Source organism: Nonomuraea sp. NPDC047897 (assembly GCF_043204415.1).
Classification (GTDB): Bacteria; Actinomycetota; Actinomycetes; order Streptosporangiales; family Streptosporangiaceae; genus Nonomuraea.
The window spans coordinates 56774-167081 of sequence record NZ_JBIDCC010000015.1 but is presented as its reverse complement, the minus strand read 5'-3'; the positions used below and the strand labels follow the sequence as shown (position 1 = coordinate 167081).

The window sequence follows — 110308 nt, the reverse complement described above, 5'->3', positions numbered from 1 at the left end:
ACCGGCGACGTGGCCAACGACCTGCTGCCGCTCGTCCTCGACCCCAACGTCTACATCCAGGAGGGCAAGGCCATGACCTGTGACGTGCGGCCGGGCCGGCGGCCGAGGGGCCGGGCGGTGCTCGACCTGCTGGAGATGTACCGGCATGGCTGAGCGCATGGGGTTCTTCACCGACACGAGCGTCTGCATCGGGTGCAAGGCGTGCGAGGTGGCCTGCAAGGAGTGGAACGAGCTTCCCGCCGACGGTTTCGTCTTCGAGGCGACCTCCTACGACAACACCGGGACGCTGGGGGCGAGCACCTGGCGGCACGTCGCGTTCATCGAGCAGGCGCGGCCGGTGCCGGCCGGCGACGACGACGAGGGCGTGGAGCGCTGGCTGATGTCCTCCGACGTGTGCAAGCACTGCACGCACGCCGCCTGCCTGGACGTCTGCCCGACGGGGGCGCTGTTCAGGACCGAGTTCGACACGGTCGTGGTGCAGCCCGACATCTGCAACGGGTGCGGTTACTGCGTGCCCGCCTGCCCGTTCGGCGTGATCGACCGGCGGGAGGACGACGGGCGGGCGTGGAAGTGCACGATGTGCTACGACCGGCAGCGCGGCGGGCTCGAACCGGCGTGCGCCAAGGCGTGCCCGACCGACTCGATCCAGTTCGGGCCGCTCGACGAGCTGCGGGAACGCGCCGAGGAACGGGTGGCGCGGCTGCGCGCCGATGGGCACGGGGAGGCCCGCCTGTACGGCGAGAGCCCGTCGGACGGGGTCGGGGGAGCGGGTGCGTTCTTCCTGCTGCTGGACGAGCCGGAGGTGTACGGCCTGCCGCCGGACCCCGTGGTGACCACCCGCGACCTGCCGGCCATGTGGCGCTGGGCGGGCGCGGCGGCCGTGTCGGTGGTGGGGGCTGTGGGGCTGGCGTTCCTGGGGCCGCGCGGCTCGCTCGGGTCGCCCGGCGGGCGTGGGGGAGGGCGGCGGTGACGCCGGAGCGGGCGGTCGTGCCGGAGGCGGAGTTCCGGTCCTACTACGGCCGCCCCGTGATCAAGGCGCCCATCTGGCACGAGCCCCACATGCCGACATATCTCTATCTGGGTGGGATGTCTGGCGTCTCGTCCACGATCGCCGTCCTGGCCCGGTGCACCGGCCGTCACCGCCTGGCCCGCACCGCCCGCGTCGCAGCGGCTGTGGGCGCGGCCTCCGGAGCGGCCCTGCTCGCCGCCGAACTGGGCAGGCCCGAACGGTTCCTCAACATGCTGCGGGTCGTCAAGCCCACCTCCCCGATGAGCGTCGGCTCGTGGATCCTCGCCGCCCAGGGCGGCCTGTCGGCCGCCGCCCTGATGGCCGATCCAGGGCCGGTTCCCCCGTTCGTCGGCGACGTGGCGCTGCTGGCCACCGGCGTGACCGGGCCGCTGACCGCCACCTACACCGCCGTCCTGGTCGCCGACACCGCCGTGCCCGCCTGGCACGAGGCGTACCGGGAGCTGCCCTTCCTGTTCGCGGGCAGCGCGATGGCCGCGGCCGGAGCGGTCGCCATGCTCGGCACGCCCCGGGTCCACGCCGCTCCCGCGCGGGCCGTGGCCGTGCTCGGAGCGGCCATGGAGACGGCCGCGGGCGAGATCATGGAACGCCGGCTCGGCTTCCTCGGCGAGCCGTACCGGACGGGACGGGCGGGCCGGCTCCTGCGTGCCGCCCGCGTGCTGACGGCCGGGGGCGGGCTGCTCGCGGCGGCCGCCGGACGCAGCCGCGCGCTCACCGCCCTGTCCGGGCTCGCCCTCACCGCGGGCTCCCTGTGCACCCGCTTCGGCGTCCTGGAAGCGGGCCGCGCCTCGGCCGCCGACCCGAGGTACACGGTCGTCCCCCAACGCCGGCGCCTCGACGCGGCCGCTGGAAGCGCGGCCCCCTGAGCCGTTCCCGGGGCCTCCGGGGGAGGTCGGCGCAGGGTCTCGGCCCGGCGGGTTCGATTCCCGTCCGCCTCCGCTTATGTTCGAGACGTGGACCGTCGCAGGCTGGTGCCGCGCACCGACGCCGTGCTCGCCGACCCGCGCCTGGTGGAGGCGGGCGGGCGGCTCGGCAGGTCGGTCGTCGGCGCGGTGCCGGCGGCCGCGGGGGTGCGGGGCTGATGCACGTCGTGGCCACCGCCGGTCACGTGGACCACGGCAAGTCCACCCTGGTACGGGCGCTCACCGGGATGGAGCCCGACCGGCTGGCGGAGGAGCGGCGGCGCGGCCTGACCATCGAGCTGGGCTACGCCTGGACCGGCCTGCCGTCGGGGGAGCGGGTCGCGTTCGTGGACGTGCCGGGACACGAGCGGTTCCTGGCCACGATGCTGGCGGGGGTGGGTCCGGTGCCGGCCGTGCTGTTCGTGGTGGCGGCCGACGAGGGATGGATGCCGCAGTCCGAGGAGCACCTGCTGGCCCTGGAGGCCCTGGGCGTCCGGCACTGCCTGCTGGCGGTGACCCGGTCCGACCTCGCCGACCCGGCTCCGGCGGCCGAGCTGGCCCGCGCCCGCCTGGGCGCGGCCGGCCTCGGGGCGGGCCGGGTCGCGACCGGCGGGGGTACGGGCGGCGTCGGTGTGGGTGGCGGCGTTGGTGCGACCGGCGGGGGTGCGGGTGGGGTGGAGGCGGTGGCCGTGAGCGGGCGCACCGGGCAGGGGCTGGAAGAGCTGCGCCGGGCGCTGGACCGGCTCGTGGGCGATCTGCCCCGGCCCGATCCGGCGGCAGCGGTCCGGCTGTGGATCGACCGGGCGTTCACCGTGCCGGGCAGCGGCACGGTGGTGACGGGCACGCTGCCAGCCGGCACGATCGCGGTGGGCGACGAGCTGCTGCTCGACGGCGAGCCGGTGCGGGTCAGGGCCCTGGAGTCGCTGAAGGAGCCGTGCGCGGCGGTGTCCGGGGTCGCCCGGGTCGCGGTCAACCTGCGTCGCCGCGAACCGCCTGGCCGGGGGCGGGCGCTCGTCACCCCGGGCGGGTGGACGTACACGGACCTGGTGGACGTGCGCGTCGCGCCGGTCGGGGCGCCGGGGCAGGAGGCCGCCGCGCTGCCGCGGCGGCTGACCGTGCACGTAGGGTCGGCGGCGGTGGCGGGCGAGGCACGGCCGCTCGGCGGGCGCGTCGTGCGGCTGCGGCTGGCCCGGCCGGTGCCGCTGCACCTCGGCGACGTCCTGCTGCTGCGCGACCCCGGCCGCGACCCCGGCCGTGACCCCGGCCGTGATCTCGGCCGCGACCCCGGCCGCGACGACGGGCGCGTGACGCAGGCCGCCGTCGCCGGGCGAAGCCGCCACGGGCCCGACCGGTACGAGGCGCGGGTGCTCGCCGGTGCCTGCGTCCTCGACGTGCACCCGCCGGGCCTGCGCCGCCGCGGCGCGGCCAGGGAGCGGGCGGCCCTGCTGGAGGCCGCCCTGCCGGAGCCCGCCGTGCCGGACGCGGCGTTCGCGCTCCGCCTCCACCGGCTGCTGCGCGCCCCCGACCTGCACGCCATGGGTGTCCCGCCCGAAGGCCCCGGGACGGCCGGCCCGCCGGAGGAGGGGAACCGCATCGGACCGGTGTCCGGAGACTGGTACGCCGATCCCGGCCACTGGGCGGAGCTGGGCAGGCGACTGGTGGAGACGGTGCGGCGGCACGCGGCCGGTCACCCGCTGGAGCCGGGCATGCCGGTCGAGGCGGCCCGCCACGAGCTGAGCCTGCCCGACCGGAGGCTGGTCGCGGCGCTGGTCCGGCCGCCGCTCACCGCCGCGGCCGGGCGGATCGTGTCCGGGCGGGTCGTCGCGGGCCGGGTCGTCGCCGGCCCGGCGGTCCTGCCCGCACCGGTGGCCCGGGCCGTCGAACGGCTGAGCCGGGAACTGGCGGCGCGACCCTTCCACGCGCCGGAGGCGGACCGGCTGGCCGAGCTGGGGCTGGGCCCGCGGGAGCTGGCCGCCGCGGTGCGGGCCGGGAGCCTGCTGCGCGTGGGCGACGGGATCGTGCTGCTGCCGGGGGCCGACGCGCGGGCGGCCGAGCTGCTGCGCCGGCTGCCGCAACCGTTCACGGTCAGCCAGGCCAGGCGCGCCCTCGACACCACCCGGCGGGTCGCCGTGCCACTCCTCGAACACCTCGACAGGGCCGGTCTCACCGAGCGTCTGGACGAGGTGCACCGGCGGTGCCGCTGACCGGTCCTGCGCCGCCGCGTCCCGGTGCCGCACCCCGTCCTGACGTGACCGCGGCGATGACCGGGGTACGGACGCGACCATGGCATGCCGTATCACCGAACTCGTCATCGACTCCCGCGACCCCGAGCGCCTGGCGCGCTTCTGGTGCGAGGTGCTCGGCTACGTCGTCCTCGACCGGGAGGAAGGCTTCGTCCAGATCGGGCCGGAACGGGACGGCTCCGGCGGCCCGCAGCCGACGATCGGCTTCAACGTGTCCGACGGTCCGCGAACCGGCCAGCAACGCCTGCACGTCGACGTGAATCCCACCGACCGCGACCAGGACGCCGAGCTGGAGCGCCTGCTCGCCGTCGGCGCGGTGCCCGCCGACGTGGGGCAGACGGGCGAGGAGTCGTGGCATGTCCTGGCCGACCCCGAGGGCAACGTGTTCTGTCTGCTCCGCCGCCGCCTCGGCCGGTCGTGAGCGTCACGTGAGAAGGGTGTGCGCCAGGCCGATCAGGGCGCCCGCCGCGATGAACCACGCGTTGTTGAGCCGGGTCCGCCACAGCAGCGCCAGCGTGGCCAGGGCGATGCCCACCGTGAGCGGATCGACGATCGCGGTACGGCCGAGCTGGTAGGACACGCCGGTCATGAGGGCGAGTGCGGCGGCGTTGACCCCGTCCAGCAGGGCCGAGGTCCAGTCGGACGACCGCAGCCGGTCGGTGATCTTCGTGAGCAGCCCGACGAACACGAACGACGGCAGGAAGATCGCCACAGTGGCCAGAAACGCCCCGGCGGGCCCGGCGATCACGTACCCGATGAACGTCGCCGTGGTGAACACGGGCCCGGGGGTGACCTGCCCGATCGAGATGGCGTCGACGAGCTGCTGCTCGGTCAGCCAGCCGAGCCGGTCCACGAAGTCGCCGCGCAGGAAGGCCAGCAGGACGTACCCGCTGCCGTACAGCACGGCGCCGATCTTGAGCATGGTGAGGAAGAGCTGGGTGAGCTGGCCGCCGGTCGGATCGCCGAGGCCCAGCAGCGGCACCGCGACCAGCCCGTGCGCGCCGCGCCCCGCGCGGCGGGCGAGCAGGGCGCCGCCCGCCAGCAGCCCGCCGGCCGCCAGCACCAGCAGCTCGTTCACCCCCAGCAGGTACGCGGCCAGCGCTCCCGCGGCCAGCAGGCCGAGCCATACGTTCTTGACCACGGTGCGCAGCAGCCCGAACAGCGCGTGCGCGATGATCGCGATCACGGCCGGCACGACGCCGTACAGGATGCCCTCGACCGCGGGTGTCTCGCCGTAGGTCACGTACGCCCAGGCGAGGGCCGTGACGATGAGCGCGGCGGGCAGGATGAAGCAGATCCCGGCGGCCAGCAGGCCGCGCCATCGGGCCCGGTCGTAGCCCAGGTGGATGGCCAGTTCGGTCGAGTTGGGGCCGGGGACCAGGTTGGTGGCGCCCATCAGGTCGACGAAGCGCTGGTCGGTGACCCAGCCGCGGCGGCGCACCAGCTCGTCGCGCATCATCGCGGTGTGCGCGGCCGGGCCGCCGAAGGCGATCGTGCCGAGCTTGAGGAACAGCAGCGCCACCTCGCGCACCGAGCCTGGGGGTGATTGCTCGCTCACCAGAGAGGTCCTTCACGTGACGGATGCCGGCCGAGCTCGGATGCGGCGGCATGGCGGACCGCCGGGCCGCCGCTCAGCGGTTCGTGGGCGTGACCAGCCGGTAGCCGACGCCCCGGACTGTCTGGATCATCGTGTCATCCGTGTCGCCGAGCCGTGCGCGCAGCCTCTTGACGTGCACGGCGATCGTGTTGGTGGCGACCGTGTCGGCCGAGGAGTGCCACACGTGCCGCATGATCTGCTCGCGGGTGACCGTCCGGTCGATGTTGCGCATCAGGTAGAGCAGCAGCTCGAACTCGCGCAGCGGCAGGTGCACGGTCTCGCCGCCGACCCGCACCTGGTAGGCGCCGATGTCGAGCTCCACGTTGCCGATGACGAGCGGCCGGCCCGCGCCGGGCTCGCCCGACGCGGCGGCCTGCACGAGCGGCAGCAGTTCGTGCACCCGGTACGGCCGCGCCACGCACGCTGTCGCCCCCGCCGACAGCGCCTGCACGGCCAGCTCCGCGTGCCCCTCTCCGACGCCCAGCAGCACCGGCATGGTCCGGCTGGCCCGCAGCGCCCGGACGAAGTCGACCGGGCCGACCAGCGGGATGGTGGCGCTGACCAGCACCACGTCCGGCTGCAACGCCCCCGCCTGGAGCAGCGCCTGGGCGCCGTCGGCGACACCGGTCACCTCGACGCCCTCGCGGCCCAGCGCGTCGGTGAGTTCCCGGACGCCCGTGGTGTCGGGGTCGGCCACCAGCAACACGGGCGCACCCGGCGTCTGCCGGGCGCGCGCCGGGGCCGCGCCGTTGCGGGCCTCCTCGTCCCCTGCGAGTGTCGCCTGCGGACGCATCAGCCGGGTCCTCCTCTGCGGCGTGGGGTCACCCGAAGCGTCCGGTGATGTAATCCTCGGTGCGCTTGTCGGACGGGTTGGTGAAGATGCGGCTGGTCTCGTCGAACTCGACCAGGCGGCCGTGCCGCACGCCGGCGTCGTCCACTTCGGCGGTGAAGAACGCGGTGCGGTGCGAGACGCGGGCGGCCTGCTGCATGTTGTGGGTGACGATCACGATCGTGTAGTCGTGCGCCAGCTCCTGCATCAGGTCCTCGATCTTGGTGGTGGCGATCGGGTCGAGAGCCGAGCAGGGCTCGTCCATGAGGATGACCTCGGGCTTGACCGCGATGGCCCGCGCGATGCACAGGCGCTGCTGCTGGCCGCCGGACAGCGACAGGGCGTTCTGCTTGAGCTTGCCCTTGACCTCGTCCCACAGCGCCGCCTTGGTCAGCGCCTCCTCGACGATGTCGTCCATCTTGCCCTTCAGCCCGTTGACCTTGGGGCCGTAGGCGATGTTGTCGTAGATCGACTTGGGGAAGGGGTTGGGCTTCTGGAAGACCATGCCGATGCGGCGGCGCACCTCGATGGGGTCCACGTGGTCGCCGTAGAGGTCCTCACCGTGGTACTGGATTGTGCCGGCGGCGCGGGCGCCGGGGATGAGGTCGTTCATCCGGTTGAAGCAGCGCAGCACGGTGCTCTTGCCACAGCCGGACGGGCCGATCATCGCGGTGATCTCACGGTTGCCGATGAGCATGTCGACGCCGCGCACGGCCTCGTAGTCGCCGTAGTAGACGCTGAGGTTCTTGACGGTGAAGACGGGGTCGAGGGACTCGATGGTGCGCGGCGCCTCCGGCCCCCGGACCGTGACGTTCGGCATGGACGTTCCAATCTCAGTCATTTCTTCACCAGCGCTTCTGGTAGCGGTTACGGAGCCAGATGGCGACGGAGTTCATGAGCAGCAGGATCACCAGCAGGATCACGATCGCCGCCGCGGCCAGGATGTGGAAGCCCTCGCGCGACTGCGAGATCCAGTTGAAGATCTGGATCGGCAGCACGGTGTAGCTGGCGAAGATCCCGTCCGGGTTGAAGCGGATGAACGACACCGCGCCCAGCATGAGGAGCGGGGCCGCCTCGCCGATCGCCCGCGACAGGGCGAGGATCGAGCCGGTCGCGATGCCGGGGATCGAGGCGGGCAGCACCTGGCGGGAGATCGTCTGCCACTGCGTCGCCCCCAACGCCAGCGAGCCCTCGCGGATGGAGGGCGGCACGGCGCGGATGGCCTCCCGCGACGCGATGATCACGATGGGCAGCACCAGCAGCCCTAGGGTGAGCGACGCGGTGATCACGCTGAACCCGAGGCCGAGCGTGCGGGCGATGATGCCGAGGCCGAGGATGCCGTAGACGATCGACGGGATGGCGGCCAGGTTCTGGATGTTGAGCTCGATGACCCGGTTGTACCAGCGGGTCTTGTCGGCGTACTCCTCCAGGTAGATCGCCGCGGCGATGCCCGTCGGGAGGGTGAACACCGCGGTGAGCGAGATGACCCAGAGCGTGCCCGTGATCGCCGACTGCGCGCCCGCGATGTCGGGGTTGCGGATCGACGGCATGTTCTCCCACAGGCGGGGGTCGAGCCGCGGCCACCCTTCCACGAACACGTACGACAGCAGGGCCACCAGGAAGACGAACGCGATGGCCAGGCTGGCGAGCAGCAGCGTCCTGAACAGGTGTTCCCTGACCGGGGTTCCCTTGCTCGCCAGTTGCACGGCGGAGCGCGGCGTCGAGAGAACGGCCATTACTCGTACACCTCCCGGTACCTGCGCACCAGCCGCACGCTGAGGTAGTTCATCGCGAACGTCATCACGAACAGCAGCGAGCCGACCGCGAAGATGGTGTGGTAGTCGACGGTGCCGACCGGCACGTCGCCGGAGCCGGCCGCGGCGATGAAGGCCGCCATGGTCTGCATCGCCTTGCCCACGTCGAAGGTGAAGTTCGGCTGGCCGCCACCGGCGATGTAGACGATCATCGTCTCGCCGGCGCCGCGCGAGATCGCGAGGATGACGGCCGCGACGATGCCGGAGAAGGCCGCGGGCAGCACCACGCGCAGCGACGTGGTCATCTTGGAGGCGCCCAGCGCGTAGGAGCCCTCGCGCAGCCCGTTCGGCACCGCCGCCATCGCGTCCTCCGACAGCGAGGCCACGATCGGGATGATCATGAAGCCGACGACGAGACCCGCGCACAGCGCGTTGAAGATCTCGATCTCGAACGGCATGACGCTCCGGAGCAGCGGCGTGACGAACGTCAGCGCGAAGAAGCCGAAGACCACGGTCGGGATGCCGGCCAGCACCTCCAGCATGGGCTTGAAGAACTTGCGCACCTTCGGCTTGGCGTACTCCGACAGGTAGATGGCGGCGCCCAGCCCGAGGGGCACGGCCACCACGATCGCGATGCCCGTCGTGATCAGCGTCGCGCTGACCAGGGGCAGCACGCCGTAGTGCGGCGGCTCGAACAGCGGTCCCCAACTGGTGGAGGTGAAGAACTCCACCGCGCTGACCTCGCCGAAGAAGGCGATCGTGGGCTCCAGGAGCGAGACCACGATGCCGATGGTGGTGGCGACCGACAGGAGGGCGGCCAGCATGAGGACCGCCTTGATCGCCTGCTCGCCGTAACGCGGGCGCGACCGCGCCAGGGACTGGGGAGTCCCGGGCACGGTCGCGTTGTGGGGGGCCGCCATGCTTACGCCTGCGACTTCAGGGTCGCGAGGTCGGTGGTGAGCTTGGCCTGCTGCTCGGAGTTGAGCGGGATGTACTTGGCGTCCTTCGCGATCTTGTCGTTGTTGGTGACGAAGTAGTCGAGGAACGCCGCGACCTCGGGCCGCTTGGCGGCGGCGGCCGACGGGTAGATGAACAGCGGCCGCGCCAGCGGGGTGTAGGTGCCGTCCTGGGCGGTCGCCGCGCTCGGCGCGACGCAGCCCTTGCCGGAGTCGATTTCCACGGCCATCAGCTTGTCGGCGTTCTCCTCGAAGTAGGTGAAGCCGAAGTAGCCGAGGCCGCCCTTGGAGCCGGTCACACCCTGGACGATGACGTTGTCGTCCTCGCTGGGGCTGTAGTCCTTGCGGCTCGCGCCCTCCTCACCGTTGATCTCGTCGGTGAAGTAGTCGAACGTGCCGGAGTCGGTGCCGGGACCGAACAGCTTCAGCGGCTCGTCCGGGAACTTGGCGTCCACCTGCTTCCAGCTCGTGACCTTGCCCTCGGCGCCGGGCTCCCACATCTTCTTGAGCTGGTCCGTGGTCAGGCACTTGGCCCAGGTGTTCTCCTTGTTGACCACGACGGTGAGCGCGTCGGTGGCGACGGTCAGCTCGGTGAACTTGACGCCCTTCGCCTCGCAGGCCGCCTTCTCCTCGTCCTTGATCGGGCGGGAGGCGTCGGCGATGTCCGTCTCGCCGTTGCAGAACTTCTCGAAACCACCACCGGTGCCGGAGGTGCCGACCGTCACGTTGATCTTCGGCTGCTCCTCGGAGAAGAACTCCGCGGCGGCGCTGGTCAGGGGGGCCACCGTGCTGGAGCCGTCAGCCTTGACCTGGCCCGCGAGCTCGGCGCCGGCGCCCTGGGAGGCCGCCGTGGTGCTCTCCCCCGACTGCGTGGAGGTGTTGGTGCCGCCACAAGCGGCGGAAAGGGCCACAACGACGGCGGCCGTCGCCACGGCGCTGAGGCGGCGCTGTCCACTGGTCACGGGTGTGTTCCTTCTCCGTAGTGAGATCCGTTCTCGGTGCAATCACAGGAAAACGTCCGAAAGTGAACAGACGGCGAACACGTCATGACGGCAGCTCGAAAGGGTGTGCCGAAGCGCGTGAATCCCTGTTAAGAAACCGGCGCGAGCCCTCCCGAGCAGGGGAGTTGGGTCGCGGCGGCGGCGCGGGGGACCTGTCCCGGGTGCGGGCTCTCAGCCGCCGGCGCGCAGGACGGCCGCGCCGGTGACGCGGTCGGCCGCCAGGTCGGCCAGCGCGCGGTCCGCCTCGTCCAGCGCGTACGGCACGGTGGACACCCGCAGGGGATGGCGGGCGGCGTGCTCCAGGAGGGCACGGCCGTCGGCCCGGGTGTTGGCCGTGACGCTGCGCAGCGTCCGCTCCTGGAACAGGTGCTCCTGGTAGTCCAGCGACGGGATGTCGGTCAGGTGGATGCCGGCGACGGCCAGCGTGCCGCCCCGGTCCAGGGCTGCCAGCGCCACCGGCACCAGGTCGCCCACCGGCGCGAACAGGATGGCGGCGTCCAGCGGTTCGGGCGGCGTGTCGTACGCGTCGCCCGCCGAGGCGGCCCCCAGTTTCAGCGCCAGCCTGCGCGCCTCGGCCGCCCGCGTCAGCACGTGCACGGTGGCGCCCCGCGCGATGGCCACCTGCGCGGTCAGGTGGGCCGACGCCCCGAACCCGTACACGCCCAACCGGCCGCCGGGCGGCAGCTCGGCCCGCAGCAGCGCCCGGTAGCCGATGATGCCCGCGCACAGCAGCGGCGCCAGCTCCTCGGCCGGCCGGCCCTCGGGCAGCGGGTGGACGAAGCCCGCCGGCGCGGCCAGGAACTCGGCGTAGCCGCCGTCGGCGTCCCAGCCGGTGTAGCGGGAGCGCGGGCACAGGTTCTCGGCGCCGCGCGCGCAGTAGCGGCAGACGCCGCAGGTGGAGCGCAGCCACGCCACTCCCACCCGGGCGCCCACGGCGAGCCGCCCGGCTCCGGCGGCCGACGGGCCGTGCGCCACGACGCGGCCGACCACCTCGTGGCCGGGGACGGTGCCCGGCCGGCGCGGGGCCAGGTCGCCCTCGGCCAGGTGCAGGTCGGTGCGGCAGACCGCGCACACCTCCACCCGGATCAGCACCTCGCCGGGGCCGGGCTCGGGCACGGGCAGCCGCACCCGCTCAAGGGGCCGCGTCGCCATCGGGCCGGGCCGCCGTACCACCCACGCCGTCATCGTGTCCGCCATCAGCCCATCGTCACACGCCGTGGGTGAACCACCTTCGCGCGGCACACGTGTGGAGGGACATGACGTCGCGCATCCTCCTCGTGCTCGCGCTGCTGGCGGGCATGCTGACCATCACCGCCGGCCCGGCCGTGGCCTGCTCCTGCGCCCGGCTCACCCCGAAGCAACGGGTGGCCGAGGCGGCGGCCGTCTTCACCGGTAGGGCCACCGAGGTGCGGCTGGTCGAACCGACGGAGGACGGCGGGAAGGTCACCGCCACCCTGCGCGCCGACCATGTCTACAAGGGCGAGGTGGGGCTGCTGGCGGAGGTGTCCAGCCGGGTGGAGGGGCCGGCCTGCGGGTTCGAGTTCCGGGTGGGCGAACGTTACCTGATCTTCGCCCATGCCGACGGGGAGGCGCTGACCACGTCGAGCTGCTCGGGCAACCTGACCGTCCCGGCCGGCGGCCGGCCGTTGCGGCTCTCCGCCGACGCCCCCATGGTCACCCGTGCCCTGCTCGCCGCGCTCGGCACCGCCGGCCCCCCGCCGACCCACCCGCCTCTCACCTGGTCGCCCACCCCCGCCGCGCGGGTCGCGGCCGGCGCCTCGCCCGACGGCCTGCCGATCGTCGGCCTGACGGCCCTGGCGGTCCTGGCGGCGGGAGGGGTGGCGGCGGGTGTCGCCCTGACCCGCCGCATGCGCCCGGCCCGTCGCTGACGGCGGAAGGCGCCCCCGCCCCGGGGGCGCCCCGGTCGGCGGTTCAGCGGTGCGAGCAGCCGATCCACCTGATGACGTGCCTGTCCTTCTTGACGACCCGCGCGTTCCGCGCCACGAAACGGTCGGCGTCGGCCCGGTGCCGGAACTCGCGCGTGTGCACGACGCCCCTCCGGTCGCGGAAGCGGACCTCCCAGCGGCCGGCCGTGCGGTGGTCGACCAGTTCGGTCCCGCACCGCACCTTCCGGTGCGGCCGGCAGTCGTCGTGGCCGGCCCTGCGGTGGACGACGTGGCGTTCGCCGTTCTCGTACACGACGAGGTCACGGCACTCCCGGGGAGTGAGCTGGTCGCTCGTGATGACGATGGGTTCGTCGCCGGAGGTGCTCGCGGCGAACGCGGGAGCGGACATCGCGGCTGTGCCCCCGAATGCCGCCAACGCGATGATGGCGGCAGATAGCGCACGTCTCATGTGACCCTCTTTCGATTGCTACGGATGGAATTGACCGGCCGATCAGCGTGCAGCCTGACAGGTCGGGTGTCAGCTCCGCGTCAATGAAGTCGATCTCCGCAGGTGTGTCATGTTTGGCCCCCGAAACCCCCATACCTATTGACTCGGTAGGTGAGGGGGAAAGCATGGAGGAATGGCGCTCTGGACACCGGATCCCACCTTCTACCCCTCCCCGCGCGACGCCGCCGCCGCGCCGGCGGAGCGGTACGCCTACGTCGCCGCGTTCGACCGCCAGGCGGCCCGGCCGGACGCCATCGCCGTCCTGGACACCGATCCCGACTCGCCCGGCTACGGCGGCGTGGCCGGCTGGACCGAGCTGCCGACCACGGGCGACGAGCTGCACCACTTCGGCTGGAACGCCTGCAGCAGCGCCCTGTGCCCGTACGCCCCGCACCCGCACGTCGAGCGCCGCTACCTCGTCGTGCCCGGCATCCGCTCCTCGCGCATCTACATCCTCGACACCAAGGACCGGGTCAGCCCGGAGATCGTCAAGGTGGTCGAGGCCGAGGAACTGGCCCGCCGAGCCGGCTACTCCCGCCCGCACACCGTGCACTGCGGCCCCGAGGGCCTGTACGTCTCCGCGCTCGGCGGCGCCGACGGCCAGGACGGCCCGGGCGGGATCGCCGTCCTCGACCACCAGTCGTTCGAGGTGCTCGGCCGGTGGGAGATGGACCGGGGCCCGCAGTACCTCGCCTACGACTTCTGGTGGCACATCAACCACGACGTGGTGATCACCTCCGAGTGGGGCACCCCATCCATGATCGAGAACGGCGTGGTGGGGGAGCTGCTGCTCGGCCGCAGGTACGGGCACCGGCTGCACTTCTGGGACCTGCGCAAGCGCCGCCACCTGCAGGAGGTGGACCTCGGCGACCAGTACCAGATGCCGCTCGAACTGCGTCCCGCCCACGACCCGACCCGGACCTACGGGTTCGTCGGCGTCGTCACCAGCGTCGAGGACCTGTCGGCCTCGGTGTGGACCTGGTTCCACGAGGACGGCCGCTGGCAGGCGCGCAAGGTCATCGACATCCCCGCCGAACCGGCCGACCCCGCTGACCTGCCGGACGTGCTCAAGCCGTTCGGCGCGGTGCCGCCGCTGGTCACGGACATCGACCTCTCGGTGGACGACCAGCGGCTCTACGTCTCCTGCTGGGGCACCGGGGAGCTCAAGCAGTTCGACGTCGGCGACCCGTTCAAACCGGTGGAGATCGGCTCCCTGCGCATCGGCGGCATCGTGCGCGGCGAGCCGCACCCGGCCGGCGGAGAACGGCTGCGCGGCGGGCCGCAGATGATCGAGGTCAGCAGGGACGGCCGGCGCCTCTACGTGAGCAACTCCCTGTACGGCGCCTGGGACGACCAGTTCTACCCCGAAGGCGTCGGGGCCTGGCTGGCCAAGGTCGACACCGGGCCGTTCACCTTCGACGAGCGGTTCTTCCCGCACGGCGACGACTTCCGCGGCCTGCGCGCGCACCAGGTCAGGCTGCAGGGCGGCGACGCGTCGTCCGACTCCTACTGCTATCCGTGACGATCCGCCGACCATGACGATCGCGACGGCCCTGCTGCTGGGCGCTTTCCACGGCCTCAACCCGGCCATGGGCTGGCTGTTCGCGGTCGCCCGCGGCCTGCAGGAACGAAGCAGGGACAAGCTGCTCGCGTCCCTGCCGGCCATCGCGGCCGGGCATCTGGGGTCCGTCGCGCTGGTCGCGGTCGTGGTCGGCGTCACCGGCTCGCTCACCACGGCGACCGTGCTGTCGATCGCGGGCGGCGTGGTGCTGGTGGGGTTCGGCCTGTGGCGGCTGCTGTCGAAGCGGCACTTCCGCTGGGTGGGCATGCGGCTGTCGCTGCCGCAGCTCGCCGGCTGGTCGTTCCTCATGTCGTCGGCGCACGGCGCCGGGCTGATGCTGATCCCGGTGTTCACCGGCCTGCGGCCCGCCGGGCAGGAGCACGCCGGCCACCTGACGCACGCCGCCCAGTCGGTCACCGCCGGGCTGGGCGTCGCGGCCCTGCACACGGTGGGGATGGTCGTGGTCTCGGCCGTGGTGGCGGTCACCGTCTACGAGGTGGCCGGCCTGACCGTCCTGCGCCGGGCCTGGTTCAACGTGGACCGCATGTGGGCGGTCGCGCTCGTGGCAGCCGGGCTGTTCACGCTGATCCAGGCCTGAGCGGGCGTCGGGGGCGACACCGCGGGGCGCGCCCCCGGGCGGCCTAGACGTCCAGTTTCTCCTCGATGGAGCGGAGCTGGTGGCGGGCCAGCGCCAGGTTGGCCCGGTTCCGGTCGAGCGCGAGGTAGAGGAACAGGCCCTTGCCGCCGCGCCCGCTGATCGGCCGGATGATGTGGTACTGCGTGCCGAGCGTGATCAGGATGTCCTCGATCGCGTCCTTCAGCCCGAGCGAGTCCATCGTGCGCAGCTTGGCCTTGACCACCTCCGTGTTGCCGGCGCCCGCGACCTGCAGGTCCAGCTCCTTCGAGCCGCCGAGGGCGCCCAGCGTCATGCCGCTGCCGTGGTCCACGACCGCCGCGCCGAGCGAGCCGTCGATCCCCATCATCTCCTTGAGGGAGACGTCCATGCTGGCCATGCTTTCCTCCGTTTTCGTGACGGTCATCGGATCCGTGCTGCGATGGCGGCCACGGTGGCCGCCGTCTTGTGCCCCTCCAGCCGGAGCAGCCCGAGGTTCGTGCCGGGCCGGGCCAGGACTGTGAGGACGATCGTGGGGCCCGCGGCGTAGAACGCGGCGAACCCGGCGCTGCCCGAGATGAGCGTCTCCTGGAGATCGCCCCTGCCGGACAGGGAGAGCATGCGCCTGCTCATCGCGACCAGTGCGGCCGTCAGCGCGGCCGTCCGGTCGCCCTCGCGAGCGGCGAGATCGCAGGCGAGGGGCAGCCCGTCCACCGTGCAGGCCACGCTGCCGGTGATGTCCGGAGTGCGCTCGCGCAGGAGGACCATCTCCCGCAGCACCTCCTCCCGCAGCAGCTCGTCACGGAGCTCCACCGGCGGCCTCCTTCTCAGCGACAACCTCTGGGCGAACCTCATGACAGCTCCTCCAGGGCCTTCTTCAGCCGCATCAGCAGCTCCAGGTCCGCTGGATCCGCCGTCACGGCCGGCCCGATGAGCCCGGCTCCAGGTCCGGGTCCGGGTCCGGAGTCCGCCCTCGCCGCGGACCCCGGCCCGTCACCCGGGCCGCTTTTCGCCCGGGCCGCCTGCCGGGAGCGCTTCGGCAGCGCCGGACGGTCCTCCCCGGGCGGCGTCGGCACCAGCAGCCCCGCCGCCGCAAGCTCCCGTACGGCCAGCAGGACCGAGTATCCGGACCGGCCCAGCCGCCGGGCGAGTTCGAGCGGCGTCAGCTCGTGGTCGGCGTGGGTGACCACCTCCCACTGCACCCGGCTGAGCGTGACGCCCTGCCCGGCCAGCCGCGGGACCGGCCGTACCGGTGCGGCGTCCACGTCGGCCGACGGCCAGGTCCGCGCCAGGTGGGCCCGGCGGCGCGCGCACTCCCGCACGAGGCCCCGCACGTCGAAGAACCAGCAGCCGCCCAGCCAGTGCCGCTCGCCGGGACGGAACTTCGGCCGCGTCCCGGACGACGGCAGCAGGAAGAAGGCGGCGTCCAGGACGGCGCCCAGCACGCAGAACTGCAGCTCGCCCAGCGTGACGGGCCCCTCGGCGAGCAGCCGCTCGCTGCCGCCGTCGCTCTGGAACCGGCGCAGCGCCGCCTCCGGCATCCGGCCGCGCGCCGCGAGGATCCGCTCGACGCCGGGGGTGTGGGCGCACTCCATGTACGTCACCCGGCCCTCGTCGAGGAAGACCGTCCCGGCCCGGCCGACCCGGAGCGCCCCCGTGGAGCGCTCCTGAGCCAGTCCGGACAGCAGCGTGTCGAGTGCGGCCATGGGTCACGCCAGCAACCGGGTCGAGATGTGCTGCAGGCGGAACCGCGCCAGCGCGACGTTCGCCCGGTCCAGGTCGAGCCGTACGTAGATGACGAGCGGCCCCTCGAAGGCGGTCTCCATCAGCCTGAGCAGGTGGTGCCCGTGGTCGGTGGTGACGAGCATGTCGTCGATGCGGACCGTGTCTCCCGGGCACGAACGCGCCAGCCCGTCCACGGTGGCCCGGAGCGTCTCGGTCAGGGCGGCCGCGGAGCGTTCGGTGTCGACGCCGTCGGGCGCCCCGCTGGCGAGGACCGCCATGCCGCTGGTCTGGTCCAGCAGCATCGCGTCCAACGCTCCCGGTATGGCCATGACCTCGGTCAGGCAGTCGTGCAGGCCCAGCACCCGTCCTCCCCTCGCCGCCGCCTCAGGACGGAGACAGCGTAGGAGCAGCGGAGGGAGGCGGACCGGGACGGCGGGGGCGCGGTGCGAAAGGTATATGGCCGGGACGGAGAAAAACCCAACTGCGGCGGACTTCTCTCGGATTTGTGGGTATTTCTCGCATCAGAAGGGCGAGAAGGTTTCCGTTGGTCCCGAGCCTCCGCCCCGGGAGGTCAGGCCAGGCGTGACATGTTGGTGTACTGCTCCGCCGTCAGGGTGACGCCGGCGGCGGCGAGGTTCTCCTCCAGATGGCTCACCGACGACGTGCCGGGGATGGGCAGCATGACGGGGGAGCGGCGCAGCAGCCACGCCAGCGCGAGCTGAGCCGGGGTGGCGCCGGTCTCCTGGGACAGCGCGGCGAGCGGGCCGCCGGGCCTGGCGAGCTGTCCCGTGGCGATCGGGAACCAGGGGATGAACCCCATCCCCTCGGCCTCGCAGTGGTCCAGCACCGCCTCGGACTGCCGGTTGGTGAGGTTGTAGAGGTTCTGCACGGTGGCGATCTCGGCGTGCCGGCGGGCCTGCTCGATCTCCTCGACCGACACCTCCGACAGGCCGATGTGCCGCACCTTGCCCTCCTTCTGCAGCTCGGTGAAGACGCCGAGCTGGTCGGCGAGCGGCACGGCGGGGTCGACGCGGTGTAACTGGAACAGGTCGAGGCGGTCCACGCCGAGGCGGCGCAGGCTCATCTCGGCCTCCTGGCGCAGGTACTCCGGGCGTCCCACCGGCAGCCACCGGTCCGGGCCGGTGCGCACCAGCCCCGCCTTCGTGGCGATGACCAGACCCTCCGGGTACGGGTGCAGCGCCTCCTTGATCAGCTCCTCGGACACGTACGGGCCGTAGGAGTCGGCGGTGTCGATGAGGTCGACGCCCAGCTCGACCGCGCGCCGCAGCACCCGGACGGCCTCGTCGTGGTCTCGCGGCGGCCCCCAGACGCCGGGGCCGGTGAGCTGCATGGCGCCGTACCCGAGCCGGTGGACCGTCAGGTCGCCGCCTATCGCGAACGTCATGACGCGCTCCTTCCCCCGGCAGCCATCGTGCCCGAACTAGGACAAACCCAACCACATCACCCCAACGGACGGCGTGCCATGGACATTAGTGTGTGCCGCACAGTATCGTGTGACGCGTGACCTCAGAAGAGCTGATCCTCACCCAGGCCCAGGAGCTGCGCCGCGGCACGGTCGTGCTCGCCTGCCTGGCCCTGCTGGAGGAGCCGCAGTACGGCTACGCGCTGCTGGAGACGCTCAACGACGCCGGGGTCACCGTCGACGGCAACACCCTCTACCCGTTGCTGCGCCGGCTGGAGAAGCAGGGCCTGCTCGCCAGCGAATGGAACACCGACGAGTCCCGGCCGCGGAAGTTCTACCGGGTCAGCCCGGAGGGCTCCCTGGTGCGCGCCCGCCTGGTGCGGGAGTGGCGGGACCTCGTCACCTCGATCTCACGACTGACCAAGGAAGGCTGATGGCCCCCAACACGCTGACCGAGCGCTACGTGCACGAGGTCGTACGGCGGATCCCGGCCGACCAGCGCGAAGACGTCGCCGACGAGCTACGCGCCACGATCGCCGACACCATCGAGGCGCGCGAGCCGGCCGGGCACGGCGCGGCGGAGCGCGAAGTGCTCACCGAGATGGGCGACCCGATCCGGCTCGCCGCCCGCTACGCCGACCGGCCGCTCGCCCTGATCGGGGCCGGCCTCTACCCCGCCTACGTCCGCCTGCTCACCGTCCTGCTGGCCACCGTGCTGCCGATCGTCACCGTGGTCACGGTGGTGGCCGACGTCCTCGACGGCCACGACCTCGGGTCGGTGATCGGCTCCGGCCTCGGCGCGGTCCTCACGGTCGGCGCCCAGCTCATCGCCTGGCTGACGGTGCTGTTCGCGCTGGTCGAACGGTTCGGCGGGCGCGGCGTGACCCGCGGCGCGGCCTGGACACCCGACGACCTGCCCGACGTCCCCGGACCGGGCAGGCGCGGCGCCGCGATCGGCGGCGTGGTGGTGGACGCGCTGCTGCTCGGGCTGATCGTCTGGCAGCACCTCGCCAAGCCGTACGCGGCCGACGGCGGCGAGCGGCTGCCGGTTCTCGACCCCGCCCTGTGGTCGGGCTGGATCTGGCCCGTCCTCGCCGGCCTGGCCGCCCAGGTCGTGCTCGGCCTGGTCCGGATCGCCGCCGGCCGATGGACGACCCCGCTGGTCGCCGCGCACGCGGCCGCCGGCGCGCTGTTCGCCCTGCCCCTGGCCTGGATCCTGTACAGCGGACGGTTCTTCAACCCCGCCTTCCTGACGGAGGTCGGCGGGCTGATGGCGCCCGACGCGTTCGCCACCGTCTCGGCGCTCGGCGTGCTGGCCGTGACCGGCCACGACCTCTTCAAGCGCTGGCGCGAGTCGCGCGCCTGACCCCGGTCACCCCGGGGCGGGCAGCCCCGGCACCCCGTCGGCGACGGTGAACGTGGCCGCGCTCCTGACCGGGGCGCCCGGCGCGCTCACGTACGGCACGACCTTGAGATCGGCGGTCAGGGAGCCGGGCCGCACGTCCAGCAGGAGGTAACCGCGCCGGCGCAGATGGAAACGCAGGTGCGGGTTGCCGTCCAGCAGCGCGTCATCGGCCGGATCGGCGTCATGGCCGTCGCCGCCGCTGCTGATCGAGGTCACCGCGAACTCCGTCCCGGCGATCCGGGAGGCCGGGTCGTCGTAGTCGAGCGCCAGGTTCCCCGCCCAGTGCGCGTGCACGTCCCCGGTGAGCACCACGGCGTTGCGGACGCCGGCCCGCAGCCAGCCGTCGGTGACGCGGGTGCGGCAGTCGGCGTAGCCGTCCCACGCGTCCTGCCGAACCACCAGGCCGGGGCCGGGGTCGCGGTCCCGGCGGCCGAAGAAGACCTGCTGGCCGACGAGGTCCCAGCGGGCGCGGGACCGGCGGAAGCCGTCCAGCAGCCAGCTCTCCTGGTCCGCCCCGATCATGCTGTGCCCGGCGGGCAGGGGCTCGGGGCAGGAGGCGTAGCCGTGGCCGCACGGGTGCGGATCGCGGTGCTGGCGGGCGTCCAGCAGGTGGAAGGTGACCAGGTCGCCCCACGGCAGCCGCCGGTACAGCCGCATGGCCGGACCGTCCGGCCGGGCGCTCGGGCGCAGCGGCATGTGCTCGTAGTAGGCGCGGAAGGCCGCCGCGCGCCGCTCCGCCGGGACCAGGCCGGTCCAGTTGTTGACCACCTCGTGATCGTCCATGACGGCCAGCCAGGGCGCGGCGGCATGCGCGGCCCGCAGGTCGGGGTCGGTCTTGTAGAGGGCGTGCCGCAGCCGGTACCCGGCCAGGGTGACCGCCTCGGGGCCCTCGTGCGCGCGCACGTTGCCGCCCGGCTCCACCTCCCGGTCGGAGCCCTGCTCGTAGATGTAGTCGCCCAGGTGCAGCACCAGGTCGGGCCGCTCGCCGGCGAGCCCGGCGTAGGCGGTGAAGTACCCGTGCTGGTAGTTGGCGCACGAGGCCACCGCCAGGCGCAGCGGCCGGGCCGGCGAGCCCGGCGCGGGAGCGGTCACGGCCCGCCCGACGGCCGACTCGTACGGGCCCGCCCTGAACCGGTACCAGTACTCGCTGTCCGGCCGCAGCCCCGCGACCTCGACGTGCACGCTGAACGCCCACTCGGGGACCGCGTCCTGGGAGCCCTGGCGGACGACGCGGGTGCAGCCCGGATCGGTCGCCACCTGCCAGTGCACCGGCACCGCGGCGGCGGGCATCCCGCCGAGCCCGTCCTCGGCCAGCGGCACGGGCGCCAGCCGGGTCCACAACACGAAACCGTCGGGGGACGGGTCGCCGCTGGCGACGCCCAGCGTGAACGGATCAGCCCACGACGGCGATCTGACCAGGGAGGGCAGACCGGCCGTCAGGCCCAACGCCAGGAACCGCCGCCTGTCCAGCACACGACGATGATCGCCCAGCGTGGGCAAGCTCCCGGTATGCGGACACCCCCGCCAAGGTCACCACTGACGCCGCGTGCGGGCCTTCCCCTCTCCTCTCACGTGAGAGTAGGGTTGATCGCGGCCTGCCAGCGGGGTTCCGCTTCGCCGCGTGCTCACCCGCTGCAGGCCCACAAGCACCCCCCGCACGCCTCCAGCGCCGGTGAGGAGGCGAGAGCCGGCTGCGACGAGGGGGAGGAGCGCGATGGCCGAGGGGCTGGTCCGGATCGGCGAGGTGGCCGAGCGGCTCGGCTTGTCGCTGCGCACGATCCGGCACTACGAGGAGGTCGGCCTGGTCGTCCCCGGGCGCACGTCCGGCGGTTTCCGCCTCTACGGCGAGACCGACATCGACCGGCTCGCCCTCATCAAGCGGATGAAGCCGCTCGGGTTCAGCCTGGAGGAGATGCGCGACCTGCTCGACATCACCGACCGGATCGCGGCCGGCGACGACGACCCGACCCTGGGCGGGCGGCTGCACCTGTTCGAGCGGGCGGTGGCCGACCGCGCCGAGAGGCTGCGCGAGCAGCTCGCCATGGCCAGGGAGTTCGCCGAACAGCTCCGCCGCCGGCGTCTCGAAGCGACGGCGCCCCGCGCACGACCCTGAGCTCCACCCTTACGTGACAGGAGACTTCGCTCGCCGTGCGGGCGGACCTGGCGGATGACCGCGCCGAAGCCGCTCCGGGAGGAGGGCCATGGACCACCCCCTCGCCATGGACGAGGACGGCAACGCGCTGCTGGCCTTCCACCCGGCCGGTGAGCCGGTCCGGCGCGACGACGCCCCCATGCCGCTGGCGCTGGCCGCGCTGTGGCACGGTGACCTGCTCCTGCTGGTCTTCAACCGGGAACGGGCGCGCTGGGAGCTGCCGGGCGGGCTGATCGATCCGGGGGAGACGCCGCGGCAGGCGGCCGTACGGGAGCTGCGCGAGGAGACCGGCCGGCAGGTCGAAGACCTGACCTTCGCCGGTTACGCCCGGTTCGCTCTCGGCGCCGGACGGCGGATCGAGTACGCGGCGCTCTACGCCGCCCGCGTGACCGGCGCCGTGGTGGCCTACGACGGTTTCGTCCCCGGCGCTGAGATCAGCGCCGTCACATGGTGGGACGGTGCGCGGCGGCTGCCCGGGCGCGTCCAGCCCCTGGACGCGGCGCTGGCCAGGCTGGCCCGGCGGCACCTGGACCGCTCGGCCGGAGACCCAGCCGTGTCGGCCCGTCACCCCACCGGACACCCCACCGGACCTCCCACCGGACACCCCACCGCGCCGGACGGGCACGTGGCGGACGGGCGCTCCACCGTCGCCCGGGAGGGGCCGCACCCCCGCTTCCGTTCCGGCGGTCGCTCATGACCCCCGCCGGGGCCGCCTCCCCGGGTGACGCGGGCGGCGGCCGTCCGCGTCGCGGCCACGGGCGCCGGATCGTCGCCGCGCTGGCCGTCACGCAGACCATCGGCTACGGCGTGCTCTATTACGCCTTCTCCGTCTTCCTCGCCCCCATGGCCCGCGACCTGCGGGCCGGCGGCCCGCAGGTCGCGGCGGCGCTCACCCTCTCGGTGCTGATCACCGCCCTGTGCGCGCCGCTGGTCGGCCGGGTCCTCGACGCTCGTGGGGGCCGCGGGCTGATGACCGCGGGCTCGGTCCTCGGTACGGCCGCCGTCCTGGCCTGGTCGCGGGTGGACAGCCTGCCCCAGCTCTACGCGGTGTTCACCGCCATCGGCGTCGCCTGCGCGATGGTGCTGTACGAACCCGCGCTGGCCGTCGTCGTGAGCTGGTTCGACGGCAAGGAGCGGGCGAACGCCCTGCTGGGGGTCACGATGGTCGCGGGCTTCGCCTCGGCGATCTTCCTCCCGCTGACCGGGCTGCTGGTGGAGCGGCACGGCTGGCGGCCGGCGCTGGTCGTCCTCGCCCTGGTCTACGGTGGGGCCGCGATCCCGCTGCACGCGTTCGTGCTGCGCCGCCGGGCCGCCACGCGCCACCGGCCCGCCGCGTCGGCGAGGCGGGCGGACATCGTCAGGACGGCCACCCGGGCACGGCCGTTCTGGCTGCTGGTGGCCGCGTTCACCGCGCACGGCGGCGCGGTGGCCGTGATCGCGGTGCTGCTGATCAGCTATCTCGTCCAGTTGGGACACCCGCCGGTCCTCGCCGCGGCGCTGGCCGGATTGCTGGGAGTGCTGTCGGTGACGGGCCGGCTGGTCACCACGGGCCTGCAACGTCGCGCGCCCGCCGCGCTCGTCGCCGCCACGGTCTTCACCCTCCAGGGCGCCGCCGCCCTGCTGCTGCCGCCGGCGGGACGGTCGGTGCCGGGCGCGGTCGGCTGCGTGCTGCTGTTCGGGTTCGGGTTCGGTGTCGGGACCATCACCCTGCCGCATCTGCTGGCCGAGCGGTACGGCACCGCCGCCTACGCCACGCTGTCCGGCCGGATCGCCGCGTTCGCGGTGGCCGCCAAGGCGCTGGCGCCGCTGGCCGCCATCACGCTGGCTCAGGCGGTCGGCTACGGCTGGGTGATGGGCGCGGTGGCCGCCGCCTGTGTGTTCGCGGCGTCGGCCCTGGTGACGTACCACCACCGGTGACCTCGGCAGGCGGGAGGACGGGGCGCCACTGATCGTTGCAAACCCCATGGGGGTATGTTAGCTTCCTTGCATCGGAAGATACCCCCTCAGGGTATAAGGCGAAGGAGGGCTCATGTGCACGGCACGCGGATGCGGCGCCGGAGACACCGCGCCGGACGTTCGGAATACCATAGGGGGGTATAGTGTTGGAGGAGGGGAGCGTGCACCCGAGGGGAGACCACACATGGCGGGCTACACCGACACGAAGCAGGAGCACCAGCGGCGGTTGCGCCGGATCGAGGGGCAGATCCGCGGCCTGCAGCGGATGGTCGAGGACGACAAGTACTGCATCGACATCCTGACCCAGGTGTCCGCCGCCAACAGCGCGCTGCAGTCCTTCGCCATCGCCCTGCTGGAAGAGCACATGGCCCACTGTGTCGCCGAGGCGACCCGCAAGGGCGGCGCGGAGGCGCAGGCCAAGGTCAAGGAGGCCGCCGACGCCATCGCCCGCCTGGTCCGTTCCTGATCACCACGAAGGAGTGAACGACATGTCCACCACCGCCACCTACACCGTCAAGGGCATGACCTGCGGCCACTGCGTCAGCTCGGTCGAGGAGGAGGTCGGCGAGGTGCCCGGGGTGACCGCCGTCGAGGTGGACCTGGCCACCGGCCTGCTGACCGTCGGCAGTGAGAGCCCCGTGGACCGCGCGCGGATCGTCGCGGCGGTCGAGGAGGCCGGATACGAAGTGGCAGAGCAGTCATGAACACAGCAGCCAAGCTCGGCACCTACGCCCTCGGGCTCGCCGTGGTCTTCGGCGGGGCGCTGGGGCTGGGCAACGCCGTGGGATCGGACGCCCCCGCCCCGGCGGCCGCGACCCCGGGTCACGACTCCCACGCCGAGCCCGCGACCGCGCCGGCCGGGGCCGCCATAGATACCCCAGGGGGGCTCCAGGTGTCGGACAACGGACACACACTCACCCCGCTCACCGGAGCGATCAAGCCCGGTGAGCCCACCGACTTCCGGTTCGCCGTGACCGGACCCGACGGCAGGCCGGTGACGGACTACCAGATCGCGCACGACAAGAAGCTGCACCTCATCCTGGTGCCACGCGACCTCGGCGACTTCCAGCACCTGCACCCGGAGCTGGGCGCCGACGGCGTCTGGTCGGTGAAGCTCACCCTCCCCGACGCGGGGGCGTACCGGATGTTCGCCGACTTCGAGCCGACCGGCGGCGAGGCGCTGACGCTGGGGGCCGACGTGCTCGTGGCCGGCGACTACGCGCCCGAGGCGCTGCCGGCGGTCAGCCGCACGGCGAGCGTGGACGGGTATACGGTCGAGTTGGAAGGCGAACTCGTGCCGGGCCGGTCGAGCCGGCTGGCCCTCACGGTGAGCAAGGACGGCAAGCCGGTCACCGACCTGCAGCCCTACCTGGGCGCTTACGGCCACCTGGTGGCCCTGCGCGGCGGTGACCTGGCCTACCTGCACGTGCACCCCGACGGGGAGCCCGGCGACGGCAGGACGAGCCCCGGCCCGGAGATCGTCTTCCACGCCGAGGCTCCGAGCGCGGGCAGCTACCGGCTGTTCCTGGACTTCCAGCACGAGGGAGAGGTCCGCACCGCCGCCTTCACGGTGCACGCAGGTCAGGCTCCGGCACCCGCGGCCCAGACCGCCACCCGGGCCCCGAAGCCCACGCCGACCAAGTCCGACGCGCACGGCGACCACGGTCACTGAGCCGGACAGGACGTGAGAAAGGAGAGGTGATGGCTCCTGTCACCGATGACAGGCCGCCGGCGTCCGGCGGCTCGGTCGAGCTCTCGATCGGCGGCATGACCTGCGCGTCCTGCGCCAACCGGATCGAGCGCAAGCTCAACAAGCTCGACGGGGTGACCGCCACGGTCAACTACGCGACGGAGAAGGCCAAGGTCGCCTTCCCCGAGGGGCTCGACCCCCGCGACCTGATCGCCGAGGTGGAGAAGGCCGGCTACACCGCCGCGCTGCCGCCCCCGCCGGTTCGGGAGACGCAGCGGCAGGAGCCCGAAGAGGCAGCCGACGAGCTGCGGCCCCTCCGGCAGCGGCTGATCACCTCGCTGGTCCTGGCGATCCCCGTGATCGCGATGGCGATGGTGCCGGCGCTGCAGTTCACCTACTGGCAGTGGCTGTCGCTGACGCTGGCGGCGCCGGTCGTGGTGTACGCGGGCTGGCCGTTCCACAAGGCCGCCTGGACCAACCTGCGCCACGGCGCCGCCACCATGGACACCCTGGTGTCACTGGGCACGCTGGCGGCGTTCGGCTGGTCGCTGTGGGCGCTGTTCTTCGGCACCGCGGGCGAGCCGGGCATGAAGCACCCGTTCGAGTTCACCATCGCCCGCACCGACGGCTCGATGAACATCTATCTGGAGGCCGCCGCCGGGGTGACCGCGTTCCTCCTCGCCGGCCGCTACTTCGAGGCGCGCGCCAAGCGGCGCGCCGGAGCGGCGCTGCGGGCTCTGCTGGAGCTCGGCGCCAAGGACGTGGCCGTGCTCCGCGACGGCGCCGAGGTGCGCATCCCCACCGACCGGCTCGCCGTCGGCGACCGCTTCGTCGCCCGGCCGGGCGAGAAGATCGCCACCGACGGCGTGATCGAGGAGGGCACCTCGGCGGTGGACGCCTCGATGCTCACCGGCGAGTCGGTGCCGGTGGAGGTGCGGCCCGGCGACGCCGTCACCGGCGCCACCGTCAACGCCGGCGGCCGGCTGGTGGTGCGCGCCACCCGCATCGGCTCCGACACCCAGCTCGCCCAGATGGCCAGGCTCGTGGAGGAGGCCCAGACCGGAAAGGCGCAGGTCCAGCGGCTGGCCGACCGGATCTCCGGGGTGTTCGTCCCCATCGTGATCGCCCTGGCCCTGGCGACGCTGGGCTTCTGGCTCGGCACCGGCGCGGGCGCGACCGCCGCCTTCACCGCGGCCGTGGCGGTCCTGATCATCGCCTGCCCGTGCGCGCTCGGCCTGGCGACGCCGACCGCGTTGCTGGTCGGCACCGGCCGGGGCGCCCAGCTCGGCATCCTCATCAAGGGCCCCGAGGTCCTGGAGTCCACCCGCCGCGTCGACACCGTCGTGCTGGACAAGACCGGCACCGTCACCGAAGGCCGGATGACCCTCACCGACGTGCACGTCGCCGACGGTGAGGACGAGGCCGAGGTGCTGCGGCTGGCCGGAGCGCTGGAGCACGCCTCCGAGCATCCCGTCGCCCGGGCCATCGCCCGCGGCGCCGCCGACAAGGTGGGGCAGTTGCCGGTGCCCGAGGACTTCGCGAACGTGGAAGGGCTCGGCGTGCAGGGCATCGTGGACGGTCACGCCGTCCTCGTCGGCCGGCCCAGGCTGCTGGCCGAGTGGTCGCAGCACCTGCCGGGCGAGCTGGCACGCCGGCTGGAGGAGGCGCAGACGGCCGGCCGGACGGCCGTCGCGGTCGGCTGGGACGGCAGGGCCCGGGCCGTGCTCGTCGTCTCCGACGTCGTCAAGCCCACCTCCGCCGAGGCGATCCGGCAGCTACGCGGTCTGGGACTGACGCCGGTGCTGCTGACCGGCGACAACGAGGCCGTCGCCCGCAGCGTGGCCGCCGAGGTCGGCATCGACGAGGTCATCGCCGAGGTGCTGCCCGCCGACAAGGTGGACGTCGTCAAGAGGCTGCAGGCCGACGGCCGTGCGGTGGCCATGGTGGGCGACGGGGTCAACGACGCCGCCGCGCTCGCCCAGGCCGACCTCGGCCTCGCGATGGGCACCGGCGCCGACGTCGCCATCGAGGCCTCCGACCTGACCCTGGTGCGCGGCGACCTTCGGGTGGCGGCCGACGCCATCCGGCTGGCCCGCCGCACGCTCGGCACGATCAAGGGCAACCTGTTCTGGGCCTTCGCCTACAACGTGGCCGCCCTGCCCCTGGCCGCCATGGGCCTGCTCAATCCCATGATCGCCGGTGCGGCGATGGCGTTCTCCAGCGTCTTCGTCGTCACCAACAGCCTCCGGCTGCGCGCCTTCAGGTAACCCTGCCGATGGCCGGCAGGTAACCCTGCAGGCCATCGCCCCCGCCGAGAACCGGGCCGCGGCCTACCCCGCCGCCCGGTTCTCGGCGTGTCCGGCGGCCCCGCCGGGCTGCTACCTGTGCGTGACGAGCACGGCGTGGTGATCGGCCCCGGCCGGGCCGTCCGGGTCGGCGTGCACGGTGGCCGCCCGCAGCCTCGGCAGCCCGTGGATCAGCCGGTGCTCGGCCTCCACCGCCACCGCGTGCGCCTCGATCAGTGACGCGTCGTGCCGGACCGCGATCTCCACCTCGGCCCGCAGCGCGTGCCCGATCCAGCGCAGCCGCACCGTACCGACCCGCGCCACCCCCGGCACGCCCGCCAGGATGCGCTCGGCCTCGGCCACGAGCTCCGGATCGACGGCGTCCATCAGCCGGTGGTAGATCTCGCGGCCCGCGTCGCGCAGCACGAACAGGATCGCCACCGTGATGAGCAGGCCGACGACGGGATCGGCGAGCGGGAAGCCGAGCGCGGCGCCGCCCGCGCTCAGGAGCACGGCCAGCGAGGCGAAGCCGTCGGTGCGGGCGTGCAGGCCGTCGGCCACCAGCGCCGCCGAGCCGATCTCGCGGCCCACTCTGATCCGGTACCGGGCCACCCACTCGTTGCCCACGAAACCGACCACGCCGGCCGCCGCCACCAGCCCGAGCGCCCGCACGTCCTGCGGATCGACCAGCCGCCTGACCGCCTCGTAACCGGCCAGCCCCGCCGACGCGGCGATCAGCAGCACGATGACGATCCCGGCCAGGTCCTCCGCCCTGCCGTAGCCGTAGGTGAAACGGCGCGTGGCCGCCCGCCGGCCCACCCAGAACGCGATCGCCAGCGGCAGCGCGGTCAACGCGTCGGCGAGGTTATGCAGCGTGTCACCCAGCAGTGCCACCGAGCCCGACCAGGCCACGATGACGGCCTGGAGCGCCGCGGTGACCATCAGCACGGCGAACGAGATGCCGAGCACCCGCATGCCCCGGCCGCTGGACTCCCATGCGCGGTCGGTCCTGGCGGCGCTGTCGTGACTGTGCGGGACGAAGACATGGCCGAGCCTGCCCAGCACCGCCCGCACTCCGCCGCCGCGTCCGTCCTGCCCGTGCCCGTGCCCGTGCCCCTGCTCCGGGGGATCAAGCTGCGTCATCCGCCTGCCTCGCTTGCCTTTGACCCGTTTGCCCGGATTGTATGTAGTCATGTATGCACGCGACAACGAATCAGGTGCGACCCCTGCGCAGGAACAACCCACAGGCGCGCAGGTAGAAGCCGCCGTCGCCGCCTTCCGCATGCTCAGCGACGCCACCCGGCTCCGGCTGATGTGGCTGCTGAGCACCGGCGAGTACGACGTCGGCTCCCTGGCCGAGACCATCGGCGTCGCCCGGCCGTCGGTCTCCCAGCACCTGGCCAAGCTCCGCCTGGCCGGCCTCGTCCACACCCGCCGGGACGGCCGCCGGGTGCTGTACCGGGCCCGTGACGCGCACGTCCGCGCCGTCATCAGCGAGGTCCTCTTCCACGCCGACCATGAGGTCTCCGGCATCCCCCGGCACGACTGAGGCCCCGGCGTACCGCCCGCGCGGACGGACCGAGCGCCGTTGACATACTCCAACCATGAGTACGAGTGCGAAGGCCGACAGGACACGGCAGGCCCGACCCGTGGCATGGACGCTGCGTCCCGCGGACCTGGCGGACGTCGAGGCCGTCGCCGAGCTGCGGGCGACGGTGATGCGCCCGGACCTGGAGCGGTTGGGACGGTTCGACGAGCATCGGGTCCGGCAGCGGCTGCGCGACTCCTTCTCCCCGCGGCACACCTCGGTCATCGTGGCGGACGGCGCCTTCGCCGGCTGCGTCGCCGTGCGTCCGGCCGAGGACGGGCGGTGGCTGGAGCACTTCTATCTCGACCCCGCCCTCCAGGGCCTGGGCATCGGGTCGGCCGTCCTGCGGACCCTGCTGAGGCGGACCGACGCCGACGGCGTCCCCGTCCGCCTGAACGTCCTGCGGGGCAGCGCCGCCCGGCGGCTGTACGAGCGGCACGGCTTCACCGTGGAGGCCCAGGACCCGATCGACGTCTACATGCTGCGACGGCCGGCCACGGACGCCCCCGAAGCCTGATCGCGCTTCAGGCAGGAGGATCATCCTGTCCAGGGCAGCCGTGAGTGCCTCCCCGCCAGGGTCAGAGCCGGTCGAGGATCTGCCGCATCTGCTCGATCTCGGTCTGCTGGGACGACTCGATCGTCTTGGCCAGGTCCTTGGCCTCGGGGTCGGCCCCCTCGGCCTGCTCGGTCCTGGCCATCTCGACGGCGCCCTCGTGGTGGGCGATCATCATCTCGGTGAAGTGCTTGTCGAAGGTGGCGCCCTTGGCGTCCGCGAGCTCCTTCATGTCCTCGGCGGACATCATGCCGGGCATGCCGTGACCCATGCCCCGCAGGTCGCCCGTGCCGGTGGGCACGGGCTCGCCCCACTCCTGGAGCCAGCCCCGCATGGTCTTGATCTCGGGATCCTGGGCGGCCTTGATCTTCGCGGCCAGTTCCTTGACCTCGGGGTCCTTGGCGCGGGTCGCGGCCAGCTCGGCCATCTCCACGGCCTGCTGGTGGTGCGGGATCATCATCTGCGCGAACATCACGTCCGCGTCGTTGAACGACGCCGCCGGCTGCGTACCGGTGGGCGTGGCGGCGGCACCGCTGGTCGTGGGCATGGCGTGCCCGGACATCGCGCTGTCGCCACCGCCGCCGCAGGCGGTGAGCAGGACGAGCGCGCCGGCTCCGGCGGCCGTCGCGGACGTGATGCGCAGGATGAACGGTCGGTTGCTGAACATGGGCGGCTGACTCCTGTCGTGTCGGATGTACGCATGGCCGGGGGTCGTGCGACTGGTCGGCTCACCTGCGGAGCACCGACTGGACCATGCGCCGGGACGGCGGCCTGCCGGGAGGTCCGAGCGTGTGCATCCCGCAGACACCGATGACGAGCAGCAGGAGCAGGGCCCACCGCGGGAGGCGGCGCCCTCGGCCCACTACTCGCTCGATCATTCTCTTCCTGCACGGATACCGGTGTGTCCCTACGCACAATAGTAGACAGGGCCGGCTGGGGCCGGCATGGGCCGGTAGGATCCAGAGGAAATGCCCGGTTGAAGGGATTTCGCATGGGGCGCGGTCTGGGCGACCTGGAGGCCGTGATCATGGATCGGATGTGGTCCTATCGCCGGTCGGCGTCGGTACGTGACGTGCTGGAGGACCTGCGCCGGGAGCGAGTGATCGCGTACACGACCGTGATGACGGTGATGGACAAGCTGCACACGAAGGGTCTGCTCAAGCGGCGGCTGGTCGGCAAGGCGTACGTCTACGAGGCGGTCTCGTCCAAGGAGTCCTACACCGCCGACCTGATGCGCGAGTCGCTGGCCAGGAGCGGCAACCAGGCCGCGACCCTGGTGCACTTCCTTGAGCGGCTCACCCCCGAGGAGGCCGCCGCCCTGGAGGCGGCGCTGCAGGTCTTCCCGCCCAAGGGGCGCGGGTGACGGCGGCGGCCGTGCTGGCGGCCTATCCGGTCATGGCCGCCATCGTGCTGCCCCGGCTGCTGGACCGGGCCGGGTGGGCCGACCGTGCGCCCAGGCTCGCCATCGCGCTGTGGCAGGCGGCGTGCGCCTCCGTGGTGGTCTCCGTGCTGCTGGCCGCCTTCGCGCTGGCGGTGCCCGCCGCGGTGGTCGGGCACGGCCTGGCCGCCTTCTTCGCCGCGTGCGCCGCCTGGCTGACGCACGGGGCGGGCATGACCGCGGGCACCACCGCCGTGGCCGTCATCGTGGCCGGCGCCGTGACGGCCCGGATAGCGTGCCGGGCCGGTGCGGTCCTGGTGCGGGCCCATGCGGAGCGGCGCCGGCACGCGGAGACGCTGGCGCTGCTGGGCAGGCACGACGGACGGTTGGACGCGATCGTCGTCGACTACGACGAGCGGCTGGCCTACTGCCTGCCCGGCAGACACGGCAAGGCGGTCATCACGACGGGCGCGTTGCGGAGTCTGAGTCCCGAGCAGGTGGCCGCGGTGCTCGCCCACGAGCAGGCCCACCTGCGCGGACGCCACCACCTGGTCCTGGCGGGAGCGGAGACCCTGGCGACGGCGTTCCCCGGGGTGCCGCTGTTCGAGCGGGCCCGAACCGAGCTCGCCAGGCTGGTCGAACTCCTGGCCGACGACGTGGCGGCCCGTCGGCACCCCCGCATCCTGATCGCGACCGCTCTGGTGGGGCTCGCCACGGGCCGCGCGCCCGCCTTCACGCTGGGCGCAGGCGGCGAGACGGCGCTGGCCCGCGTCCGCCGCATGCTGAACCCTGGGACTCCGCTGGCTCGCCGGCAGCGCCTGGCCGGGGCGTTCGCCGTCGGACTGCTGCTGGGGGGACCAGCCGTGGTGGCCCTTCTGCCCGGCCTCGACTCCTTCCTCGCACATCACTGCCACGAGTTCCTGGGCCTCTGAGCTCCTAACCGGCCGGCACCGGCGGAGCCTGGAGGGAGGTGGCGCGGGCGAGCAGGTCGCGGAGGAGATCGACCACCTCGCCGGGGGTGAACTCCATGGCGTTCTCGCCGACGCTGACCTCGAAGGCGCAGCGGCCCGGCTCGGACGCCGAACGTACCCGGCCCCAGAGCTGGATGCCGTGCTCGGCGAGGATCGCCTGGCCGGCCCGTTCGACGGCGTGCCGGTCCGCGGGCAGGTGGACGTGGAACAGCGGAGTCTGCGGCGGATCAGGATGGACGCGGGCGGTGCCGTCGGCGTTGACGGCGGCCGCGATGGCTACGGCGTGCTCGCGGTAGGCGGGCATCCTGTCGGCCAGGGTGTCGAGATGGACCAGCGCGGCCAGGGCGAGCGGCCAGGCGTCGCGGATGCCGCCGCCGAGCCGCTGCCGCCACACCCGTGCCACCTCGACGGTGGCCGCGTCGGAGGCGAGCACCGCGCCGCGCACGCCCTGCAGGCTCTTGTAGAGGGAGACGTAGACGGTGTCGAACAGCCCGGCGATCTCGTCGTACGGCCGCCGGTAGTAGGTCTGGGCCTCCCACAGGCGGGCGCCGTCCAGGTGCGTGGCGGCGCCGGTGGCGCGCACGAGTTCGACCTGCCCGCACAGGTCGTCCCACGCGGGCAGCAGGCCGCCGATGTCGCGCTGCGGCAGTTCCCAGACGGCCGCCGCGAGCGGCTCGCCGATCGCCGCCAGGTCGGCGGCCGTCATGAGCTCGTGCGGGTCGCCGGTGCGGCGCAGCCGCAGGCCGTGGACGGCGTTGTAGCCCTGCTCCTCCCACACGTCCAGATGCGACTGCGGATGGGCGGCGAACGTACGGCGGCCGCGCCGGTCGGCGTGCACGCGCAGCGCGGTCTGCTGGGCCATCGTGCCGCTGGGGAAGAACAGCGCGCTCTCCTTGCCGAGCAGGTCGGCCAGCCGCCGCTCCAGCACCGCGACGGGGCCGTCGGGGCCGTCGGCGGGGGTGTCGTCATCCACCAGGGCGAGCATCTGCTCCAGCATCATGCGGGGCGTGCGCCGGATGGGCGCGTGCAGGAACAGCGACCGCCGTACCGGCGGGCTGGTGTCGGGCATGAAGATCTCCTTCGGTTGTCGCGACCGTCCGCGGAACCTTACCCTGGTTGGGTATTAAGGAAGGTCGGCTGGTCCGCGGATTTCGAGCTGGGTCAGCGGTGAGCGGAGCGATCGTTCGGGGAGGCCGGGCCTCCTGGAGCGGGGCGATTCATCCGTGTTCGGCGTGCTGCCCGTGGTCGGTGACCTGGGCGTCGAACCAGGCGTGCAGCGCCTTGACGAGGGCGGGCTCGGTGGTGGTGTAAGAAATCCGGGCCCCGGCGGGGGCCTCCGCGTAGCGCACGCCGATCCGGTCATGGCCCGCCTCAAGCTCACGCAGTCCGGGCATTTCGCCGCCGTGGATGGACGCGGGGTCGCCGAAGTCGCCCTTGCTGAAGCGCGCGACCTCCTCAGCCAGGTGCTCGCGGATGAGCCGTACCTGCTGGGCGTCGGCGGGGTCCTTGGCGGTGACGGTCTGCAGACCCCCGGTGCCGGTCTTGGCGAAGCGGTGCATGGTGCGCTCCAGGTCGAACGGCATGACCTCCCGGCTCTTGGCCGCCACCTCCGCCTGCCGGGCGGCCTGCGCCTGGGCCTCGCTCCGGCCGTTCTGGCCACCCAGCGCGTACCCGCCCGACGCCGCGGCGATCACCGCCAGGCCGGCCATGAGCAGCGGGATGCGCCGCTTCTCAATGTTCATCCATTGCCTCCGTGAGGATTTCCAGGGCGTGCAGGACGCCGTCGCGTTCACCTTCCGGGACGCGGTCCAAGATCGAGGAGAAGCGTGCCGCTCTGGCCTCGGCCAACTGCTCGGCGGCCCTTACTCCAGCGGCGGTGAGCTGGACCAGCACGCCGCGCCCGTCGTCCGGGGCCGGGACGCGCTCGGCCCAGCCGCGGTTGATGAGCTGGGTGACCAGGCGGCTGGTGGTGCTCTTCTCCAGGCGCAGCCGCTGCGTCAGCTCGCTCTGTCGAAGCGCGCCGTCCCTGGACAGCTCGCCGAGCGCGTGCGCCTCCGACACCGGGACGGGCAGCCCACAGGGGGTCTGGTCGGGCTGGTGCAGGCCGAAGGCTCGGACGAAACGGACCACGGCATCCTGAAGCTCACGCTCATCCGCCATGGTTCGACCCTACAACTATCTGGTTGTAGGGCACAACTACTTGGCTCCCGACCGCCTGTCAGAACCCGGCGCCTCAGGTCTCGGGAGAGGTGCCCGGCTCGGGTAGGTGGAGCCGTTTGAGCATGAGGGCGTTCACCGCGACGATGAAGCTGGACCCCGACATGGACAGGGCGGCGACCTCGGGGCGGAGCACCAGCCCGAAGGCGGGTTCGAAGACCCCGGCGGCGATCGGGAGCGCGACGGCGTTGTAGCCGACCGCCCAGCCGAGGTTCTGGCGCATCTTGCGCAGCGTCCCCCGGCCGATGGCCAGCGCGGTGGGCACGTCCAGCGGGTCGGAGCGCATCAGCACGAGGTCGGCGGTCTCGATGGCGACGTCGGTTCCGGCGCCGATCGCGATGCCGAGGTCGGCCTGCGCCAGCGCGGGGGCGTCGTTGACGCCGTCACCCACCATCGCGACCTTCCGCCCGCCGCGCCGCAACTCGGCGATCTTGGCGGCCTTCTCGCCCGGCAGGACCTCGGCGATGACCGTGTCGATGCCGAGGCGTTCGGCGATGCGGCGGGCGGTGGCCTCGTTGTCGCCGGTCAACATGATCACCTCGATGCCGGCCTGGTGCAGCGCGGTCACGGCCGCCGCCGAGGTGTCGCGCGGGGCGTCGGCGATGCCGATGAGCCCCGCCGCCCTGCCGTCCACGGCGGCGATCACCACGGTGCGCCCGCCCGCCGCCAGTTCCTCGCGGCGGGTGGCCAGCTCGTCCAGCTCGATGTCCTCGGCCGCCATGAGGCGGCGGTTGCCCACGGCCACCCGGTGGCCGTCCACCTCGGCGATCGCTCCCTGGCCCGGGACGCTTGCGAACTTGACCGCCCGAGGCGGCGCACCCGGTCGGCCGGCGTGGCGGACGACGGCCTCGGCCAGCGGGTGCTCGGACTCACGCTCGACCGCGGCGACCAGGCGTAGCAGCTCGTCCTCGGCCATCCCGTGCGTGATCACGTCGGTCACCTCCGGCTCGCCCTTGGTCAGGGTGCCGGTCTTGTCCATGACCACGGCCTGGATCCGGGCGGCGGTCTCCAGCGCCATCGCGTTCTTGAACAGAACGCCCCGCTTGGCCCCCAGGCCGGTGCCGACCATGATCGCGGTTGGGGTGGCCAGGCCGAGCGCGTCCGGGCAGGTGATCACGACGACGGTGATGGCGAACAGCATGGCCGTGCCGGCGGGCGCGCCGGCCGCCAGCCAGACCGCGAAGGTCAGCGCGCCACCGACGAGCGCCACGAACACCAGCCAGAACGCCGCCCGGTCGGCCAGTCGCTGCCCGGGCGCCTTGGAGTTCTGCGCCTGCTGCACCAGCTTGACGATCTGGGCCAGGGCGGTGTCCGAGCCGATCCTGGTGGCTGCGACCCGTAGGGTGCCGTTCTTGTTGATGGTCGCGCCGATGACGGCTGAGCCGGGCGCCTTGTGCACCGGCAGGCTCTCGCCGGTGACCATCGACTCGTCCACCTCGCTCTCGCCGTCGACGACCTCGCCGTCGACCGCGATCCTCGCGCCTGGACGTACCAGCAGGAGGTCCCCGACGACCACCTCGGCGGTGGGGATCTCCACCTGCCCGCCGGCGCGGATCACCACCGCCCTGGGCGGTGCCAGGTCGAGCAGCGCCCGGATCGCGTCGTTGGCGCCGCCTCGGGCCCGCATCTCCAGCCAGTGACCGAGCAGCACGAAGGTCGCGAGCATCGCGGCCGCCTCGTAGAACACCTCGCCGCCGCCGGTCAGCGTGATGTACACCGAGTACAGCCAGCCGGCGCCGATCGCCACCGCGACCAGCACCATCATGTCGAGCGTGCGCGCCCGCAACGCCCGTACGGCGCCGTCGAAGAAGATCCACGACGAGTAGAAGATCACGGGGAGGCTGAGCAGCAGCGCCCACACGTCCTCCCGCAGCCCGAACGGCACCGGCACGCGCAGCCCCAGCATCTCGCGGCCCATCGGCGACCAGATCGTGATCAGCACCGACAGCGCCGCCGCGACCAGGAACCGGTTGCGCATGTCCGCGGCCATGGCCTCCATCGACCCGGGCCCGCCGTGGCCGCCGTGACCCATCACCTCGTGCGCGGGCGGCGCGTGCTCGGCTGGGGGGTGACGGTCGGTCACCGCCCCCGCGCCCCGGGGGTGTGCGTGCCCGTCGTCCGGCGGGTCGGGTTCGGCCATCGGGTCGCAGACGTGAGCGGGCACCGACTGCCCGGCACAGTGGTAGCCGCATTCCTCCACCCAGCGGCGCAGCTCGGCCACCGAGGTCTCCCGCGGGTCGAACACCACCGTGGCGGCCTGCGCGACGGGGTTGACCTCCACCGCGATCACGCCGGGCCGGCGGCCCAGCACCGCGGTCACCACGTTCTGCTCCGACGCCCAGTGCAGGCCGCTCACGTCCAGCACCGCCGTACTGCGTTCCTTGAGGTCCTCGGTCATCACGACCTCCCCTCCACGGCGTCGACGCCATGGGCCGCGCGTCCTGGGCTCCCGCCCGGCGACTCCTCGATGTCTGTACCCGGCACCCACTTGCCATATACCCCTTAGGGGTATATTTTCGGGCGAGTAACCGACGTACGCGACAGGTTCTGGAGCCGTCATGACCGAGCAGCAGCACCCCGACCACGCCGGACACGACCACGCCGGACACCACGCCGTGGAGCAACACCCGACGAAGCACCACGGGCACGACCACGCCGCACACGCGCACCACGGCGCCGGATCAGCGAAGGTGTCCTGGCGGATGGCGGCGTCGGCGACGCTGCACTGCCTCACCGGCTGCGCCATCGGCGAGGTGCTGGGCCTGGTGATCGCGACCGCGCTCGGCTGGGCCACCGCCCCGTCCATCGCGCTGGCCGTCGTGCTCGCCTTCTTCTTCGGCTATCTCCTCACCCTGCTTCCCCTGCGCCGGGCGGGAGTGAGCTGGGGCAGCGCCGTCAAACTGGCCCTGGCCGCCGACACGGTGTCGATCGTCGTGATGGAAATCGTGGACAACGGCGTGATGCTGGCCATCCCCGGCGCCATGGACGCCGGTCTCACCTCGGCGCTGTTCTGGGGCGCGCTGGCGTTCGCGTTGCTCGTCGCCTTCCTGGTGACCACACCGATCAACAAGTGGATCATTGGCAAGGGCAAGGGCCACGCCGTCGTCCACGCCTACCACCACTGAGGAGACGGCGTGGATGAGCGAACGCCCAAGGAGTTCGATGACCATCGTGAGCACCTCGCTGTCAGACGTGGGGGCGTCATGGTCGTGCTACCAGGGCCGGAGAGGCGCGGTCTACCAGTCCCGGCTCGTGCCGGTTGTTACTGAGTTTCGAGCAGATCCAGCTTGCGCTTGAGGTCGTTCCCATTCCTGTAGGGCCAGCGTCGGGGATGCTCGCGTTGCAGGCGTCCCACGACTATTCCCGGAGCGATCCCGATCTCCTCGGCGAAGGCTCGCACCGCGGCCTTCGACGTCAACCCGGCCAGTCGGGAAGCGTACTGAGGTGGTATGAGGGTGTCCGCTGAGAACCTGTCCGCTTCCAGCTGCTTCGGGTCCTCGGTGTCGGTCCTTCCCACGATCTCGATACGCATCTCGTCGTCACCGTTGAGAACCCTCCCTGCCAAAATAGACAGAGGCAGCAAACAGGTACGAAACTCTGTGCTGAGGGTGGGGAAGGAGACATCCCTTCGTGGGAGCAAGTGAACAGGCCGTCGGTCGTCGACTCCAGTCGGACGAGCACTCCTCGGGAGTACGGCTCGGCCGATGGGTCACCGAGCCAGCACAGGGTGATCGCCATATAGGCGTCGGACTTGGCGGGATCGTACCGGTAGTGATGCTCGGGCCGGTTGGGGACGTGCAGCGGCGCGACTAGCCGCGCCACCCGGTTCAGCGTCTCGTGGGTCTCCCGGGCCTGGCGGAGGCGTGCCCACGCCCTCGAAGCTGAGATCGACTGCCTCCGCACGCGCCACGACTTGAGCCTTCAGCACATGGGCGTGCTGGGGTCTCTGCACATGCGCGCTGCCGTTGTCGCAGCGCGCGCCGGTCAGGTGGAAGACGTTTTGAGCCATCGTGTCGAGGCTCAGCGGCTCGGCGGCATCGTCCCCGAGGGCGTCTATTGCGGGACGGCCTTCGGGCCGGACTCGGTGCGCATCCACGAGGTCTCGCTCGCCGTCAGCCTCGGCGACAGCCATCTCCGGCGTGCTCTCGACATCGGGGACACCTGGGCACCACCGGCTAGTATGCCCGCCGAACGCCGTAGTGGCTTCTTCATCGAGTTGGCGCGAGCCCGATTGTGGGCCGGCATGAGGGACGCCGCCTTCGACGCGTTGAGAAACGCACGCCGGATCGCACCGCAACATACACGCGAGCACCGTTGGGTGCGCGAGGACGCCGAATCGGCACCCCGACCACCGATGCCCCGCCCCCTGAGCCGTCTGCCGCACCGAATCTGTTTGCCCCTTACGGCCGCCAAGGATTCCGTCGCGTCGAGTCCAGACACGCAGCGGCCCCGCCTCCCACAGGGCGACGGGGCCGCAGCCGGGCTTCTCTACGCGACAGAGCAGACAGGCTCCGGCGTACGCGCTGTCATCACAGGCACTTCCCGCCGAACACCCTCGCCGACAGGAAACAGCGCACGCAACTGACGGACATCCTCCTCAGAGACGCGGAAGCGACGAAGCACTTCGTCCAGAGGCCAGATCCTGTCAATCGTTATGACCTCGATCCCCACGAGCTCACCGTTGCTGTCGAGGTCCACCATGGTCTCGTCGTCGATCTCGACCGTCTTCGTGACAGGCGCATCCGAGATGTAGATGTACAGTGCATCGGCATCCAGGTCGTAGCTGAGTCTCATCCGCGGGCTCCTACTCGTCTGGCCAAGCTGCCGTGATGATCTGCGTCGAGTCGTGGGTCAGGACTACCTTCAGTATGCGGCCACCCGGGACGATGCCAAAGACACAGATCTTCCCAGAAGAGCCTGGTCTTCGCCTGATCTCTCTTGCCAGAGCTTTGAAGATCTGGTCCTCAGTGATGCCTCGCAGTTCCATCCGCTCCTTGACGTGCTGGGTAAGCAGTGGCTGGGGCATCGCTAGGCGCCCTCGGTCGGCTGAATCACACGCAGATCGATGGACTTGACCGACCGGTCATCGAGTGCCACGTCGAGCGCGTAGTCCCCGTAGCGGGGAAGCGGCAGCGTCGCCCTCAGCGCCAGGTTGACCTTCGTCTTCCAATGGACGGGCATGTTCTCGTTCCGCGGCGGAGTCAAGAACGTTCCATGGATGCTCGCCAGCACCTGATCATCGTCCTGGAATGTGATGGTGAGCTTGTGCGGAGTCCCAGCCTCCTCGTCGGTGTCGAAACTGATGCGAGCCGCGATGCCGACGGCGTGAGCGCTTGGGACTGCCGGCACCTTCAGCGTGTCGATCCCGGCGCCCATGATGTGCAGCTCTCCGGTGGATGATGTCGGAGCGCCCCACCGTACTCGTGCTTATCAAGCTTGGTGAGGCGTTTCCTGTCTTCCACTCGCAGCCCCGAAATGAGGCCTCAGGTCTGCAGATCTCACCTTGGCGGCCCGCAGCACCTCGACCCGGGCACCGCTCAGCTCCCCGGGTCATGGAGGGCGTTACGTTTCGCGTGGAGCTTCTCCGCCGCCCGTGGAGGACATGCCGGTTGCAGGCTCGTCTCGATGAGCCGGAAGCCGGACCTCACAACGCACCGCCTCGCGAACCGGCCGAGCTGAGCTCCGGACCGGTGCCGCCCATCAGAAGGTCGCCGTCGATGATCCCCGCCCGCATTCCCGTGGACCGCACGAGGAGCCGGACGGTGACGGGCGTGCCGGCCCACCGGCCGCATACCTGACTGCCGCCGTCCATACGCGACCGTTGTCGGCGGCGCCAGGTGACGGGCGGACACGCACGCCGCCACCCGAACCTCGGCGGGTGGCGGCGTGCTGGTGGCGGCGTGTTGATGCGGTGTGCCGGTGGCGTCCGACGTCAGTACGCGCCTCGGGACTGGTCGGTGTCGCCCTCCACCTCGATCCGCTCCTTGCGGACTTCTTCCGAGATGGTCTCCTCGTCGACCACCTCTTCGGTCGTCAGCCGGACCCGCTCCTTGGGAACGGTCGTCTTCGACACGGTGGGGCGCTCCTCGTGCAGGATGACCTCGTGCTCGGCTTCGCTGATCTCGGGGCCGGCGAGCGCCTCGTCGCGGTTCTCCTCCGTGATCGGCTCCCGTTCGAGCCGCGCCTCCTCATGGCTGACGGGCACGCTCACCTGCTGCTGCTCCGTGACCACGTACTTGCGTAGCCGCACACGCCCTGTCTCGTGGGTCTCCGTGCCGACGTGCAGCTGCTCCTCCGAACGGGTCATCGCGTCGTCGGCGGCGCCGCCGAGGCGTTCGCGTTCCCCCTGCCCGGCGGTGTGTGCCCAGCCGGTTTCGCCCGGCTCGTTCGCCCGCTGCCAGGCATGGCCCCAGTCCATGCCGTAGTAGCTGTACAGCTCCCTTTCCTGGACCTCCGACAGGTGCCCGCCGGCGTCGACGTCGACGCTGGGAGCGTCCTTGATGCGGTCCTTGTCGTACGGCACCTCCACGTGATCGCGAACCAGTTCCGCGTCACGCAGCGGTACGAACGTCTCCCTCGTGCCGAAGAAGCCGGTTCGGATGCACAGCCATTCCGGCTGGTCTGTCGCGTCGTCGAAGAAGACGTGCTTCACTTCCCCGACCCTCTGCCCGGCGGCGTCGAAGACCGGCTGATCTATCGCCATGGGAATCTGTTCTTGAGTGATCATACTCTTCCCCCTTCTGGCTTGCTCTTGGCCATGAGCGAGGGAGCCATACAGTTGCCGCGTGCAGAGTCGGGAGATCTTTGTTGCCCATCGCTGTGCATGGCCGCTGGCGCGAAGCCCGGTCAGGCGTCCGACCACAGGGCGGCGAGCGTCCTGAGGTCGGGGGCCGACACGCGTGGGGCGCTCATCACGCTCGGGTACGGCGCGCCGCGCCGGTGCAGCCACGCCCCTGTCAGGCCGGCCCGCTGGGCGCCGTCGATGTCCCACGGGTGTACCGCGACCAGGGCCGCCTGATCCGGTGCTACTCCTGCGCGGTCGACCGCGTAGTCGTAGGCGGCGCGGCCGGGTTTCCACACGCGGGGACCGCTCACATCCAGCCTCGCCTCCACCAGGTCGAGCAGCCCTGCACGGGCCAGGATCCGCTCGGTCGTCGCGGCGGCGCCGTTGGTCATGGTGAGCAGGCGGATGCCGCTCGCGTGCAGCGTACGCATCCCGTCAGGAACGTCGGGGTGCACGCGCAGCTCGGTGAAGGCGCGCAGCACATGGTCGATCACCTGGTCGGCGTCGGCGTCGGTTCTCCGGCCGTGGAGGAGTCCGCTGAGCACGTCCGCGGCGATGGCGGCGAAGTCGGCGTAACCGCCGGCGGCGGTCAGCGCGAACCCGTCGCGCAGCACGCCAGCGAACCAGGTGGCCATGAGGTGTCCCGGCAGCCCGACGTCCTCGAAGCGGGCCCGCAGCGGCTCCATGTCGGTGAGTGTCTCGTTCACGTCGAGGATCACCACGTGTGGTCTCTTGGTCAGGATCTCGTTCATGGCTGCTCCTCAGGGTTGAACGCCGCCGAGCACCTCCTCAACCGACCCGGCCAGCGCGTCCAGCCGCGCCCGTTCCGTCCGGTCGAAGTCCTGATCCTCGACCGTGGCACGCAGCCGTAGGACCTGATCGTGCACGGCGCGGTGGTGCGCGGGCAGGCGGGTGACCCAGGCGACCTCCCGCAGCAGCGTGAACAACCGCTCGACCACGGCGGGATCGCCGGCGCCGTAGCGGCGCGGCTGGGTCATCACCAGGTCCAGCAACGTGCGGAGGTCCGGGCGTCGGAGCACGACGCGTACCCGGCCGGACTCGTCCCTGAGCACGCGTGGCCCGAGATCCTTGTGGGCGGCTTGGCACAGCAAGTCGGCGACGTAGCCCAGCGCGTGCACCGCGGTGGTCGGGTCGTTGACGCCCGGCGACAGCGCCCTGAGCGTCACATCGACGATCTGGCGGAACCCGAAGGCGATGTCCTGATCAGGGGTGCGCTCGAATCCGGTCCGCGCGGCGTCCGCCATCGCCCTGGACAGCGCGGCGGCGGCCTGCTCGTCGAGCCGGGGCACCTCGCCGCGGTCGATGGGCCAGGCCAGGGCGATCGGGGTGTCGGCGACGACCGTTTCCCCGGGGAGGCGGTCGAGGAGGATCACGGCACCTGTGTCGACGGCGGCGCGTAGGAGTTTCCGTTCGTCGACCCAGACGAGGAACCCGGACGACCCGGCGCACACGGCGGTTGTCCCGATCTCCGGCGGCACCACATCGTCGGCGCCGTCGTCCGCGAGCTCGGACAGGCAGCGCCGGATCGTGTTCTTCGTCTCGGTGTGCACGCTCAGCAGCAGTGACTCCACCCGGATCTGCCGGGACAGGTGCGCCAGGAACACCACCAGAGCGATCACGCTCGTCAGCGTGAACAGGAAGGCCAGGGTCACCGACAGGGCCGGCACGAAGGCGGGCTCGTCACGCACCGTGCGCAGCACGGTCACCGCGTAGGTGAAGGTGAACAGCAGGAGTGCCAGCGTGACGTGCAGGTACCCATCCTGCACGAAGGTCCGGAGCAGGCGAGGGGAGTACTGGGTGCTGGCGAGCTGCAGCGTCACCACGGTCAAGGAGAAGGAGAGCGTGGTCACGGTGACCAGCGACCCCGCGATCACCGACAGCACCGTCCGGGCCGCCTCGGGGCCCCCGCCGAACAGGAGGGTGCTGACCGTCCAGGGCAGGTCATCGGCCACCGAGGCGTCGAGCAGCGGCAACGCCACTCCCAGCAGCAGCGCGACGACCAGGCCCAGCACGGGGAAGGGCCACAACCGGGTCCGCCACAGGTCGGCGGAGAAGAGCCGCCGCCGCACGGATCTGACTGTGGCCACTTCCGCGCCTCCTCGTTCTCCAGCGCGTGTCCCCCCGCCGGATGTCCACCACCGGCGCCCCTCCGTCCCGGTCAGGGTCCGGAGACAGCACCATGTGGCTCCCTGCCGGCCGGCCGCGAGCCCGGGCCGGGCTGACCCGCAGGCCGTCCCTCTACCCTCCTGTGCCGTTCGATGTCTCGGCGCCCCGTGGACCGCCAGGCAGGCCGGTGCCCCGCGGGCAGCGCGGACTCAACCGTTGGTCCACAGACGTTCGGTGGCCGGTCCGGGCAGCGGAGGCGGTGCCGCCCCTCAGGAAGAGGTGACGGTCGGCTCGGCGGTGCGGACCTCCGCCCGGGCTCACCGCCCGGCCAGTCTCTGAAACTCCGGCTCAAGGCGCTGCAACTCGTCGATGACACCCTCCAGCCGCGGCCCGTCGAGGTCGGCGAGCGCCCGCAGGCCGCCACGGATGGTCTCCATCGCCTGCTCGGCGCGGTCGAGGGCGGCCAGGCATTCCCCGGGGACGCTCACCTGACGCCCAGGCGGCACGGTGGTGGCCGGAGAACGCGGGGCCGTGGTCCGTCCTGGCTCATCTCCCCACTCACCCGACGGCCCGTCCGTTCCCAAACTCGCGATGACGCCGCCCAGGGCCACGCCCGCCAGGAGCGTCAGGACGGGCACGAGCCACGAGATCATCCGGACACCCGACTTGTGCCCGGTGGCGTCCGGGTCACCGGTTTCGGGTGCCTTCCGCCCGGGGGGCTCTGCCGGATCGCGCCCGCCAAGCTCCTCGTCCACGGGCATCTCGCCTTCCGCGCTCTCACACAGTCATGGGAGTGATGACGGAGCGTCACGTCTGTCGCCGCCATCCTCGTCAATCTGCTGGTGCTGGTGGTGTTCCTGCGCGCTTTGGTGGCGCCGCTGTATCTGCTCGCCAGTAGTGTCCTGTCGGTCGCGGCCTCGCTGGGCCTGGCTGTGCACCTGTTCCAGACGGTCTCCGGCCACGCCGGGCTGACCTTCTACGTGCCCTTCGCGGCAGGTGTGCTGCTGGTGGCCCTGGGCTCTGACTACAACATCTTCGGCATCGGGCATGTCTGGAAGGAGGCGGGACATCTCGGCCTCCGCAGGGCCATCATCATCACAGCCCCCCAGTCGACCAGGGCGATCACCGCCGCCGGCGTCACGCTCGCCGCCAGCTTCGGACTGCTGGCCGTCGTCCCGCTGCGTCCCTTCCGTGAGATCGCCTTCACGATGGCCCTGGGCATCCTGCTCGATGTGATCGTGGTCCGCTCACTGATGCTGCCCACCCTCCTCAGCCTCGTGGGGCCGATCAGCGGATGGCCAGGCCGTAGGTTCCGGTAGGGCCGTACCGTGCACGGCCGGTCGTCCGGGTGTCCGCCGGTCAGCGTGGGATGGTTGACATCGGATGCCGCCGGCGGACGCGGCCCGCGCGCCTGGAGAAGTGACCACCTGCTTTGAACGTCTATGAGGGCGCTCAGCGGGCAAGGGCGCCGGCGCGCGCCGGTGCCTGCGCCATCGCAGGACGGCGGAGGGGCAAACTCGATCAGCAGCGGGGGGCGTCATGACGTACGGAGGTCGCGGCTCGCCCGGACTGTTCGGCCGGGTGTCGTGGGAGGAGGCGCGTCGCGTCGCCGACATCCTCCGGAAGGAGACCATCGGCGGCGCTCTGCTGCTGGGCGGTGCGGTTGTGGCCATGGCGTGGGCGAACTCACCATGGGCAGACGGCTACGAGGCGGTACGGACGGCGCACTTCGGACCCGCTGTCCTGCACCTGCGTCTCGACCTGAAGACGTGGGCCGCCGACGGGTTGCTGGCGATCTTCTTCTTCGTGGCCGGCCTGGAGCTGAAGCGCGAGTTCGTCGCGGGTGAGCTGCGCCACCTGCGCCGGGCGGACCCGAAGCCGGCCCTGGCCTGGCCGAGCATTTCGAGCACCGGTTCCGGCCCCTCTCGGCGGGGGTGGCCGTGCCCGTCTTCGCGCTCCTGTCGGCGGGGGTGCGTCTCGATGGCCTCGACGGGCTCGTGAACGCGTTGAGCGACCCCGTCTCCGTCGGCATCGTCGTCGGTCTGCTCGCCGGCAAGCCGATTGGGATCATGGCCGCCACCTGGCTGGTGTCGCGCTTCACGCGGGCCCGTCTCGACGAGGGACTCACCTGGGTCGACGTGTTGGGGCTCTCGGCGCTCGCGGGCATCGGATTCACCGTGTCGTTGCTGATCGGGGAACTCGCGTTCGGAGCGGGCAGTGATCGTGAACAGCACGTCAAGATGGCCGTGCTCACCGGCTCCCTCGCCGCGGCGCTGCTGGCGGCGGTGATCCTGCGGTTGCGCAACCACGTCTATCGCCGCATCCATGAGGAGGAGACCGCCGACCGCGACCACGACAACATCCCTGACATCTACCAGGATGCCGATCCGGGCCACGGAACGGGCCCTGAGCAGCCCTGAGTGGAGGTAGAACAGATCCGGGCGAGCACGCCGGACAGGAGTTACATTGCAGTACGCGACGCGTCGACATTCAGGAGCGGGGCGTGGAACAACTGATCACTGAACCGCTCGCGGAGGACGACCCTGTGGTGGAGGCCGTCCTGACCGCCAGCCGCGCCCTGGTGGCGGTGGCGGCCCGCTCCATCGCCGCCGCCGGTGGCGAGGTGACGCTGCCGCAGTATCGTGCGCTCGTGCTCATCGCCGCGCGAGGGCCGCAACGCCTGATGGACCTCGCCGACGCACTGGACGTGAACCAGTCGACCGCCTCCCGCATGTGCGATCGCCTGGTGGCCAAGCGCCTGGTACGGCGGAGCCGTCTGCCGAGCGACAGGCGGACCGTGCGGATAGCCCTGACCACGGAAGGGCGGGCGCTGGTGGATGGGGTGACCAGGCACCGGCGAGGCGACCTGGCGCGCATCCTGGCGGAGTTGACTTCGCAGCAGCAGGAGGCCGTGGTGGCGGCGCTGAGTGCGTTCGCCCTGGCCGCCGACGAGAAGGCGGTTCCTCACGACGGGGCCGTCGCGGAGTTGTGAGGCGCAACGCGGACAGCCTGCGCGAGCGTGTCAGTCAGGCTCGGTCCGCCGCCTGGCACCGCTGATCGCCTCCGCCGTACCCACCAGGGCCACCGCAGCGATGACGGCCACGACGAAGCCGAGCACGTTGAGCTCGAAGATGTCGCCGGTGCCGAGCAGGCTGGCCACGGTGCCGCCGATCACCGACCCCGCCAGGCCGAGCAGGAGGGTCGCGAGCAGGCCGAGGTTCTGCTTGCCAGGCATGATGAGTCGGGCGAGCGCGCCGATGATCAATCCGGCGACGATGAATCCGATCATGATTGCGTCCTCTCAGGTTCCGCCGTGGCCACAGTGAAGGGGTTGCCCCGTCCCACGGCCGCCATACAGCCCGTGCCGGCCGGATCGTGCCCGAGCCGTCACGCGGGCCACGACATCCCCCCGGTCATGGCAACCGTCGATAAAATCCGCGGGGCCCCACTTACATGTATGCGCTAAAGATTGCATACTGCAATTAAGTGGTGAGGGCGGCGTTCTGGAGGCGATATGCCGAAGACCATGCCCGTCACGCCGACACGGGCCCCGGCGGAGAACGGCTGGCACGAACCTGCGGAGAAGCGGCTCTTCGAGCAGCTCGCTCACCTCGCCCCCGACCATCCGACAAGACAGCGCATCCGGGAGGACCTCGCCGTCCGGCACCAAGGACTCGTGACCCGGCTCGCGAGGCGGTTCTCCAACCGCGGCGAGCCCCTGGAGGACCTCCTCCAGTCGGGCAACGTCGGGCTCGTCAAGGCCATCGACGGGTTCGACGTCCAGCGGGGCCACGTCTTCACCGCGTATGCGGTGCCCATGATCCTGGGAGAGATCCGCAGACACTTCCGTGACACCGGGTGGGCGATACACGTGTCGCGCCGACTGCAGAACCTCAAGATCATGGTGCACGCGGCCCGGGACGACCTCGTACAGACACTCGGGCGCCGCCCGACCTCGCGGGAGGTGGCCCGCGAACTGGACGTGAGCGTGGCGGAAGCAGAGGAGGGTTTCGAGGTCGACGAGGCGTACAGCTGCCTGTCGCTGGACGCCATGATCAGCGACGACAACGACCGTCGCGATGAGTCCCACGTGGCCCAGATCGACCGCGAGCTCGACCTCGTCGTCGACCGAGCCGCACTGTGGCCGCTCCTCAGCGATCTCCCCGACCGGGAGCGGACCGTCCTGCTGATGCGCTTCTTCGGGAACCAGACGCAGTCCGAGATCGCCGGCACGCTAGGGGTCTCCCAGGTGCAGGTCTCACGCCTGCAGGCCAGAGCCTGCTCGGAGCTGCGAGCGCGACTGGAGGCCGCCTGAGCGCCATGGGACTCTCACGAGAGGAACGGCGGGCGCTCGACGAGATCGAAGAGCGCCTGGCCTTCGACGATCCCGAGCTCGACGCCCTGCTCGCCCGACCCCGGGGCACAGGCGTTCCTGGGGTCGCGGGCTCGACCGGCACTTCGCGACGCTTCGCCATCCCGGAGGGCGCCTGGGTGCTCGTGGTGGTCCTGGCCTACGTCGTCTTCCTCATCGGCGTGGTGACGCTGCTCCAGACCGGCGAACCGGCCTGTCCCAGTACGGGCGGCGAGGTGTGCGAACGCCCTTCCCAGGGGGCGTCGGCCTGATCACAGTCGGCCTGATCACAGTCGGCCTGATCACGGCGGCGAGGATCCGGGCGAGGACGCCGGCCACACGTAGCCCCGCGACCAGCGCGTTCCAGGCGGACGGGCCGAGACGCCGGGACGACGGGACAGCGCCGAGGACAGGGGAACGCCCAGAACATGCTCGACATGTTGCTGGCCGTGACCGGTTGCCTGGCCCTGGTCGTCGCCGTACTCTCCGGGTACGTCCGGCGCCGCCTGATCAGCACGCCGCTGCTCGCGCTCGTCACCGGCGTCCTCTTCGGTCCGGTCGTGCTCGGGGCGATACGCATCCCCACCGTGGTCGAAGGGTACGCGGAGCTCCATGAACTGGCGCGTGTCCTGCTGGCGATCTCGGTCATGGCGGCGGGCGCGGTGACCGGTGAGCCCGCCGAACGCACGCTCTCCCGTCGCACCCGCCAGCTGCTTTCCCTGGAGTCGGGCGCGAACGACGGCCTCGCGCTCCCCTTGGTCCTCGGCGCGATCGCGATCACGGGAGCGGCCACGGGCGGTGACGCCTTGCTTCGGGACTGCTGCGCCTGGACGGCATGTGGGCCGTCTTCGTCGCCGGTCTGACCCTCTATCGCCGGGCCTGACACGGAAGGATCGGTGACCGCCGCCGGACACCACTGCAGCCCTCGCGGCCAGGGCACGTGGGTGAGGCGGCCAGGGGGAAGGAGACGAGGGTGATATTCGACTCCTGGGGCGGGATCATCCGCACCGTCGTTGCCGCCGTGATCGCCTACGCCGTGCTGGTCACGGTGCTGAGGCTGTCGGGCAAACGCACCCTGTCGAAGATGAACGCCTTCGACCTGGTGGTCACCGTCGCGTTGGGCTCCACGCTGGCCACCGTGGTGCTCTCGTCCGACGTCGCCCTCGCCGAGGGCGCGTTCGCGCTGGTCCTGCTGGTGGCGCTGCAGTTCGCCGTCGCCTGGCTGGCGACCCGTTCCGCGGGGGTGCGGCGGCTGATCAAATCCGAGCCGACCGTGGTGCTGCGCGACGGGCGGCTGCTGGAGCAGCCGATGCGCCGGCAGCGCGTCACCCGTGAGGAGGTATGCCAGGCGGTCCGCTCCAGCGGCGCCGGTGCGCTGGAGGACGTCGCCGCCGTCGTCCTGGAGACCGATGGCAGCTTCAGCGTCATCCCACGCCAGAAGCTCGGCTCGGGCAGCGCCGTGGCCGGCCTCGCCGGGTTCAGCAGGTGAAATCGGCCCGGTGGTCCGCGGCCCAGCGAGCGTAGGTGCGTGCTGGGTGCCCGGTGAGCCGTTCGATGACGTCGTTGACCGGCGCGGGTCTGCCGACCGCCTGCGCCATGAGACCGAACAGCGCCGTCAGGAACTCGTGGTCCATGAACTGGCTCATCTGCCGCAGCAGAGGTTCCGGGTCGACGTCCTCGACGGTGAGCGGACGCTTCAGGGCCTCGCCGAGGATGTGGACCTGCTGCGCCTGGGTGAGCGACTCGGGGCCGGTCAGGTCGTAGGCCTGCCCCGCGTGCCCGCCGTCGATCAGGATCCGCGCGGCCACCTCGGCGACGTCCCTTTCGTGCACCGCGCTGAAGGCCGCTGCCGCGTACGGCGCGCGGATGACGTCACCGCTCTGAAGCTGCATCGCGAACGTCAACGAGTTGATGGCGGGGAACAGCAGCCGCAGGAACGTCCACGCGATCCCGGACGACTCGACGGCCCGTTCGACGTCGCGGTGGTACTGGGCGATCACGTCGGGCTGCGGTTCGGCGCCCGGGACGACCGCCCCTGAGGACAGCAGCACCACCCGTCGTACCCCGGCCTGGCCTGCGGCCTCCAGCAGCGGAGCGAGGTCCAGCCCGTACTGCGGGACCAGGAACGCGGCCTCGACGCCGGCCAGCGCCGCGGGCAGCGTCTCGGGCTTGGTCAGATCGCCCCGCACGACCTCGGCTTGCGTCGGGAGTCCGGCCCGCTCCGGAGTACGGGTCAGCGCCCGCACCGGCACGTTCGCGGCGACCAGTTCCTCTACCGCCTGACGGCCGAAGTGAGCGGTGGCACCGATGACCAGATACATGAGAGGTTTCCTTTCGGGTGAAGACATGGGAGGACCGCGGACTGGCGGTGGTAGGTCAGCGCACCTTGCGGAAGAACTGCCGGATGTCCTGGACGAGGAGATCGGGTGCGTCGTGTGCGGCGAAATGTCCGCCCCGGTCGTAGACGTTCCAGGAGATGATGTTCGTGTGGTCGCGGTCGGCGAGCGTCCTGATCGACTGGTAGTCCCAGGCGAAATTGGCCAGCCCGAGGGGCACGGTGGTCGGCTCGGGCACGGTGGTCCCTCGGCCGTTGGACTTCTGCCGGGCGGGGGCTGCCGCCGCGTCCTCGTAGTAGAACCGGGCGGCTGAGGCGGCGGTGTTGGTCAGCCAGTAGATCACCACGTTGGTGAGCACGTAGTCCGGGTCGAGTGAAGCGCCGAGGAGCTGGGCGTGCCAGCCCAGCAGGCCGCTCGGAGAGTCGGCCAGGGCGTGCGCCAGGTTCTGCGGCTCGGTCGACTGGAGCTTGTCGTAGGCTCCGCGGTTATGGACGAACCACTCGGCGAACGCGAGCTTGCCGCGCTCCTCCTCGCTGAGTTCGGCCAGCTCGGCGGGATCGCCCGAGGGGAACGAGAAGACCTGTGTCACGTGCACACCACAGACGTGCTCGGGGTCGGCGCGGCCCACCTCGGGCGAGATCAGCGCTCCGCCGTCGTTGCCGGCCGCGCCGTACCGGTCGTAGCCGAGCCGGCGCATCAGCTCGGCCCACGCCCGGGCCACCCGGTACCGGTCCCAGCCGCGTTCCCGGGTCGGCCCTGAGAAGGCGAAGCCCGGCACCGACGGAATGACCAGGTGGAACGCGTCCGCCGGGTCGCCGCCGTGGGCCCGGGGGTCGGTGAGCGGGCCGATCACGTCCAGCCACTCGACCACCGAGGTGGGCCAGCCGTGAGTCAAGATCAATGGCGTCGCGTCCGGCTCCGGCGAGCGGACGTGCAGGAAGTGGATGTTCTGGCCGTCGATCTCGGTGGTGAACTGCGGGTACGCGTTCAGCCTGGCCTCCCAGGCGCGCCAGTCGTATTCCCCGCGCCACCGCTCGACCAGGTTCTTGACGTAGGCCACCGGGACGCCGTACTCCCAGCCGGGCGGCACCGGACCGGCCGGTGCTGACCCGCCGGCGGGCAGTTCCTCCGCCCACCGGGTCCGGGCCAGCCGCTGCTGGAGATCGTCGAGCTCGTCCTGGGGGATCTCGATCCGGAACGGGGCGATCGTGCTGTCGTTCGTCATGGCTTCAACCTAGGAACCGAATAGGCAAGCTTCGTTCCTAATGACTGTGCAGACTTGGAAGATGCTGGAAACCTCGGCGCGGCTGCTGCGCCTGCTCTCGCTCCTGCAGACACCCCGCGACTGGACCGGCGCCGAACTGGCCGACCGGCTCTCGGTCAGCACCCGCACCGTCCGCAACGACGTGGAACGGCTGCGGAACCTCGGCTACCCGGTGCACGGCACCCGAGGCGCCGTGGGTGGCTACCGGCTCGGCGCAGGGGCCGCGCTGCCGCCCCTGCTGCTCGACGACGAGGAGGCGGTCGCGGTGGCGATCGGGCTGCGGACCGCCGCCGGAGGGACGATCACCGGAGTCGAGGAGACCTCGCTGCGCGCGCTGACGAAGCTGGAGCAGGTACTACCGGCCCGGCTCCGGCGCCGCGTCAACGCCCTCCAGCGGTACGCCGTCGCGGTGCCCCGGGACGACCACGGCCCGCGGGTGGACGCGGACACGCTGAGCGTCCTCGCCGCCGCCTGCCGCGACCACGAGCGCCTGCGATTCGACTACCGAAGCCACGACGATTCCACGAGCCGACGCGAGGTGGAGCCGTACCGGCTCGTCAACTGGGGACGACGGTGGTACCTCGTCGCGTTCGACGTCGAGCGGGGCGCATGGCGGACGTTCCGGGTCGACCGGCTCCACCCGCGCACCCCGACGGGCCCCCGCTTCGCCCCCCGCGAGCTCCCCGAGGAAGCCGTCGACCAGGTGCGCCGGGGCGTGTCGTCGGCCGCCTGGCGATACCGGGCCCGGGTCGTCGTGCACGTACCGGCCGAACGGCTCGCCGAGCGGATCAACGCCGCCATCGGCGCGATCACGCCGGTCGACGACACCTGTTGCCTGCTGGACACCGGCGCGGACAGCATCGAGGCGCTCGCCGTCCACCTCGGCTCGCTCGGCGTCGACTTCACCGTGACGGAACCCACAGAGCTCGTCGAACTCGTACGTGAACTCGCCGGTCGCTACCACCGCGCCACCGAGCCACGGCCGCGGAAGACCTGACAGCCCGGCCCGGGCGGTCTCTCGTCGCGGCCGCAGCGCGGGGACGCCCAGGGAGAACGGGGTGTGCGCGTCGGCCCGCATTCGTTCCGTTCGCCCCGACGGCGCGGCTCATCGGTTCGTCGGCCGACCCGCGGTCAGGGGCGCGGTGGACTTGCGCTGATGAGAGGCGCGGGCTTTGGCGCGGTTCCCGCAGACGTCCATGGAACACCAGGTCCGGCGCCGATTGCGGGAGTGGTCGTAGTAGGCCCACCGGCAGCTCGGCTCCCGGCAGGCCTTCAGCCGCGTCCACGTGCCTTCCGCGACGGTCTCGGCCACGACGACGAGGAGCCCGGCCAGCGCGGCTTCCACCGGTGCCTGGGCGCGGGCGACCAGCCGGGGCGGAGAGACGGTCACGTCGAGCAGCAGCGGAAGGTCATGGGTGAGTTCGGCGAGTTCGGCGCGGGCGGCGGGGTTCAGGCCGTCCGGGTGCGGACTCGTGACCGGCTCGGCGTTGTTCTCGGCGATCAGCGCGCGTAGTCCCTCGCGCATCCGTTCGGCACGGTCGCGCTGCTCGGCGTTCACCACCGTGTCGGCCGGCACGAGGCCGCGGGCGTGCAACCACGTCGCCAGCTCTTGCGGGGTTGCGATCTCGTCACCGTCCCGGTGGCGGGTGTTGACGAACTCCTCGATCACGCGGAGCGGCATCGGCGCCGTCCCGGTCGCCGGGTTGTCCGGCGCAGAAGCGGCAGCACGCTCATCCATCACGTCTCGCACCCTACCCGGCTATCGCCGATGGTAGGGTATCTAACCGACGTAATGGTTACGTCAGTTAGATAGGAAGGAATCGCTGGTGAGCATCCGCATCGGCAACATCTGCATCGACACGAACGACCTGGCAGCCACCACCGCCTTCTGGCAGGAGGTCACCGGATACCAGGTCGCCTCCTCGGACGAAGGCGCCATCTACCTGGAGAGCGCGAACAAGAACGGCGTCGGCCTGTCCCTGCAGGCCGTGCCCGAGGGCCGGGAGAGCAAGAACCGGCTGCACCTGGACCTGTTCACCGACGACCTGGTGGGCGAGGTCGACCGGATTCGAGACCTGGGCGCGACCGAAGTGCGGCGCTTCGACGGCTGGGTCGTGCTGGCCGACCCCGACGGCAACCAGTTCTGCGTGGTCGCCGCGTAGCCGCGCTTCGCCGACGCGCGCGTCAACACGCTGACCGCCCAGTGGGACCAGGCGCCCGAGGCCTACACCGTCCGGACCACCAAGCTCATGCTCCGCCGCGATCCGCTCAGCGGGGGACGATGAGAACAACGGGACAGACCAGAGCCTCACCCAGGCGGCGAGCTCGGCCCGGCACTCGAGTCAGGGCCGAGACGCTGCGGGCGTGGACACATGCGGCTGCTCACGAGCCAAGAGCGCGCCGAGAGCCGCGGCGAGGAGGGGAAGGCCGGCGACGACAGCTGCGATCACCGGCCAAGGGGTCTCGAACGGCACCCGCGCGGGTGCCTCCCACGTGGTAGGCATCGTCAGAGGCCACAGCAGCAACATCCCCACCGGACATCCGGCGACCGCGCCGAGGGCCGTTCCGCACAGGGCGCTCAATCCTGCGCGGCAGGCGCAGAACCACCGGAAGGCCGCGGCCGATCCGTTGCCGGCTCGCCTCATGACCCGGGCCTGGCGCCCGTTCGCTTCCTTGTCCAGGCCGGACGCCAGGGCGCACGCGAGGGCGGCGAGGAACGCCGCCGAGGCGAAGGGCACCCACTCGGTCGAAGCCTCGAAGCCCCGTTCGACGTGGATCTCCGCGAGCGCGTCGTCAAGTCGGTCGTCGAGGCGCTGCCGCTCCTCGGCGGTGACCCGGCGGAGGGTGGGGTCGATGATCAGCTCGCTCGGCTGGAGCTGGTAGCCGAGGTCCCGGACGAGTTTCGAGGGAACGAAGATCGTCTCCATGTGCGGGTCGGAGGTCCTCGCGACGACCGCCCGGACGGTCTTGCTCTTTATGGTCTCGTCGTTCTCGTTCATCTCGTAAGAAAGCCGCACCGAGTCGACCTTCACGTTCGCTGACGTGATCACTACGGCCGCGCCCTCGTCGTACGGCGTCGATTGATCACCCGTGAGGTACCGCAGCAGCTTCTCGTCACCGATGGCCTGATCCCCGTAGACGGCCTCCTCCGGTATCTCGACGTTGTCCGCCGTGGCGTCGAAGTGCCAGGATGCGCGCGAAACGGCCTCGCTCCGGACGATCGGCACCCCTGGCAGTTCCCGCTCCATCGCCGCTCGTACGGTGGCCGCCTCCTCGGCCGAGAAGGGCCCCAGGTACGCAGGGCTCGACTGGACCAATAAGCTGCCGGGCCTCCCGCGGGGAAGGTATTCGGCCCTGCTCTGCGTCGTCTCGCCGGCCGCGATGACCGTCAGCGCGAGGCCGAAGGCCGTCGCCGTCATCGCCAACGTGATCGCGAGCACCGCGCCGGCACGACGACGGGTCAGGTCCCGGACGGCGAGACGGAAGGGCGGCGACAGCCGTTCGGCGTACGGACCGAGGGTCTCCAGCAGCCACGAAGGCAGCGGGCCGAGACCGGCCGCCAGCAGACCCGCGCCGACGAAGGCGATCAGCAGTATCCCCAGGGCTTCGAGGCCGCCGTAGCGCGAATCCTCACGTGCCAGCCACGCGCCGTACCCCATCAACCAGACGCCCGCGCATGATACGCACAACCCCAGGACGACGAACCTCCGGCTGATGAACCCGTGGCGGTTGGACGGTGCGGAGAGCAAGACGGCAGGAATGAGGGGAAGGCCCACCAAGTAGGCGACGATCAGTGCCCAGAAGGCGTAAAACACAAGATCGAAAGGCATGTGCGGAATCGTAGTGAGCCGCCACGCCAACGCATTCGCGCCTGCCCATGCCGCGGCCCACTCCACGGCCGCGAGCGCGACACCGGAGGAGGAAGTCCTGGATACGTGGGCCGTCGGTCTACTGTCCTGCCTCCCCGAGCGAGAAGTACGCCTCCTCCTCCTGCGCGAAATGCAGGGTGAGGACGGCGTGCAGCCCGTACAGGCAGGCCCGCAGGTCGTCCAGTTGCTCGGGCAGCAGTCCGTGGGACGAGGCCAGCTCCAGATGGCGACCGACCCGGGCGACGAGCCTGGAGATCTCGACATGGGACCTGCTCATGGTGACCGTCGCCTCCGGAGCACCCAGCAGGCTGCCCAGCGCCGGATACAGCCGGCTCTCCTCTGCCTGTTCATGGGGGAGGATCTCCTTGACGAGCACGTCATGAACGCGGCGCAACCGGGGGATCGCAACGGAGGAGGGTCGGTCGAGCGCGTCGGCGGCCTCCCGAAGCAGATCGAGAGCGGGCCGCAGGCGGGCATGCTCCTCGTCGAAGCGGTGCAGCAGGTGCCCCATGGAGGTGTCCACGGGGACTCTCGTGCCCCGGCCGGCGCGCAGCGCGCGCAGCGCGTTGAGGGTGACCGCGACGTCGATGCCCTCCTGCAGGAGTGCGCCCGACGTGGGTGGCAGGGCGCCCAGCGCTGCGGCGAGCATCGCCAGCAGGGACAGCCCCATGCCGACACCGGCGCTCTGCACGGCGATCCGCCGTGCCCTGCGAGCCACGTCCATCGCGTCCGCCAACCGGTCCAGCCGGTCGGTCGTCAGCACCACGTCAGCGACTTGCGTGCTCGCCGCCGACCCTCGGGCGCCCATGGCGACCCCGATCTGTGCGGCCGCCAACGCCGGGGCGTCGTTGATGCCGTCGCCCACCATGATGGTCGGCGCGCGTCCCGCCTCCTCCCGCACGCCGGCCACCTTCTCGGCGGGCGTGCGCTCGGCGAGCACCTCGTCCACGTCGAGCACGGCAGCAACGCTCTCCGCCACCTCGCGGCGGTCTCCGGTGAGCATGACGACGCGTTCGATCCCGGCCGAGCGGAGCCTGCGCAGAGTCCGTGCCGCGTCAGCACGGACGGCGTCACGCAGGAAGATCACTCCGGCGAGCTCGCCGTCGACGCACAGCCACACCGTCATCGCGCTGTCGAGCGCCGCCCTGGACCGCTGCGTGGCCATCCATGAAGACGACGCGTTCGGCGGCGCCTTGCCCACCCGCACATGCCGTCCCGCGACGGTGCCCATCGTGCCGGAACCGGGCTCCTCGCGGACCTCCACCACAGCCGGCACCGCCAGGCCGCGCTGCGCGGCCGCGCGGACGATGGCGGCGGCCAGCACGTGCGACGACACCTGATCGACCGCCGCCGCGAGCCGCAGCACCTCCTCAGCCGTGTGACCCGGTGCGGGGACGATGTCCACCACCTCAGGTCGCCCTCTGGTGAGGGTTCCGGTCTTGTCGAGCATGAGGGTGCGAGCCCGGCCGAGCGTCTCCAGCGCGCCACCGCCTTTGATCACGACGCCGCGGCGGGCCGTTCGGGACAACCCGGAAGCGATGGCAGCAGGAGCTGCCAGCAGCAGCGGGCACGGCGTGGCGACCACCTGCACCGCGACGGCCCGCACGGGATCTCCCGACAGCGCCCAGGCCGATCCGGCCAGCGCCAGGGTCAGCGGCAGGAACCAGGCCGCGAACCGGTCGGCCAGCCGGACCACCGGAGCGGTGTCGGCTTCGGTCTCGCGCGCCAGCCGCACCACGCCCGCGTACGTGCTCTCCTCGGCGGTGCCGGTGGCCCGCAGGTCGAACGCCGGCCCGGCGTTCACCACCCCGCTGCGCACGCTCGCGCCGACGGGATGCTCCACAGGCAGCGACTCGCCGGTGAGAGCTGACTCGTCCAGTACGGCGGGGCAGCGCGCGACCACACCGTCGACGGGAACCATCTCGCCGGCCGGTACCAGGAGCCGGTCGCCCCGCCGGACTTCGGAGATCTCCAACCGTCTCGGGCCGTCGTCCGTGTAGCGGTGCGCCCAGCGCGGTGCGCGTTCGTACAACGCCGTGAGATCACGCTTCGCCCTGCGCAGCGCGTACCCCTCCAGCGCCCGGCCGGTCGCCAGCATGACCGCGATCACCGCACCGGCCAGATACTCCCGTACGGCCAGCGTCCCCACCAGCGCGAGCACCGCGATCGCGTCCACCCCGAGCCGGCCCATGCGCAGCGCGGAGACCACCCACCACACCGCCGGGACCACCGCCACGACCGTCCCTGCCACCCACAACGCGTCGCCCTCGGCGGCGAACCCCGTCAGATGCAGCACACCTCCACCCGCGAGGGCGGCGATCGTGACCACCAGGAAGGCGGTCAGCCGAAATCGCTTCACCTCTCCAGCCTCTGCGGAGCGACGTCGCCCCTCCCAGGGTCTTTAGGCCTGTCTCCGGGTACCGATGGCCATGGAACCGATCCGAGACCAGCCGACAGCACGCCCCACCACTTCACACAGGGGTGGCGTGGTGACGACGGCTGGCAGCGCGCCCGGCGGTGGGCTCCGGACGCCGAGAAGAGCGTGTGCCGACGTCGGGCGGGTTGGTGTCGTCGGCAGGTTCTTGACCGTCCCCTCGGCCAGGTGCAGCGCCCGGGCGATCTCCCGGCAGCCGAGCAAGAGGAGCACGGCTGGCGAAGCTGAAGCCGTGGCAGGTCAGCGACGGGAGCTGGGGTGTGGCAGCGGCTGCACGAGGCGCTGCTGGATCGGCTCCGGGTGGGACCAGCCGCCCCCCAGCCTCTCCGTCTCGACCGCCTTCGACGGCTTCCCTTCTGCGACCGTCAGCACGGCCAGACCCTGAGCCCGAAGCGGCCGGGGACGAGCCCCCTGGTGGGACTCCTGCCGCTCCGGCTCAGCCGCGCCCTGCGCCGACGGCGAAAGACTGACCGCTAGGGCAGCACCGAAGCCAGGTCCCTCGGCATGCTGGATTTCACGTCCTCCCACTCGCCGTCGGTGATGTGCTTCCTGAGCGCCTGCAAGACCGTCTTGACGAGATCTTCGGTATTTTCCTGGAATTCGAAGTTCACCCCGCTCGACACACGGTCGAGGAACTCCTCACGGTCGAGCTTCACCGGGACCGCGCCCGGGCGCCAGCCGTCGTAATAGAGACCACGGATCAGCAGCGGCAGCTGGGCGGCGAGGTGCGCGCTCTCCTCGACGGACAGCCGGTCGCGGAGCGCGTGAAGCACCGCCCGGAGGGCGGCGTAGGAACGGTTCCGCTGCTCAGCAGACCAACCCTGCGCCTCTTCGATCTCACGCAGGACCCGGTTCGTCTTGTCCACGGTCCGGTTGAACGGCGCATAACCGGTCTCCGCCATTTCGTCCACCCCATCGCGTTCTCCTGTGGCACTACAACCCTGGCTCCAGCTGTCCCCGGACCACATCCCCAAGACAGGTAGCGGACCGAGCACAAAAGATCTCCACAGGAATGGGATTCGCCGCTCCGGCGCTGGAAAGCGCTCGATTGGAGGGAACGAGATGCGGGGTCGCGAACGGGAATGGCGCCAGGTCGAGGGGCTGCTTCGCACGCTGCGACAAGGCGGGACCGGCACGCTGCTCGTAGACGGTGAACCCGGGGCGGGCAAGAGCAGGCTGCTGAACGAAGCCGCCGATGTCGCTCCCCAGCACGGCATCGGCCTGATCCGCGGCGGCGTGGAAGAATTGGGCGAACTCGTTTCGTGCGGCTTCCTGCTGGAGTCCCTCGGCCTCCCGTTCGAGGCACAGTCCGTCGGCTCACCGACGCACCTGCTGGACCGCCTGACGAAGGCCTTCGAGGAGCGGGCCTCGGCGCCGGTGCTGGTCGTGTTCGACGACCTGCACCGGGCCGAACCGGCGACGCTGAGGATTGTCCGTGTCCTACACGACCGGCTGACGACCCGGCCCGTGGGCTGGTTGCTGAGCGGCTCGACCGCCGACAACGACGGCCGCGCCGCTTCCCTGTTCGGCCTCCTGGAGCGGAACGGCGCCGCGCGGATGACGCTCGCGCCGCTCTCGCCGGAAGCCGTCGCGGAGCTGGCAACGGACATGCTCGGGAGGCCGCCCGATCCGACGACGAGTGTGCTGGTGGCCGGTGCCGGGGGCAATCCTCTCCTGATCATCGAATTGCTCGCCGGCCTGCGCGACGAAAGCCGCCTCGACGCGTCCCATGGTGCCATGTCACCTGCCCATGTGCCCGCCCGGCTGCGAAGGGTGGTGCGACGCTGGACCGACGCCCTGAGCGGGGAGGCCCGAAGTCTGGTGGAGACCGCCGCCGTGCTCGGCGGGCCGCTGCCGATCGAGCAGGCCGCGTCGCTGCTCGGCACCACGCCGGCCGGGTTGCTCTCCGCCATCGAGGAAGCCACGGCGGCGGGCATTCTCGACGTCACCGGGCGTGGGCTCGCCTTCCGCTACGAGCTGGTCGCGACCGTCACCGCCACATCGGTTCCTCCGCCAGTACGGGATGCACTGCTGAGCCAGTTCGGCGCTCTCACAGACCTAGAACCGGCAGGCGGCCGTTTCACCGCTTCGGCCGCTGCCGTCCACGCGGCGGTCACCGGTGGACGGCTGGAGGAGGCCGAGAACATGGTCCAGGAACGTCTCGTCGACAATGGCTCCGCACAGAACGTGGCGGAACTACGCTGCCTGCTGTCGGACATCATGTACCGGACCGGCAGGGACGACGAGGCGATCCACGAGGCCGACGGCGTGCTGGCCCTCCCGGCCCGCTGGCATCACGTGCGCGACCGCGCGGTCGTGGTGAGGCTGTATGCCATGACCCGCCAGCATGACCACTACGTAGGCGCATACGCGGATGACATCATCGCGGGCGAATCCGGGCACGGTCCAACAGTCACGGTCGCCGCGCTGACCGCCCTTGCCACGATCGAGCGGGACGAGGGCAGGCTCTCGAACGCCTTTGCGCTGGCCGAGGACGCCTGGCGGCTGGCCAGCAAGGACCGGCCGGACGAACGCCGCTACGAATCCTGTCTCACCATCGCGGCGATGCTCATCGATGTGCGCCGCCTCGACGAGGCGCGGGCAATGCTCCAGCAGGCACGCACGGACATGCTCGCTCATGACCATCTGGCCTGGGCGGCGGACGTCGCGGCATTGGAGGCTCGCGCCCAGTTCGCCGCAGGCCGGTTCGACGGTGCGGTCACGGCAGGGAAGAGAGCGCTGAGCCTCGCCGCCGTTCACAACATGCCGCTGGCCGCCGAGGTGGCCAGCGGCGTGCTCGCCGCCGTCGCTCTCCGGCGGGGCGACCTGCGAGAAGCAATGCGACGTCTCGCGGCCCCCGCCGAGGGACCGAGCGAAGCACACGCGCGGCACGCCCTGCTGGCAGCCCAGGTCACCGAGGCGTGCGACGGCCCCCGGAGCGCGATGACCTTGCTCACGGCTCTCTCCGGCCCGCTCCAGCCGTTCTCGCTGCTCGCCATGGATTCGACGGTGAGCGCGTGGATGGTGCGGGTCGCCATGGGCGCAGGAGACCGTTCAACAGCCGAGTCCATCGTCACCACGGCGGAGGCCCTCAGTCACGCCAGCTTGGGCCTCCCGATGTTGGCCGCGTCCGCCGCGCACGCCCGGGGCCTGCTCGATGGCGATCGCGAGGCTCTCTCCCTCGCTGCCGAGCAGATCGGGGACAAATGGGCGCAGGCCTCGGCCGAAGAGGATCTCGGCATGGTGCTGAAGGCCCGCGGGGAGCAGCAGGAGGCGGTCACCAGTTTGGACCGAGCCTTGGCGATCTACGATGACATCGGATCCACCAGGGACGCGGCACGCATCCGCCGGAGGCTGCGCGACTTGGGGGTGCGCCGCCGCCACTGGCACCACACTCAGCGGCCCGCCTCCGGCTGGGGCAGCCTCACGGAAACCGAGCATGCCGTCACGCTGCTCGCCGTCGACGGATGGACCAACCGGCAGATCGCCGAGCAGATGTTCCTCAGCGTCCATACGGTCGCGTTCCACCTGCGGCATGTCTACCGCAAGCTGAGCATCGGCTCCCGCGTCGAGCTCACACGCCTCGCGGTGGCGCAGGAACGTGTCGGCCCCGACCGGTCGCACGATGAGAGGCAAAGCTGAGCCGCCAAAACTACACGCGTGGGGGATGTGACCGCCCAGCGTGCCGACAAGGGTCAGAACAGTAGGTTACTGAACCCGAACCCCCCCAATCCCAGTAGGGGGACCGATGGCATTGCTGGCAATGCGCCGCAGGGGCGGCGAGACATACCCGATGCGCGAGTTCGAGGACGTCTACGGCCGGCTGGGGCAGTTGATGAACGCAGCCCTGGGAGAGTTCGCCGAGGAGGGCCCCACAGGCGTGTGGACTCCCATGGCTGACATCTCGGAGACCGAGGACTCGTATGTCGTGAAGGTCGACGTTCCCGGCGTGAAGAAGGATCAGATAGACGTCCAGTTCTCCGAGCGCGAACTGATCGTCACCGGGCAGATCGAAGAGCACGAGCGTCAGCGACGGTACCGCAGGACCCGCAGAACCGGCAGATTCGAGCTGCGCACGCTGCTCCCAGGAGAGGTTGACGCCGAACGGGTCGAGGCGCGTCTTTCCGAAGGCGTGCTGACCATCACCGTTCCGAAGGCGGCGGCTGCCAAGCCCCGGCACATCGAGGTGACCGCCTGATGCGGGGAGGGGAGGAGCCATGACCGTCGCGCCGACCGGTTCCGTCACCGCCAACAAGGAACGGCTCGCCAGTTACGACACGTACCAAGAGGCGCAGAAGACCGTCGACTATCTGTCGGATCACGGGTTCCCCGTACACGGAACGCTGATCGTGGGCGTGGGCCTGCGCTCGGTGGAGCATGTCCTCGCGCGCATGACGTACCTCCGCGCGGCCGGCTGGGGCGCGCTGAGCGGAGCCTGGTTCGGCCTGCTCGTCGGCCTGTTCTTCGGGATCTTCTCGACCATGGCCGAGTCCCTGGTCGCCCTGGTCCTGTGGGGGCTGCTGTGGGGCGCGGTCGCCGGGGCGATCTTCGGCGTGATCGCGCACGCGACGCACGGGGGACGGCGGGACTTCGTCTCCGAAACCGGCCTGGTGGCGGACAAGTACGAGGTCCTCGTCGACTCCGAACACGCGGCCAGGGCCCATGAGCTTCTCGGGAAGGCGAACGAGCAATGGCGAAAGCAGTAGGCATCGACCTCGGAACCACGAACTCGGTGATCGCCGCTACCGAGGACGGTCACCCCACCGTGCTCCCCAACGCGGAAGGATCACGCACGACCCCGTCGGTGGTGGCGTTCACCCCCGAGGGTGAGCGCCTGGTGGGCCAGCTCGCGCGGCGCCAGGCCATCCTGAACCCGAAGGGAACGGTCTACTCATCCAAACGGTTCATCGGCCGTCGCTACAACGAGGTCGAGAGCGAGATCCACGCTGTCTCGTTCGACGTCGTCGAAGGGCCGCAGGGAGACGTCCGCTTCCAGGTCGGCGAGAAGCAGTACGCGCCGGAGGAGGTCTCGGCGCTCATCCTGCGCAAGCTGGCAGCTGACGCGGCGAAGTATCTCGGCGAGAAGGTGACCGAGGCGGTCATCACCGTACCGGCGTACTTCAACGACGCCCAACGCCAGGCCACCAAGGACGCGGGGCGCATCGCCGGCCTCGAGGTCCTGCGGATCATCAACGAACCGACCGCCGCCGCCCTGGCGTACGGGCTGGACAAGAAGTCCAACGAGACCGTACTGGTCTTCGACCTGGGCGGCGGCACGTTCGACGTCAGCATCCTGGACATCGGCGAGGGGGTCGTCGAGGTCCGCGCCACCTCCGGAGACGGGCATCTCGGCGGCGACGACTTCGACCGCAGGATCGTCGATCATCTGGCTGACGAGTTCCAGCGAGAGCAGGGCATCGACCTGCGCAAGGACCCGCAGGCGCTGCAGCGCCTCTTCGAGGCGGCCGAGAAGGCCAAGGTCGAGCTGTCGTCGGTGACCCAGACCACGGTCAGCCTGCCGTTCATCACGGCGGACGCCGCCGGACCCAAGCACCTCAACACCACGCTCATGCGGTCCACCTTCGAGCAGATCACCACCGACCTCGTCGAACGCTGCATCCATCCCGTCGAGCAGGCGATGGAGGACGCCAAGCTCAGGCCCGCGGACATCGACGAGGTCATCCTCGTCGGCGGATCCACGCGGATCCCTGCCGTCCAGAGCCTCGTCCGCAGGCTCACCGGGGGCAAGGACCCCAACATGACGGTGAACCCGGACGAGGTGGTCGCCATCGGAGCGGCGATCCAGGCGAGCATCATCAAGGGCGAGGTGCAGGACGTCGTGCTGCTCGACGTCACGCCGCTCTCACTCGGTGTCGAGACCCTCGGCGGGCTCATGACCAAGGTCATCGAGCGCAACACCACCATCCCGGCCCGCCGGACCGAGACGTTCTCTACGGCGGAGGACAACCAGAGCGCCGTGGACATCGTGATTCTGCAGGGTGAGCGGGAGCGCGCCGCCGACAACCGGGTGCTGGGGCGCTTCCGGCTGGAGAACATCCGGCCCGCGCCACGAGGGGTGCCGCAGATCGAGGTGACCTTCGACATCGACGCCAACGGCATTCTCAACGTCTCCGCCCGGGACAAGGAGACCGGGGCCGAGCAGCGGATCACCATCAGTGAGAGCTCCAACCTGGACAAGTCGGAGATCGAACGGATGGTCGCGGACGCCGAGCAGCACCGTGCCGAGGACACCCGACTCCGGGAGACCGTCGACGCGCGGAACGAGCTGGACTCGGTCGCCTACCAAGTGGAGCGCCGGCTACAGGAGCTCGGGGACGCCGTACCCGTACACGAGAAGGCACGTGCGGAGCAGCTCGTCGGGGACGCCCGCCAGGCGCTCAAGGAAGAGGCGCCGATCGACCGGCTGCGGACGCTCAGCGCCGAGCTCCAGCAGGTGTACCAGGGACTCGGCGCCAGTGTCCGGCCGGATACGCCTGAGGTGCCGCCTGATGTCCGGGCGGAAGGCGCCCCCGGCGCCGACGACGACGTGATCGACGCGGAGTTCACCACCTCGGAGCCCGATTGACATGTACGAGAACGTACCCGAGGGCCGGGGGGAGCCCTCTGAGGAGTCCGCCGCCGCGTCCGCGGAGACGGACGCCAAACTCGCGGAGCTGGAGGACCGGTGGCTGCGCGCCGTCGCCGACCTGGACAACCTCCGCAAGCGGATCGCCCGCGACAACGAGCGGCTGCGGGCCGAGGAACGCGCCAGAGTCGCCGCCGCCTGGCTGCCCGTCCTGGACAATCTCGAACTCGCGCTGGTCCATGCGGGCGACGGCGACGCGAAGGCGGTGCTCGACGGCCTGCGAGCGGTGCGCGACCAGGCCGTCGCCGTCCTGTCCAACCTCGGCTACCCGCGACACGACGAGACGGGCGTGATCTTCGATCCGGCGCGCCACGAGGCGGTGGCAGCCGTCGAACGGACCGATGTCGATCCTGGCACCGTCGTGGAGGTGCTGCGGCCCGGCTATGGCGAGGGCGAGCGGCAGCTGCGGCCCGCAAGAGTCGCCGTCGCGAAGAAGGCGGAGTGATGGCCGCACGGCGGGACTTCTACGAGGTACTCGGCGTGGACAGGAATGCCGACGCCGACGAGATCCAGCGCGCCTACCGCAAGCTCGTGCGCTCCTACCACCCGGACGTCAACAAAGATCCGGGGGCGGAGGACAGGTTCAAAGAGATCTCGGAGGCCTACGCTGTGCTGTCTGACCCGGAGCAGCGTCGCCGCTACGACGCCTTCGGCCACGACTTCCGCCAGGTGCCGCCCCACGTGGACCCCGCGGACTACGCTCGCGCCCGCGCAGGCACGCGCGCCGGATCGGGCGGCACATGGCGGTCGGCGCCTGACGAGGGTTTTGACTTCGGCACGGACGTTGACCTCGACGACCTGCTCAGCGGCATGTTCGGCGGCCGTGGCAGGCGACGCTGGGGCCCGGTGCCGGGAGCAGACCAGGAGGCGCAGCTCACGCTGACCGTCGAGGAGGCCTACCGCGGCGGCCGTCGCGGAATCACACTGCCCGGTGGCAGGCGGCTGGACGTCACGATCCCGCCCGGCGTCACGAACGGCCAGCGCATCAGGCTCGCCGGGCAGGGCGGGCGAGGAAGCGACGGAGCGCCTGCAGGCGATCTGCACCTGATCGTGCGGATCGCCGACCATCCCCGGTATCGCGTGGAGGGCCGCGACATCCACACCACCCTGCCGCTCGCTCCCTGGGAGGCGGCACTGGGCGCCACGGTGGCCATCGACACTCCAGGCGGTGAGGCGAAGCTGAGAGTCCCGCCGGGCACGTCCAGCGGCCGTCGCCTGCGCTTGCGAGGGCGCGGCATGCGCAACCCGAGCGGCCCCGCGGGCGACTTCTTCGCCGAAGTCCGGATCATGGTGCCGGCCACGCTCACCGACACGGAGCGACGCCTGTTCGAACAGCTCGCCGCCGCATCGCGGTTCGACCCGAGGAGGCGCTCGTGATCTACGCACTCGTACGTCCGTCCCGGCTCGACCTCGATACCTACGCGCGGGCCACGGGGCTGCACCCGGAGATCGTCCGTCGGTTGGTGACCCTCGGACTGCTGGAACCCGACAGGGACGCCAGAGGGGAGCTGTGTTTCGCCCCCTCCAAGGTCACGGCGGCCGCCCGCATTCAGCGGCTGCACGAGGGCCTGTCCATCAACTACGCCGCGATCGGTGTGGTGATCGACCTCCTCGATCGGATCGCGGAGCTCGAAGCCGCCCTGCGCGGCCCTTTGCCACGACGCTAGGGAGACTTGGAGTGGACCCGAACAGGATGACGCAGAAGACGCAGGAGGCCCTGCACGACGCCCAGACCAAGGCGCTGCGGTACGGTCACACCGAAGTCGACGGGGAGCATCTCCTGCTGGCCCTGCTTGACCAGCCCGAGGGGTTGGTGCCCCGGCTGCTGCGACAAGCGGGTGCCGACACGCAACGTCTTAACGCCGATCTGGAAGCGGAGCTGGCGCGCCGGCCCAAGGTCAGCGGCCCGGGGGCCGCGCCCGGCCAGGTGTTCCTCACCCAGCGCCTGGCCCGGTTGCTCGACGCCGCGGACCGGGAGGCCGGCCGGCTCAAGGATGAGTACGTCTCGGTGGAACACCTGCTGCTGGCCCTGATCGAGGAGGGCTCCGCGACCGAGGCGGGGCGGCTGCTGCACGGCCAGGGCGTGACCAGGGACCGGTTCCTGCAGGCGCTCACCGCCGTTCGGGGCAACCAGCGGGTCACCTCGGACATGCCCGAGGTCGCCTACGAGGCGCTGGAGAAGTACGGGCGCGACCTGGTCGCCGACGCCCGCGCGGACAAGCTCGACCCTGTGATCGGCCGCGACTCGGAGATCCGCCGCGTGATCCAGATCCTGTCCCGCAAGACCAAGAACAACCCCGTGCTGATCGGCGACCCCGGCGTCGGCAAGACGGCCGTGGTCGAAGGACTCGCCCAGCGGATCACCCGCGGCGACGTCCCAGAGGGGCTGCGCGACAAGACCATCTTCAGCCTGGACATGGGCTCGCTCGTCGCGGGAGCCAAGTACCGCGGGGAGTTCGAGGAACGCCTCAAGGCCGTGCTGAGCGAGGTGAAGGCGGCTGAGGGCCAGATCCTGCTGTTCGTCGACGAGCTTCACACGGTGGTCGGCGCCGGGGCGACCGAGGGCGCCATGGACGCGGGCAACATGCTCAAACCGATGCTCGCGCGCGGCGAGTTGCACATGATCGGCGCGACCACGGTGCAGGAGTATCGCCAGCACATCGAGAAGGACGCAGCCCTGGAGCGGCGGTTCCAGCCGGTACTGATCGACGAGCCCTCCATCGAGGACGCTGTTTCGATCCTGCGTGGCCTGCGCGAGCGGCTGGAGGTCTTCCACGGTGTGAAGATCCAGGACAGCGCGCTCGTCGCCGCGGTGACGCTGAGCCACCGCTACATCGCCGACCGGTTCTTGCCGGACAAGGCCATCGACCTGGTCGACGAGGCGTGTGCGATGCTCCGCACCGAGATCGACTCCATGCCGGCCGAGCTCGACGCGCTCACCAGGAAGGTGATGCGGCTGGAGATCGAGGAGGCCGCGCTGGCCAAGGAGGACGACCCCGCGAGCCGGTCCCGCCTGGAAGAGCTGCGCAAGGAGCTGGCCGCCACGCGTGCCGAGGCCGAGGCGATGCGGGCGCAGTGGGAGGCCGAGCGGTCGGCCCTGCGCAAGGTGCAGAGCCTGCGGCAGGAGCTGGAGAGCGTGCGGCGGGAGGCCGAACAGGCCGAACGCGCCTACGACCTCAACCGTGCCGCCGAGCTGCGCCACGGCCGGATCCCCGAACTGGAACGCCGGCTCCGCGCCGAGGAGGAGCGGCTCGAATCCCGGCAGAACAGCCACCGGCTGCTGCGCGAGGTCGTCACGGAGGACGAGATCGCGTCCATCGTCTCCCGCTGGACCGGCATCCCCGTGACCCGGCTGAAGGAGGGGGAGCGGGACAAACTGCTCAAGCTAGATCAAATCCTGCACGAACGTGTCATCGGGCAGGAGGAGGCCGTGCGGCTCGTGGCCGACGCCGTCATCCGCGCTCGCTCCGGCGTCAAGGATCCTCGGCGCCCCATCGGATCGTTCCTGTTCCTCGGACCCACCGGGGTCGGCAAGACCGAACTCGCGAAGTCCCTGGCGGAGGCCCTGTTCGACACCGAGGACAACATGGTGCGCATCGACATGAGCGAGTACCAGGAACGCCACACGGTCAGCCGCCTCGTCGGCGCTCCTCCGGGTTATGTCGGTTATGAGGAAGGCGGTCAGCTCACGGAGGCGGTGCGGCGCAAGCCGTACTCGGTGGTGCTGTTCGACGAGATCGAGAAGGCCCACACGGACGTGTTCAACACGCTGCTGCAGGTCATGGACGACGGGCGGCTGACCGACGCGCAGGGCCGCACGGTCGACTTCCGCAACACCGTGGTCATCATGACCTCCAACATCGGCTCCCAGCACCTGCTGGACGGGGTCACCGCCGGCGGGGAGATCAAGCCCCAGGCACGCGAGAGCGTGATGGGGGAGCTGCGCATGCACTTCCGGCCCGAATTCCTCAACCGGGTCGATGACATCGTGCTGTTCAAGCCGCTGACCGAGGCCGAGATCGAGCGCATCGTGGACCTGATGTTCGCCGATATCAGGAGCCGCCTGGCCAGCCGCCGGCTCACCTTGGAGGTCACCGAGGACGCACGCCGGCTCATCGCCAACCAGGGCTACGACCCCGTCTACGGTGCCCGGCCACTGCGTCGGTTCATCGCCCGCGAGGTGGAGACCAGGATCGGACGCGCGCTGCTCGCCGGCGACGTGCCCGACGGATCGACCATCACGATCGGCGCCGACAAGGGTGAGCTGAACGTCACCTTCTATCCGCCCAGGACCTGACATGCACACCGTGAACTGCCCCAACTGCGGCAAACCCAACAGGGTCCCGGACGCCTACCGAGGCAGGCCCCGGTGCGGGGTGTGCCACCGGCCGCTGCCGTGGATCGCCGAGGCCGACGACAGCACCTTCGCCGAGGTCGCCGAGCGCGCCGACCTTCCCGTCCTGGTCGACTTCTGGGCGCAGTGGTGCGGGCCGTGCCGGACGGTCACCCCGGCCCTCGAACAGCTCGCCCGCGAGATGGCGGGACGGCTCAAACTCGTCAAAGTCGACGTGGACGGCTCTCCGGCCCTCGCCCGCCGATACACGATCACGGCCGTCCCGACGCTCATGGTGCTGCACGAGGGCCGCGTCGTGGCGCAACGCGCGGGCGCGGCGCCGGCGCCGCAGTTGCGCGAGTGGCTCGAAGACGCAGTGCGAGCTCCGTCATGACAGAGCACTCCGGCGTGGAAACACCGGACCTGTGCGGGGCCTATCCCCGGCTGGACGAGGGGCAGATCGCCAAGTTGTCCTTGCACGGCGAGCGGCGGTCCGTGTCGCCGGGCGACGTCCTCTACCGGGAGGGCGAACCTATCCGCGAGTTCATCGTGATCCTGCGGGGCAAGGTGGCCATGGTCGAGGGGGACGGTGCGGAACAGCGGACGATCGCAGTCCACGGCCCTGGGCGTTTCCTCGGCGAACTCGGCCTTCTCACCGGCCAGGCCGGATTCGTCACTGCGGTCGTGCGGGAGCCCGGTGAGGTGCTGACCGTGCCGGCCGACGAGGTGCGGACGCTCGTGGCGGGCGACCCGGCGCTCGGTGACCTCATTCTGCGGGCCTACCTGACCCGCCGCGCCCTGCTGATCGGTCTGGACGTCGGGTTCCGCATCATCGGCTCCCGATACTCACCCGATGCCCGGCGGCTTCTCGAATTCGCCGCACGCAACAGGATCCCTCACCGGTGGATCGACCTGGAGGAGGACGAAACCGCGGACGCGCTCCTGCGCGAGCTGCGCATCTCCCCGCACGACACCCCGGTGGTGATCTGGCACGGCGACCAGGTGCTCCGCAACCCGACCCCGGCCGAACTGGCGAAGACCATCGGCCTGCCCGCCCCTGCGTCGCGCGACGCCGTATGCGATGTGATCGTCGTAGGCGCGGGACCCGCGGGCCTGACCGCCGGCGTGTACGCAGCCTCCGAGGGCCTGGCAACCGTCGTGCTCGATGCCGTAGCCGCGGGCGGCCAGGCGAGCACCTCGTCCCGCATTGAGAACTATCTCGGCTTTCCCACCGGCATCTCGGGCGCCGAGCTCGCCGAGCGTGCCGTCATCCAGGCGGGCAAATTCGGCGCCCGCCTGACCGTCCCCGCCGAGGTGAGCAGCCTGGAACCGCGTGAGGGCCACTACGGCATCATCGTGGACGGCGAGTGCGCCGTGAAGGCCCACGCCGTGATCATCGCCACCGGCGCCCGCTATCGGAAGCTCGACGTTCCCGACCTGGAAAAATTCGAAGGATCCGGCGTCTACTACGCGGCGACACCGTTTGAGCTGCGCATGTGCCGGCAATCGCCCGTGGTCATCGTCGGCGGCGGGAACTCTGCCGGACAGGCGGCGCTTTACCTGGCCAGGAACGCCTCCTCGGTATGCATGCTGGTGCGCGGCGGCGACGTAAGCGCGAGCATGTCCCGTTACCTCGTCGACGAGATCGACCGAGCTTCCGGCATCGAAATCAGGTACCACACCGAGGTACGCGAACTACTCGGAGACCGCACACTACGGGCCGTCCGCGCGCAGAACACGCGGACAGGAGAACTCCTGGAGATCCAGACCAGCGCGCTGTTCACCTTCATCGGAGCCGACCCGCACACCGCATGGCTCAAGGGAACTCTCCCGCTGGACGACCGCGGCTTCGTCGTCACGGGCCAGGGCACGTCGCCCCTGGGCGCCCTCCTCCCCCTGGAAACAGGGCACCCGGGTGTATTCGCCATCGGCGACGTTCGCAGCGGCTCCGTCAAACGAGTCGCCTCCGCGGTCGGTGAAGGCGCGATGGCGGTCCGCATGGTGCACGAAAGATTCACTGCCACAGGGAATCAACAGGAAAGACGGTGATCCACATGCCCGTGATCGCAGTTTCCAGGTTCGAGCACTTCTTTCGCGCCGCCGCGGGACTCGACGTGGACAAGTCCGACCTCAAGCGCTACAGCGACTTCGTCAACCGCAAACTGTACGACATGCTCGTCGTCGCCGAGGCCGCCGCGAAGTCGAACGCGCGGGACATCATCCAGATCTGGGATCTGCCCATCACCAAAGGACTGCAGGAGAGCATGCACGACTTCCGGGACCTGGACGAGGAACTGGACCTGGCATCGATCCTGGCGGAGCTCGCGGCGCTGCCTCCGCTGGATCTGTCGCTCAGCGAAGAAACCGAGGCCCGGCTGCCGGCCGTGTCGGGTGGGCTCTCCGTGGCGCTCGCCAGGGCGATCAGAGTGATGGAGCCTGCTCGCAAGAACCCGGGGAGCGAGGAGTGGACACGCACCATCCGTGTCTTCGACCTGCTGCTATGACGAGATTCGGCGCGTTGCTGGTGCCTCTGCTCGCGGCGCGATCGGTGTTCGAGAAAGGAGGACGCCATGCGTCACAACGGTTTGCGTACCGCGGCACTGCTCGGCACCCTGTCTGCTCTGATCATCCTGGTGGGGTGGTGGCTCGGCGGCAGCACCGGAATACAGATCGCCGTCCTGGTCGCGCTCGTCAGCAACGGCGTCGCCTACTTCTTCTCCGACAAGATCGCACTGTCGGCGATGCACGCACAGCCTGTCGGCCCCGGTGACTGGCCCGCGCTGCACCAGATGGTCCGCGAACTGTCGGAGGAGGCGCGCCAGCCCATGCCCCGGCTGTACGTTTCGCCGATCCTGCAGCCGAACGCGTTCGCCACCGGACGCAATCCGCGTCATGCCGCAGTCTGTGTGACGAGTGGGATCGCCCAGTTGCTGAACGAACGCGAGCTGCGCGCGGTCCTCGGGCACGAACTGTCGCACGTCTACAACCGCGACATCCTGATCTCTTCCGTGGCTGGAGCCCTGGCCACGATGGTCACTTACCTGGCCTACATGGCCGGGTTCTTCGGCGGGGGTGACGATGACGAGGGTCCCGGCTTCCTCGGTGCCCTCCTGATGATGGTCCTCGGGCCGGTGGCGGCCGCCATGATCCAGATGGCCATCTCCCGGGCGCGGGAGTACCAGGCCGACGAGTCCGGCGCCCGGCTGACCCGTGACCCGATCGGGCTGGCCAGTGCGCTACGGAAGATCGATGCGGGCACCCGGCAACTGCCGCTGCCGGAGACCGGTCGGTTCTCCTCGACCTCGCACCTTATGATCGCCAACCCATTCCGCGGCGGGGGCATCGGGAGGCTTTTCTCCACCCACCCACCGATCGCCGACCGGATCGCACGGTTGGAGGCCATGGCCGGTTACCGCCGCTGATCTGGCTGTGCTCTCTGGTGCAGGCGGGGCAATGGAGGGGCGTCGCGGACGGCGGGTACTTTCCTTGCGGCGGGTTCTGATGTGCGTCCTGCTCGGTGCCGTGGCCGGCGGAGGCGTCGCACTCATCGGCGCCCCTGAACTGTTCTTCTTCGCCACCTGGGATGTGCCGGTTTCCCTCGTCCTGGCGTGGGTGTGGCGGATCAGCTGGCGGCAGGACCACGAGGGGACCAAGCGCATCGCCGAAGAGGAAGGCGGGACGCACACCACCGACACAGGCATCCTGATCGCCGCGGTGGCCAGTCTCGCGGCCGTCGTGGCCGCGCTCTTCCGCACGGCTCCTGCTGCGGGAACTACGCGTCCTTCTCGTCCCGCCAGCCGCCGGGTTCGGGATGGTAGCCGTAAGCGGCGGCCCGCACGGTGTCCTCGTCCTCCAGCCCGGAGCCGATCGCGCCGCCGACGGTGGCCAGCGAGCTGATGATCCAGGCCAGGATCAGGTAGTCGGTGAAATCGACCGGCCGCTGCAGGGTCTGTCCCAGCACGGATGTGTCGATCAGCAGCGCCGCGGCGAGTATCGTTCCGGCGAACAGCACCAGATAGGACACCGCGGCGGCCAGGGTGAGGGTGAGAATCGTGCCCAGGTTGAACAGTCGGGCCAGCTCAGCCGGTGTCTCCCCGTCCGGTTTCTCCCACAGGTCGTGCGCAACGATCAGCCAGATCACCAGCGCGGTCAGCCCGAGAAGCATGATCACGGCGAGGCGGAGTCCGCCGAGCGCATCGCCCATCTGCCAGATGGTGTTGGTGGTCAGCGCGAACGCGGCCGTACCAAAGGCGCCGACCAGCAATTTGGACAGGCCCAGCAGGGCGCGCCCCGGGCGGTTGGCCCGGACCATTCCGGTCAGCAGCCGCACCCGGCCGATCAGCCGCGAGGCGACGTAGCCCAGTTCCCCGGCGTCAACCTCGCCGACCACCCGGTGAATGGCGGCAATCCGGCCGGCCAGCTCAGCCGGTGCCCCACCGGCCGGCAGTACCCGCTCCTCGGAAGCGTCAGTGAGTAGCCGGCCCACGAGATCCGGAACGGCTGCGCGGACCGCTCGCAGCTGGCGCAGTCCCAGCGAGGGCAAGGACACCATCGCGACTCGGCGCCGGGCGGACGTCTGCGCGACCAGCGGCACGCGCTCGGTGTGCAGCGGCAGGTCGGTCAGGCAGATCGCGACGTCCCACCGGGCGTCGGCACGCCGGTGGGCAAGATCGTCGAGTAGCGCCTCGACGCCGCCGTCGCGGCGGGGAGCCACGTCGCCCCAGCCTTCCCGGACGGTCCACCGCACGTCCGGGTCCACCCGCTCGGCGAGCCGGTCGGGCAGCTCGGCGGTGAGCCGCGCAACCACCTGCGCCGGGTAGTCCGGCGGGGTCGCCACGAATCCGACGACGATCTCCGGCCGATGCTGTTCGCTGGTGGCCATTGGTGCTCCTCGCCGGTAGATGGGCGAAGTCCCGGGACTGACTACCCGCAGTCGCGCGCCACATGCGCCTTTGCATCGGGTCATGCTCGTACGGCCGTCAAGCAGCCGGCCATCGCGGAGTGGACCGCAAGCTCGCGCGGCACCGACCGCCCTGGAGGCGGGGCGGACCCCGCACTCGTCACCCAGTGGATGACGGAGACGCAGGCACAGCGAACGACCGCACGAGCACAGCTGCGACAGGTAGGCGGCAGGCGCCGCATGACGCGAGAGGAGATTCGCGAAGGAGCAGTGGGGCGTCAGTATCCAGTACCGTTCCGCGCTCGACGCGGGAGGTGACCCGATTGAGATCTCCTCGTGGATCAACGAGACCAAGAGCGAGCGTGCTCAACTGGAGGGGGAGTTGAAGGCGGTTCCGGCCGCGCAGCGCATCATGGCCTGCCGCCATCCACATCCCCGTACACCACATTCACGTGGCCCGACCATGTCCGTGACGGATCAGGTGGAAACCTTCCACTCATCGGTGAGCCAGGCCAGATCCGCTTGGTGGCGCTCGCGGGCGAGACGCTCACGTTCGAACAGGGCTTCGGTCTTGGTCAGTACCAGGGTGTATGGGCGGCCCTGTCGCCTGGTCTCGTGATGGACCGGCAGCTCAGCCTCATCGATCCTGGCGTGGACGTGCCTGCGCTTGTCCTTCGCGAGCGGCCAGTCGAGAGCGCGTCGCTCAGGGTCTCGGAGGAACGTGCCGAGCTTCTCGCACAGCTCGCACGCGCATCCGGTGGGCAGCTCGATCGACCAGTCGCCCGGCGCGCGTTGTGGCTGGGCCAGTAATGCGCGGATTCGATCGGCACAGTAGAGGGCCAGCTCGTCGAAGCCCGCTCGGCGCGTCCCGGCGGCACGCAGCGTCGCCATCGCCAGGGCGTGCGCCCGATCACCGGCCGTTCGCGCGAGCTTGTGGGCGTTCTCCAGAACGCCCGTTGACTCCAGCCCGTCCGCAGCCGCGATGATCCCGGAGCACGGCGCCCCCAAGGCGGTCAGCCATGCTTCCCGCCGGGAGGTGAGCGGCCCGTCGAGTGCTGGAGCGACCTGGCTCGCGAACATCGTCCATGACAGTTCGACGATGCGGCGGGCGGCTGCGGTGGACGCGTTCTCCTCCACCGAGAGCGCGGCACACAGCCGTGGGAGATCTTCGAACCACTCCAACGGCGCCTGGGCGAGACCGTAGGAGCCGGGTCGCCAGCCCTCTGTCCAGTGGCGCAGCAGGCCGTCTATCCAGATGTCGCCGTAGTGCGTGGCCAGGGCCGCGAATGCCGGACCATGAGGAGGGACCAGCCGCTCCAGCGCGAACGGCCGCAGCAGCATGGTCGCGACCTGCGCGTCATCCAGCTCCCTGGCCGCTTCCAGCGCCTTGCCGACCAGTTCGGTCTGGCCGGGGTAACGGCCGGCGGCGTGCCAGAAGGACTCCAGCGACCGCGCCGCCTCACGAGCTTCCGCGATCTTCCCGGCCCGGGCCGTCGCGGCGAGTTCGTCCAGTGCCCATCCTGGAGACGCCTCGGCCCGGCCGGCGAAGCCCCGGCTCCGGGGCCAGATGACCAGCGCCGCCCGCCGGTACCAGCGGTCCAGGGTGTTGCCGTAGTTGCCCATGTAGCCCTCGTACTCGGAGGAGTAGGGCGTCATGTCGGCCGTCGGGGTCGTCGAGGCCACCTCGGCGTTGCTGAGGTCCAGCGAGATGTCCTCCAGCCGTCCTGGTTCCGGGCCGATCCAGTGGGCGAGGGTGCTCAACGCGGCTCACTGGTGCCTGCACCTGATCACGGGAGGAGGCGGCGTGCGAGTCGTTCGGCGTTGAGGCCGTGGATGGCATCGTCGACGGCTTGCCGGTCGGTGAGGTCGATGCCGCGGTCGGTGAGAGCGGCGGCGATCTGTTTGGCGGGTCCCCAGGAGGTGCCGTCATCGAACGCCTGCCGGAAGGCGGGAAGGTGGGCGTCGACGGCGTCGACCACCGGGGTGATCCAGTGTGCGTCGACGCCGCGCTGGCCGAGGGCGTAGGCCACCCACTGGCGCAGCACGTTGGGAAGGGCCGCGCGCTGGTCGGCGTCGAGAACGGCCTTGCGTGGCAGCCAGTCGGTGAGCAGCAGCATGACCTCGGCCGGGCTCCAAGCCAGCGGGCCGGAGATCATGTAGCCCTCGCCGTAGTCCAGGAACAGCTCGGCCAGTGACCTGCTCACGTCGTCGTCCAAATGGTTGGCGGTGGTGAACTCCTGGATCAGGCGGTGGCGTTCGGCTTCGGGCAGGCTGTCTCGTTCGGGCCAACTGGGCAGGTGATCGCGGCAGCGGGACCAGGCCAGCGCCCGATTGTCGACGAAGTCCTCGTCGTCGTTGCGCGGCCAGGTGATATCGGTGGTGCGCAACGCATCGGCCAGGTCGGCGAGCACCTCGGGCACCGGAGCCTGGCTGATCGGCATGGGAACCTCGTCGGATTCGTGTCGTTGGTCCCACTGTGCGGCGGCGCCGGGTTCCAGGACCGCGATCTTGCCGATCATCAGCCCCCCGGGCTTGAGAACCTGGGCCATCAACGTGTGGGGGTGCGGGCCGTCGTAATCGACGAGCAGCACCTGTTCGCTGTCCCACACGTCCACCGCTCGCCACGCCGACGCCGCGGTCCATGCGGCGTCCGCGGACATGGTGGTGGACCAGGAGGGCAGTGGCTGGGTCTCGGCCAGGATGTCGATCGTCTCGGCCAGCATGGTGATGTCGGTGGCGGGTGCGACCCGCGCCAGCGCGGCGATCGCGGCCAAGCCGTGGGGTGAGGGCGTGGTGCATGCCCGGCCGGTCACCTCCATGCACAACCGATGCTCGGCCTCGCGTTCGCTCAGCTCCGCGGTCACCCACGCTTGACCGAGCCAACCGCTGGCCCAGATCTCGGCCATCAGTGGATCGGCCAGGCCGGTGAGCTGCCGTGCGTCACGCAGCAGCAGGTCAGATCGGCGCGGTGGCAGGGGCGAACGACGGACCGGCTTGCTGCCGGTGGCCTTGCGGCGGCCGCGGCTCTTGGGCATGCTCCAGTTCATCACACCCGGCGACCACGCCGCAGGTGTCAGTGATGTGAGGGATACAGGCGCTCGAGTCGATCGGTGTGGACGGCGTAGATGAAGGGGCCAGGACTGTTGGAGGCGGCGAAGACGGCCTGCTGGTTGGTGACGAAGCGTTCGGCGTAGGCGGCGGAGGTGAGATCGCCGCGGCGCAGCAGTTTGGGTACGGCGACCCGGCCGAGACTGCGATCGACGAAGAACCTACGCGGCTGTTCGGGTGGCGACACGCAGGACATCCTCGATCTCGTCGCGGGTGAGCCCGTACTCCTCCGCTACGACATCGACGGGCTCTCCGGCCCGGAACAGGTCGATCGCGTCCTCGATCTTGGCGCCCCCGCGGGCGAACCGGGGCCGGCCGAAGGCGTGGCGGGCATCTATCGTGACCTCGGCGACGCGGTATTGCGGAAGCGTGATCACTTCGGCGTATCCGTCGTGGGCGAAGTGCACGCGGCGCAGGTAGTTCTGCACGATCTCGGTGAAAACTCGTTGGTTGTTGCGGACGACGACCAGTTCGCGGGCCGAGTCGTCGCCGACGTGCTCGGCGTAGTCGTAGAGGACTTCGGCGCCGTCGGTGAAGAGCCGGCGGCTGGCCAGGGCATGTTCCAGGCCGAGCTCCCGCTGCAACGCATCGATTGCCGGCCGGATGCGCTGCAGCGGTACGCCCGCCTGCCGGAATGCGGCCAGGGCGTAGCCCTCGGCCAAGCCGATGAACGGCACGGACGCTTCGTTCGGCCGCTCTGCCCGGATGGCGGTGATGACCGGCTTGGCGCGGATCGCACGGCCGCCGGGCTGACGGCGTTGGTAGCCGAAGGCCCAATTGGTGAAGGTGGAGGCGGGGATCGCGAGGTAGCCGGCAGCTTCGGCGATGCCGTACAGCGGCGTAGTGAACCGATCAATGGCCATGCTCACCTCCTGGATCACGTCGTTGAGCCTCTCCATGATGCCTCAGGTGTGGTGTCACAGGCGGCGCATTCCTGCGTCAACCAGGTATGTCCTCTTTGTTCGACAGCTGGGTCCAGCGCAAGGTCATCAGTCCGCGATCTCGTCATCATCGTTCGAAGGACGGGCCGTTGCGGTTCGCCCTCTACGCGCGGACCTCCACCGAGGATTTCCAGGATCCTGTCTCCTCGTGTGGGTGGCAGCGTGAGGCGGCGCAGATCCTGATGCATCAGGCGTTGATGCTGTTGCTGGGCGGGCAATCACAGCGGGAGGTGCTGCGGGCCCGCTACCGCGTGCTGGCCGCGATGCGGAGCCAGGCTGCCGATCAGGGACGGTTTCTCGGTGGACGGCCGCCGTACGGCTATCGCTTGGTCGACGCGGGTCCGCATCCGAACCGGGCGCACGCCCGTTGGGGGCGCCGTCTGCACCGGCTTGACCCCGACCCGGCCACGGCACCGCACGTACGGTGGATGTTCGCGCAGCGGCTGGCGGGTGTCAGCGTGGCGCGGATCGCCCGGATGCTGAACGAACGCGGCGTACCGTGCCCCTCGGACGTGGATCGCGAGCGCAACCCGCACCGATCCGGGCATGCTTGGACGCTACGAACCGTCGCCGCGATCCTCAGCAATCCGCGCTATACCGGTCGCCAGGTCTGGAACCGTCGGAACAGCAGCGTCACCGATCCAACGGCGCGCGGCTGGAACGCGTCCCAAGAGTGGGCGATCTCGACGAAGCGGAGCCATCCGGCACTGGTCAGCGACGACGACTTCGTCGCCGCGCAGGTGGTCCGGGCTGCTCGACCCACCCAGGACGGCGGTCCCCGCATCTATCTGCTCGCGGGCCTACTGAAGTGCGGGTTCTGCGGGCGTCGTCTGGATTCGCATTGGGCGAACGGACGTCCCGGCTATCGGTGCCGTCACGGCTACACCAGCGCCAGACCTCGCGAGGCGTCCGGCCCGAAGTTTCTGTACATGCGTGAGGACCGGCTGCTGGCAGAACTATTAGCGCATGCGGGTGGCAGAGGACGAGAGGGGCCGGCAGAGATCGTCTCTGCATTACGAGCCAATGGCCTGGTGATCGTCTGCCACGCGGCGACCCGTGTCGTAACTGAGCTCAATGCAGAAGAGCCCGCCCCTCAGGGCGGGCTCTTCTTGGGGTAATCCTGTGTCCGAGGGGGGACTTGAACCCCCATGCCCCGCAAAGGGCACTAGCACCTCAAGCTAGCGCGTCTGCCTATTCCGCCACCCGGACTTGGTGCCTGCACGTGGGACCGTCATCCCGCGTCGGCTCAGTTAGGTTAGCAAACTCTGGGGGGTGCGTCATACCGAGTATGCGGCGGCCGGCCGGAGGAGGCCCGTGCGAGAAGGTTCCGTGGTGTGTCGCGGGGTCTGGCGAGGGGCGGCCGGGCGGTTCGCGGTGGTTCGGGCGGTGGGTGCTTGACCGTTTCCTGGCTCTCGGCTGAAAAGCCGTTGCGAACACCTTGGGTGGTGCTACGGTTACGGACCGTTGAGGGGTGAGTCCATGGACCGGCCTCACATCGTGAGGTCGGTTCTGGAGCAAGGGGAGGGTCACGTGGCACGCATGCCGGTGCGGAGGCCGAGGGCGAACGCCCCGGTCGCGTGCCGTGTGCCCGCGCCCGTCCCGACGACGGACACGATCACCGAGCGGGCCAGCCGGATGGCGCGGTTCGCGGCCGGTGCCCGTCGGCTCATCGTACGAGCGTCGTTGGTCGGCGGCCTGGTGGCCGCGGGCTGGCTGCTCGCCGTCCTGTTCGGGGCGTCCTTCGCGGCTCCGGCCTCTGCGGCCGCCGTCGCGACCGGCCCCGCTCCCGCCGCTCCGTCCGTCGCGGACTCCACCGCGGCCACCGGAGCAGGCGCGCCCCTGACCGTCACCGGGCCCTTCGAGGGCGGTTTCCCCACGGCTGACGGCACGGTCTCGGCGCCGGACAACGCCGAGGCGATGGCAGGGCTGACGGTCGACGGGCTCACCAGCCAGTCCGACCCCGGCCTGCCCGCACCTTCCACCGCCAGCTCGATGGCGGGCACCGATGGTCTGGTGCCCAACGGCGGTGGCAGCGGCCCCTTCGGGCCGTGCATGGGGGACGTCGCGAGGTCCGTCCACGACCCGCGGATCGAAGCCCGGCGCGCCCACCTGGCGTGCGTGCTTCCCCCCGTCGTCCGCACAGCGGCGGACGACCCTTCGTTCTCACCTGACTGATCCCCGACTCGTTCCGGCCTTCCCGTGCCGGCGGCGGAGCGTGGCCATGATCCCCTCCGCCCGCGGGTGACACGTCAGTCACTTCACTGGTTCGCGAACCCGAGGCCGCGCTGTGTGTGGCGCTGTTCCGGCCTCGTACGGTCTCGGCTGCCCGCGAACTGTCAGGTAATCCCCCCAAGAACCTCATAGGAGCATTCATCATGCGTACGTGGGCGAAGGTTTCCACTCCCGCGGCTCTGCTGGCCGTTGCCGTCATGTCGTTCGGCGGCGGCACCGCCATGGCCGACACCTCCGGCGACCACTCCATCGGCGGCGGCAACCAGGTGGACGCGCCGATCTCGCTGCCCATCGACATCAGCGGCAACTCCGTCGCCGTGGCCGGCGGGTCCCGCGCCTCCTCTCACGGCGGCGCGTCGGTCGACAACCAGCGCGGCGGCGGCATCCCCAACCGGACGTCCGGCGACGCCAGCATCCTCGGCGGCAACCAGGTCAACGCGCCGATCAGCGCCCCGGTCAACGCCTGCGGCAACGCGGTGTCGGTGTTCGGCGGCTCCACCGCCGGGTGCAAGGGCGGCGCCACGGTCAAGAACTCCGGCAAGGGCGGCGCGGGAGGCAACCAGACCTCCGGCGACCACAGCATCCTCGGCGGCAACCAGGTGGTCGCGCCGATCACCGCGCCGGTCAACGCCTGCGGCAACGCGGTCGCGGTCCTCGGCCGCTCCGCCGCCGGGTGCAAGGGCGGGGCGTCGGTGAAGAACTCCGGCCGCGGGGCAGGCGGCAACACCACCTCCGGCCGCCACTCCATCCTGGGCGGCAACCAGGTCGTCGCCCCCATCAGCGCGCCGATCAACGTTTGTGGCAACTCCGTCGCGGTCCTCGGCCGGGCCTTCTCGGGCTGCAAGGGCGGCGCCACGGTCAAGAACTCCGGCAAGGGCAAGGGCGGCCACGGCTACCACCCGGGCCGGCCCGGCCACGGCTCGCAGGGCAACGACACCGACGGCCGGTTCGGCGCCGGCAGCGGCAACCAGGTGGTCGCCCCGATCAGCCTGCCCATCACCGCCTGCGGCAACGCCGTCGGCAACGCGGTCGCGGGCTGCAAGGGCGGCGCGAGCGTCGACAACGCCCGGCACGGCTCCGGGGCGGGCGGCAACACCACCTCGGGCCGCCACTCCATCCTGGGCGGCAACCAGGTCGTGGCGCCGATCACCGCGCCGATCAACGTGTGCGGCAACGCCGTCGCCGTCCTCGGCAAGGCGTTCGCCGGGTGCAAGGGCGGGGCGTCGGTGAAGAACTCCGGCCGCGGGGCGGGCGGCAACACCACCTCCGGCCGCCACTCCATCCTGGGCGGCAACCAGGTGGTCGCGCCGATCACCGCGCCGATCACCGCGCCGATCAACGCCTGCGGCAACGCCGTGGCCGCCCTTGGGCTGGCCAGGGCCCGCTGCGAGGGCGGCGCGAGCGTCGACAACGGCCGGCGCGGGGCGGGGGCGGGCGGCAACACCACCTCGGGCCGCGGCTCGATCCTGGGCGGCAACCAGGTCGTGGCGCCGATCACCGCGCCGATCAACGTGTGCGGCAACGCCGTGGCCGTCCTCGGCGACGCCGCCGCCGGATGCCTCGGCGGGGCCCGCGTCGGCAAGCCGGTCGACGGGCACCCGGGCTACCAGCACCCGGCCGGCAAGGCCGCCAAGCACAGGACCGCCGCCGCGCTGCCTGCCGTGGGCGACGCGAGCCTGCCGGTGGTCGGCGGGGTCTCCGACACGTTCGGGCTGCCCGTCCTGCCGGGTCTGCCCGGCCTGCCCGCACAGCCCGCCACGCCGGTCAAGCAGCCGGTCAAGCCCGGCAAGAAGGCCCGTACGGCCGGCTCGGCGGCTGCCGGCCCGCTGGCCGCCGCCGAGCCGGCGACCGCGCTGGTCGCCAAGACCCCGGTGGGCGGCGCCGTGACGTCGGCCACCCGGAGCCTGCCGGTCGGTGACGTCGGCCTGATGAGCGCCGCCCGGCCCTCCGGTGTCACCGGGATGAACACCGGAGCGCTGTTCGCCCTCGTGCTCGGCGCGCTGTCCGCCGGGTCGGCGGTGCTGTTCGCGGCCACCCGCCGCTTCCGCCTCGGCCGCAGCTAGGCCGTGGCCGGGCGGTCCGCCAGACCGCCCCGCACGCTTCATCAGCCGCTCACCCCGTCCTTCGTCGGCCCGGTGAGCGGCTGGTGAGCCTGACGCTTTGCCCGTCTCGGGGGCGCGGCCCGAGGCGGGCAAAGCCATGCCCGCCTCCCGGAGCGCGTACCCTCGGCAGTGTGCTCCGTGCTCTCAGAGGGTGCTGCGGACCCGGATGACCTTGCGGCGTAGCCGCACCTGACGGCTCCCGTCCGGATGGAGCCGGACCCGCGACAGCTCCCACTGCCCGTACTCCGCGTGCTCGGTCAGCAGTTGACGTGCGGCTTCGCGGGACAGGTCGCGCGGGATGAAGATATCCATGTAGGAGTAGTCGAGCACAACGATTAGTCTCCAGGGTGAGTCAGGGCGCGGTGCTGCTCGTCTGGCTTTATTCTGCGTCCTTGTGGGTGGACCCGAAAGCCAGTGGGTAGCCCGGGGGAAGGAAAATTCGGCGAGCCGGGTTACCTTTTGAGATCTGTGCCGGCTCCCGGTAGGGGGATTTGCGAGCGAACAGCGAGGTAGGAAGCAGCGTGCCAGCCAACAACGGCAGCGCCGGCGGAACACGCCTGGTGATCGTCGAGTCGCCCGCGAAGGCGAAGACGATCGCCGGGTACCTCGGTGCGGGCTACATCGTGGAGTCCAGCATCGGTCACATCCGTGACTTGCCGGAGAAGGCCGACGACATCCCCGAGAAGTACAAGGGGCAGCCGTGGGCGCGGCTGGGAGTGAACGTCGACCATGGGTTCGAGCCGCTGTACGTCGTCAACGCCGACAAGAAGGCGCAGGTCAACAAGCTCAAGCAGTTGCTGAAGGACGCCGACGAGCTCTACCTCGCCACTGACGAGGACCGCGAGGGTGAGGCCATCGCCTGGCACCTGCGCGAGGTGCTGCGGCCGAAGGTGCCCGTGCGGCGCATGGTGTTCCACGAGATCACCCCGCAGGCCATCCGCGACGCCGTGGCCAACCCGCGCGACCTCAACCTGCGCCTGGTGGACGCGCAGGAGACCCGGCGCATCCTCGACCGCCTCTACGGCTACGAGGTCAGCCCGGTGTTGTGGAAGAAGGTCAAGCCGCGTCTGTCGGCCGGCCGCGTCCAGTCGGTGGCGACCCGCCTCGTGGTCGAGCGGGAGCGCGAGCGCCTGGCGTTCACGCCCGCCCACTACTGGGACCTGCAGGCGCTGTTCGACACCGGCCGGGCCGAGGAGCGGCCGCGCGACTTCACCGCGACGCTGACCGGGGTCGACGGCAGGCGGGTCGCGCAGGGCCGCGACTTCGCCAGCACCGGCACGCTCAAGTCGAGCGAGGTGCTCCACCTGTCGGAGGCCGCCGCCGGTGAGCTGGCCGGCCGGCTCGCGGGCGCCTCGTTCGCCGTGCGGTCCGTCGAGCGCAAGCCGTACACCCGCAAGCCCTACGCGCCGTTCCGGACGACCACGCTGCAGCAGGAGGCCAGCCGCAAGCTGGGCTTCTCCGCGAAGTACACGATGCAGGTGGCGCAGCGCCTCTACGAGCAGGGCTTCATCACCTACATGCGGACCGACAGCATCACGCTGTCGGAGACGGCCATCGCGGCGGCGCGCTCCCAGGCGATCAAGCTGTACGGCTCGGCGTACGTCCCCGACAAGCCGCGCGTCTACAGCAGCAAGGTCAAGAGCGCCCAGGAGGCGCACGAGGCGATCCGCCCGTCCGGCGAGGAGTTCCGCACGCCCGGCGAGACGGGGCTGTCCGGCGACATGTTCCGGCTGTACGAGCTGATCTGGCAGCGCACCGTGTCGTCCCAGATGAAGGACGCCGTCGGCGAGTCGGTCTCGGTGAAGGTGGCCGGCCGGTCCTCCTCGGGCGAGGACGTCGAGTTCAGCGCGTCCGGGCGGACGATCACTTTCTACGGCTTCCTCAAGGCGTACGTGGAGGGGGCCGACGACCCGGCCACCGACCGCGACGACTCCGAGAAGCGGCTGCCCAACCTGGCCGAGGGCGACACGCTGAGCGTCACGCGGCTCGACGTGGCAGGCCACTCCACCAAGCCGCCCGCCCGCTACACCGAGGCGTCGCTGGTCAAGGAGCTGGAGGACCGCGAGATCGGGCGGCCGTCCACGTACGCCTCGATCATCGGCACGATCCTCGACCGGGGCTACGTGTTCAAGAAGGGGACGGCGCTGGTGCCGTCGTTCCTGGCGTTCGCCGTGGTCAACCTGCTGGAGCAGCACTTCGGCAACCTCGTCGACTACGACTTCACCGCCGAGATGGAGAAGGTGCTCGACGACATCGCCAACGACCGGGCGGAGCGGGTGCCGGAGCTGCGCCGCTTCTACTACGGTCACGACGGCGACGAGGGCCTGAAGGAGATGGTCACCGACCTCGGCGACATCGACGCCAAGGAGATCAGCTCCTTCCCGATCCGGGGCACCGACATCGTCATCCGGGTCGGCCGCTACGGGCCGTACCTCGACCGCGACGGCGCCCGGGTCAACGTGCCCGAGGACATGACGCCCGACGAGCTGACCGCCGAGAAGGCCGAGGAGCTGTTCTCGCGGCCGACCGGCGACCGGGAGCTGGGCCGCGACCCGGTGACCGGCCACCTGATCGTCGCCAAGGACGGGCGGTTCGGCCCGTACGTCACCGAGGTCCTGCCCACGCAGGAGGACGAAGGCGCGCCGAAGAAGCGCACCAAGAAGGCCGACGCGCCCAAGCCGCGCACCAGCTCGCTGTTCAAGAGCATGTCGCTCGACACGGTGACGCTGGAGGACGCGTTGCGGCTGCTGTCCATCCCCCGGACGGTGGGCGAGCTGGAGGGCGAGCAGGTCGTGGCGCACAACGGCAAGTTCGGCCCGTACCTGAAGAAGGGCACCGACTCGCGGTCGCTGGCCGCGGAGGACGACCTGTTCACGGTCACGATCGAGCAGGCCAAGGAGCTGTTCGCGCAGCCCAAGCAGCGGGGCAGGGGCCGGGCGGCCGCCGCGGCGCCGCTCCGCGAGCTGGGCGAGGACCCCAACTCCAAGAAGCCGGTGGTGGTGAAGGAGGGACGGTTCGGCCCGTACGTCACCGACGGCGAGACCAACGCCTCGCTGCGCAAGGGCGACACGGTCGAGGACATCACCATCGAGCGCGCCGCCGAGCTGCTCGCCGAGCGGCGTGAGCGGGCGCCCGCGCCGAAGAAGACGACGACGCGCAAGCCCGCCGCCAAGAAGGCGCCGGCGCGCAAGCCGGCCGCCAAGTCCTGAGAGGCCTCTCAGGGGGCCGGGCGGCGCATCGCGGGTCTGCTCGTAGCATGACGGCGTGGTCATAGGCTTCCTCGCGATGGTGCTCTCGGTGACCGTCGCCGTGCACGTCTACCTGTGGTATCGGCTCGTGCGGTCCACCACCCGGCCCCGCAGCAGGTCGCGCCGGGTGCTGACGGCGGTCCTGGCGGTGCTGGGCGTGCTGGTGGTGGTGACGTTCGCGGGCTCGCGGTCGGAGGACGGGTTCTGGCTGGCCTGGCCGGGTTACATGTGGCTGGCGGTCATGTTCTACCTGCTGGTCTTCCTCGTGCTGCTTGAGGTGCCGCGGGCGGTGGTGTGGCGGCTGATGCGGCGGTCGGCGCCCGCTCCCGCGGCCGTTCCCGCCGCCGTGCCGGTCGGCCGGGTCGCGGGCGGCGAGCGCGCGGCGGGTGAGGCGCCCGGTGGGGAGCACGCGGGCGGTGCGGTGTCGGGCGGCGCGTCGGCCGGCGGTGGGGCCTCGGGCGGAGAGCCGGCGGGCGGTGCGGTGTCGGGCGGCGACGCCATGAGCAGGCGGCTCTTCCTGGGGCGGGCCACCGCCGCCGTCGCGGGCGTCAGCGCGCTCGGCACGGTCGGCTACGGCGTGCGCACCGCACTCGGCGACCCCGTGGTCGAACCCGTCAGGATCGCCCTGCCGAAGCTGGACCCCCGCCTGAACGGCCTGCGGGTCGCCGTGGTCAGCGACATCCACCTCGGCCCGCTCACCGGGACGGCCCATGCCGAGCGCATCGTCCGCATCATCAACGCCCAGCGGCCCGACGTGGTCACGATCGTGGGAGACCTGGTCGACGGGACCGTGGCCGAGCTGGGGGAGCAGGCCAAGCCGCTGGGCGAGCTGGAGGCCAGGTACGGCTCCTACTTCGTGACCGGCAACCACGAGTACTACACGGCCAACGGACCGCAGGAGTGGATCGAGAAGCTGCGGGAGCTGGGCATCCGGTCGCTGCGCAACGAGCGCGTGGAGATCCGCCACCAGGGCGGCGTGCTCGACCTGGCCGGGGTCGACGACGTCAACGGCGCCACCCTGGCCGGCGGCCCCGACTTCGGCAAGGCCCTGGCCGGCCGTGATCCGGGGCGGGCCACGGTGCTGCTCGCGCACCAGCCCGTCCTGGCCACCGAGGCCGCGCGGCACGGGGTGGACCTGCAGCTCTCGGGGCACACGCACGGGGGGCAGATGGTGCCGTTCAACCTGGTGGTACCGCTGCAGCAGCCGGTCGTGGCGGGGCTGGGCACGGTGGACGGCATGCCGGTGTACGTGACGCGGGGGGCGGGCTTCTGGGGGCCGCCGGTCCGCGTGGGCGCGCCGCCGGAGGTCACGCTGGTCGAGCTGCACGCGTAGCGCCGTGACGGTACGCGACGCCTTGGTGACGCCCGCCACCCGAGCGTAGTAGTATCCGAGGGGATACACCGGAGGTGGCATGATGTCTTCGTCGGCCGAGGGCGTGGCGGCTGGGCAGGGCGTGCCCGACGTCACGTTCTGGGCGGAGCGGGGCGGCCTGCTGTTCCAGCAGGCCCGGCACGCGGCGAACATGAAGCAGTCGGTGCTGGCCGGCCTCAGCGGCACGTCCAGGACGACGCTTTCGGCGTACGAGCACGGCCGCAAGTCGCCCACGCTGGAGACCGCCGGGCGGATCCTCGACGCCGCCGGGTTCCGGCTGACGTTGGAGCCCAAGATCCAGTTCACGGAGGGTGTCGCCGGCGACGGCCGCCGCTTCAACGTCCCGACCCGGCTGCCCCGACTGGCTCCGGCCCGCGCGCTCGCCACCGTCACGTTGCGCGGCCGGACCTACGATCTTTCCGAGCGCGCCCAGCGGGGTGAGGCCTACGCGGTGCTGCTCGGGGAAGGCGGTCCCGAGGAGGTGCTGGCCCACGTCGACGGGGTGCTGCTCGCCGAGCTCTGGCCCGATCTGGAGCTGCCGGCCGCCGTCCGCGCGGCCTGGCTGCCGCTGGTGGCCGCCGCGCGCGGGTCCGCGGGGCAAGGGCCTGCGGGGCAGGGGTCTGCGGGGCACGGGTCTGCGGGGCACGGGTCCGCGGCGCGCGCCGGCGGGCGGGCGGGCGATCGAGACGGGAGGGCGACCGATGGTCACGCAGAGGGCCCATTCCCGGTGTGAAACCTGCGCACCGGCCCACGGACGTAATACTCTCAGCGGCGAGCAGCCGGGCGATTCACGCTCGTTTCCCGCTCTTCCCAGTCCCGGCGAGCACCTGGATACGCTGACATCATGACCGCCCCTGGCCGACGCCCTCCCACCGCCCACGTGCTGGCCAACGCCTCGTTCCGCCGGCTGTGGACGGCCATGTCGGTGTGCAGCCTGGGTGACTGGCTCAACATCCTGGCCCTGACCGCCCTCGCCGGAAACCTGACCGCCGGCGACGACTACCGCGTCCAGTCGCTGGCCGTCGGCGGCGTGTTCATCGCCAAGATGCTGCCCGCCGTGCTGCTCGGCCCGCTGGCCGGGGCCTTCGCCGACCGGTTCGACCGGCGGATCACGATGGTCGCCGCCGACGTCGCGCGCTTCGTCGTGGTGCTGTCGATCCCGCTGGTCGGCAGCTACCAGTGGATCATCATCGCGACGCTGCTGGTCGAGTGCGCCAACCTGTTCTGGGTGCCGGCCAAGGACGCCACGGTGCCCAACCTGGTGCCCAAGGAGCAGTTGGAGTCGGCCAACCGGCTCAACCTGCTCGTCACCTACGGCAGCGCGCCGGTCGCGGCGACGCTGTTCGCGGCCCTGTCGGTCGCGGGTGACGTGCTGACCAACGTGGTGCCGTTGCTGTCCGGCGTGGATCCGACCACGCTGGCGCTCGTCGTCAACGCCTGCGCCTACCTGGTGTCGGCGTTCCTGATCTTCACCTTGCGCGGCATCCCGCGGCGCGACGGCGGCATCTCGGCCCCGTCGGTGTTCAAGCAGATCATCGAGGGCTGGCGCTACGTCGGCGGCAACCGGCTCGTGCGCGGGCTCATCATCGGCATGCTGGGGGCCTTCGCGGCGGGCGGGGCCGTCGTGGGCGTCGCGAAGATCTACGTGGCCGCTCTGGGCGGTGGGGACGCCGCCTACGGCGTCGTGTTCGGCGCGGTCTTCGTCGGCATGGCGCTGGGCATGTTCTTCGGGCTGCGGCTGCTGCGCGAGCTGTCCAGGCGCCGGCTGTTCGGCCTGGCCATCACCGTGGCGGGCGTGGTGCTGGTCGCCATCGCGCTGGTCCACAACCTCGCCATCGTCGTCATGCTGACCGTGCTGCTGGGAGCGTGCGCGGGCATCGCGTGGATCATCGGCTACACGCTCATCGGCCTGGAGGTCGAGGACGCGATGCGGGGCCGCACCTTCTCCTTCCTGCAGTCCACCGCGCGGGTGACGCTGCTGCTCGTGGTCGCCTTGGCCAACCCGCTCGCCGCCCTCTTCGGCGCCCACACCTTCGAGCTGGGGCGGCTGTCCTACCGGTTCGACGGGTCCAACCTCGTGCTGGTGCTCGGCGGCATGCTGGCGGTGGGCGTGGGCCTGCTGGCGCTGCGCCACATGGACGACCGCAAGGGCGTCCCGCTGTCCGAGGACCTGATCGCCGCCGTGCGCGGGGAGCGCCCCGGTTCGGGGGTCGCCGCGGAGCTGCCCGGGGTGTTCGTCGCCTTCGAGGGAGGCGAGGGCTCCGGCAAGACGACCCAGTCGCGGATGATCGCCATCTGGCTGCGCGACCAGGGCTACGACGTCGTCCAAACGCGCGAGCCGGGCTCCACCAAGGTCGGCATGCGGCTGCGGGCCATCCTCCTCGACGCGGCCGAGCGTGGCCTGTCGCCCCGGGCCGAGGCGCTCATGTACGCCGCCGACCGGGCCGAGCACGTCGAGAAGGTCATCCACCCCGCCCTGCGCCGGGGCGCCATCGTGGTCTGCGACCGCTACGTCGACTCGTCGCTGGCCTACCAGGGCGCCGGGCGGGCCCTCGCCCCCGAGGACGTCTCCAAGGTCAACGCCTGGGCCACCGGCGGGCTGGTGCCGCACCTCACCGTGCTGATCGACGTGCCGCCCTCGGTGGGGCTGACCAGGCTCGGCGGTGCGGCCGACCGGATCGAGTCCGAGCCGCTGGAGTTCCACGAACGGGTCCGTAAGGAGTTCCGCGCCCTGGCCGCCGCCGCGCCCGACCGCTACCTGGTGCTCGACGGCACGCTGCCTCCGGAGAAGATCACCCAGGCCATCCAGGACCGGATGCGCGACATCCTGCCCGACCCGGTCCCCCAGGACACCGAAGACGCCACGGGCACCATGCCGGCCATCCGCGACTTCTAGCCGGCACGGACGTCCGTCGTGGTGCGGCGCCCCGCGGGCGCGACTAGCCTTTGTGCGTGACAGTTTTCGCCGACCTCGTCGGGCAGGAGCAGGCCGTGGCCGTCCTCTCGCGTGCGGCGGCGGCCGCCGCCGAGGTCATCGGGGGCGGGCGCGGCGCTGGCATGACGCACGCCTGGCTGTTCACCGGCCCGCCCGGGTCGGGCCGGGAGGAGGCCGCGCGGGCGTTCGCGGCGGCGCTGCTGTGCCCCGAAGGCGGCTGCGGCCACTGCGACCAGTGCCACCAGGTGCTGATCGGCTCCCACCCCGACCTCGAGTCCGTACGCCCGGCCGGCCTGTCCTACAGCGTCAAGCAGACCCGCGAGCTGATCCTGCGCGCCGCCGGCGCGCCGACGCAGGGCCGCTGGCGGGTCATCCTGTTCGAGGACGCCGACCGGGCCACCGAGTCCGCGGCGAACGCCCTGCTCAAGGCCATCGAGGAGCCGCCACCACGGACCGTGTGGCTATTGTGCGCCCCGGCGCCCGACGACCTCATGATCACCATCCGGTCGCGCTGCCGCCTGGTCACCCTCGCCACGCCGTCCACCGAGGCCGTCGCCCACGTGCTGGCCACCCGCGACAGCGTGCCCTGGGAGACGGCCGGGTTCGCCGCGCGCGCCGCCCAGGGCCACATCAGCCGCGCCCGTTCCCTCGCCCTCGACGAGGACGTCCGGCGGCGGCGGGAGGCCGTCCTCGCCATCCCGAAGTCGCTGACGGGCGTGGGGGAGTGCGTGTCCGCCGCAGAGCGCCTGGTGAAGACGGCCGAGGAGGAGGCCGCGGCGGCGACGGCCACGCTCAACGAGGCGGAGACGGCCGAGCTGCGCCGCCTGTACGGCGAGGGCTCCACGGGCAAGGGGCTCAACCGTGGCCTGGTGCGCGGCGGCGCGGGAGCGCTGAAGGAGCTGGAGGACCGGCAGAAGTCCCGCGCCACCCGCATCAAGCGCGACTCGCTGGACGCGGCGTTGCTGGAGCTGGTGTCGTTCTACCGCGACGTGCTGGCGATGCAGTTCGGCGCGTCGGTGGAGCTGGCCAACGACGACCTGCGCTTCGACCTCGATCAGATCGCCCGGAAGTTCACTCCGGAGGAGACGCTGCGCCGGATCGACGCGATCATGCGGTGCCGCGAACGCCTCGACGCCAACGTCAACCCGCAGATCGCCGTCGAGGCCATGATGCTCGCCCTGCGCGGATAGGCCCCGTGGGTGGCCGGAAGCGGTGACGGATCTCACCATCACCGCGTCCGCGCACGTAATGTGGCAGCGGAAGGCCGTACGAACCCCCGAGGCCGTCAGGAGGCGAGCGCCAGCCCATGGGAATGATCATGGCTGTCAGCTTCACCCGCTACGGGAGGCTCTACTATCTCGATCCGGGCGGCCACAGCCCCAAGGTCGGCGACAAGGTGCTGGTGCCCACCGACGCGGGCCCCGAGGTCGCCGAGTGCGTGTGGGCGCCGCAGTACACGAGCGAGGACATCGACGGGCTGCCGGTGTGCGCCGGCCTCGCGGGCGAGGAGCACCTCACCCGCGACGAGACCAACAAACGGCGCCGCGCCGAGGCGCGCAGCGTGTCGAAACGCCTGATCAAGCGGCATGACCTGCCGATGAAGGTCGTGGGGGTCGACTATCTCGACCAGGACAACGTCTACACGGTCTACTTCTCGGCCCCGCACCGGGTCGACTTCCGCGCCCTCGTCCGTGACCTGGCGCGCAACCTGCGGGCGCGGGTCGAGCTGCGGCAGATCGGCCCGCGCGACGAGGCCCGGCTGCAGGGGGGCATCGGCCCGTGCGGGCGTGACCTGTGCTGCGCCACGTTCCTCAAGGACTTCGAGCCCGTCTCGGTGCGCATGGCCAAGGACCAGGACCTGCCCGTCAACCCGCTGCGCATCGCGGGGGCGTGCGGGCGGCTCATGTGCTGCCTGAAGTACGAGCACCCGCTGTACATGGAGACGCGCCAGCGGATGCCCCGCGTCGGCAGCCGGGTGAGCACGCCGCAGGGCGAGGGCAGCGTCCTCGGGCACAACGTGCCCGCCGACACGGTCACGGTCCGCCTGGACGACGGCGGCCGGCGCTGCGCCTGCCCCTCAGCGTCGGTCTGCTCGCCGCGCCGCCAGCACGACGAGATGTACGGGCCGGACGGCGACCCGCCACCCTCCGGGTAGGAAATCACCGCCAATCGGGAACCGGGGCACGTCCTCACGGCAATCACTGGTGTCACCGCCGATCCCGAAAGGCAGCAACCAGATGCGACAACCAGGCCGGTTTGAGCCTGTCATGGCCGCCGAACCGGCTGACGACGCCCAGGTGATCGCCCGTTCCCGGCACGACCCCGAGCACTTCGCCGTCCTGTTCCACCGGCACGCCCCCGCGTTGAAGCGGTACGCCGTCCGGAGGCTCGGCGCGGCGGAGGCCGAGGACGTCGTGGCGGAGACGTTCGTGGCGGCGTTCCGGCAGCGGGCCGCCTACGACCTGGCCCGGGACGACGCCCGGCCCTGGCTGTACGGCATCGCCACCAACCTCATCGGCCGGCACCTCCGCCACGAGATCGGCCTGTACAAGGCGCTCAGCCGCACCGGCGCCGACCCGGTCACCGAACCGTTCACCGACCAGGTTGAGCGGCGGGTCACCGCGGTGGGGGCGCGCGTGCGGCTCGCGGCCGCCCTCGCCGGGCTGCCCGCCGGGCACCGCGACGCCCTGCTGCTGGTGACGTGGGGGGAGCTCACCTACGAGCAGGCGGCCCAGTCGCTCGGCGTGGCCGTGGGGACGGTCCGTTCGCGGGTGAACCGAGCCCGCAAGAAGCTGCGCCGGGCTCTCGGCGACATCGACCCGACCGCCGTGACGGAGGAGTTCGCGTCATGAACGAGATGGACCTGCTGCACCGGCTGCGGGACGAGGTCCCGCCCCAGACTGATCTGCGTGCCGAGGAGACCCGCCTGCTCGCGGCCGTCCGGAGCGGGGAGCAGGCCCCCACCCGGCCCGTGCGGCGGCCCCCGCGCCGCCTGCGCCTCGGGATGGCGCTGGCCGGAGCATTCGGCCTGGCGGCAGTCACGCTGACCGTGACCCAGACCGGCGAGCCCGCCGCCCCGCCCGGCCCGGCCCGGGCCGGCGAGCCCGCGTCCCCACGGGCTGACGTGGCTACGGTGCTGGAGCGCGCGGCCCTGGTCGCGGAGAAGTCGCCCACCCCGGCGGTCCGTCCCGACCAGTGGTTCTACATCAAGGAGACGCAGCCGGGCACTCCGCTGCCGACGTTCGAGCTCTGGTCCCGGATGGACGGGAGCAAGGAGGCCATCAGGGAGGAAGGCGGCGAGCTGAAGATCGGTGACGGCGAGAAGGGGCCGACGAACCCGCTCAGGACGCAGGCCGAGGTCGAGAGCTTCCCTGATGACCCGGACGCGCTGCTGACGCACCTGCGCGCACTCAAGCGGCCACGCCACGCCGCGTCCATCTGCCAGCCCGACTGCCCGCCGGGCACCGAGAAGGACGTCGCGGTGTTCGGGGCGCTCCAGTGGTACATCAAGTACGGGCCCATCATCCCGCCGGACAAGCGGGCCGTCATGTACCGCGCCATGGCCATGATCCCCAACGTCAAGATCGAGGACACCACCACCGCCGAGGGACGCCCGGGCATCGGCGTCGCCCTCGACCTGGGGGAGGCCGGCAAGGGCTATACCATCCTCGACCCCGAGACCTACCGCTACCTCGGCCACAAGGTCGTCAGGACCGACATGACCTTCGCCATGTCGGTCCTGGACTCCGGCGTGGTGGACGAGCCGGGCCAGGTCCCGTCCCCCTGACCACGGCGCACGGACCCCGCGGAAACAGGGGCCCGCGGGGTCCGTCGGCCACGACGGTAGCCCGTTCTGTCCCGATGTGGTCTGGCTGGAGCGAAGACCCCTCGGGCTCCTGTAGACTTCTCCCAGCCGTACGGCACGCCGCCTTAGCTCAGTCGGCCAGAGCACTTCACTCGTAATGAAGGGGTCTCGGGTTCGAATCCCGAAGGCGGCTCCCAGGCGAGAAGGCTCTCCCGGATGATCCGGGAGAGCCTTTTCGATCTCTATACAGCTACCATCTGTCTCACTTGAGCTTGGCACAGAGGGAGCCGCCACCAGGTCCCACAGACCCGGCAGCGCCCCGCGCAGAGGCCGCTGATAGGTCCACTCGACGTCCTCATGCCTCCAGGTGGCCGACACGGCGGGGGAGATAGCTCGCTTGTTCAGCGGGCGTGACCGAGCAGGATCCGGGACCACAGCTCTTCTCCTTCCGGGGTGCGCAGCCACAGGCTCTGATGCTCAATCACACCGTCTGAGCGGTAGAGACGCCGGACGAACAGTAGCCCGCCCGCGTGGCACAGCTCGTAGACGATTGGTTTGCAGTTGCAGGTGTGGCTGCGGACCCGCACACGATCAGCGCGAGGAACGCACTCCTGCCAGGTGATGTGCTGATAACCGGCTTGGGGTGTGGCCGGGTGGAGACCGCCGTAGCACTCGCCAACGAGTGGACTCAGCGCGGCCATGGAGTCATCTCCGGTTGCCTGTCGCGGCCAGCTCCGCGGCGATCTCCTGTTGCCGCTGAAGCTGGCTGACGAGTGCGTCGGCATCGTCGCCGCTCACCGTCTGCGCCATGCCCGCATCGAACTGAGCGTTGCTCAAGGACATCCCACGTCGGGTGGCGTACCAGCTCCCAGGGCCGGTCTCGGTGGCACCGCGCCAGATCACCCAATTCGGGTACCGGGCGGCCAACTCCTGAAGCGTCATAGGTCCTGCCGATCAAGAGGCGGTCATGTGTTATCGAATGTAGCTACATACGAATGTACGTGCAATGGGAAACACGTACAGTGCTACATAGCTTCGGTGCCATGACCATCGACCCCAGCGCCGACCGCCCGGTCTATAAGCAGCTCGCCGACCTGATCCGGGTACGCATCGAAGAGGGAGAGCTCCGCCCCGGGCAGCGACTTCCGGCGGAGAGCGACTACGTGGCCGAGTTCGGCATCTCTCGGGACTCTGTCCGCCGGGCCATGGCCGTACTCAGGGGAGAGGGACTGATCGTGACCGAGCTACGCGGCTCACGCGTCCGCGACGCCGGCGAAGCCGTCACCGTTCAGGTAGCCCCGGGTGCGCAGGTCACCGCCCGCATGCCGACCGAACCCGAGCGCAAGCAGCTCGGCGTGGCCGAAGGCGTCCCCATCCTGGTCATCACCGAGTCGGACGGAGAGACTCGCCTGCTCCCCGCCGACCGGACCATCATCGAGACCAGCGCCAAGAGGTAGGGCGAGTCAGAAGCGGTCAGTGCGCGATCCCATCGGTGAGCCGCCGGCCCCGTTGTGTCGGTAGGCGCTGCGAGCATGGCGAGATGATCGCAACTCCTGATGACTACACCTGGCTTACCGAAGCGGCGGACAACTGGTGCTTCACCTACGTCCGCGGCCTGAGGCCCGAGCAGGTGGTGATCCGGCGCGGTGGCCGTCCGGAGGACTTCACGTCCATGACGTACGACCAAATGAGCGACGCTGCCTGCTCTGGACCCGGAGCGTTCATCGGCGTGGCGACCATCGGCGACTGGGCGTTCGTCATCGAGCCCGACTGGAACGGCATCGCCGAGGAGGTGATCATGCCGCTGTCGGCGGGCACCCGGCTCGTCTCCCATTACCTCATGACGATCAAGGCTCTCGACTACTTTTACTGGATCGAGGACGGCGAACTCCGCTTCTGCTTCATCGCCCAGGAGGGCTATCTGGGGGAGGTGCCGGACGAGCTGGTGGAGAGTATGGAACGGATCGATTCCGTCTCTTCCCCGTTCTTCGACCTCCATGACGGACCGGCGTTCATCCTGGCCGAGCGCCTCACCGGGATCACGCTGACGCCGCAGCTCCTGGAGGAGTCCACCTATCTGTGTGGAGTCGTCCCCGAACCCCAGTCCTGGGAGATGCCATGCCCGCAGTGAGCCGGATGCAGCAGGGCGAGCCCTGACCGTTCAAGATCACCAAAGCTCGCGGGCTGCGGATGAGAACGCTCGCGAGCAGGGATAACGCCAGCAGCGGGCCGAGCCGGTAGTGCCGTCGACGGCCGCGGACCGCCCCGTGCGGACGGGCCGGGGCTCACGTTCGTGGGCCGAATCCGATGGCGGGCAGGATGGCCTGGTCGACGATCGCCGCGAGCGCCTCGTCGGTGGGTGGTCGGCCCTTGTCGATGAGGTGCTTGGTCACGAGGGCTTCGCCGATGTCGGCCACGACCGGGGTGATGAGGTCGGCGGGGAAGTGGCCTCGGTCGGCGTAGTGCTGCAGCACGGTACGCGTGAACGTGCCGCCCCGGCCGGCGAAGACGCGCTCGTGCAGGGCGCCGGACATCAGCGCCGCGCTCTGCGGATCGGTGAGGATGGCGGCCACCGCCCGGCCCGCCCGGCTGAACGCCCAGTCCGCCATGAGGCGCAGGGCGCGGATCAGGTCGCCGCGCAGGTCGTCGGCTCCCGCGGTCGACTCCTCCAACGGGTGCTGGTGGTAGAGCGCGTCGAGGAGCACCTCGATGGGGCTCGACCAGCGGCGATACAGCGTCGTGCGCGGCGTCGCGGCCCGCCGTCCGATGCCGTCCATGGTGAGGCGCGCCACTCCGACCTCCAGCACCTCGTCCAGCACGGCGTCGTGGATGGCTTTGAGCAGTTCCTCGCCACGCCGGCGCGTTCGACCGCTGCGGTTGCCCATCATTGCCCCCTTGCCTAGCTACATGGGTGTATCTTACCTTCAGTGTTAGCTACAGCCGTGTAGCTAACGATGAGGGGACACCCATGCGCACTGCTCCACCGGCACCCGTTCAGGGAGCCACTCCCGTCACTCACCGGGCCCTCGCGCCCGACCTCGCCCGCGGGCTGATGCTGCTGCTGATCGCACTGGCGCATGCGCACATGTACCTGGGCGGCCACCCGGCCGGGTTCCGCGGCTACACCCTCGACGGCGACGCTCTGGACCGCCTGGTCGCCGGAGTCCAGATCCTGCTGGTGGACGGGCGCGCCCTGCCCATGTTCGCCGCCCTGTTCGGTTACGGCTTGGTCCAACTCGCGAACCGGCAGCTCGCCACCGGCAGGAGCTGGCCGCAGGTGCGCAAGGTGCTGCGCCGCCGGAGCCTGTGGCTGCTGGCGTTCGGGTTCTGCCACGCCCTGCTGCTGTTCTTCGGGGACATCCTCGGGGCGTACGGGCTGATCGGGCTCGTCTTCGTCGGCCTCATCCGGCGTGAGGACCGCACCGTGCTGCGCGCCGCCGTCGCCGGGCTCGTCGCACACGTGGTGGTCCTGGCGGGCTTCGGCCTGCTCACGATCTCCGGCCCCAAGGGCGACACCCCGGCGGCCATGGGCGACCCGATGGAGGCGCTGATGATGCGGCTCATCGGCTGGTCGGGCATGACGCCGACCTACTTCGCGGCCAGCGTGGTCCCGGCCTTCCTGTTCGGCATCTGGGCCGCCAGGCGCCGCCTGCTGGAGGACCCGCTGGCGCACCGGGACCTGCTGTCCCGGATCGCTGTCCTCGGCACCGCGGTGGCGATCGTCGGCGGGGTGCCGTTGACGCTGATCGACACCCAGCTGTGGACGCCGTCCGACCTGACGGCGGTGTCGGCGTACGCGGTGCACAGCCTGACCGGCATCGCGGGCGGGCTCGCGTACGCGGCCATCATCGGCCTGGTCGCCGCCCGGATGCGGCCCGGCCATCCCGGCCCGATCGTCAGGGCGCTGTCAGCCTGCGGCCAGTGGTCGCTGACCTGCTATCTGCTGCAGTCAGTGATCTTCGTGGCGGTGTTCACGCCGTACCTCGGCGGTCTCAGCACCCGCGTCGGAGACGCCGCCGCCTCCGGCATCGCCGTGCTGACCTGGCTCGCCACAGTGGTGCTCGCCGCTCTCCTGGCCCCGAGTGGCCGGCGGGGTCCCGCGGAGGTGCTGCTCCGACGTCTCACCTACGGCCGCCGCTGATCAGACGGACGGCCGGCCGCGGGCTGGACCATGCTCCGGCGCGGAGCGGGTCGAGCCCGGCTGCCGGCCGTCCTCACGCGCGGGACGCCTTGGCGTGCTGCTGCCGGCGGCGGCTCAGGATCGCCGCGATCGGCACGGCCGCGGCCAGGCCGCTCAGCAGGACGGCCGCGAGCGCCCCGAGGACGGCCGGGTCGTTGCCGAAGGCGAGGCCGACCGCGGCGAGTGCCGGTCCCACGTTGCGTACGGCCGCGATTCCGCCCATGGTGGTACGGCGTTCGGAGGGTCCGGTGGCGAGAGCTGTGCCGACGGCGAACGCGACGCCGGCGAAGACGAAGCCCGCCAGCAGGCTGAGCGAGCCGATCAGCGCGACGACGTCACGCCAGTTGCCCAAGAGCATGCCCGCCAGCACGGCGAGGAACGTCGCGTTCGACACCCTGGCGACCAGGGGGTGCCACGACAGCGCGGTGGGCGGCGCGTAGTGGCGGACGACCAGTCCGACGGCGAACGGCACGAGCTGGAGGACCGCCACGGTCAGCATCAGCGCGGCGACGTCGAGCGAGACCCCGCCCCCCACGTTCGCCGCATCGAGGATGACGTTCACCGTCGGGCCGAAGGTGATGCTGCCGATGGCGGCCAGCAGCACCGACATTGCCGCACCCGCGACCACGTCGCCGTGCTGCACCGCGCCGAGTTTCGCCCCGAACGGCCCGCCGGGTGAGGACGCGATCAGGAGCAGCGCGACGAACGCGCCCGAGGGCAGGCCGAACAGCGCGGCGACGCCCCAGCCGAGGAGCGGGACGACCACCAGGTTGGCCAGCAGGACCAGCACGAGCAGCGAGACGTTCGAGAAGACGGCGCGCAGGGACGGCAGCGTCGCCCCGAGGCCGGCGGCCAACATGGTGGCCGCGATGAAGATGACGGTGACGGCGTTGAACAGTGGCTGCAGCGTGTTCATGTGAATCCCCGGTCCTCGTGCCAGAGGAGTGTCGCCGCGCTCAGTCGGTGAGATCGCCGAGCCGGCGCAGCGCGGTCAGTCCTGGCATGAAGCAGTACTCGCCGCCGCGCGTGACGACGAACCGCGGCGGCGCGGGCAGGCGTCGCCGCACGGGCCGGCGGGGAATGGTGAAGTCGCCGGAGCCGTCGGCGGAGCCGGCCACGGGATCTCTGGCCTCACCCGCGCCGAAGAAGACGCCGTTGTTCACCCATTCGGACTGGACGAACTCGAACTGCCGCCCCAGGTGCGCGCCGACGAAGGCGAACATCAGCCCACGGTCGGCGCCGTCGTCCTCCAGCACGCCCTCGGGCAGCAGCGGGCCGTACGCGGTGCCTCGTCTGATCATCCGGTGCAGCCGCGCCACGCCGGCCACCGCCGCGTCCCGGGGGTTGCAGCGGCGGACGTGGCTGCCTCCGGGGGTGGCGAAGCCGGCCGGATCGTCCTGCTCGTACAGGAAGGTGTTGTTGCGGGCCGGGTCGGCGCCGAGGTCAGGGTCGTCGTGCAGCGGACACAGCGCCAGCGGCGCGCCGCTGCGCCAGCGGCCCATGATCTTCGCTGACAGCAGGTCCTCGTCCTCGGGGCCCGTGGCGTTGTCCCTCAGGTAGCGCCGGAACAGGGCGACGCGCTGGTGGAGCTTGCGGAAGGCCACGTAGGTGCCGTTACGTCCGAGCACCTCGGGCCGCGGCGTCTGGATGCCGCCGAGCTCGTCGGGGTAGCCGAGGACGAACTCGCCGGCCTTGAGCGGCACCTCCAGCCTGTTGGATCCGGGGATGCCGCTGCCCTCGACGGCCGGATGGCTGATGCCGTCGCGGTAGCCGAAGGGCTCGGTCTCGGTGGGCAGCGCGTGGCAGTTCTGCCGCCAGATCGCCGTCACGCCGGGCAGGGCGTGGTAGGCCGGGCGGGCGCGGTCGACGGCGGCCTCCAACTGCGCGCTGTCGGGTGCGACTGCCACGAGCACCACGTGGACGTCGGGCGTGCCGAGCGGCGACTCCCAGTTCTCGGGGCCGCTCTCACCGACGTCGCCCAGCACCGTGGCCCGGGCGGCCATGCCCTGCCGGAACTCCCATGCGAAGGTGTCCAGTGATTCCCGCGGCACTCCGAGGGCCTTGAGCCCGTGGTGGGTGAGGGCGACGCTGACCCAGGTCTCGCCCAGGGGGCTCACCGTGTCGGCGGCTGAGGTCACCACGGCGGCGGCGCGGCGCATCAGCTCCCGCCCGTGGTGGCGGTCGTCGATGCGGAACAGGATGTACGTCGCGGCGTACGGCGTCGGCCGGGGACTGAGGACCCCGCGCTGGATGTCGTCGAGTTCGAGCTTGACGTGGTTGTCCTCGCTCACCTGAAGCCGCCTCCTCGTCGTGCTACTTCACCGAGACGATGTTGTTCCAGAAGACGCGCAGGCTCTCGTCGATGCCGAACAGCGAGCTGAAGATCGTGGTGTCGGCGAAGATCACGTCGCCGGCCCGGTCACCGGCGGGTGGCATCCACAGGAACATGTTGAACTCGGTGTTCCCGGCCTCGGTGAACGGATGCGGTCTGCTCAGGTCTATCGGCTGTCTGCCCAGCACGTGGATGACGTCCGGGTCGTCCGTGGTCACGGCGTAGTGGGGGAGGTGCATGTGGAAGTTGAAGCTGGACACGCCTTCCAGCCATCCCTTGGTGTCCAGGTCTCTGGAGATGGACAGCGGGACGCTCCTGTTCCCGTCCGTCACCGCGGGACGGAGGCCGTAGCGGTTCTCGACGGGTATCCCCAGCCCTGCCATCAGCGATCTGGTGTACCGGCCGAAGCGCTGCCGGCGCGGCACCAGCGCGTCGCCGTGATGGCGGTATTCCATGTCGCGCACCGCCATGTCGTCCGACGCGCCGACGTCGTGGTGCGGCCCCAGGGCCAGGCAGGTCCCCTCGCGGGTGAGGAAGCCGCGCACCGCCTCGATCTCACCCGCTGAGGCGTCCTGTCCGGTGATCATGTGGTCCAGACCCCACACGAACAGGGTGTCGGTGTCGGCCAGCACCCGCTCGTCCAGCGGCGTGTGGAAACCGGCCTGATCGACGCGCTGGTACACGGGGACGGGATATCCGGTGGTCTCCTCGACGAACTGCTGGAAGGGCAGCCAACCCCAGAAGAACAGCTCCAGCCCGCCCGCGATGCCCTGCTGGAAGCGCAGCGGGTCCGACCATTTCGGGTCCTCGTAGGCAGGCCACGTCACACGGCGTACTTCGGTCATCGTGGAGAATCGATTGTCCAGCTCCGCCACGTTCCTGCCCGCCTCGGCGGGATAGCTCCACGCGACGTAGATGCTCAACCGCCGCCGGCCGGGCGTGTACGGGCGCGGCACGTGGTGCTGGTTGTAGGTGCGCGCCGTCGCGAACTCAGTCATCTCGTTCTCCGGGTGACGCAGGTGGATGTCACTGCAACTGGTCGAGCATCTCCGACAGGGCGCTCTTGATCCGCAGGGCTTTCTTGATCTCGTCCGCGGTGACGTACGGGTACTCGCCGTACTCGATGAAGCTCGGGCACTGGTGCTCGCGCACGTACCTGACGAACGCCTCGGGGTTGCTCTTCCAGTCCTCGGGGAAGCCCTCGAGGTTCTCGAAGACCGTGCTCACCCCCACCTTGCTGAACAGCGCGACGGCGTCCTCGGTGTACTTGTCGAAGTCGGTGTCGAAGATGCCCTGGTACAGGAAGCGGGTGTCGTCGTCGAAGAGCACCCAGCGCAGATAGTGCAGTTTCAGCGGCGCGAGCAGGTGCGGATCGTCCTCCAGCGCCTTGGCCAGCACGTGGCCGTGGTTACGGATCGCCTCCGCCCGGCCCGGTTTGATGTCGGCGATGATGGTGAACCCGTAACACGCCGGGGTCCGCGGGTAGATGGGGCCGTACTTCCCCTGCTCCAGGTGATCGGTCTCCTTAGGGATCGCGACCGCCTGCGGTTTGATCTCCATGGCCGTCTCTCTCCGTCGCTTGCTCAAGGGGGGAGACTGAAGCGGCCTGACTGCGGCAATTGTCGCATAATGCACCTTCAGGAGACAGTCCGCGTGCGGCCGAAACCACGTCAGCAGGGCGGCTCGTACGGGTGTCCGGTCGGGGCCGGGTCCAACCGGCGGGCGGCGACGTAGGCGGCGCGACCCACGATCGCGGAGTACGTGGGGAAGGAGAGGGGGATGCGGGCGAGGTCCTTGACCCGCATGCGAGCCGTCATCGCCACGGCGGCGACCTGGGTGGTCTCCACGGCACGCTCCCCGACGACGTGGCAGCCGAGGATCCGCTCGGTGGACCGGTCGACGAGGAGCTTGCAGAAGCCGGTGGTCCGGCCGTCGATGATGGGGCGCGCGGCGGCGCCGAAGCGGACGGTCGCCACGATCACGTCGTGCTCCTGGCGGGCCTTCGTCTCGGTCAGGCCGACCCCGGCGTACTCGGGGTCGGTGAAGCTGCCGACCGGGCTGACCTGGTCCCACAGGGGGAGTTCCGGACCCCGTACCGCGTTCGTCGCCGCCACGAAGCCGGACTGGGCCGCCTGCGGCACCAGCATGAGCCGGCCGGTGACGTCCCCGGCGGCGAAGATGTGCGGGACGGAGGTCCGCTGGTAGGCGTCGACGCGCACGAAGCCGCGTCCGTCGGTCTCGACACCCGCCGCCGCGAGGTCGAGCGCGGCGGTGTCGGCGGTCCACCCGACGGCGACGACGACCAGAGCCGCCTCGGTGGTGTCGGACACGCCGTCCCGCGAGAAGTGCGTGCGCACGCCGTCGGGCGTCCTGTCGAAGGACTCGATGGCGTCGAGGTTCTCCCGCACCACCATGCCGCGCTCCCGAAACGCCTCCGCCACGACCGCGGAGACGCCCTCGTCCTCCGACGGCAGGATACGAGGGCCGGTCTGGAAGAGCTGAACGCGCGAACCGAAGGCCGCGAAGATGGAGGCCACCTGCACCCCGGTCGCCCCGGCGCCGATCACGAGCATGGACGGAGGCACCTCGCGCAACGCCCAGGCATCGCTGTGGGTGTGGGTCAGTTCGGCGCCGGGAACGGTGAGCCGGCGGCTGACACCGCCCGTGCACACGATGATCGCGTCACCGTGGAGCCGTAGCCCGCGGCCGGTCTCCACCGTGTACGGATCGACGAAGCGGGTCATGCCGGCGTGCTCATGGACCGTCACCCCCGAACCGTCGACGCTGCCGCGCAGGTCGGCATGCGTCCGGACGTCGTCGACCACCTCACGCACCCGGGTGAGCAGCCGCGGGTAGTCCAGGCGGAATCCGTCGGCGGCGATGCCGTACCGGCCGAGCTGGCCCGCCTCTCGCACCAACCGGGCCGCATGGGCCAGCGTGCGGACCGGCACGGGGCCGTCGTTCGCCGCCATCCCGCCGAACTCGTCACAGGCCACCAGAGTGGTACGAGCGCCCAGGTCCGCGGCGCGATGAGCGGCGAAGGCGCCTGCCGGTCCGGCGCCGATGACAAGGACATCGGTCATGTCCGGTCCTGTGGTCGAGCGGACACGAAGCGGTGAGCAGCTACCCCCTCGTCCTACGGTTCGGCTGAATCGACTGTCTCTGCCCACTGTAGGCCGTCAGCTACAGCCTGCTCACGATGCGTCCCGTCGCGCGGTGGCTCCTGGCGGTCGGCCCCGGGGGTGAGGCCGGGGGTGAGGCTGCCCACGATCAGGTCGGTCAGCGCGGTGATCGCGTCGGCGGTGGTGGTCTCCTCCCGGTTCAGCTCGGCGGCGATCGCCTCGGCGGCGCCCAGCACGCCGACGCAGCGCAGCCGGAGCGCTTCGGCCGGGAGGGCGGAGTGCGGCGCCAGGGCGGCGGCTATCAGGGCCGTGTAGTCGGCGAGCATCTCGTGCTGGACGGCCTCCATCTCCGGGCTTCCCTTCAGCGCGGCGGAGAGGGCGGCGAACTCCGGCATGTCGGTGGCGCAGGCGAAGTACGCGGTGCTCAGGACGCGGGCGATCGCGCCGGCGGTGGGTGCGGAGGTCCGCAGCGCCTGGGCCACCGCGGCCCGGTGCCGTTCGTCGAGCCGCCGGTAGAGCGCGAGCAGGAGGGCGGCGCGGGTGCCGAAGTGGTCGTACGCGATCGGCCTGCTCACCCCCGCGGCCTCGGCCAGGGTGACCAGCGTCAGGCCGTCGGCGCCGTGGGCGCGGACGATCCCCGAGGCGGTGTCGAGCAACTGCTCCCGTCTGGCCTGCTTGGACAGTCGGGTGGGTGGTGTGGTCATCGCCCTCCCTTGCGTTCGCCGTCCAGCTTAAGCTACAAAATGTAAGCTACAAAATGTAGCTAGCTGGCGAGGAGAGGAACCACCGTGGAAGAAGCGAAGCCGGTACTGATCCTGGGCGGATCGGGGCAGGCGGGCGCGGGGGCCGCCGCCGTCCTGCGCCGATGGCACCCGACGCTGCCGCTGACGATCGCGGGCCGGGACATCGACCGCGCGCGACGGGTGGCCGACGAGCTCGGCGCCGCGACGGCCGTCACCATCGATCTGCGGCGCGACGATCTCGGCCTCCCTGCCGGCCACGGCCACTCGGCGGTGGTCGCCGCGCTGTGGGACAGCCACCTGCACGGGCTGCGGTACGCGCGGCGACGCGGGGTGCCGTACCTCAGCATCTCCAGCGGCCTGGTGGACATCGCGCCCGAGGTCGTCACGGGCGCCCAGCAGGCGGGCGCGCCGATCCTGATGGCCAGCCACTACTGCGCCGGTGTGGGGGTCCTCGCGACACTGCACCTGGCCCGGGAGTTCGACCGGATCGACACCATCCGCATCGGCGCCCTACTGGACGAAGTGGACATCGGCGGGCCCGCCGGGATCGCGGATCTCGAACGGTGGTCCGCCGTCACCTCGGCGGGCCTGGTCCGCCGCGACGGCGTCTTCACCTGGGTCACCGGCCCCGACGCGCAGGCGGACGTGCCCGCTGCCGACGGTGCCGTCGTGCCCGGGCAGAGCATCGCCATCCTCGACGTGCCGAGCCTCGCCCTCGCGACGGGCGCGCCGAACGTGCGTTTCGACCTGGCCGTCGGCGAATCCCCGGGCCGGCGCCGCGGCGGACCCGCCTCCATCGAGGTCCGGATCGACCTCGAAGGAACGGGCCCGGCGGGCGCGCCGCTCAGCACCACGCACCACCTCGTCCACCCGGCCGGGCAACGGCCCCTGACCGCGGTCGGCGTCGCCCTCGGTGTCGAGCGGCTGCTCGGCCTGCGTGGCGGCGCCGTCCCGCCGGGCATCCACACCCCCGAGTCGCTGCTCGACCCGGCCTACGCGGTCGAGCGGTTGACGCAGGCCGGCGCCGCGGTCCGCCTGGCGTGAGCTGTGGATGACCTGGCGTCGGCCGTCCGGTCGCCGGACCGCTCTCGGTAGCGGGATTCGGACCTGGAAACGCGAGGTCCGAATCCCGCCGGTCGGCCCGCCCGCCGGGGCAGCAGACTACGCACTCGTGCTGCTCCGTACCGGTTCCGTTCGTCGTGACTTCGGCCTGCTGTGGGCCGGGCAGTCGCTGTCCCTCTTCGGCGACCAGTTCATGAAGCTGGCGCTGCCCCTGCTCGCCGTCACCGCGCTCGACGCCTCGCCCGCGCAGGCCGCGCTGCTGCCCTTCGCGCTGTTCTTCCCCTTCCTGCCGCTCGGCCTGCCCGCCGGAGCGATCGTCGACCGGCTGCCCCGGCGTACGGTGATGCTGGTCTGCGACGGCGTGCAGGCGGTCGCGTTCGGCGCGGTGTGGGCACTGCTCGCGGCGGGACTGCTGACCTTCCCCCTGCTGCTCGGGCTGGTCCTGTTGAGCGGCTGCGCCGTGGTGTTCTTCCAGGTCGCCTACACCTCCTACCTGCCCAGCCTGATCCACGACCCCGAGCGGCTGCACACCGGCAACGCCCGCCTGGCCCTGTCGGAGTCGACGGCGCAGGCGGCGGGCCCGATGGTCGCCGGCCCCCTCATCCACGCGCTCGGCCTGATCGGCGCGATCGCCGCGAACGTCGCAAGCTTCGCCGTGTCGGTGCTGTCGCTGGCATTGATCAAGCACCGGGAGCCGGCCAGGCAGGCGACCGCCCGAGAGCGCGGCTGGCTGCGCAGGGACATCGCGGAAGGGCTGCGCTTCGTGACCCGCCACCCGGTGCTGGAGCCGATCATCGCGTGCGGGACCACCTACGTGCTGTTCCTGTCGATGGTGGAGACGAGCCTGGTGCTCTACTGCCGTGACGTGCTGCACCTGTCACCGCAGTGGATCGGCGTGGTGCTCGGCGCAGCAGCGGCGGGATATCCGATCGGCAACCTGGCGTCGGCGCGGCTGATGAGGAGGTTCGGCGCGCCGCGCACGCTGGTGGGCGCGGCGACGGTGTCGGTGGCGGGCATCCTGTCCATGCCGATCCTCGGCGCGCACGCCGGCGCCGTGGGCCTGGTCGCGGGAAGCATCGCCCACTGCGTGGGCGAGGGCGCCTTCAACCCCACCTCGCTGACCCTGCGGCAGACCAGCACCCCAGGGGAACTGCTCGGCAGGGTCAGCTCGGTGCACCGCTTCCTCATCTGGGGCGCCATGTCGGTCGGCGCGCTGCTGGCGGCGGGAGTCACCGCGCTGGCGGGCCTGTCGGCCGCGGTGTGGATCGGCGCCTGCGGCACGGTCCTGTGCCTGCCCGCCCTGGCACGACGCGGCATCCGCGCCGCCGCCTTCTCCCGGTAGGGCCCGCCGCGGTCGCCCGAGGTGCCGAAGCCACGGCGTGCCCTACCCGGTGACCAGCGCCTTGACGGTGAGGACCTCCTCCGCGGCGGGGCCGGTCAGCCGGACGGACAGCTCCCAGGCTCCGGTCATGGTGAAGACCTCGCCTTCCGCGCGGAAGCGGCCCGGCGCGCGTTCGCGGGTGGCGACCTCGGGCATGGCGTGGCCCATGTGGGGCATCACCGCCGACAGCGCGACGGTGTCCGCGTCGCCCCGGTCCAGGCGCACCTCCGCCGTGCGGCCGTGGACGAGGACCGTGACCGCGTAGTGGGCGCCCGTCGAGCGGATGGCGATCGGCTCGGCGGCCGTGGTGCGCCCCACGACGAAGAACGTCACCGCGGCCACGACGAGGGCGCCCAGCGCCAGGGTCCGCTTCACCGGCCGGCCTCCGGTTCCGTGACGTCGACGGTGAACGGCATCGTCACGATCCGGTCGTTCGCCGCGTACTGCGCCCAGGCCAGGTAGCGGCCGGGCTCGGGGAAGCTGAAGGTGAAGCGGAGCCGCGGACCGGACGACCCCATCTCGTGCACGTGGCCGAGGAACGTGCCGTCCCGGCTGCGGACGATCAGGTGGCCGGTCATGCCGAGCCAGGGGCGGGGTGGGCCGGCGGTGCCGAGCTCGATCGTCGTCGGGCGGCCGGCGACGGGGGTGGCGGGCCGCAGCAGCGGCGTGGCGGGCGGGGCGGGGGTTTCCGGCTCGGCCGGACGCCCGCCGACGTCGAAGCTCTCGGTGACGAGCTGGCCGCCGGAGTCCTCCCGTTCCACCTCGGCGTGGGCCAGGTAGCGGCCCGGCCGGTCGGCGCGCATCCGGACCTCCAGCAGGCCGGGCGCCGTCCGCAGCGGATGCAGGTGGCGGAAGAAGCGGCCGTCCTCGCTGGTGACGACCAGGTGGGCGAGCGCCTCGTGATGGACGGTGAGATCGTCCACGGGCCGGCCGGTGGACCCGTCGACCAGCGCGACACGCACGGTGAACTCCTCTCCCGCGCTCGGGTGTTCGGGCACGGTTTCCAGCCGGCCCTGGACGAACGGGCGCCCGCCCGGCTGCGGTTCGCCGGCCTGCGGTTCGGCCGACGGCGGGGCGCCGTCGGGGGGACCGGTGGGCAACCGCGGTTCGAGGACGACGACCAGGGCGGCGATCGTCAGCCCCGCCGCGGCGCCGCCGGCCAGCAGCATCGCCGGAGTACGCCGGGACAGCGCCCCGGTGAGCAGGCCGCCGACCAACAGCAGCCCCGCGACGAAGAGACCCCCGTAGATCAGGAAGTCCCAGCCGGACCCGCGGTCCACCAGGACCCGGAACGGCACCACGGCGACCTCGCTCCCGGCGCTCAGCCTGAGCTCGTGGGGGCCGGTCCGCTCCACCTGGAGCCGCACGTACCGCGGATCCCGCGCCGCCCGCGCCACACCGGAGACCGTGCGGCCGTCCTCGACCGACCGGACCTCCAGGTTCAGCGGCAGCTCGGCGACCGGCTGGAAGGCCATGACGCCGATCTCCAGCGGCCCGGGCACCCGCGCCGTCCCCTTGACGATCACGGTGAGCTCGGTGCCCGCGATGGTCTGGGCGATCCGCAGGTCCGTACCGGCCGTCAGGTTGTGCGCGGCGGCCGGGGCCGCGCCCGCCGACACCAGCAGCGCGGCCGAAGCCGCGCCCGCCAGCACCAGGAGCGCGGCAAGGCGGAGCAGCCGGATCATGTCCGGCCGGTGTCCGCGGCGTTGGGCAGGAACAGCACACCGAGCACCAGCCCGACGAGGCCGGCCACGATCGGCGCGCCGGTCAGCAGTTCGGGCACGGCGGGCGTCCGGCCGGCGGCCACCGACGCGACCGCGAGGTACAGCGACCAGGTGGCGAGGGCGGACAGCCCGGCGAAGCCCCAGAACGCGGCCCGGCGGCCGGCCGACGGCCGCAGCCACCTGATCAGCAGGTCGCTCACGAGACCGGCGGCGACGAAGCCGAGCAGGATCGGCAGGTTCTCGAACGCCGTCTGCGCTCCCGGCATCAGGACGCCCACCGCGTACATCAGGGTCACGCTGCCGAAGGGGAGCTGCCAGCGGCGGAGCAGGAACAGCACGGGGGCCAGCAGGACGACATTCGTGATGATCATCGACGCGGCGAGGCGGTCGGACCCCTGGCCGTTCACGGAGGAGAAGACCTCGACGACGCCGTTCGCGCTCCACTGCATGGCGTCGCCGTACGAGACGAACAGCGACACCAGCGTGGCCGCGAAGGAGAGCCCGACCAGCGCGGGCAGCAGGCGGCCGAACGACGGCCGCTCCCCGAGATCGGGGGCGCTCCAGGCGGAGCGGAGCGGGGTGGTGATGATGAGCATCATCGTCGCGATGAGCCCGAGGTGCGAGGGGCTGAACAGGATGTCGATGCTCTGCTCGATGCCGAGGAACGTGTGCCACATCATGTCGGCCAAGCCGAAGGCCGCGAACCCCGGCACCGCCACCAGCCCGGCCAGATAGCCCTCGGGCACCGCCGCGAGCCCCTGCCGGCCCTTCCTGACGTTGCGCAGCGCCTGCCAGATGATCCAGCCGGAGACCGCGGCGAACCCCGAGTAGAACACGGCGTGCCAGGGGGTGAAGAACGTCTCCAACTCGGCGAGGTTGCTGTGCGCCCACGCGTCGATCATCAGGCCGATGCCGAACCAGACGCCCAGCAGCGCCGTGACCAGGTCTGTCCGGGGTGACACCCACACGCGTGGTTCGCCGGAGTCGGCCAATAATCGCTGCACGCCCGCGTTGGTCAGAGTCATCTCAACACTTCCTTTCCCGTCATGTCGAATGCTCCCATCGCGCCGACGATCTCGAAACCCGGACGCCCGCACATCACCGTCGAGGGGTCGGGTGTTCACATGGGTGGTTACGGGGCAGGTCATGATGTCCACCTGCCAGGCGCGGCGGGACGGGGAGGTCGGCGACCGCCCCCTACGCTCTGCGCAGGACGCGTCTCGGTGGAGAGGGGCATTTCGTGAGGGACGACCTGACCCGGCTCGCGGGCTTGCTGTACGAGATGGGGCTGCTCAAGCGGTACAGGCGCACGGGCTGGCTGGTGGCGGGGGTGCGTGACCCGGAGAGCATCGCCGACCACTCCTTCCGCGCCGCGGTGATCGCGAGTGTGGTCACCGTGCTGGAGGGAGGAGATCCGCAGCGGGCGGCGTTCATGAGCCTGTTCCACGACACGCAGGAGACGCGGATCACCGACATCCCCTACCTCGGCAAGCGCTACCTGCGGGCCGCCCCGAACGAGCAGGTCACCGCCGACCAGATGCGCGGCCTGCCGGACGCGGTCGCGCGGATGGTGGGCGGGGCGGTCGCGGAGTACGAGGAGAAGGCCAGCCTGGAGGCCGTCTGCGCCCGCGACGCCGACAAGCTGGAGTGCCTGATCCAGGCCGTCGAGTATCGCGAGCAGGGGCACCAGAACGTGCAGCCGTGGATCGACAGCTCCCTGGCCGCGCTCAAGACGACCACGGCCAAGCGGATCGCCGAGGCGGTGCTCGGCAGCGGCTCGCTCGACTGGGTGCTGCGGGTGCTCAACGGCACGGGCGGCGGGGACGAGGACGCGGGCCCCGGTTACGAGCCGCCGGCCGCCTGATCGGGCAGCGGCTGGTTGACGTACGGGTCACGTCCGGCCTCGGCGAACGCCTCGACGACGCCCGGTCCTTCGAGCCGGAAGTCGCAGCCGCCCGGCGACTCCGGGTCGAGGACGGCGTTCCACTGCAGCAACGCCTTGATCTTCGGCATCGTCTTCAGGGCCTGCGGGACGCCGCGGAACCAGTCGGCCTTGGCCGAGGGGTTCTTCGGATCGACCTCCGTGCTGTACTCGCCGATGATGATCGGCTTGTCGGCGAACCCGTTGGCCTGGAACCAGTCGTAGGTGGGCTTGACGGTCTGCTGGAAGTCCAGCCACTTCGCGCCCCGGCAGCCGGCGAAGTTGTAGGGGTCGTAGCTGATCCAGTCGACGTAGTCGTGGCCCGGATACAGGCTCTTCCACGTGTCCTTGTACTCCATGAAGCCGGTCACGGCCCACACCCACACCACGTTGGTCACGCCCAGCTTCTCGAACCGGTCGTGGATGTGCTTGTACGCGGCGACGTACTCGGCCGCGGTGCCGCTGGTCTTGCGCCGGTCCATCTCGCCGTCGAAGCCCAGCATGACGCGCTTGCCGTAGCCCTTGATCCGCTGTGCCTGCCGGTCGATCAGTGCGTCCATGGAGCCGCCGGCGATGTCGCGCCACTGCAGCGTGCGCTCGGGGGTGCCCCAGACCTTGGCCTCCCAGCTGAGCAGGAGGATGCGGTCGCGGCCGAGCTCCACCTCGTCCTCGCGGATGAACGTGCCGTTGGCGCCGTCGGACATGTCGTGATAGCTGAAGATCACGTCGAGCTTGCGGCCGAGCTGCGACTCCATGGAGCCGATGGCCTGCACCACCGGCACCCTCGGGTCGCCGGGGGCGACGTACATGCCCCAGTAGGCGCCGCAGGGCGGCAC

General features: G+C 71.1%; 115 protein-coding genes, 2 tRNA genes and 3 pseudogenes (2 of these 120 cut by a window edge). 64 read left to right on the top strand and 56 right to left on the bottom strand.

Going from position 1 to position 110308, the window contains the following annotated elements:
• From fdh to ACGF0J_RS30625, 6 genes are all read left to right on the top strand, one after another.
• Positions 1-153: the end of a formate dehydrogenase gene (gene fdh / locus ACGF0J_RS30650; protein WP_393151334.1), read on the top strand. The gene continues 3078 nt to the left of window position 1, outside the view; only the last 153 of its 3231 coding nucleotides appear in the window; its start codon lies off the left edge, out of view; its stop codon occupies positions 151-153.
• On the top strand, positions 146-970 hold the full coding sequence (locus tag ACGF0J_RS30645) for a 4Fe-4S dicluster domain-containing protein (RefSeq protein WP_393151332.1): 825 nt from the start codon (positions 146-148) through the stop codon (positions 968-970). The genes fdh and ACGF0J_RS30645 overlap by 8 nt, the downstream gene beginning before the upstream one ends.
• The gene (gene nrfD, locus ACGF0J_RS30640; protein WP_393151330.1) at positions 967-1893 is read left to right on the top strand and encodes an NrfD/PsrC family molybdoenzyme membrane anchor subunit; all 927 of its coding nucleotides are present in this window, start codon (positions 967-969) and stop codon (positions 1891-1893) included. Before ACGF0J_RS30645 ends, nrfD begins: the two co-directional genes overlap by 4 nt.
• Before the next feature lie 87 nt (positions 1894-1980).
• Positions 1981-2109, top strand: coding sequence for a hypothetical protein (locus ACGF0J_RS30635; RefSeq protein ID WP_393151328.1), 129 nt, complete (start codon positions 1981-1983; stop codon positions 2107-2109).
• Positions 2109-4133, top strand: a complete 2025-nt coding sequence (locus ACGF0J_RS30630) for a SelB C-terminal domain-containing protein (protein WP_393151326.1) — start codon at positions 2109-2111, stop codon at positions 4131-4133. The genes ACGF0J_RS30635 and ACGF0J_RS30630 overlap by 1 nt, the downstream gene beginning before the upstream one ends.
• Before the next feature lie 79 nt (positions 4134-4212).
• A complete protein-coding gene (locus ACGF0J_RS30625) occupies positions 4213-4593 on the top strand; it encodes a VOC family protein (RefSeq protein ID WP_393151324.1) in 381 nt (126 codons plus the stop codon).
• Positions 4594-4596: 3 nt separating this feature from the next.
• Here ACGF0J_RS30625 and chrA read toward each other — a convergent pair whose 3' ends face one another.
• The 7 genes from chrA to ACGF0J_RS30590 form a co-directional block, all read right to left on the bottom strand.
• A complete protein-coding gene (chrA, locus tag ACGF0J_RS30620) occupies positions 4597-5730 on the bottom strand; it encodes a chromate efflux transporter (protein WP_393151322.1) in 1134 nt (377 codons plus the stop codon).
• Positions 5731-5803: 73 nt separating this feature from the next.
• Entirely contained in the window at positions 5804-6562 is a 759-nt protein-coding gene (locus tag ACGF0J_RS30615; RefSeq protein ID WP_393151320.1) for a response regulator transcription factor, read from the bottom strand.
• Between the two features lie 28 nt (positions 6563-6590).
• Complete coding sequence (pstB, locus tag ACGF0J_RS30610) at positions 6591-7418, bottom strand: phosphate ABC transporter ATP-binding protein PstB (protein WP_393151466.1); 828 nt, start codon at positions 7416-7418, stop codon at positions 6591-6593.
• A gap of 25 nt (positions 7419-7443) precedes the next feature.
• Positions 7444-8334: a phosphate ABC transporter permease PstA gene (pstA, locus tag ACGF0J_RS30605; protein ID WP_393151318.1), complete on the bottom strand. Its 891-nt coding sequence runs from the start codon at positions 8332-8334 to the stop codon at positions 7444-7446.
• On the bottom strand, positions 8334-9272 hold the full coding sequence (gene pstC, locus ACGF0J_RS30600) for a phosphate ABC transporter permease subunit PstC (protein WP_393151316.1): 939 nt from the start codon (positions 9270-9272) through the stop codon (positions 8334-8336). The genes pstA and pstC overlap by 1 nt, the downstream gene beginning before the upstream one ends.
• A gap of 2 nt (positions 9273-9274) precedes the next feature.
• Complete coding sequence (locus ACGF0J_RS30595; protein WP_393151314.1) at positions 9275-10270, bottom strand: PstS family phosphate ABC transporter substrate-binding protein; 996 nt, start codon at positions 10268-10270, stop codon at positions 9275-9277.
• Between the two features lie 210 nt (positions 10271-10480).
• Positions 10481-11506, bottom strand: a complete 1026-nt coding sequence (locus tag ACGF0J_RS30590) for a zinc-binding alcohol dehydrogenase family protein (RefSeq protein WP_393151312.1) — start codon at positions 11504-11506, stop codon at positions 10481-10483.
• Positions 11507-11565: 59 nt separating this feature from the next.
• On the opposite strand from ACGF0J_RS30590, the gene ACGF0J_RS30585 reads away from it, so the two are divergent.
• On the top strand, positions 11566-12198 hold the full coding sequence (locus tag ACGF0J_RS30585; RefSeq protein WP_393151310.1) for a hypothetical protein: 633 nt from the start codon (positions 11566-11568) through the stop codon (positions 12196-12198).
• 43 nt (positions 12199-12241) lie between these two features.
• Here ACGF0J_RS30585 and ACGF0J_RS30580 read toward each other — a convergent pair whose 3' ends face one another.
• Entirely contained in the window at positions 12242-12664 is a 423-nt protein-coding gene (locus ACGF0J_RS30580) for a hypothetical protein (protein ID WP_393151308.1), read from the bottom strand.
• Positions 12665-12836: 172 nt separating this feature from the next.
• Between ACGF0J_RS30580 and ACGF0J_RS30575 the strand changes: the two genes are divergently transcribed.
• Both ACGF0J_RS30575 and ACGF0J_RS30570 read left to right on the top strand, forming a co-directional pair.
• Positions 12837-14225, top strand: coding sequence for a selenium-binding protein SBP56-related protein (locus ACGF0J_RS30575; RefSeq protein WP_393151306.1), 1389 nt, complete (start codon positions 12837-12839; stop codon positions 14223-14225).
• Positions 14226-14238: 13 nt separating this feature from the next.
• On the top strand, positions 14239-14862 hold the full coding sequence (locus ACGF0J_RS30570; RefSeq protein WP_393151304.1) for a hypothetical protein: 624 nt from the start codon (positions 14239-14241) through the stop codon (positions 14860-14862).
• Positions 14863-14905: 43 nt separating this feature from the next.
• On the opposite strand, the gene ACGF0J_RS30565 is transcribed toward ACGF0J_RS30570, so the two are convergent.
• The 5 genes from ACGF0J_RS30565 to ACGF0J_RS30545 form a co-directional block, all read right to left on the bottom strand.
• A complete protein-coding gene (locus ACGF0J_RS30565; protein WP_393151302.1) occupies positions 14906-15277 on the bottom strand; it encodes a hypothetical protein in 372 nt (123 codons plus the stop codon).
• A gap of 23 nt (positions 15278-15300) precedes the next feature.
• Positions 15301-15690, bottom strand: a complete 390-nt coding sequence (locus ACGF0J_RS30560) for a roadblock/LC7 domain-containing protein (RefSeq protein WP_393151300.1) — start codon at positions 15688-15690, stop codon at positions 15301-15303.
• A 38-nt stretch (positions 15691-15728) separates the two neighbouring features.
• On the bottom strand, positions 15729-16583 hold the full coding sequence (locus ACGF0J_RS30555; protein ID WP_393151298.1) for a hypothetical protein: 855 nt from the start codon (positions 16581-16583) through the stop codon (positions 15729-15731).
• Between the two features lie 3 nt (positions 16584-16586).
• Positions 16587-16964 (bottom strand): roadblock/LC7 domain-containing protein, encoded by a 378-nt coding sequence (locus tag ACGF0J_RS30550; protein WP_393151296.1) that lies wholly within the window; start codon positions 16962-16964, stop codon positions 16587-16589.
• Positions 16965-17173: 209 nt separating this feature from the next.
• Positions 17174-18007, bottom strand: a complete 834-nt coding sequence (locus ACGF0J_RS30545) for an aldo/keto reductase (protein ID WP_393151294.1) — start codon at positions 18005-18007, stop codon at positions 17174-17176.
• A gap of 116 nt (positions 18008-18123) precedes the next feature.
• Here ACGF0J_RS30545 and ACGF0J_RS30540 point away from each other — a divergent pair, with 116 nt between their 5' ends.
• Together ACGF0J_RS30540 and ACGF0J_RS30535 are read left to right on the top strand one after the other, a co-directional pair.
• On the top strand, positions 18124-18459 hold the full coding sequence (locus ACGF0J_RS30540) for a PadR family transcriptional regulator (RefSeq protein ID WP_393151292.1): 336 nt from the start codon (positions 18124-18126) through the stop codon (positions 18457-18459).
• Positions 18459-19391, top strand: coding sequence for an HAAS signaling domain-containing protein (locus ACGF0J_RS30535; RefSeq protein WP_393151290.1), 933 nt, complete (start codon positions 18459-18461; stop codon positions 19389-19391). Before ACGF0J_RS30540 ends, ACGF0J_RS30535 begins: the two co-directional genes overlap by 1 nt.
• A 6-nt stretch (positions 19392-19397) precedes the next feature.
• On the opposite strand, the gene ACGF0J_RS30530 is transcribed toward ACGF0J_RS30535, so the two are convergent.
• Positions 19398-20903 (bottom strand): alkaline phosphatase D family protein, encoded by a 1506-nt coding sequence (locus ACGF0J_RS30530; RefSeq protein ID WP_393151288.1) that lies wholly within the window; start codon positions 20901-20903, stop codon positions 19398-19400.
• Positions 20904-21144: 241 nt separating this feature from the next.
• Here ACGF0J_RS30530 and ACGF0J_RS30525 point away from each other — a divergent pair, with 241 nt between their 5' ends.
• The 7 genes from ACGF0J_RS30525 (at position 21145) to ACGF0J_RS30495 (ending at position 27495) form a co-directional block, all read left to right on the top strand.
• Entirely contained in the window at positions 21145-21543 is a 399-nt protein-coding gene (locus ACGF0J_RS30525; RefSeq protein WP_393151286.1) for a MerR family transcriptional regulator, read from the top strand.
• An 88-nt stretch (positions 21544-21631) separates the two neighbouring features.
• On the top strand, positions 21632-22279 hold the full coding sequence (locus tag ACGF0J_RS30520; protein WP_393151284.1) for an NUDIX domain-containing protein: 648 nt from the start codon (positions 21632-21634) through the stop codon (positions 22277-22279).
• Positions 22276-23499 carry an MFS transporter gene (locus ACGF0J_RS30515; protein WP_393151282.1) on the top strand — a complete coding sequence of 408 codons (1224 nt, stop codon included), beginning with the start codon at positions 22276-22278 and terminating at the stop codon, positions 23497-23499. Before ACGF0J_RS30520 ends, ACGF0J_RS30515 begins: the two co-directional genes overlap by 4 nt.
• A gap of 223 nt (positions 23500-23722) precedes the next feature.
• Positions 23723-24004, top strand: coding sequence for a metal-sensitive transcriptional regulator (locus tag ACGF0J_RS30510; RefSeq protein WP_393151280.1), 282 nt, complete (start codon positions 23723-23725; stop codon positions 24002-24004).
• A 22-nt stretch (positions 24005-24026) separates the two neighbouring features.
• Positions 24027-24242, top strand: a complete 216-nt coding sequence (locus ACGF0J_RS30505; protein ID WP_393151278.1) for a heavy-metal-associated domain-containing protein — start codon at positions 24027-24029, stop codon at positions 24240-24242.
• A complete protein-coding gene (locus tag ACGF0J_RS30500; protein WP_393151277.1) occupies positions 24239-25210 on the top strand; it encodes a hypothetical protein in 972 nt (323 codons plus the stop codon). Before ACGF0J_RS30505 ends, ACGF0J_RS30500 begins: the two co-directional genes overlap by 4 nt.
• Before the next feature lie 29 nt (positions 25211-25239).
• On the top strand, positions 25240-27495 hold the full coding sequence (locus ACGF0J_RS30495) for a heavy metal translocating P-type ATPase (protein ID WP_393151275.1): 2256 nt from the start codon (positions 25240-25242) through the stop codon (positions 27493-27495).
• 111 nt (positions 27496-27606) lie between these two features.
• Here the strand turns inward: ACGF0J_RS30495 and ACGF0J_RS30490 are convergent, their stop codons facing one another.
• On the bottom strand, positions 27607-28707 hold the full coding sequence (locus tag ACGF0J_RS30490) for a cation diffusion facilitator family transporter (RefSeq protein WP_393151273.1): 1101 nt from the start codon (positions 28705-28707) through the stop codon (positions 27607-27609).
• On the opposite strand from ACGF0J_RS30490, the gene ACGF0J_RS30485 reads away from it, so the two are divergent.
• Positions 28706-29062: an ArsR/SmtB family transcription factor gene (locus tag ACGF0J_RS30485; RefSeq protein WP_393151271.1), complete on the top strand. Its 357-nt coding sequence runs from the start codon at positions 28706-28708 to the stop codon at positions 29060-29062. The two genes, ACGF0J_RS30490 and ACGF0J_RS30485, sit on opposite strands and share 2 nt — an antisense overlap.
• A gap of 55 nt (positions 29063-29117) precedes the next feature.
• A complete protein-coding gene (locus tag ACGF0J_RS30480) occupies positions 29118-29618 on the top strand; it encodes a GNAT family N-acetyltransferase (protein WP_393151268.1) in 501 nt (166 codons plus the stop codon).
• Positions 29619-29679: 61 nt separating this feature from the next.
• On the opposite strand, the gene ACGF0J_RS30475 is transcribed toward ACGF0J_RS30480, so the two are convergent.
• Complete coding sequence (locus tag ACGF0J_RS30475; RefSeq protein WP_393151266.1) at positions 29680-30321, bottom strand: DUF305 domain-containing protein; 642 nt, start codon at positions 30319-30321, stop codon at positions 29680-29682.
• Between the two features lie 324 nt (positions 30322-30645).
• On the opposite strand from ACGF0J_RS30475, the gene ACGF0J_RS30470 reads away from it, so the two are divergent.
• Positions 30646-31017 (top strand): BlaI/MecI/CopY family transcriptional regulator, encoded by a 372-nt coding sequence (locus ACGF0J_RS30470; RefSeq protein WP_393151264.1) that lies wholly within the window; start codon positions 30646-30648, stop codon positions 31015-31017.
• Positions 31014-31964, top strand: a complete 951-nt coding sequence (locus tag ACGF0J_RS30465) for a M56 family metallopeptidase (RefSeq protein ID WP_393151262.1) — start codon at positions 31014-31016, stop codon at positions 31962-31964. The genes ACGF0J_RS30470 and ACGF0J_RS30465 overlap by 4 nt, the downstream gene beginning before the upstream one ends.
• Positions 31965-31968: 4 nt before the next feature.
• On the opposite strand, the gene ACGF0J_RS30460 is transcribed toward ACGF0J_RS30465, so the two are convergent.
• The 4 genes from ACGF0J_RS30460 to ACGF0J_RS30445 all read right to left on the bottom strand — a co-directional run bounded on the left by ACGF0J_RS30460 (position 31969) and on the right by ACGF0J_RS30445 (position 36618).
• Complete coding sequence (locus ACGF0J_RS30460; RefSeq protein WP_393151260.1) at positions 31969-33072, bottom strand: threonine aldolase family protein; 1104 nt, start codon at positions 33070-33072, stop codon at positions 31969-31971.
• Between the two features lie 148 nt (positions 33073-33220).
• A complete protein-coding gene (locus ACGF0J_RS30455; protein ID WP_393151258.1) occupies positions 33221-33745 on the bottom strand; it encodes a hypothetical protein in 525 nt (174 codons plus the stop codon).
• Positions 33735-34163, bottom strand: a complete 429-nt coding sequence (locus ACGF0J_RS30450) for a MarR family winged helix-turn-helix transcriptional regulator (protein WP_393151256.1) — start codon at positions 34161-34163, stop codon at positions 33735-33737. Before ACGF0J_RS30450 ends, ACGF0J_RS30455 begins: the two co-directional genes overlap by 11 nt.
• Before the next feature lie 73 nt (positions 34164-34236).
• A complete protein-coding gene (locus ACGF0J_RS30445; RefSeq protein WP_393151254.1) occupies positions 34237-36618 on the bottom strand; it encodes a heavy metal translocating P-type ATPase in 2382 nt (793 codons plus the stop codon).
• A 160-nt stretch (positions 36619-36778) separates the two neighbouring features.
• Here ACGF0J_RS30445 and ACGF0J_RS30440 point away from each other — a divergent pair, with 160 nt between their 5' ends.
• Positions 36779-37345 (top strand): DUF4396 domain-containing protein, encoded by a 567-nt coding sequence (locus ACGF0J_RS30440; protein ID WP_393151252.1) that lies wholly within the window; start codon positions 36779-36781, stop codon positions 37343-37345.
• Positions 37346-37482: 137 nt separating this feature from the next.
• On the opposite strand, the gene ACGF0J_RS30435 is transcribed toward ACGF0J_RS30440, so the two are convergent.
• The 8 genes and pseudogenes from ACGF0J_RS30435 to ACGF0J_RS30400 all read right to left on the bottom strand — a co-directional run bounded on the left by ACGF0J_RS30435 (position 37483) and on the right by ACGF0J_RS30400 (position 43784).
• Entirely contained in the window at positions 37483-37752 is a 270-nt protein-coding gene (locus tag ACGF0J_RS30435; RefSeq protein ID WP_393151250.1) for a hypothetical protein, read from the bottom strand.
• A 956-nt stretch (positions 37753-38708) separates the two neighbouring features.
• Positions 38709-39014, bottom strand: coding sequence for a DUF2283 domain-containing protein (locus tag ACGF0J_RS30430; RefSeq protein ID WP_393151248.1), 306 nt, complete (start codon positions 39012-39014; stop codon positions 38709-38711).
• A gap of 10 nt (positions 39015-39024) precedes the next feature.
• Positions 39025-39246, bottom strand: a complete 222-nt coding sequence (locus ACGF0J_RS30425) for a DUF4258 domain-containing protein (protein WP_393151246.1) — start codon at positions 39244-39246, stop codon at positions 39025-39027.
• 2 nt (positions 39247-39248) lie between these two features.
• A pseudogene (locus tag ACGF0J_RS30420) lies at positions 39249-39608 on the bottom strand (DUF6941 family protein); the annotation flags it as partial.
• Positions 39609-40152: 544 nt separating this feature from the next.
• Complete coding sequence (locus ACGF0J_RS30415) at positions 40153-40947, bottom strand: DUF2382 domain-containing protein (protein ID WP_393151244.1); 795 nt, start codon at positions 40945-40947, stop codon at positions 40153-40155.
• Positions 40948-41066: 119 nt separating this feature from the next.
• Positions 41067-41756, bottom strand: a complete 690-nt coding sequence (locus tag ACGF0J_RS30410) for a haloacid dehalogenase type II (RefSeq protein ID WP_393151242.1) — start codon at positions 41754-41756, stop codon at positions 41067-41069.
• A 9-nt stretch (positions 41757-41765) separates the two neighbouring features.
• Positions 41766-43112, bottom strand: coding sequence for a DUF2254 domain-containing protein (locus ACGF0J_RS30405; RefSeq protein WP_393151239.1), 1347 nt, complete (start codon positions 43110-43112; stop codon positions 41766-41768).
• Between the two features lie 336 nt (positions 43113-43448).
• On the bottom strand, positions 43449-43784 hold the full coding sequence (locus ACGF0J_RS30400) for a hypothetical protein (RefSeq protein ID WP_393151237.1): 336 nt from the start codon (positions 43782-43784) through the stop codon (positions 43449-43451).
• A gap of 165 nt (positions 43785-43949) precedes the next feature.
• On the opposite strand from ACGF0J_RS30400, the pseudogene ACGF0J_RS30395 reads away from it, so the two are divergent.
• The 4 genes and pseudogenes from ACGF0J_RS30395 to ACGF0J_RS30380 form a co-directional block, all read left to right on the top strand.
• Positions 43950-44450, top strand: a pseudogene (locus tag ACGF0J_RS30395) (MMPL family transporter); the annotation flags it as partial.
• 220 nt (positions 44451-44670) lie between these two features.
• Positions 44671-45132: a Na+/H+ antiporter NhaA gene (locus tag ACGF0J_RS30390; RefSeq protein WP_393151235.1), complete on the top strand. Its 462-nt coding sequence runs from the start codon at positions 44671-44673 to the stop codon at positions 45130-45132.
• Positions 45072-45551 (top strand): Na+/H+ antiporter NhaA, encoded by a 480-nt coding sequence (locus tag ACGF0J_RS30385; RefSeq protein WP_393151233.1) that lies wholly within the window; start codon positions 45072-45074, stop codon positions 45549-45551. Before ACGF0J_RS30390 ends, ACGF0J_RS30385 begins: the two co-directional genes overlap by 61 nt.
• Positions 45552-45634: 83 nt before the next feature.
• Positions 45635-46123: a MarR family transcriptional regulator gene (locus ACGF0J_RS30380; protein ID WP_393151231.1), complete on the top strand. Its 489-nt coding sequence runs from the start codon at positions 45635-45637 to the stop codon at positions 46121-46123.
• Between the two features lie 30 nt (positions 46124-46153).
• Here ACGF0J_RS30380 and ACGF0J_RS30375 read toward each other — a convergent pair whose 3' ends face one another.
• Positions 46154-46420, bottom strand: a complete 267-nt coding sequence (locus tag ACGF0J_RS30375; protein ID WP_393151229.1) for a GlsB/YeaQ/YmgE family stress response membrane protein — start codon at positions 46418-46420, stop codon at positions 46154-46156.
• Between the two features lie 225 nt (positions 46421-46645).
• On the opposite strand from ACGF0J_RS30375, the gene ACGF0J_RS30370 reads away from it, so the two are divergent.
• From ACGF0J_RS30370 to ACGF0J_RS30355, 4 genes are all read left to right on the top strand, one after another.
• The gene (locus tag ACGF0J_RS30370) at positions 46646-47446 is read left to right on the top strand and encodes a SigB/SigF/SigG family RNA polymerase sigma factor (RefSeq protein WP_393151227.1); all 801 of its coding nucleotides are present in this window, start codon (positions 46646-46648) and stop codon (positions 47444-47446) included.
• A 5-nt stretch (positions 47447-47451) separates the two neighbouring features.
• Positions 47452-47754 (top strand): DUF3040 domain-containing protein, encoded by a 303-nt coding sequence (locus ACGF0J_RS30365; protein ID WP_393151225.1) that lies wholly within the window; start codon positions 47452-47454, stop codon positions 47752-47754.
• A gap of 156 nt (positions 47755-47910) precedes the next feature.
• Complete coding sequence (locus ACGF0J_RS30360) at positions 47911-48345, top strand: hypothetical protein (RefSeq protein ID WP_393151223.1); 435 nt, start codon at positions 47911-47913, stop codon at positions 48343-48345.
• A gap of 110 nt (positions 48346-48455) precedes the next feature.
• Positions 48456-48971 (top strand): DUF421 domain-containing protein, encoded by a 516-nt coding sequence (locus ACGF0J_RS30355; protein ID WP_393151221.1) that lies wholly within the window; start codon positions 48456-48458, stop codon positions 48969-48971.
• Here the strand turns inward: ACGF0J_RS30355 and ACGF0J_RS30350 are convergent.
• Complete coding sequence (locus ACGF0J_RS30350; protein ID WP_393151219.1) at positions 48961-49803, bottom strand: NAD(P)H-binding protein; 843 nt, start codon at positions 49801-49803, stop codon at positions 48961-48963. The two genes, ACGF0J_RS30355 and ACGF0J_RS30350, sit on opposite strands and share 11 nt — an antisense overlap.
• 55 nt (positions 49804-49858) lie before the next feature.
• The gene (locus tag ACGF0J_RS30345; protein ID WP_393151217.1) at positions 49859-51043 is read right to left on the bottom strand and encodes an epoxide hydrolase family protein; all 1185 of its coding nucleotides are present in this window, start codon (positions 51041-51043) and stop codon (positions 49859-49861) included.
• Between the two features lie 61 nt (positions 51044-51104).
• Between ACGF0J_RS30345 and ACGF0J_RS30340 the strand changes: the two genes are divergently transcribed.
• Positions 51105-52079, top strand: coding sequence for a helix-turn-helix transcriptional regulator (locus tag ACGF0J_RS30340; RefSeq protein ID WP_393151215.1), 975 nt, complete (start codon positions 51105-51107; stop codon positions 52077-52079).
• 108 nt (positions 52080-52187) lie between these two features.
• On the opposite strand, the gene ACGF0J_RS30335 is transcribed toward ACGF0J_RS30340, so the two are convergent.
• Positions 52188-52820 carry a CGNR zinc finger domain-containing protein gene (locus ACGF0J_RS30335; protein WP_393151213.1) on the bottom strand — a complete coding sequence of 211 codons (633 nt, stop codon included), beginning with the start codon at positions 52818-52820 and terminating at the stop codon, positions 52188-52190.
• Positions 52821-52908: 88 nt separating this feature from the next.
• On the opposite strand from ACGF0J_RS30335, the gene ACGF0J_RS30330 reads away from it, so the two are divergent.
• Positions 52909-53244, top strand: coding sequence for a VOC family protein (locus ACGF0J_RS30330; RefSeq protein WP_393151211.1), 336 nt, complete (start codon positions 52909-52911; stop codon positions 53242-53244).
• Positions 53245-53424: 180 nt separating this feature from the next.
• Here the strand turns inward: ACGF0J_RS30330 and ACGF0J_RS30325 are convergent, their stop codons facing one another.
• From ACGF0J_RS30325 to ACGF0J_RS30315, 3 genes are all read right to left on the bottom strand, one after another.
• Positions 53425-54912, bottom strand: coding sequence for a hypothetical protein (locus ACGF0J_RS30325; protein ID WP_393151209.1), 1488 nt, complete (start codon positions 54910-54912; stop codon positions 53425-53427).
• 118 nt (positions 54913-55030) lie between these two features.
• Entirely contained in the window at positions 55031-57310 is a 2280-nt protein-coding gene (locus ACGF0J_RS30320) for a heavy metal translocating P-type ATPase (protein ID WP_393151207.1), read from the bottom strand.
• Between the two features lie 548 nt (positions 57311-57858).
• Positions 57859-58287, bottom strand: a complete 429-nt coding sequence (locus tag ACGF0J_RS30315; RefSeq protein WP_393151464.1) for a DUF2267 domain-containing protein — start codon at positions 58285-58287, stop codon at positions 57859-57861.
• Positions 58288-58447: 160 nt separating this feature from the next.
• Here ACGF0J_RS30315 and ACGF0J_RS30310 point away from each other — a divergent pair, with 160 nt between their 5' ends.
• The 13 genes and pseudogenes from ACGF0J_RS30310 to ACGF0J_RS30250 all read left to right on the top strand — a co-directional run.
• A complete protein-coding gene (locus tag ACGF0J_RS30310; RefSeq protein WP_393151205.1) occupies positions 58448-61027 on the top strand; it encodes an AAA family ATPase in 2580 nt (859 codons plus the stop codon).
• A 106-nt stretch (positions 61028-61133) separates the two neighbouring features.
• Entirely contained in the window at positions 61134-61583 is a 450-nt protein-coding gene (locus ACGF0J_RS30305; protein ID WP_393151203.1) for an Hsp20/alpha crystallin family protein, read from the top strand.
• 19 nt (positions 61584-61602) lie between these two features.
• Positions 61603-62091 (top strand): general stress protein, encoded by a 489-nt coding sequence (locus tag ACGF0J_RS30300; RefSeq protein WP_393151201.1) that lies wholly within the window; start codon positions 61603-61605, stop codon positions 62089-62091.
• Complete coding sequence (gene dnaK, locus ACGF0J_RS30295) at positions 62076-63971, top strand: molecular chaperone DnaK (RefSeq protein WP_393151199.1); 1896 nt, start codon at positions 62076-62078, stop codon at positions 63969-63971. Before ACGF0J_RS30300 ends, dnaK begins: the two co-directional genes overlap by 16 nt.
• A 1-nt stretch (position 63972) precedes the next feature.
• Positions 63973-64476 carry a nucleotide exchange factor GrpE gene (locus ACGF0J_RS30290; RefSeq protein WP_393151197.1) on the top strand — a complete coding sequence of 168 codons (504 nt, stop codon included), beginning with the start codon at positions 63973-63975 and terminating at the stop codon, positions 64474-64476.
• Positions 64476-65408 (top strand): DnaJ C-terminal domain-containing protein, encoded by a 933-nt coding sequence (locus tag ACGF0J_RS30285; RefSeq protein WP_393151195.1) that lies wholly within the window; start codon positions 64476-64478, stop codon positions 65406-65408. Before ACGF0J_RS30290 ends, ACGF0J_RS30285 begins: the two co-directional genes overlap by 1 nt.
• Positions 65405-65698, top strand: coding sequence for a chaperone modulator CbpM (locus tag ACGF0J_RS30280; RefSeq protein ID WP_393151193.1), 294 nt, complete (start codon positions 65405-65407; stop codon positions 65696-65698). The genes ACGF0J_RS30285 and ACGF0J_RS30280 overlap by 4 nt, the downstream gene beginning before the upstream one ends.
• Positions 65699-65724: 26 nt before the next feature.
• A complete protein-coding gene (gene clpB / locus ACGF0J_RS30275; RefSeq protein WP_393151461.1) occupies positions 65725-68328 on the top strand; it encodes an ATP-dependent chaperone ClpB in 2604 nt (867 codons plus the stop codon).
• 1 nt (position 68329) lies between these two features.
• Positions 68330-68758 carry a thioredoxin gene (gene trxA, locus ACGF0J_RS30270; RefSeq protein WP_393151191.1) on the top strand — a complete coding sequence of 143 codons (429 nt, stop codon included), beginning with the start codon at positions 68330-68332 and terminating at the stop codon, positions 68756-68758.
• The gene (locus ACGF0J_RS30265; protein ID WP_393151189.1) at positions 68755-70413 is read left to right on the top strand and encodes an FAD-dependent oxidoreductase; all 1659 of its coding nucleotides are present in this window, start codon (positions 68755-68757) and stop codon (positions 70411-70413) included. Before trxA ends, ACGF0J_RS30265 begins: the two co-directional genes overlap by 4 nt.
• A gap of 5 nt (positions 70414-70418) precedes the next feature.
• Complete coding sequence (locus ACGF0J_RS30260) at positions 70419-70868, top strand: DUF1931 family protein (RefSeq protein WP_393151459.1); 450 nt, start codon at positions 70419-70421, stop codon at positions 70866-70868.
• Positions 70869-70934: 66 nt separating this feature from the next.
• A complete protein-coding gene (htpX, locus tag ACGF0J_RS30255; RefSeq protein WP_393151187.1) occupies positions 70935-71786 on the top strand; it encodes a zinc metalloprotease HtpX in 852 nt (283 codons plus the stop codon).
• 31 nt (positions 71787-71817) lie between these two features.
• A pseudogene (locus tag ACGF0J_RS30250) lies at positions 71818-72123 on the top strand (DUF1345 domain-containing protein); the annotation flags it as partial.
• 13 nt (positions 72124-72136) lie between these two features.
• Here ACGF0J_RS30250 and ACGF0J_RS30245 read toward each other — a convergent pair.
• From ACGF0J_RS30245 to ACGF0J_RS30225, 5 genes are all read right to left on the bottom strand, one after another.
• On the bottom strand, positions 72137-73246 hold the full coding sequence (locus tag ACGF0J_RS30245; protein WP_393151185.1) for a hypothetical protein: 1110 nt from the start codon (positions 73244-73246) through the stop codon (positions 72137-72139).
• Between the two features lie 495 nt (positions 73247-73741).
• Positions 73742-75025, bottom strand: a complete 1284-nt coding sequence (locus ACGF0J_RS30240; RefSeq protein ID WP_393151183.1) for a hypothetical protein — start codon at positions 75023-75025, stop codon at positions 73742-73744.
• A gap of 26 nt (positions 75026-75051) precedes the next feature.
• A complete protein-coding gene (locus ACGF0J_RS30235; protein WP_393151181.1) occupies positions 75052-76299 on the bottom strand; it encodes a hypothetical protein in 1248 nt (415 codons plus the stop codon).
• Positions 76300-76337: 38 nt separating this feature from the next.
• Positions 76338-76559: a hypothetical protein gene (locus ACGF0J_RS30230; RefSeq protein ID WP_393151179.1), complete on the bottom strand. Its 222-nt coding sequence runs from the start codon at positions 76557-76559 to the stop codon at positions 76338-76340.
• Positions 76534-77271 (bottom strand): DUF433 domain-containing protein, encoded by a 738-nt coding sequence (locus ACGF0J_RS30225; RefSeq protein WP_393151178.1) that lies wholly within the window; start codon positions 77269-77271, stop codon positions 76534-76536. Before ACGF0J_RS30225 ends, ACGF0J_RS30230 begins: the two co-directional genes overlap by 26 nt.
• A 59-nt stretch (positions 77272-77330) precedes the next feature.
• Between ACGF0J_RS30225 and ACGF0J_RS30220 the strand changes: the two genes are divergently transcribed.
• Positions 77331-78431, top strand: a complete 1101-nt coding sequence (locus ACGF0J_RS30220; RefSeq protein ID WP_393151176.1) for a recombinase family protein — start codon at positions 77331-77333, stop codon at positions 78429-78431.
• A gap of 5 nt (positions 78432-78436) precedes the next feature.
• Here the strand turns inward: ACGF0J_RS30220 and ACGF0J_RS30215 are convergent.
• Positions 78437-78522, bottom strand: a tRNA-Leu gene (locus tag ACGF0J_RS30215).
• 317 nt (positions 78523-78839) lie between these two features.
• Complete coding sequence (locus ACGF0J_RS30210; protein ID WP_393151174.1) at positions 78840-78983, bottom strand: hypothetical protein; 144 nt, start codon at positions 78981-78983, stop codon at positions 78840-78842.
• A 13-nt stretch (positions 78984-78996) separates the two neighbouring features.
• Here ACGF0J_RS30210 and ACGF0J_RS30205 point away from each other — a divergent pair, with 13 nt between their 5' ends.
• Together ACGF0J_RS30205 and ACGF0J_RS30200 are read left to right on the top strand one after the other, a co-directional pair.
• Positions 78997-79488 carry a hypothetical protein gene (locus ACGF0J_RS30205; protein WP_393151172.1) on the top strand — a complete coding sequence of 164 codons (492 nt, stop codon included), beginning with the start codon at positions 78997-78999 and terminating at the stop codon, positions 79486-79488.
• A 200-nt stretch (positions 79489-79688) separates the two neighbouring features.
• Positions 79689-81608 (top strand): chaplin family protein, encoded by a 1920-nt coding sequence (locus ACGF0J_RS30200; RefSeq protein ID WP_393151170.1) that lies wholly within the window; start codon positions 79689-79691, stop codon positions 81606-81608.
• 183 nt (positions 81609-81791) lie between these two features.
• Here ACGF0J_RS30200 and ACGF0J_RS30195 read toward each other — a convergent pair whose 3' ends face one another.
• The gene (locus tag ACGF0J_RS30195) at positions 81792-81959 is read right to left on the bottom strand and encodes a DUF5703 family protein (protein ID WP_393151168.1); all 168 of its coding nucleotides are present in this window, start codon (positions 81957-81959) and stop codon (positions 81792-81794) included.
• A 209-nt stretch (positions 81960-82168) separates the two neighbouring features.
• Between ACGF0J_RS30195 and topA the strand changes: the two genes are divergently transcribed.
• The 9 genes from topA to ACGF0J_RS30150 all read left to right on the top strand — a co-directional run bounded on the left by topA (position 82169) and on the right by ACGF0J_RS30150 (position 93200).
• A complete protein-coding gene (gene topA, locus ACGF0J_RS30190) occupies positions 82169-84856 on the top strand; it encodes a type I DNA topoisomerase (protein WP_393151166.1) in 2688 nt (895 codons plus the stop codon).
• A gap of 55 nt (positions 84857-84911) precedes the next feature.
• Positions 84912-86228, top strand: coding sequence for a metallophosphoesterase (locus tag ACGF0J_RS30185; RefSeq protein WP_393151164.1), 1317 nt, complete (start codon positions 84912-84914; stop codon positions 86226-86228).
• A gap of 79 nt (positions 86229-86307) precedes the next feature.
• Positions 86308-87000, top strand: coding sequence for a helix-turn-helix transcriptional regulator (locus ACGF0J_RS30180; RefSeq protein WP_393151162.1), 693 nt, complete (start codon positions 86308-86310; stop codon positions 86998-87000).
• 111 nt (positions 87001-87111) lie between these two features.
• Positions 87112-89163, top strand: coding sequence for a dTMP kinase (tmk, locus tag ACGF0J_RS30175; protein WP_393151160.1), 2052 nt, complete (start codon positions 87112-87114; stop codon positions 89161-89163).
• 56 nt (positions 89164-89219) lie between these two features.
• On the top strand, positions 89220-90392 hold the full coding sequence (locus ACGF0J_RS30170) for a DNA polymerase III subunit delta' (RefSeq protein ID WP_393151158.1): 1173 nt from the start codon (positions 89220-89222) through the stop codon (positions 90390-90392).
• 128 nt (positions 90393-90520) lie between these two features.
• Positions 90521-91357 carry a stage 0 sporulation family protein gene (locus ACGF0J_RS30165; protein ID WP_393151156.1) on the top strand — a complete coding sequence of 279 codons (837 nt, stop codon included), beginning with the start codon at positions 90521-90523 and terminating at the stop codon, positions 91355-91357.
• Between the two features lie 112 nt (positions 91358-91469).
• Complete coding sequence (locus ACGF0J_RS30160) at positions 91470-92054, top strand: RNA polymerase sigma factor (RefSeq protein ID WP_393151154.1); 585 nt, start codon at positions 91470-91472, stop codon at positions 92052-92054.
• Positions 92051-92989 carry a CU044_5270 family protein gene (locus tag ACGF0J_RS30155; protein ID WP_393151152.1) on the top strand — a complete coding sequence of 313 codons (939 nt, stop codon included), beginning with the start codon at positions 92051-92053 and terminating at the stop codon, positions 92987-92989. Before ACGF0J_RS30160 ends, ACGF0J_RS30155 begins: the two co-directional genes overlap by 4 nt.
• A 137-nt stretch (positions 92990-93126) precedes the next feature.
• Positions 93127-93200 (top strand) — tRNA-Thr (locus ACGF0J_RS30150).
• A 208-nt stretch (positions 93201-93408) separates the two neighbouring features.
• Here the strand turns inward: ACGF0J_RS30150 and ACGF0J_RS30145 are convergent.
• Together ACGF0J_RS30145 and ACGF0J_RS30140 are read right to left on the bottom strand one after the other, a co-directional pair.
• A complete protein-coding gene (locus ACGF0J_RS30145) occupies positions 93409-93708 on the bottom strand; it encodes a hypothetical protein (RefSeq protein ID WP_393151150.1) in 300 nt (99 codons plus the stop codon).
• A 4-nt stretch (positions 93709-93712) separates the two neighbouring features.
• The gene (locus ACGF0J_RS30140; RefSeq protein WP_393151148.1) at positions 93713-93949 is read right to left on the bottom strand and encodes a hypothetical protein; all 237 of its coding nucleotides are present in this window, start codon (positions 93947-93949) and stop codon (positions 93713-93715) included.
• Between the two features lie 101 nt (positions 93950-94050).
• On the opposite strand from ACGF0J_RS30140, the gene ACGF0J_RS30135 reads away from it, so the two are divergent.
• On the top strand, positions 94051-94464 hold the full coding sequence (locus ACGF0J_RS30135; protein WP_393151145.1) for a GntR family transcriptional regulator: 414 nt from the start codon (positions 94051-94053) through the stop codon (positions 94462-94464).
• Positions 94465-94547: 83 nt separating this feature from the next.
• Positions 94548-95138 (top strand): DUF6461 domain-containing protein, encoded by a 591-nt coding sequence (locus ACGF0J_RS30130; protein WP_393151143.1) that lies wholly within the window; start codon positions 94548-94550, stop codon positions 95136-95138.
• A gap of 154 nt (positions 95139-95292) precedes the next feature.
• Here ACGF0J_RS30130 and ACGF0J_RS30125 read toward each other — a convergent pair whose 3' ends face one another.
• Positions 95293-95892, bottom strand: a complete 600-nt coding sequence (locus tag ACGF0J_RS30125) for a TetR/AcrR family transcriptional regulator (RefSeq protein WP_393151141.1) — start codon at positions 95890-95892, stop codon at positions 95293-95295.
• An 83-nt stretch (positions 95893-95975) separates the two neighbouring features.
• Here ACGF0J_RS30125 and ACGF0J_RS30120 point away from each other — a divergent pair, with 83 nt between their 5' ends.
• Positions 95976-97148 carry a DUF418 domain-containing protein gene (locus tag ACGF0J_RS30120; protein WP_393151139.1) on the top strand — a complete coding sequence of 391 codons (1173 nt, stop codon included), beginning with the start codon at positions 95976-95978 and terminating at the stop codon, positions 97146-97148.
• Between the two features lie 73 nt (positions 97149-97221).
• Here ACGF0J_RS30120 and ACGF0J_RS30115 read toward each other — a convergent pair whose 3' ends face one another.
• From ACGF0J_RS30115 to ACGF0J_RS30090, 6 genes are all read right to left on the bottom strand, one after another.
• A complete protein-coding gene (locus ACGF0J_RS30115; RefSeq protein ID WP_393151137.1) occupies positions 97222-98103 on the bottom strand; it encodes a bile acid:sodium symporter in 882 nt (293 codons plus the stop codon).
• A gap of 40 nt (positions 98104-98143) precedes the next feature.
• Positions 98144-99478 carry a Dyp-type peroxidase gene (locus ACGF0J_RS30110; RefSeq protein WP_393151135.1) on the bottom strand — a complete coding sequence of 445 codons (1335 nt, stop codon included), beginning with the start codon at positions 99476-99478 and terminating at the stop codon, positions 98144-98146.
• 22 nt (positions 99479-99500) lie between these two features.
• Positions 99501-100517: a hypothetical protein gene (locus tag ACGF0J_RS30105; RefSeq protein WP_393151133.1), complete on the bottom strand. Its 1017-nt coding sequence runs from the start codon at positions 100515-100517 to the stop codon at positions 99501-99503.
• A gap of 28 nt (positions 100518-100545) precedes the next feature.
• A complete protein-coding gene (locus ACGF0J_RS30100) occupies positions 100546-101106 on the bottom strand; it encodes a hypothetical protein (RefSeq protein WP_393151131.1) in 561 nt (186 codons plus the stop codon).
• An 83-nt stretch (positions 101107-101189) separates the two neighbouring features.
• Positions 101190-102602 (bottom strand): dihydrolipoyl dehydrogenase family protein, encoded by a 1413-nt coding sequence (locus tag ACGF0J_RS30095; protein ID WP_393151129.1) that lies wholly within the window; start codon positions 102600-102602, stop codon positions 101190-101192.
• A 53-nt stretch (positions 102603-102655) separates the two neighbouring features.
• Positions 102656-103345: a TetR/AcrR family transcriptional regulator gene (locus ACGF0J_RS30090; protein ID WP_393151127.1), complete on the bottom strand. Its 690-nt coding sequence runs from the start codon at positions 103343-103345 to the stop codon at positions 102656-102658.
• An 84-nt stretch (positions 103346-103429) separates the two neighbouring features.
• Here ACGF0J_RS30090 and ACGF0J_RS30085 point away from each other — a divergent pair, with 84 nt between their 5' ends.
• Together ACGF0J_RS30085 and ACGF0J_RS30080 are read left to right on the top strand one after the other, a co-directional pair.
• Positions 103430-104428: a hypothetical protein gene (locus ACGF0J_RS30085; protein ID WP_393151125.1), complete on the top strand. Its 999-nt coding sequence runs from the start codon at positions 103430-103432 to the stop codon at positions 104426-104428.
• A 127-nt stretch (positions 104429-104555) separates the two neighbouring features.
• Entirely contained in the window at positions 104556-105788 is a 1233-nt protein-coding gene (locus tag ACGF0J_RS30080; RefSeq protein ID WP_393151123.1) for an MFS transporter, read from the top strand.
• A gap of 42 nt (positions 105789-105830) precedes the next feature.
• On the opposite strand, the gene ACGF0J_RS30075 is transcribed toward ACGF0J_RS30080, so the two are convergent.
• The 3 genes from ACGF0J_RS30075 to ACGF0J_RS30065 are packed head-to-tail and all read right to left on the bottom strand — an operon-like array spanning position 105831 to position 108576.
• Positions 105831-106202, bottom strand: a complete 372-nt coding sequence (locus ACGF0J_RS30075) for a hypothetical protein (RefSeq protein WP_393151121.1) — start codon at positions 106200-106202, stop codon at positions 105831-105833.
• Positions 106199-107512, bottom strand: a complete 1314-nt coding sequence (locus ACGF0J_RS30070; protein ID WP_393151119.1) for a hypothetical protein — start codon at positions 107510-107512, stop codon at positions 106199-106201. The genes ACGF0J_RS30075 and ACGF0J_RS30070 overlap by 4 nt, the downstream gene beginning before the upstream one ends.
• Positions 107509-108576 (bottom strand): hypothetical protein, encoded by a 1068-nt coding sequence (locus tag ACGF0J_RS30065; RefSeq protein ID WP_393151117.1) that lies wholly within the window; start codon positions 108574-108576, stop codon positions 107509-107511. Before ACGF0J_RS30065 ends, ACGF0J_RS30070 begins: the two co-directional genes overlap by 4 nt.
• 257 nt (positions 108577-108833) lie before the next feature.
• On the opposite strand from ACGF0J_RS30065, the gene ACGF0J_RS30060 reads away from it, so the two are divergent.
• The gene (locus tag ACGF0J_RS30060) at positions 108834-109415 is read left to right on the top strand and encodes an HD family hydrolase (RefSeq protein ID WP_393151457.1); all 582 of its coding nucleotides are present in this window, start codon (positions 108834-108836) and stop codon (positions 109413-109415) included.
• Here ACGF0J_RS30060 and ACGF0J_RS30055 read toward each other — a convergent pair.
• Positions 109394-110308, bottom strand: the 3' portion of a protein-coding gene (locus ACGF0J_RS30055) for a glycoside hydrolase family 26 protein (protein ID WP_393151115.1). The gene runs 204 nt beyond the window's last position; 915 of the gene's 1119 nt are visible here — the last part of the coding sequence; the start codon falls outside the window, past its right edge; its stop codon occupies positions 109394-109396. The genes ACGF0J_RS30060 and ACGF0J_RS30055 overlap by 22 nt on opposite strands.

Coding starts and splice junctions, on each gene's coding strand:
- ACGF0J_RS30435 (WP_393151250.1), bottom strand. CDS start 37,752: ATGCGTATCGAGATCGTGGGAAGGACCGACACCGAGGACCCGAAGCAG.
- clpB (WP_393151461.1), top strand. CDS start 65,725: ATGACGCAGAAGACGCAGGAGGCCCTGCACGACGCCCAGACCAAGGCG.
- ACGF0J_RS30500 (WP_393151277.1), top strand. CDS start 24,239: ATGAACACAGCAGCCAAGCTCGGCACCTACGCCCTCGGGCTCGCCGTG.
- dnaK (WP_393151199.1), top strand. CDS start 62,076: ATGGCGAAAGCAGTAGGCATCGACCTCGGAACCACGAACTCGGTGATC.
- ACGF0J_RS30300 (WP_393151201.1), top strand. CDS start 61,603: ATGACCGTCGCGCCGACCGGTTCCGTCACCGCCAACAAGGAACGGCTC.
- ACGF0J_RS30290 (WP_393151197.1), top strand. CDS start 63,973: ATGTACGAGAACGTACCCGAGGGCCGGGGGGAGCCCTCTGAGGAGTCC.
- ACGF0J_RS30070 (WP_393151119.1), bottom strand. CDS start 107,512: ATGATCCGGCTGCTCCGCCTTGCCGCGCTCCTGGTGCTGGCGGGCGCG.
- ACGF0J_RS30565 (WP_393151302.1), bottom strand. CDS start 15,277: ATGGCCAGCATGGACGTCTCCCTCAAGGAGATGATGGGGATCGACGGC.
- ACGF0J_RS30235 (WP_393151181.1), bottom strand. CDS start 76,299: ATGCCCAAGAGCCGCGGCCGCCGCAAGGCCACCGGCAGCAAGCCGGTC.
- ACGF0J_RS30470 (WP_393151264.1), top strand. CDS start 30,646: ATGGGGCGCGGTCTGGGCGACCTGGAGGCCGTGATCATGGATCGGATG.
- ACGF0J_RS30630 (WP_393151326.1), top strand. CDS start 2,109: ATGCACGTCGTGGCCACCGCCGGTCACGTGGACCACGGCAAGTCCACC.
- ACGF0J_RS30165 (WP_393151156.1), top strand. CDS start 90,521: ATGGCTGTCAGCTTCACCCGCTACGGGAGGCTCTACTATCTCGATCCG.
- ACGF0J_RS30115 (WP_393151137.1), bottom strand. CDS start 98,103: ATGAACACGCTGCAGCCACTGTTCAACGCCGTCACCGTCATCTTCATC.
- ACGF0J_RS30285 (WP_393151195.1), top strand. CDS start 64,476: ATGGCCGCACGGCGGGACTTCTACGAGGTACTCGGCGTGGACAGGAAT.
- ACGF0J_RS30090 (WP_393151127.1), bottom strand. CDS start 103,345: ATGACCACACCACCCACCCGACTGTCCAAGCAGGCCAGACGGGAGCAG.
- ACGF0J_RS30340 (WP_393151215.1), top strand. CDS start 51,105: ATGCTGGAAACCTCGGCGCGGCTGCTGCGCCTGCTCTCGCTCCTGCAG.
- tmk (WP_393151160.1), top strand. CDS start 87,112: ATGACCGCCCCTGGCCGACGCCCTCCCACCGCCCACGTGCTGGCCAAC.
- ACGF0J_RS30130 (WP_393151143.1), top strand. CDS start 94,548: ATGATCGCAACTCCTGATGACTACACCTGGCTTACCGAAGCGGCGGAC.
- ACGF0J_RS30245 (WP_393151185.1), bottom strand. CDS start 73,246: ATGGCCACCAGCGAACAGCATCGGCCGGAGATCGTCGTCGGATTCGTG.
- ACGF0J_RS30570 (WP_393151304.1), top strand. CDS start 14,239: ATGACGATCGCGACGGCCCTGCTGCTGGGCGCTTTCCACGGCCTCAAC.
- ACGF0J_RS30155 (WP_393151152.1), top strand. CDS start 92,051: ATGAACGAGATGGACCTGCTGCACCGGCTGCGGGACGAGGTCCCGCCC.
- ACGF0J_RS30400 (WP_393151237.1), bottom strand. CDS start 43,784: ATGATCTCGTGGCTCGTGCCCGTCCTGACGCTCCTGGCGGGCGTGGCC.
- ACGF0J_RS30415 (WP_393151244.1), bottom strand. CDS start 40,947: ATGATCACTCAAGAACAGATTCCCATGGCGATAGATCAGCCGGTCTTC.
- ACGF0J_RS30445 (WP_393151254.1), bottom strand. CDS start 36,618: ATGACCGAGGACCTCAAGGAACGCAGTACGGCGGTGCTGGACGTGAGC.
- ACGF0J_RS30410 (WP_393151242.1), bottom strand. CDS start 41,756: ATGAACGAGATCCTGACCAAGAGACCACACGTGGTGATCCTCGACGTG.
- ACGF0J_RS30375 (WP_393151229.1), bottom strand. CDS start 46,420: ATGATCGGATTCATCGTCGCCGGATTGATCATCGGCGCGCTCGCCCGA.
- ACGF0J_RS30160 (WP_393151154.1), top strand. CDS start 91,470: ATGGCCGCCGAACCGGCTGACGACGCCCAGGTGATCGCCCGTTCCCGG.
- ACGF0J_RS30450 (WP_393151256.1), bottom strand. CDS start 34,163: ATGGCGGATGAGCGTGAGCTTCAGGATGCCGTGGTCCGTTTCGTCCGA.
- ACGF0J_RS30315 (WP_393151464.1), bottom strand. CDS start 58,287: ATGGCGGAGACCGGTTATGCGCCGTTCAACCGGACCGTGGACAAGACG.
- ACGF0J_RS30495 (WP_393151275.1), top strand. CDS start 25,240: ATGGCTCCTGTCACCGATGACAGGCCGCCGGCGTCCGGCGGCTCGGTC.
- ACGF0J_RS30105 (WP_393151133.1), bottom strand. CDS start 100,517: ATGACTGAGTTCGCGACGGCGCGCACCTACAACCAGCACCACGTGCCG.
- ACGF0J_RS30325 (WP_393151209.1), bottom strand. CDS start 54,912: ATGCCTTTCGATCTTGTGTTTTACGCCTTCTGGGCACTGATCGTCGCC.
- ACGF0J_RS30335 (WP_393151213.1), bottom strand. CDS start 52,820: ATGGATGAGCGTGCTGCCGCTTCTGCGCCGGACAACCCGGCGACCGGG.
- ACGF0J_RS30200 (WP_393151170.1), top strand. CDS start 79,689: ATGCGTACGTGGGCGAAGGTTTCCACTCCCGCGGCTCTGCTGGCCGTT.
- ACGF0J_RS30580 (WP_393151308.1), bottom strand. CDS start 12,664: ATGAGACGTGCGCTATCTGCCGCCATCATCGCGTTGGCGGCATTCGGG.
- ACGF0J_RS30440 (WP_393151252.1), top strand. CDS start 36,779: ATGACCGAGCAGCAGCACCCCGACCACGCCGGACACGACCACGCCGGA.
- ACGF0J_RS30575 (WP_393151306.1), top strand. CDS start 12,837: ATGGCGCTCTGGACACCGGATCCCACCTTCTACCCCTCCCCGCGCGAC.
- htpX (WP_393151187.1), top strand. CDS start 70,935: ATGCGTCACAACGGTTTGCGTACCGCGGCACTGCTCGGCACCCTGTCT.
- ACGF0J_RS30520 (WP_393151284.1), top strand. CDS start 21,632: ATGGACCACCCCCTCGCCATGGACGAGGACGGCAACGCGCTGCTGGCC.
- trxA (WP_393151191.1), top strand. CDS start 68,330: ATGCACACCGTGAACTGCCCCAACTGCGGCAAACCCAACAGGGTCCCG.
- ACGF0J_RS30260 (WP_393151459.1), top strand. CDS start 70,419: ATGCCCGTGATCGCAGTTTCCAGGTTCGAGCACTTCTTTCGCGCCGCC.
- ACGF0J_RS30590 (WP_393151312.1), bottom strand. CDS start 11,506: ATGGCGGACACGATGACGGCGTGGGTGGTACGGCGGCCCGGCCCGATG.
- ACGF0J_RS30545 (WP_393151294.1), bottom strand. CDS start 18,007: ATGACGTTCGCGATAGGCGGCGACCTGACGGTCCACCGGCTCGGGTAC.
- ACGF0J_RS30480 (WP_393151268.1), top strand. CDS start 29,118: ATGAGTACGAGTGCGAAGGCCGACAGGACACGGCAGGCCCGACCCGTG.
- ACGF0J_RS30095 (WP_393151129.1), bottom strand. CDS start 102,602: ATGACCGATGTCCTTGTCATCGGCGCCGGACCGGCAGGCGCCTTCGCC.
- ACGF0J_RS30645 (WP_393151332.1), top strand. CDS start 146: ATGGCTGAGCGCATGGGGTTCTTCACCGACACGAGCGTCTGCATCGGG.
- ACGF0J_RS30360 (WP_393151223.1), top strand. CDS start 47,911: ATGCTCGACATGTTGCTGGCCGTGACCGGTTGCCTGGCCCTGGTCGTC.
- ACGF0J_RS30180 (WP_393151162.1), top strand. CDS start 86,308: ATGATGTCTTCGTCGGCCGAGGGCGTGGCGGCTGGGCAGGGCGTGCCC.
- ACGF0J_RS30370 (WP_393151227.1), top strand. CDS start 46,646: ATGCCGAAGACCATGCCCGTCACGCCGACACGGGCCCCGGCGGAGAAC.
- pstB (WP_393151466.1), bottom strand. CDS start 7,418: ATGCCGAACGTCACGGTCCGGGGGCCGGAGGCGCCGCGCACCATCGAG.
- ACGF0J_RS30555 (WP_393151298.1), bottom strand. CDS start 16,583: ATGGCCGCACTCGACACGCTGCTGTCCGGACTGGCTCAGGAGCGCTCC.
- ACGF0J_RS30510 (WP_393151280.1), top strand. CDS start 23,723: ATGGCGGGCTACACCGACACGAAGCAGGAGCACCAGCGGCGGTTGCGC.
- ACGF0J_RS30460 (WP_393151260.1), bottom strand. CDS start 33,072: ATGCCCGACACCAGCCCGCCGGTACGGCGGTCGCTGTTCCTGCACGCG.
- ACGF0J_RS30305 (WP_393151203.1), top strand. CDS start 61,134: ATGGCATTGCTGGCAATGCGCCGCAGGGGCGGCGAGACATACCCGATG.
- ACGF0J_RS30135 (WP_393151145.1), top strand. CDS start 94,051: ATGACCATCGACCCCAGCGCCGACCGCCCGGTCTATAAGCAGCTCGCC.
- ACGF0J_RS30145 (WP_393151150.1), bottom strand. CDS start 93,708: ATGGCCGCGCTGAGTCCACTCGTTGGCGAGTGCTACGGCGGTCTCCAC.
- pstA (WP_393151318.1), bottom strand. CDS start 8,334: ATGGCCGTTCTCTCGACGCCGCGCTCCGCCGTGCAACTGGCGAGCAAG.
- ACGF0J_RS30485 (WP_393151271.1), top strand. CDS start 28,706: ATGTATGCACGCGACAACGAATCAGGTGCGACCCCTGCGCAGGAACAA.
- ACGF0J_RS30365 (WP_393151225.1), top strand. CDS start 47,452: ATGGGACTCTCACGAGAGGAACGGCGGGCGCTCGACGAGATCGAAGAG.
- ACGF0J_RS30475 (WP_393151266.1), bottom strand. CDS start 30,321: ATGTTCAGCAACCGACCGTTCATCCTGCGCATCACGTCCGCGACGGCC.
- ACGF0J_RS30060 (WP_393151457.1), top strand. CDS start 108,834: ATGGGGCTGCTCAAGCGGTACAGGCGCACGGGCTGGCTGGTGGCGGGG.
- ACGF0J_RS30350 (WP_393151219.1), bottom strand. CDS start 49,803: ATGTATCTGGTCATCGGTGCCACCGCTCACTTCGGCCGTCAGGCGGTA.
- ACGF0J_RS30525 (WP_393151286.1), top strand. CDS start 21,145: ATGGCCGAGGGGCTGGTCCGGATCGGCGAGGTGGCCGAGCGGCTCGGC.
- ACGF0J_RS30345 (WP_393151217.1), bottom strand. CDS start 51,043: ATGACGAACGACAGCACGATCGCCCCGTTCCGGATCGAGATCCCCCAG.
- ACGF0J_RS30065 (WP_393151117.1), bottom strand. CDS start 108,576: ATGACTCTGACCAACGCGGGCGTGCAGCGATTATTGGCCGACTCCGGC.
- ACGF0J_RS30505 (WP_393151278.1), top strand. CDS start 24,027: ATGTCCACCACCGCCACCTACACCGTCAAGGGCATGACCTGCGGCCAC.
- ACGF0J_RS30310 (WP_393151205.1), top strand. CDS start 58,448: ATGCGGGGTCGCGAACGGGAATGGCGCCAGGTCGAGGGGCTGCTTCGC.
- ACGF0J_RS30535 (WP_393151290.1), top strand. CDS start 18,459: ATGGCCCCCAACACGCTGACCGAGCGCTACGTGCACGAGGTCGTACGG.
- ACGF0J_RS30490 (WP_393151273.1), bottom strand. CDS start 28,707: ATGACTACATACAATCCGGGCAAACGGGTCAAAGGCAAGCGAGGCAGG.
- pstC (WP_393151316.1), bottom strand. CDS start 9,272: ATGGCGGCCCCCCACAACGCGACCGTGCCCGGGACTCCCCAGTCCCTG.
- ACGF0J_RS30455 (WP_393151258.1), bottom strand. CDS start 33,745: ATGAACATTGAGAAGCGGCGCATCCCGCTGCTCATGGCCGGCCTGGCG.
- ACGF0J_RS30225 (WP_393151178.1), bottom strand. CDS start 77,271: ATGGAGAGGCTCAACGACGTGATCCAGGAGGTGAGCATGGCCATTGAT.
- ACGF0J_RS30615 (WP_393151320.1), bottom strand. CDS start 6,562: ATGCGTCCGCAGGCGACACTCGCAGGGGACGAGGAGGCCCGCAACGGC.
- ACGF0J_RS30125 (WP_393151141.1), bottom strand. CDS start 95,892: ATGGGCAACCGCAGCGGTCGAACGCGCCGGCGTGGCGAGGAACTGCTC.
- ACGF0J_RS30195 (WP_393151168.1), bottom strand. CDS start 81,959: ATGGATATCTTCATCCCGCGCGACCTGTCCCGCGAAGCCGCACGTCAA.
- ACGF0J_RS30515 (WP_393151282.1), top strand. CDS start 22,276: ATGACCCCCGCCGGGGCCGCCTCCCCGGGTGACGCGGGCGGCGGCCGT.
- ACGF0J_RS30120 (WP_393151139.1), top strand. CDS start 95,976: ATGCGCACTGCTCCACCGGCACCCGTTCAGGGAGCCACTCCCGTCACT.
- ACGF0J_RS30390 (WP_393151235.1), top strand. CDS start 44,671: ATGACGTACGGAGGTCGCGGCTCGCCCGGACTGTTCGGCCGGGTGTCG.
- ACGF0J_RS30265 (WP_393151189.1), top strand. CDS start 68,755: ATGACAGAGCACTCCGGCGTGGAAACACCGGACCTGTGCGGGGCCTAT.
- ACGF0J_RS30210 (WP_393151174.1), bottom strand. CDS start 78,983: ATGAGCCGACGGGCACCGGCCGCGAACCGCGCCATCCGGCTGGCCCGC.
- ACGF0J_RS30625 (WP_393151324.1), top strand. CDS start 4,213: ATGGCATGCCGTATCACCGAACTCGTCATCGACTCCCGCGACCCCGAG.
- ACGF0J_RS30425 (WP_393151246.1), bottom strand. CDS start 39,246: ATGCCCCAGCCACTGCTTACCCAGCACGTCAAGGAGCGGATGGAACTG.
- ACGF0J_RS30430 (WP_393151248.1), bottom strand. CDS start 39,014: ATGAGACTCAGCTACGACCTGGATGCCGATGCACTGTACATCTACATC.
- ACGF0J_RS30140 (WP_393151148.1), bottom strand. CDS start 93,949: ATGACGCTTCAGGAGTTGGCCGCCCGGTACCCGAATTGGGTGATCTGG.
- ACGF0J_RS30585 (WP_393151310.1), top strand. CDS start 11,566: ATGACGTCGCGCATCCTCCTCGTGCTCGCGCTGCTGGCGGGCATGCTG.